The 111,539-nt window shown below is 71.1% G+C and carries 100 protein-coding genes and 12 pseudogenes (1 of these 112 running past the window's edge); 54 read left to right on the top strand and 58 right to left on the bottom strand.

Going from position 1 to position 111,539, the window contains the following annotated elements; translation table 11 throughout:
* Window positions 1-1,485, top strand: partial view of a family 43 glycosylhydrolase gene (locus ACIQHQ_RS27350; RefSeq protein ID WP_402616329.1) — the 3' portion only. It extends 834 nt beyond the left edge of the window; the window shows 1,485 of its 2,319 coding nt (coding positions 835-2,319); its start codon lies beyond the left edge, outside the window; it ends in the stop codon at window positions 1,483-1,485.
* A 138-nt stretch (window positions 1,486-1,623) separates the two neighbouring features.
* A pseudogene (locus ACIQHQ_RS27345) lies at window positions 1,624-1,824 on the top strand (IS701 family transposase); the annotation flags it as partial.
* 13 nt (window positions 1,825-1,837) lie between these two features.
* Here ACIQHQ_RS27345 and ACIQHQ_RS27340 read toward each other — a convergent pair.
* The 3 genes from ACIQHQ_RS27340 to ACIQHQ_RS27330 all read right to left on the bottom strand — a co-directional run bounded on the left by ACIQHQ_RS27340 (window position 1,838) and on the right by ACIQHQ_RS27330 (window position 3,387).
* Window positions 1,838-2,611: an ISAs1 family transposase gene (locus tag ACIQHQ_RS27340; protein ID WP_402616326.1), complete on the bottom strand. Its 774-nt coding sequence runs from the start codon at window positions 2,609-2,611 to the stop codon at window positions 1,838-1,840.
* The gene (locus ACIQHQ_RS27335; RefSeq protein ID WP_402616323.1) at window positions 2,599-2,874 is read right to left on the bottom strand and encodes a hypothetical protein; all 276 of its coding nucleotides are present in this window, start codon (window positions 2,872-2,874) and stop codon (window positions 2,599-2,601) included. Before ACIQHQ_RS27335 ends, ACIQHQ_RS27340 begins: the two co-directional genes overlap by 13 nt.
* A gap of 144 nt (window positions 2,875-3,018) precedes the next feature.
* Window positions 3,019-3,387 carry a hypothetical protein gene (locus ACIQHQ_RS27330; protein ID WP_402616785.1) on the bottom strand — a complete coding sequence of 123 codons (369 nt, stop codon included), beginning with the start codon at window positions 3,385-3,387 and terminating at the stop codon, window positions 3,019-3,021.
* A 237-nt stretch (window positions 3,388-3,624) separates the two neighbouring features.
* Between ACIQHQ_RS27330 and ACIQHQ_RS27325 the strand changes: the two genes are divergently transcribed.
* Complete coding sequence (locus ACIQHQ_RS27325; RefSeq protein ID WP_402616321.1) at window positions 3,625-5,703, top strand: SpoIIE family protein phosphatase; 2,079 nt, start codon at window positions 3,625-3,627, stop codon at window positions 5,701-5,703.
* A gap of 18 nt (window positions 5,704-5,721) precedes the next feature.
* Here the strand turns inward: ACIQHQ_RS27325 and ACIQHQ_RS27320 are convergent, their stop codons facing one another.
* A complete protein-coding gene (locus ACIQHQ_RS27320) occupies window positions 5,722-6,525 on the bottom strand; it encodes a putative protein N(5)-glutamine methyltransferase (protein WP_402616318.1) in 804 nt (267 codons plus the stop codon).
* A 233-nt stretch (window positions 6,526-6,758) separates the two neighbouring features.
* Between ACIQHQ_RS27320 and ACIQHQ_RS27315 the strand changes: the two genes are divergently transcribed.
* From ACIQHQ_RS27315 to ACIQHQ_RS27280, 8 genes are all read left to right on the top strand, one after another.
* On the top strand, window positions 6,759-7,235 hold the full coding sequence (locus tag ACIQHQ_RS27315; RefSeq protein WP_402616315.1) for a MarR family winged helix-turn-helix transcriptional regulator: 477 nt from the start codon (window positions 6,759-6,761) through the stop codon (window positions 7,233-7,235).
* Window positions 7,236-7,323: 88 nt separating this feature from the next.
* Window positions 7,324-7,929 carry a sulfite oxidase-like oxidoreductase gene (locus ACIQHQ_RS27310; RefSeq protein WP_402616312.1) on the top strand — a complete coding sequence of 202 codons (606 nt, stop codon included), beginning with the start codon at window positions 7,324-7,326 and terminating at the stop codon, window positions 7,927-7,929.
* The gene (locus ACIQHQ_RS27305; RefSeq protein WP_402616309.1) at window positions 7,922-8,677 is read left to right on the top strand and encodes a ferredoxin reductase; all 756 of its coding nucleotides are present in this window, start codon (window positions 7,922-7,924) and stop codon (window positions 8,675-8,677) included. The genes ACIQHQ_RS27310 and ACIQHQ_RS27305 overlap by 8 nt, the downstream gene beginning before the upstream one ends.
* 210 nt (window positions 8,678-8,887) lie before the next feature.
* Window positions 8,888-9,472: a hypothetical protein gene (locus ACIQHQ_RS27300; protein ID WP_402616306.1), complete on the top strand. Its 585-nt coding sequence runs from the start codon at window positions 8,888-8,890 to the stop codon at window positions 9,470-9,472.
* Window positions 9,473-9,720: 248 nt separating this feature from the next.
* Entirely contained in the window at window positions 9,721-10,689 is a 969-nt protein-coding gene (locus tag ACIQHQ_RS27295; RefSeq protein ID WP_402616304.1) for an acetylxylan esterase, read from the top strand.
* 112 nt (window positions 10,690-10,801) lie between these two features.
* Entirely contained in the window at window positions 10,802-11,968 is a 1,167-nt protein-coding gene (locus ACIQHQ_RS27290) for a serine hydrolase domain-containing protein (RefSeq protein WP_402616301.1), read from the top strand.
* Window positions 11,969-12,098: 130 nt separating this feature from the next.
* Window positions 12,099-12,908 (top strand): GntR family transcriptional regulator, encoded by an 810-nt coding sequence (locus ACIQHQ_RS27285; RefSeq protein WP_402616298.1) that lies wholly within the window; start codon window positions 12,099-12,101, stop codon window positions 12,906-12,908.
* Between the two features lie 54 nt (window positions 12,909-12,962).
* Window positions 12,963-13,784: an alpha/beta fold hydrolase gene (locus tag ACIQHQ_RS27280; RefSeq protein WP_402616295.1), complete on the top strand. Its 822-nt coding sequence runs from the start codon at window positions 12,963-12,965 to the stop codon at window positions 13,782-13,784.
* 36 nt (window positions 13,785-13,820) lie between these two features.
* Here the strand turns inward: ACIQHQ_RS27280 and ACIQHQ_RS27275 are convergent, their stop codons facing one another.
* Together ACIQHQ_RS27275 and ACIQHQ_RS27270 are read right to left on the bottom strand one after the other, a co-directional pair.
* On the bottom strand, window positions 13,821-14,552 hold the full coding sequence (locus ACIQHQ_RS27275) for a class I SAM-dependent methyltransferase (RefSeq protein WP_402616292.1): 732 nt from the start codon (window positions 14,550-14,552) through the stop codon (window positions 13,821-13,823).
* Window positions 14,553-14,556: 4 nt separating this feature from the next.
* Window positions 14,557-15,057: pseudogene (locus ACIQHQ_RS27270) on the bottom strand (PadR family transcriptional regulator); the annotation flags it as partial.
* Between the two features lie 6 nt (window positions 15,058-15,063).
* Here ACIQHQ_RS27270 and ACIQHQ_RS27265 point away from each other — a divergent pair.
* The 4 genes and pseudogenes from ACIQHQ_RS27265 to ACIQHQ_RS27250 form a co-directional block, all read left to right on the top strand.
* Entirely contained in the window at window positions 15,064-15,426 is a 363-nt protein-coding gene (locus tag ACIQHQ_RS27265) for a nuclear transport factor 2 family protein (RefSeq protein WP_402616782.1), read from the top strand.
* Between the two features lie 68 nt (window positions 15,427-15,494).
* A complete protein-coding gene (locus tag ACIQHQ_RS27260) occupies window positions 15,495-16,322 on the top strand; it encodes a class I SAM-dependent methyltransferase (protein WP_402616290.1) in 828 nt (275 codons plus the stop codon).
* Between the two features lie 262 nt (window positions 16,323-16,584).
* Window positions 16,585-17,727, top strand: a complete 1,143-nt coding sequence (gene rho / locus ACIQHQ_RS27255; RefSeq protein ID WP_402616287.1) for a transcription termination factor Rho — start codon at window positions 16,585-16,587, stop codon at window positions 17,725-17,727.
* Between the two features lie 178 nt (window positions 17,728-17,905).
* A pseudogene (locus ACIQHQ_RS27250) lies at window positions 17,906-18,766 on the top strand (D-alanyl-D-alanine carboxypeptidase family protein); the annotation flags it as partial.
* Window positions 18,767-18,825: 59 nt separating this feature from the next.
* Here the strand turns inward: ACIQHQ_RS27250 and ACIQHQ_RS27245 are convergent.
* The 15 genes and pseudogenes from ACIQHQ_RS27245 to ACIQHQ_RS27175 all read right to left on the bottom strand — a co-directional run bounded on the left by ACIQHQ_RS27245 (window position 18,826) and on the right by ACIQHQ_RS27175 (window position 35,247).
* A complete protein-coding gene (locus ACIQHQ_RS27245) occupies window positions 18,826-20,208 on the bottom strand; it encodes a glycosyltransferase 87 family protein (protein WP_402616284.1) in 1,383 nt (460 codons plus the stop codon).
* Window positions 20,205-21,599 (bottom strand): polyprenol phosphomannose-dependent alpha 1,6 mannosyltransferase MptB, encoded by a 1,395-nt coding sequence (gene mptB, locus ACIQHQ_RS27240; protein WP_402616281.1) that lies wholly within the window; start codon window positions 21,597-21,599, stop codon window positions 20,205-20,207. Before mptB ends, ACIQHQ_RS27245 begins: the two co-directional genes overlap by 4 nt.
* 361 nt (window positions 21,600-21,960) lie before the next feature.
* A complete protein-coding gene (locus ACIQHQ_RS27235; protein WP_402616278.1) occupies window positions 21,961-22,893 on the bottom strand; it encodes a glutaminase in 933 nt (310 codons plus the stop codon).
* A 34-nt stretch (window positions 22,894-22,927) separates the two neighbouring features.
* Complete coding sequence (aspA, locus tag ACIQHQ_RS27230) at window positions 22,928-24,337, bottom strand: aspartate ammonia-lyase (RefSeq protein ID WP_402616275.1); 1,410 nt, start codon at window positions 24,335-24,337, stop codon at window positions 22,928-22,930.
* A 124-nt stretch (window positions 24,338-24,461) separates the two neighbouring features.
* A complete protein-coding gene (locus ACIQHQ_RS27225; protein WP_402616272.1) occupies window positions 24,462-25,478 on the bottom strand; it encodes an asparaginase in 1,017 nt (338 codons plus the stop codon).
* Between the two features lie 32 nt (window positions 25,479-25,510).
* Window positions 25,511-26,953: an amino acid permease gene (locus tag ACIQHQ_RS27220; RefSeq protein ID WP_402616270.1), complete on the bottom strand. Its 1,443-nt coding sequence runs from the start codon at window positions 26,951-26,953 to the stop codon at window positions 25,511-25,513.
* Window positions 26,950-27,627, bottom strand: a complete 678-nt coding sequence (locus ACIQHQ_RS27215; RefSeq protein WP_402616779.1) for a FadR/GntR family transcriptional regulator — start codon at window positions 27,625-27,627, stop codon at window positions 26,950-26,952. Before ACIQHQ_RS27215 ends, ACIQHQ_RS27220 begins: the two co-directional genes overlap by 4 nt.
* Before the next feature lie 164 nt (window positions 27,628-27,791).
* On the bottom strand, window positions 27,792-28,628 hold the full coding sequence (locus tag ACIQHQ_RS27210) for an undecaprenyl-diphosphate phosphatase (protein ID WP_402616267.1): 837 nt from the start codon (window positions 28,626-28,628) through the stop codon (window positions 27,792-27,794).
* Between the two features lie 111 nt (window positions 28,629-28,739).
* Window positions 28,740-29,087: a fluoride efflux transporter FluC gene (locus tag ACIQHQ_RS27205; RefSeq protein ID WP_402616264.1), complete on the bottom strand. Its 348-nt coding sequence runs from the start codon at window positions 29,085-29,087 to the stop codon at window positions 28,740-28,742.
* Window positions 29,084-29,464, bottom strand: coding sequence for a DUF190 domain-containing protein (locus tag ACIQHQ_RS27200; protein ID WP_402616261.1), 381 nt, complete (start codon window positions 29,462-29,464; stop codon window positions 29,084-29,086). Before ACIQHQ_RS27200 ends, ACIQHQ_RS27205 begins: the two co-directional genes overlap by 4 nt.
* The gene (gene crcB / locus ACIQHQ_RS27195) at window positions 29,461-29,916 is read right to left on the bottom strand and encodes a fluoride efflux transporter CrcB (protein ID WP_402616258.1); all 456 of its coding nucleotides are present in this window, start codon (window positions 29,914-29,916) and stop codon (window positions 29,461-29,463) included. Before crcB ends, ACIQHQ_RS27200 begins: the two co-directional genes overlap by 4 nt.
* A gap of 191 nt (window positions 29,917-30,107) precedes the next feature.
* Window positions 30,108-31,065, bottom strand: a pseudogene (locus ACIQHQ_RS27190) (SMP-30/gluconolactonase/LRE family protein).
* Between the two features lie 48 nt (window positions 31,066-31,113).
* A complete protein-coding gene (locus tag ACIQHQ_RS27185) occupies window positions 31,114-31,371 on the bottom strand; it encodes an ArsR/SmtB family transcription factor (protein ID WP_402616255.1) in 258 nt (85 codons plus the stop codon).
* Between the two features lie 183 nt (window positions 31,372-31,554).
* A complete protein-coding gene (locus ACIQHQ_RS27180) occupies window positions 31,555-33,114 on the bottom strand; it encodes an arabinogalactan endo-beta-1,4-galactanase (protein ID WP_402616253.1) in 1,560 nt (519 codons plus the stop codon).
* 111 nt (window positions 33,115-33,225) lie between these two features.
* Complete coding sequence (locus ACIQHQ_RS27175; protein WP_402616251.1) at window positions 33,226-35,247, bottom strand: beta-galactosidase; 2,022 nt, start codon at window positions 35,245-35,247, stop codon at window positions 33,226-33,228.
* Window positions 35,248-35,434: 187 nt separating this feature from the next.
* On the opposite strand from ACIQHQ_RS27175, the gene ACIQHQ_RS27170 reads away from it, so the two are divergent.
* The 5 genes from ACIQHQ_RS27170 to ACIQHQ_RS27150 all read left to right on the top strand — a co-directional run bounded on the left by ACIQHQ_RS27170 (window position 35,435) and on the right by ACIQHQ_RS27150 (window position 40,124).
* The gene (locus tag ACIQHQ_RS27170; RefSeq protein WP_402616248.1) at window positions 35,435-36,754 is read left to right on the top strand and encodes an ABC transporter substrate-binding protein; all 1,320 of its coding nucleotides are present in this window, start codon (window positions 35,435-35,437) and stop codon (window positions 36,752-36,754) included.
* Window positions 36,751-37,728: a carbohydrate ABC transporter permease gene (locus ACIQHQ_RS27165; RefSeq protein ID WP_402616245.1), complete on the top strand. Its 978-nt coding sequence runs from the start codon at window positions 36,751-36,753 to the stop codon at window positions 37,726-37,728. The genes ACIQHQ_RS27170 and ACIQHQ_RS27165 overlap by 4 nt, the downstream gene beginning before the upstream one ends.
* Window positions 37,725-38,633: a carbohydrate ABC transporter permease gene (locus ACIQHQ_RS27160; RefSeq protein ID WP_402616242.1), complete on the top strand. Its 909-nt coding sequence runs from the start codon at window positions 37,725-37,727 to the stop codon at window positions 38,631-38,633. Before ACIQHQ_RS27165 ends, ACIQHQ_RS27160 begins: the two co-directional genes overlap by 4 nt.
* Window positions 38,630-39,661, top strand: coding sequence for a LacI family DNA-binding transcriptional regulator (locus tag ACIQHQ_RS27155; protein ID WP_402616239.1), 1,032 nt, complete (start codon window positions 38,630-38,632; stop codon window positions 39,659-39,661). Before ACIQHQ_RS27160 ends, ACIQHQ_RS27155 begins: the two co-directional genes overlap by 4 nt.
* Window positions 39,662-39,734: 73 nt before the next feature.
* Window positions 39,735-40,124 (top strand): MarR family winged helix-turn-helix transcriptional regulator, encoded by a 390-nt coding sequence (locus ACIQHQ_RS27150; RefSeq protein ID WP_402616236.1) that lies wholly within the window; start codon window positions 39,735-39,737, stop codon window positions 40,122-40,124.
* Window positions 40,125-40,154: 30 nt separating this feature from the next.
* On the opposite strand, the gene ACIQHQ_RS27145 is transcribed toward ACIQHQ_RS27150, so the two are convergent.
* Entirely contained in the window at window positions 40,155-40,553 is a 399-nt protein-coding gene (locus ACIQHQ_RS27145; RefSeq protein ID WP_402616234.1) for an SseB family protein, read from the bottom strand.
* A gap of 325 nt (window positions 40,554-40,878) precedes the next feature.
* On the opposite strand from ACIQHQ_RS27145, the gene ACIQHQ_RS27140 reads away from it, so the two are divergent.
* From ACIQHQ_RS27140 to ACIQHQ_RS27130, 3 genes are all read left to right on the top strand, one after another.
* The gene (locus tag ACIQHQ_RS27140; protein WP_402616776.1) at window positions 40,879-42,012 is read left to right on the top strand and encodes an MFS transporter; all 1,134 of its coding nucleotides are present in this window, start codon (window positions 40,879-40,881) and stop codon (window positions 42,010-42,012) included.
* Window positions 42,013-42,050: 38 nt separating this feature from the next.
* Window positions 42,051-43,817: a glycoside hydrolase family 35 protein gene (locus ACIQHQ_RS27135; RefSeq protein ID WP_402616232.1), complete on the top strand. Its 1,767-nt coding sequence runs from the start codon at window positions 42,051-42,053 to the stop codon at window positions 43,815-43,817.
* Window positions 43,818-44,729: 912 nt separating this feature from the next.
* On the top strand, window positions 44,730-45,797 hold the full coding sequence (locus tag ACIQHQ_RS27130) for a LacI family DNA-binding transcriptional regulator (RefSeq protein ID WP_402616229.1): 1,068 nt from the start codon (window positions 44,730-44,732) through the stop codon (window positions 45,795-45,797).
* A 10-nt stretch (window positions 45,798-45,807) separates the two neighbouring features.
* On the opposite strand, the gene ACIQHQ_RS27125 is transcribed toward ACIQHQ_RS27130, so the two are convergent.
* From ACIQHQ_RS27125 to ACIQHQ_RS27110, 4 genes are all read right to left on the bottom strand, one after another.
* Window positions 45,808-47,775 carry a heavy metal translocating P-type ATPase gene (locus tag ACIQHQ_RS27125; protein WP_402616226.1) on the bottom strand — a complete coding sequence of 656 codons (1,968 nt, stop codon included), beginning with the start codon at window positions 47,773-47,775 and terminating at the stop codon, window positions 45,808-45,810.
* A gap of 104 nt (window positions 47,776-47,879) precedes the next feature.
* Complete coding sequence (locus ACIQHQ_RS27120; RefSeq protein ID WP_402616223.1) at window positions 47,880-49,319, bottom strand: NAD-dependent succinate-semialdehyde dehydrogenase; 1,440 nt, start codon at window positions 49,317-49,319, stop codon at window positions 47,880-47,882.
* Window positions 49,316-52,183, bottom strand: a complete 2,868-nt coding sequence (locus ACIQHQ_RS27115) for an FAD-binding and (Fe-S)-binding domain-containing protein (RefSeq protein ID WP_402616221.1) — start codon at window positions 52,181-52,183, stop codon at window positions 49,316-49,318. The genes ACIQHQ_RS27120 and ACIQHQ_RS27115 overlap by 4 nt, the downstream gene beginning before the upstream one ends.
* On the bottom strand, window positions 52,180-53,448 hold the full coding sequence (locus ACIQHQ_RS27110) for an aspartate aminotransferase family protein (protein ID WP_402616218.1): 1,269 nt from the start codon (window positions 53,446-53,448) through the stop codon (window positions 52,180-52,182). The genes ACIQHQ_RS27115 and ACIQHQ_RS27110 overlap by 4 nt, the downstream gene beginning before the upstream one ends.
* Before the next feature lie 228 nt (window positions 53,449-53,676).
* On the opposite strand from ACIQHQ_RS27110, the gene ACIQHQ_RS27105 reads away from it, so the two are divergent.
* A complete protein-coding gene (locus ACIQHQ_RS27105) occupies window positions 53,677-55,287 on the top strand; it encodes a PucR family transcriptional regulator (RefSeq protein WP_402616216.1) in 1,611 nt (536 codons plus the stop codon).
* 285 nt (window positions 55,288-55,572) lie between these two features.
* Here the strand turns inward: ACIQHQ_RS27105 and paaE are convergent, their stop codons facing one another.
* Genes paaE through paaA form a run of 5 tightly spaced genes read right to left on the bottom strand, consistent with a single transcriptional unit; the run spans window position 55,573 to window position 59,311 of the window.
* Window positions 55,573-56,688, bottom strand: a complete 1,116-nt coding sequence (gene paaE, locus ACIQHQ_RS27100; RefSeq protein ID WP_402616213.1) for a 1,2-phenylacetyl-CoA epoxidase subunit PaaE — start codon at window positions 56,686-56,688, stop codon at window positions 55,573-55,575.
* Window positions 56,688-57,203 (bottom strand): 1,2-phenylacetyl-CoA epoxidase subunit PaaD, encoded by a 516-nt coding sequence (gene paaD / locus ACIQHQ_RS27095; RefSeq protein WP_402616210.1) that lies wholly within the window; start codon window positions 57,201-57,203, stop codon window positions 56,688-56,690. Before paaD ends, paaE begins: the two co-directional genes overlap by 1 nt.
* Window positions 57,197-58,024 (bottom strand): 1,2-phenylacetyl-CoA epoxidase subunit PaaC, encoded by an 828-nt coding sequence (gene paaC, locus ACIQHQ_RS27090; RefSeq protein WP_402616207.1) that lies wholly within the window; start codon window positions 58,022-58,024, stop codon window positions 57,197-57,199. The genes paaD and paaC overlap by 7 nt, the downstream gene beginning before the upstream one ends.
* A 10-nt stretch (window positions 58,025-58,034) precedes the next feature.
* Entirely contained in the window at window positions 58,035-58,328 is a 294-nt protein-coding gene (paaB, locus tag ACIQHQ_RS27085; RefSeq protein ID WP_031142175.1) for a 1,2-phenylacetyl-CoA epoxidase subunit PaaB, read from the bottom strand.
* The gene (gene paaA, locus ACIQHQ_RS27080; protein WP_402616204.1) at window positions 58,325-59,311 is read right to left on the bottom strand and encodes a 1,2-phenylacetyl-CoA epoxidase subunit PaaA; all 987 of its coding nucleotides are present in this window, start codon (window positions 59,309-59,311) and stop codon (window positions 58,325-58,327) included. The genes paaB and paaA overlap by 4 nt, the downstream gene beginning before the upstream one ends.
* Window positions 59,312-59,542: 231 nt before the next feature.
* Here paaA and ACIQHQ_RS27075 point away from each other — a divergent pair.
* Together ACIQHQ_RS27075 and paaK are read left to right on the top strand one after the other, a co-directional pair.
* A pseudogene (locus tag ACIQHQ_RS27075) lies at window positions 59,543-59,692 on the top strand (phenylacetic acid degradation protein PaaD); the annotation flags it as partial.
* Window positions 59,689-61,044: a phenylacetate--CoA ligase PaaK gene (gene paaK, locus ACIQHQ_RS27070; protein WP_402616201.1), complete on the top strand. Its 1,356-nt coding sequence runs from the start codon at window positions 59,689-59,691 to the stop codon at window positions 61,042-61,044. The pseudogene ACIQHQ_RS27075 and the gene paaK, both read left to right, overlap by 4 nt.
* A gap of 20 nt (window positions 61,045-61,064) precedes the next feature.
* Here the strand turns inward: paaK and ACIQHQ_RS27065 are convergent, their stop codons facing one another.
* The 3 genes from ACIQHQ_RS27065 to ACIQHQ_RS27055 all read right to left on the bottom strand — a co-directional run bounded on the left by ACIQHQ_RS27065 (window position 61,065) and on the right by ACIQHQ_RS27055 (window position 65,717).
* Entirely contained in the window at window positions 61,065-62,282 is a 1,218-nt protein-coding gene (locus ACIQHQ_RS27065) for a PP2C family protein-serine/threonine phosphatase (RefSeq protein ID WP_402616198.1), read from the bottom strand.
* A 100-nt stretch (window positions 62,283-62,382) separates the two neighbouring features.
* Entirely contained in the window at window positions 62,383-63,141 is a 759-nt protein-coding gene (locus ACIQHQ_RS27060) for an IclR family transcriptional regulator (RefSeq protein WP_402616195.1), read from the bottom strand.
* 140 nt (window positions 63,142-63,281) lie between these two features.
* Entirely contained in the window at window positions 63,282-65,717 is a 2,436-nt protein-coding gene (locus ACIQHQ_RS27055; RefSeq protein WP_402616192.1) for a SpoIIE family protein phosphatase, read from the bottom strand.
* 175 nt (window positions 65,718-65,892) lie between these two features.
* On the opposite strand from ACIQHQ_RS27055, the gene ACIQHQ_RS27050 reads away from it, so the two are divergent.
* The 8 genes from ACIQHQ_RS27050 (at window position 65,893) to hypE (ending at window position 75,199) form a co-directional block, all read left to right on the top strand.
* The gene (locus tag ACIQHQ_RS27050; protein WP_402616189.1) at window positions 65,893-67,134 is read left to right on the top strand and encodes a PP2C family protein-serine/threonine phosphatase; all 1,242 of its coding nucleotides are present in this window, start codon (window positions 65,893-65,895) and stop codon (window positions 67,132-67,134) included.
* Window positions 67,135-67,258: 124 nt separating this feature from the next.
* On the top strand, window positions 67,259-69,001 hold the full coding sequence (locus tag ACIQHQ_RS27045; protein WP_402616186.1) for an enoyl-CoA hydratase-related protein: 1,743 nt from the start codon (window positions 67,259-67,261) through the stop codon (window positions 68,999-69,001).
* Window positions 68,998-69,585: a hydrogenase maturation protease gene (locus ACIQHQ_RS27040; protein WP_402616183.1), complete on the top strand. Its 588-nt coding sequence runs from the start codon at window positions 68,998-69,000 to the stop codon at window positions 69,583-69,585. Before ACIQHQ_RS27045 ends, ACIQHQ_RS27040 begins: the two co-directional genes overlap by 4 nt.
* A 41-nt stretch (window positions 69,586-69,626) precedes the next feature.
* On the top strand, window positions 69,627-70,364 hold the full coding sequence (gene hypB, locus ACIQHQ_RS27035; RefSeq protein ID WP_402616180.1) for a hydrogenase nickel incorporation protein HypB: 738 nt from the start codon (window positions 69,627-69,629) through the stop codon (window positions 70,362-70,364).
* Complete coding sequence (hypF, locus tag ACIQHQ_RS27030; protein ID WP_402616178.1) at window positions 70,361-72,673, top strand: carbamoyltransferase HypF; 2,313 nt, start codon at window positions 70,361-70,363, stop codon at window positions 72,671-72,673. Before hypB ends, hypF begins: the two co-directional genes overlap by 4 nt.
* 3 nt (window positions 72,674-72,676) lie before the next feature.
* Window positions 72,677-72,997 carry a HypC/HybG/HupF family hydrogenase formation chaperone gene (locus tag ACIQHQ_RS27025; RefSeq protein WP_402616175.1) on the top strand — a complete coding sequence of 107 codons (321 nt, stop codon included), beginning with the start codon at window positions 72,677-72,679 and terminating at the stop codon, window positions 72,995-72,997.
* Complete coding sequence (gene hypD, locus ACIQHQ_RS27020; RefSeq protein ID WP_402616172.1) at window positions 72,994-74,136, top strand: hydrogenase formation protein HypD; 1,143 nt, start codon at window positions 72,994-72,996, stop codon at window positions 74,134-74,136. The genes ACIQHQ_RS27025 and hypD overlap by 4 nt, the downstream gene beginning before the upstream one ends.
* Window positions 74,129-75,199, top strand: coding sequence for a hydrogenase expression/formation protein HypE (hypE, locus tag ACIQHQ_RS27015; RefSeq protein WP_402616169.1), 1,071 nt, complete (start codon window positions 74,129-74,131; stop codon window positions 75,197-75,199). The genes hypD and hypE overlap by 8 nt, the downstream gene beginning before the upstream one ends.
* Before the next feature lie 68 nt (window positions 75,200-75,267).
* On the opposite strand, the gene hypA is transcribed toward hypE, so the two are convergent.
* From hypA to ACIQHQ_RS26975, 8 genes are all read right to left on the bottom strand, one after another.
* Window positions 75,268-75,618: a hydrogenase maturation nickel metallochaperone HypA gene (hypA, locus tag ACIQHQ_RS27010; RefSeq protein WP_402616166.1), complete on the bottom strand. Its 351-nt coding sequence runs from the start codon at window positions 75,616-75,618 to the stop codon at window positions 75,268-75,270.
* Window positions 75,619-75,625: 7 nt separating this feature from the next.
* Window positions 75,626-75,817 (bottom strand): hypothetical protein, encoded by a 192-nt coding sequence (locus tag ACIQHQ_RS27005; RefSeq protein WP_402616164.1) that lies wholly within the window; start codon window positions 75,815-75,817, stop codon window positions 75,626-75,628.
* A gap of 35 nt (window positions 75,818-75,852) precedes the next feature.
* The gene (locus ACIQHQ_RS27000) at window positions 75,853-76,059 is read right to left on the bottom strand and encodes a hypothetical protein (protein ID WP_402616161.1); all 207 of its coding nucleotides are present in this window, start codon (window positions 76,057-76,059) and stop codon (window positions 75,853-75,855) included.
* A gap of 41 nt (window positions 76,060-76,100) precedes the next feature.
* Entirely contained in the window at window positions 76,101-76,697 is a 597-nt protein-coding gene (locus ACIQHQ_RS26995; protein ID WP_402616158.1) for a DUF5947 family protein, read from the bottom strand.
* Entirely contained in the window at window positions 76,694-77,242 is a 549-nt protein-coding gene (locus ACIQHQ_RS26990; RefSeq protein WP_402616155.1) for a NifU family protein, read from the bottom strand. Before ACIQHQ_RS26990 ends, ACIQHQ_RS26995 begins: the two co-directional genes overlap by 4 nt.
* The gene (locus ACIQHQ_RS26985; RefSeq protein WP_402616153.1) at window positions 77,235-79,028 is read right to left on the bottom strand and encodes a nickel-dependent hydrogenase large subunit; all 1,794 of its coding nucleotides are present in this window, start codon (window positions 79,026-79,028) and stop codon (window positions 77,235-77,237) included. Before ACIQHQ_RS26985 ends, ACIQHQ_RS26990 begins: the two co-directional genes overlap by 8 nt.
* Before the next feature lie 64 nt (window positions 79,029-79,092).
* On the bottom strand, window positions 79,093-80,181 hold the full coding sequence (locus ACIQHQ_RS26980) for a hydrogenase expression protein HypE (protein WP_402616150.1): 1,089 nt from the start codon (window positions 80,179-80,181) through the stop codon (window positions 79,093-79,095).
* Between the two features lies 1 nt (window position 80,182).
* Entirely contained in the window at window positions 80,183-81,808 is a 1,626-nt protein-coding gene (locus tag ACIQHQ_RS26975) for a hypothetical protein (protein ID WP_402616147.1), read from the bottom strand.
* 1,041 nt (window positions 81,809-82,849) lie between these two features.
* Here ACIQHQ_RS26975 and ACIQHQ_RS26970 point away from each other — a divergent pair.
* The 6 genes from ACIQHQ_RS26970 (at window position 82,850) to ACIQHQ_RS26945 (ending at window position 86,196) form a co-directional block, all read left to right on the top strand.
* Window positions 82,850-83,419, top strand: coding sequence for a hypothetical protein (locus ACIQHQ_RS26970; protein WP_402616145.1), 570 nt, complete (start codon window positions 82,850-82,852; stop codon window positions 83,417-83,419).
* Between the two features lie 27 nt (window positions 83,420-83,446).
* Complete coding sequence (locus tag ACIQHQ_RS26965; RefSeq protein ID WP_402616142.1) at window positions 83,447-83,569, top strand: hypothetical protein; 123 nt, start codon at window positions 83,447-83,449, stop codon at window positions 83,567-83,569.
* 205 nt (window positions 83,570-83,774) lie between these two features.
* Window positions 83,775-84,290: a hypothetical protein gene (locus ACIQHQ_RS26960; RefSeq protein WP_402616139.1), complete on the top strand. Its 516-nt coding sequence runs from the start codon at window positions 83,775-83,777 to the stop codon at window positions 84,288-84,290.
* A 193-nt stretch (window positions 84,291-84,483) separates the two neighbouring features.
* Window positions 84,484-84,912 (top strand): phage holin family protein, encoded by a 429-nt coding sequence (locus ACIQHQ_RS26955; protein WP_402616773.1) that lies wholly within the window; start codon window positions 84,484-84,486, stop codon window positions 84,910-84,912.
* Window positions 84,909-85,304 carry a DUF3618 domain-containing protein gene (locus ACIQHQ_RS26950; RefSeq protein ID WP_402616137.1) on the top strand — a complete coding sequence of 132 codons (396 nt, stop codon included), beginning with the start codon at window positions 84,909-84,911 and terminating at the stop codon, window positions 85,302-85,304. Before ACIQHQ_RS26955 ends, ACIQHQ_RS26950 begins: the two co-directional genes overlap by 4 nt.
* Before the next feature lie 574 nt (window positions 85,305-85,878).
* Window positions 85,879-86,196 (top strand): hypothetical protein, encoded by a 318-nt coding sequence (locus ACIQHQ_RS26945; protein WP_402616134.1) that lies wholly within the window; start codon window positions 85,879-85,881, stop codon window positions 86,194-86,196.
* A gap of 16 nt (window positions 86,197-86,212) precedes the next feature.
* Here the strand turns inward: ACIQHQ_RS26945 and ACIQHQ_RS26940 are convergent, their stop codons facing one another.
* Window positions 86,213-86,662 carry an ATP-binding protein gene (locus ACIQHQ_RS26940; RefSeq protein WP_402616131.1) on the bottom strand — a complete coding sequence of 150 codons (450 nt, stop codon included), beginning with the start codon at window positions 86,660-86,662 and terminating at the stop codon, window positions 86,213-86,215.
* A gap of 210 nt (window positions 86,663-86,872) precedes the next feature.
* Here ACIQHQ_RS26940 and ACIQHQ_RS26935 point away from each other — a divergent pair, with 210 nt between their 5' ends.
* Window positions 86,873-87,238 carry an STAS domain-containing protein gene (locus ACIQHQ_RS26935; RefSeq protein WP_402616128.1) on the top strand — a complete coding sequence of 122 codons (366 nt, stop codon included), beginning with the start codon at window positions 86,873-86,875 and terminating at the stop codon, window positions 87,236-87,238.
* 19 nt (window positions 87,239-87,257) lie between these two features.
* Here the strand turns inward: ACIQHQ_RS26935 and ACIQHQ_RS26930 are convergent, their stop codons facing one another.
* Together ACIQHQ_RS26930 and ACIQHQ_RS26925 are read right to left on the bottom strand one after the other, a co-directional pair.
* Complete coding sequence (locus ACIQHQ_RS26930) at window positions 87,258-87,416, bottom strand: hypothetical protein (protein ID WP_402616790.1); 159 nt, start codon at window positions 87,414-87,416, stop codon at window positions 87,258-87,260.
* A 129-nt stretch (window positions 87,417-87,545) separates the two neighbouring features.
* Window positions 87,546-87,635: pseudogene (locus tag ACIQHQ_RS26925) on the bottom strand (IS5/IS1182 family transposase); the annotation flags it as partial.
* A 1,120-nt stretch (window positions 87,636-88,755) separates the two neighbouring features.
* On the opposite strand from ACIQHQ_RS26925, the gene ACIQHQ_RS26920 reads away from it, so the two are divergent.
* Entirely contained in the window at window positions 88,756-89,952 is a 1,197-nt protein-coding gene (locus tag ACIQHQ_RS26920; RefSeq protein ID WP_402616125.1) for a S8 family serine peptidase, read from the top strand.
* 222 nt (window positions 89,953-90,174) lie between these two features.
* Window positions 90,175-90,887, top strand: a pseudogene (locus ACIQHQ_RS26915) (DUF6192 family protein).
* Here the strand turns inward: ACIQHQ_RS26915 and ACIQHQ_RS26910 are convergent.
* Genes ACIQHQ_RS26910 through ACIQHQ_RS26900 form a run of 3 tightly spaced genes read right to left on the bottom strand, consistent with a single transcriptional unit; the run spans window position 90,799 to window position 93,684 of the window.
* Window positions 90,799-91,458 (bottom strand): HisA/HisF-related TIM barrel protein, encoded by a 660-nt coding sequence (locus ACIQHQ_RS26910; RefSeq protein WP_402616122.1) that lies wholly within the window; start codon window positions 91,456-91,458, stop codon window positions 90,799-90,801. The pseudogene ACIQHQ_RS26915 and the gene ACIQHQ_RS26910 sit on opposite strands and share 89 nt — an antisense overlap.
* Window positions 91,459-91,504: 46 nt before the next feature.
* Window positions 91,505-92,494, bottom strand: coding sequence for a 4-hydroxythreonine-4-phosphate dehydrogenase PdxA (gene pdxA, locus ACIQHQ_RS26905; RefSeq protein ID WP_402616119.1), 990 nt, complete (start codon window positions 92,492-92,494; stop codon window positions 91,505-91,507).
* Window positions 92,491-93,684, bottom strand: coding sequence for a four-carbon acid sugar kinase family protein (locus ACIQHQ_RS26900; RefSeq protein WP_402616116.1), 1,194 nt, complete (start codon window positions 93,682-93,684; stop codon window positions 92,491-92,493). The genes pdxA and ACIQHQ_RS26900 overlap by 4 nt, the downstream gene beginning before the upstream one ends.
* A gap of 107 nt (window positions 93,685-93,791) precedes the next feature.
* Between ACIQHQ_RS26900 and ACIQHQ_RS26895 the strand changes: the two genes are divergently transcribed.
* The 3 genes from ACIQHQ_RS26895 (at window position 93,792) to ACIQHQ_RS26885 (ending at window position 95,767) form a co-directional block, all read left to right on the top strand.
* Window positions 93,792-94,697, top strand: coding sequence for a LysR substrate-binding domain-containing protein (locus ACIQHQ_RS26895; protein ID WP_402616112.1), 906 nt, complete (start codon window positions 93,792-93,794; stop codon window positions 94,695-94,697).
* 207 nt (window positions 94,698-94,904) lie between these two features.
* On the top strand, window positions 94,905-95,420 hold the full coding sequence (locus ACIQHQ_RS26890) for a hypothetical protein (protein WP_402616109.1): 516 nt from the start codon (window positions 94,905-94,907) through the stop codon (window positions 95,418-95,420).
* Window positions 95,417-95,767: a hypothetical protein gene (locus tag ACIQHQ_RS26885; RefSeq protein WP_402616106.1), complete on the top strand. Its 351-nt coding sequence runs from the start codon at window positions 95,417-95,419 to the stop codon at window positions 95,765-95,767. The genes ACIQHQ_RS26890 and ACIQHQ_RS26885 overlap by 4 nt, the downstream gene beginning before the upstream one ends.
* A 105-nt stretch (window positions 95,768-95,872) precedes the next feature.
* Here ACIQHQ_RS26885 and ACIQHQ_RS26880 read toward each other — a convergent pair whose 3' ends face one another.
* Window positions 95,873-96,043 carry a hypothetical protein gene (locus tag ACIQHQ_RS26880; protein ID WP_402616103.1) on the bottom strand — a complete coding sequence of 57 codons (171 nt, stop codon included), beginning with the start codon at window positions 96,041-96,043 and terminating at the stop codon, window positions 95,873-95,875.
* A 192-nt stretch (window positions 96,044-96,235) separates the two neighbouring features.
* On the opposite strand from ACIQHQ_RS26880, the gene ACIQHQ_RS26875 reads away from it, so the two are divergent.
* Window positions 96,236-97,888, top strand: coding sequence for a glycoside hydrolase 43 family protein (locus ACIQHQ_RS26875; RefSeq protein ID WP_402616101.1), 1,653 nt, complete (start codon window positions 96,236-96,238; stop codon window positions 97,886-97,888).
* 84 nt (window positions 97,889-97,972) lie between these two features.
* Window positions 97,973-98,323, top strand: a pseudogene (locus ACIQHQ_RS26870) (endoglucanase); the annotation flags it as partial.
* A gap of 299 nt (window positions 98,324-98,622) precedes the next feature.
* Here the strand turns inward: ACIQHQ_RS26870 and ACIQHQ_RS26865 are convergent.
* A pseudogene (locus ACIQHQ_RS26865) lies at window positions 98,623-98,874 on the bottom strand (transposase); the annotation flags it as partial.
* An 81-nt stretch (window positions 98,875-98,955) separates the two neighbouring features.
* Window positions 98,956-99,294, bottom strand: a complete 339-nt coding sequence (locus tag ACIQHQ_RS26860) for a hypothetical protein (RefSeq protein ID WP_402616098.1) — start codon at window positions 99,292-99,294, stop codon at window positions 98,956-98,958.
* Between the two features lie 85 nt (window positions 99,295-99,379).
* On the opposite strand from ACIQHQ_RS26860, the gene ACIQHQ_RS26855 reads away from it, so the two are divergent.
* Window positions 99,380-99,985: a hypothetical protein gene (locus ACIQHQ_RS26855; protein ID WP_402616095.1), complete on the top strand. Its 606-nt coding sequence runs from the start codon at window positions 99,380-99,382 to the stop codon at window positions 99,983-99,985.
* Here the strand turns inward: ACIQHQ_RS26855 and ACIQHQ_RS26850 are convergent.
* The 4 genes and pseudogenes from ACIQHQ_RS26850 to ACIQHQ_RS26835 all read right to left on the bottom strand — a co-directional run.
* A complete protein-coding gene (locus ACIQHQ_RS26850; protein WP_402616093.1) occupies window positions 99,927-101,087 on the bottom strand; it encodes an oxygenase MpaB family protein in 1,161 nt (386 codons plus the stop codon). The genes ACIQHQ_RS26855 and ACIQHQ_RS26850 overlap by 59 nt on opposite strands.
* 85 nt (window positions 101,088-101,172) lie before the next feature.
* On the bottom strand, window positions 101,173-102,228 hold the full coding sequence (locus tag ACIQHQ_RS26845; RefSeq protein ID WP_402616090.1) for a polyprenyl synthetase family protein: 1,056 nt from the start codon (window positions 102,226-102,228) through the stop codon (window positions 101,173-101,175).
* On the bottom strand, window positions 102,218-102,496 hold the full coding sequence (locus ACIQHQ_RS26840; protein WP_362053600.1) for a polyprenyl synthetase: 279 nt from the start codon (window positions 102,494-102,496) through the stop codon (window positions 102,218-102,220). Before ACIQHQ_RS26840 ends, ACIQHQ_RS26845 begins: the two co-directional genes overlap by 11 nt.
* Before the next feature lie 229 nt (window positions 102,497-102,725).
* Window positions 102,726-102,920 (bottom strand): annotated as a pseudogene (locus ACIQHQ_RS26835) (peptidylprolyl isomerase); the annotation flags it as partial.
* A gap of 310 nt (window positions 102,921-103,230) precedes the next feature.
* Between ACIQHQ_RS26835 and ACIQHQ_RS26830 the strand changes: the two are divergent.
* Window positions 103,231-104,769: an RICIN domain-containing protein gene (locus ACIQHQ_RS26830; RefSeq protein ID WP_402616087.1), complete on the top strand. Its 1,539-nt coding sequence runs from the start codon at window positions 103,231-103,233 to the stop codon at window positions 104,767-104,769.
* Window positions 104,770-104,820: 51 nt separating this feature from the next.
* Here ACIQHQ_RS26830 and ACIQHQ_RS26825 read toward each other — a convergent pair whose 3' ends face one another.
* Both ACIQHQ_RS26825 and ACIQHQ_RS26820 read right to left on the bottom strand, forming a co-directional pair.
* Window positions 104,821-105,360 (bottom strand): hypothetical protein, encoded by a 540-nt coding sequence (locus tag ACIQHQ_RS26825; protein WP_402616085.1) that lies wholly within the window; start codon window positions 105,358-105,360, stop codon window positions 104,821-104,823.
* A gap of 43 nt (window positions 105,361-105,403) precedes the next feature.
* Window positions 105,404-106,495 (bottom strand): hypothetical protein, encoded by a 1,092-nt coding sequence (locus ACIQHQ_RS26820; RefSeq protein WP_402616082.1) that lies wholly within the window; start codon window positions 106,493-106,495, stop codon window positions 105,404-105,406.
* A gap of 404 nt (window positions 106,496-106,899) precedes the next feature.
* Between ACIQHQ_RS26820 and ACIQHQ_RS26815 the strand changes: the two genes are divergently transcribed.
* The 4 genes and pseudogenes from ACIQHQ_RS26815 to ACIQHQ_RS26800 form a co-directional block, all read left to right on the top strand.
* Complete coding sequence (locus ACIQHQ_RS26815; protein WP_389972273.1) at window positions 106,900-107,619, top strand: hypothetical protein; 720 nt, start codon at window positions 106,900-106,902, stop codon at window positions 107,617-107,619.
* A gap of 67 nt (window positions 107,620-107,686) precedes the next feature.
* A complete protein-coding gene (locus ACIQHQ_RS26810; RefSeq protein WP_402616079.1) occupies window positions 107,687-109,534 on the top strand; it encodes an FG-GAP-like repeat-containing protein in 1,848 nt (615 codons plus the stop codon).
* Window positions 109,535-109,768: 234 nt separating this feature from the next.
* Window positions 109,769-110,122 (top strand): annotated as a pseudogene (locus ACIQHQ_RS26805) (helix-turn-helix domain-containing protein); the annotation flags it as partial.
* 49 nt (window positions 110,123-110,171) lie between these two features.
* Window positions 110,172-110,571: pseudogene (locus tag ACIQHQ_RS26800) on the top strand (ATP-binding protein); the annotation flags it as partial.
* Window positions 110,572-110,648: 77 nt separating this feature from the next.
* On the opposite strand, the gene ACIQHQ_RS26795 reads toward ACIQHQ_RS26800, so the two are convergent.
* Window positions 110,649-111,176: a GNAT family N-acetyltransferase gene (locus tag ACIQHQ_RS26795; RefSeq protein WP_402616076.1), complete on the bottom strand. Its 528-nt coding sequence runs from the start codon at window positions 111,174-111,176 to the stop codon at window positions 110,649-110,651.
* Window positions 111,177-111,539: the final 363 nt, after the last annotated feature.

The raw sequence follows: 111,539 nt of genomic DNA, 5'->3' as shown, positions 1-111,539 counted from the left end.
CTGAAGGAGGGCACGGACCTCACCGCGCTCGCCCCGCAGTTCACCCTCGTCCAGGGCGCTTCCATCAGCCCGGCCTCCGGCACCCCGCGCGACTTCACCGAGCCCGTGACGTACGAGGTGACCGGCTCAGACGGAACAAAGCGCACCTGGACGGTGGAGGCGCAGGTCATGAGGAGCCCGGTCCTGCCGGGGCTCACCGCCGACCCGAACATCGTCCGCTTCGGCGACACCTACTACATCTACCCGACCACCGACGGCTTCGCGAACTGGAGCGCTACGCAGTTCAAGGCGTACTCCTCCAAGGACCTGGTCCACTGGACCGACCACGGCGTCATCCTCGACCTCGGTCCCGACGTCTCCTGGACCAACAGCCGGGCCTGGGCCCCGACGATGACCGCGAAGAACGGGAAGTACTACTTCTACTACTCCGCCGACGGGAACATCGGTGTCGCGGTCTCCGACTCGCCCACCGGACCGTTCAAGGACCCCCTGGGCAAGCCCCTGATCGCCCGCGGCGCCTACTCGGGCCAGATGATCGACCCGGCGGTCTTCACCGACGACGACGGCCAGTCCTACCTCTACTGGGGCAACGGCCGGGCGTACGTCGTCCCCCTGAACGACGACATGGTCTCCTTCGACGCCTCCGAGGTCACCGACATCACCCCCAGCGGCTACCGCGAGGGCTCCTTCGTCATCAAGCGCAAGGGCACCTACTACTTCATGTGGTCGGAGAACGACACACGTGACGAGAACTACCGGGTCGCCTACGCCACCGGCTCCTCGCCCACCGGCCCCTGGACCAAGCGCGGCGTGATCCTGGAGAAGGACCTCACCCTCGGCATCAAGGGCCCCGGCCACCACTCCGTGGTCCAGGTACCCGGCACCGACGACTGGTACATCGCCTACCACCGCTTCGCCATCCCCGGAGGAGACGGCACCCACCGCGAAATCACCATCGACAAGCTGGAGTTCGACGCCGACGGTCTGATCAGGAAGGTCCTCCCCACCCTGAGCAGCATCGACCCGGTCACCACCGGCACCGCCCTGCCAACGAACACCACCCGCTCGCTCCAGTCCGTCAACTTCCCCGGCCGCTACGCCGTCGTGCGGTCCGACAGCCTCGGCTACCTCGACCCGGTGACGTCCTCCAGCACCACGGCGGTCAAGCAGGGCGCCACCTTCACCATCGTCCCGGGCCTCGCCGACGCCAGCTGCTACTCGTTGCGTGACGCGTCCGGCCGCTACCTGCGTCACAAGGACCTCCGGGTCCGCTTCGACGCGCCGGGCGGCACGGCGCTGTTCAACAAGGACGCCACCTACTGCGCCCGCCCCGGTTCGGTCGCCGGCTCGGTCTCCCTGGAGTCGTACAACTACCCCGGCCGCTACCTCCGCCACTACAACTACGAGCTGCGCCTCGACACCTTCCAGGACAACGCCACCTTCCGCGCCGACAGTTCCTTCAAGGCGGTCAACCCCTGGGCCTGACCGCATTCCCTCACTCGCCGGTTGCCCCGCACGGCTTTACCGTGCGGGGCAACCCGTGCTTCGGCTCATGGGCTGAGCCGAACCTCAGGAGTTGTCACCAGTGGGACCGGCTGAGCTGGTGAATGGGGACGATCGAGGCGTCAGTCGGCGCTTGCCTACATGCGAGGTCTGATCACGCCGCTGCAGCGTATGAACGGATGGACGCCGGCGGAGTAGGCCGGTCATGCGGGTCCCGATCGCATTCACCGGTTGCCGAACCGGATCGAGTGGCACGCCGACGAAGTTCTGAACGACGTACGCGACTACGTCGTGGAACCAGGGTCATTGCTTGATCGAGATCTGTCTGGGTTCGTCACGTGAGTCCGAGGGCTCGTAGGCGCCGGTGGTAGTCGCGGCCGGTGTGGCGGAGGGCGGCGGCGATGTCGGTCTGGCCGCCCTGGCGGAAGACGCTGATGGCGAGGTTGCGCAGGGAGGCCATGGCGCGGGGCAGGGTGCCGGTGCGGACCTTGGAGTCGTCCTCGCGGAACGTGCGGTCCCGGACGTGGTGCAGGATGTTCTCGATACCCCAGTGGCCTCTGATCCAGGTGGCGAGCTCGGTGCAGGTGGCGCCGAAGACGGTCAGGCTGGTGATCAGGTGGACGCGCTCGATGGTCAGCTTCCCGGTGCTCAAGTCGCGTCGCCACCGTACGGCCTGGATCGCCTGGCGGGCGCCGGGGTAGTCGAGGTGGCTGAACGCGGCGACCTTGAGCCGGCGGACCTCGTCGCGGTGGTGGGCGTCGTCGCGAGTGCGGTGCCCGAGCGGGATGTCCCGCCAGGGCAGCTTCCTGACCTGGGTGTACAGGCCGGGATGGTTCTTCTTCACGACGGCCACGTAGTGCGCGCCGCGGCTGGTCAGAAAGGCCCCGTGGTCGTGCTGGGTGTGCAGGGCGTCGGTGGTCACCACCGAGTTCTGTAGGTCCAGGCTGTCCAGCAGGGGTGCGAAGGAGGGGATCTCGTTGCTTTTGGAGGCGGCCTGCCGCTGAGCCCCGCCGTGGTGGTCCATCGCCGCCAGCAGCTGGACCGCCGGGGCCGGTGCGGTTCGCGATCCGCGGACCACCTTGCCGTCGACCGCGATCACGCGTCGCACCGACCCATTCTCCGTGTCCGGCTCGACCGGGGCGGCGTTCTGGCCTGCAGATACGCGCTGATCGCCGCGTCCAGCGCGTCACCGTCCACACGCTGCAGCAGGCGGCGCACGGTTGCGGCGTGCGACACCGGTCGCACGCCGGTGAGCGGATCGGCCGCGAAGCCGAGGACGCCCAGCACATGCTGCGGGGCATCCGTGATCCGCTCGCTGATCGCGATGAGCGAGCCGGCCCCGGTCAGGACCGCCGAGACGGCTGCGCACAACAACGCGAGGGCCGGATACCGCAGTCCTCGCGCATCTCGAGGGGCTGCACGGCGTGGACGAACTCGTGCACCTGGCGGAGCTGCCCGCGGTGCACGCCGTCTACCGGCGTGCGGTCCTCCGCCTGCCGACCGAGTGGGCGGCGCTCACCTGCTCCGCAGGCGCACGTGCAGTTCCTTCTCCTGGTCGCCGGAGGCCGTGCTCAGATCGTGCACGTCGAACAGCGAGTCCAGGGTCGCGCGAAACCGTTCGATCGCCCAGTAGCCGCCGTGCAGGTCGGCCTCGACGGAGGACGACAGGTGGACCGGCCGCGCGCCCTCGTGCTCGTCGGCGACGTCGAAGGTGCCGAGCCAGACGGTCGGACGGGTCTCGTGCAGGTCCTCGGGCACGTCGTCGGCGCACCGGTCGGACTCGAAGCAGGAGCACAGCGCGTCGAACACGATCCGGGCGTCGTGCTTGCTGCACCCGCTGATCTCCACCGAGACGGAGTGCGGGTGCGGTCGCTCGTGGTTCATCGCCATCGTGATCGCTCCTCTCGCGGCCACCACATGCCGTATCCGCCCCTACCCCAGCAAAGCACCACCTTCCGGCGAGCACTACCGGCGGTGCCCTGGTTTGCGGGGCGGCCCGCGCCGGGGTGGGAGATGGTGGAAGGTGGCGGAAGGGGCCTCGGAGAAGCGGCTCCGCGCGGTAGAACATGGGGTGTCGGCACACGACGGCGTGCCGTGAGGACGGCGAAGGCGGGGCGTGGGATGAGTGCAGCCGGGTCCTCCGAGTCCGAGAGCGAACGTCCGGTAGTCGGGTCGGTGCGCCCGAGCGGCCTGCTCGACGTGCTGCGCGTGGCCTCGGTGGTCCTGGACGCCGAGGGCCGCATCGTGCTGTGGAGCCCGCAGGCCGAGGAGTTGTTCGGCTACGAGGCCCGGGAGGCGCTCGGGCAGTACGCCGCCCGCATCATGGTCCACGAGCAGCACGTCGACCTCGTGGTCAAGCTGTTCGCCGACGTCATGGGCACCGGGCAGAGCTGGGCGGGTGCCTTCCCGATCCGTCGCAAGGACGGCGGCACGCGGTTGGTGGAGTTCCGCAACATGCGGCTGCTGGACGACCAGGGCGAGGTCTACGCGCTGGGGCTGTGCGCGGACCAGACGACCGTGCACCGGCTGGAGCGGGAGGTGGCGCTGTCTACGCGGATGATCGCGCAGTCCCCGATCGGGCTGGCCGTGCTGGACACCGAGCTGCGGTACGTCTCGGTCAACAAGGCGCTGGAGGAGATCAACGGCGTGCCGGCCGAGGAGCACCTCGGCCGCACGGTCCGCGAGGTGGTGCCGCGGATGGACGTCGACGCCCTGGAGGCCGCCACACGCCGGGTGCTGGAGACGGGCACACCGGTCGTCGACCAGGCCACGATCGGCCGCACCCCGGCCGACCCGCACGAGGACCACGCCTGGTCGATCTCGCTGTACCGGCTGGAGAACGCCTTCGGGACGATTCTGGGCGTGGCCGTGTCGATCGTCGACGTCACCGAGCAGTACCGGGCGGGCATCGAGGCCGAGGCCGCGCGGCGGCGGCTGGCCCTGATCGCCGACGCCTCGGGCCGGATCGGCACCACGCTGGATCTGGACCGCACGGCCCGTGAGCTGGCCGAGGTGGCGGTGCCGGAGCTCGCGGACATCGCGGCCGTCGACCTGCTGGAAGCGGTGGTACAGGGCCGGCGCACGAGCCTCGGGCCGGCCGAGGCCGCCGTGATCCGGGCACTGGCGGTCGAGGGGTACGACTCCGCCGAGGCGCTGGAGGCGGCCGACCCTCCCGGGCAGGTCGCCCGGTACGCCTCCGACCGGCTCGTCACCCGGTGCGTGCGCACGGCCAGCCCGGTGCTGCTGCCGGAGGTCAAGGACGCGGACCTGGACCACATCGCCCGTTCCCCCGAGGCGGCCGAACTGCTGGGCCGGGCCGGGGTGCACTCCTATCTGGCGGTGCCGCTGATCGCCCGCGGCGAGGTGCTGGGCGCCCTGGACCTCAAGCGCACCCGCAATCCGCTGCCGTTCAGCGAGGACGATCTGCTGCTGGCGCGGGAGCTGGCCGCCCGGGCCGCCGTGCAGATCGACAACGCCCGCTGGTACCAGAGCGCCCGCGAGACCGCGCTCACCCTCCAGCGCAGCCTGCTGCCCAGCCATCCGCCGGTGACGGGCGGGCTGGAGGTCGCCTCCCGCTACCAGCCGGCCGGGGCGACGAGCGAGGTCGGCGGCGACTGGTTCGACGTGATCCCGCTGGACGGCGGCAAGACGGCGCTCGTCGTGGGCGATGTGATGGGCAGCGGCATCCCCGCCGCGGCGGCCATGGGGCGGTTGCGCACGGCGACCAACACCCTCGCCTCCCTCGACCTCGACCCGAACGTGCTCCTGGAGCACCTCGACAGGATCACCGCAGGCCTGGAGCAGTCCATCGCGACCTGCGTCTACGCCGTCCACGACCCGCATCTGCGGCAGTGCCGGATCGCCAACGCGGGACATCTGCCGCCGGTGCGCGTCCGGGCCGGCGGGCCGCCGGAGCTGCTCGACCTGCCGACCGGGGTGCCGCTCGGCGTGGGCGGTGTCGCCTTCTCCACGACCACCGTCGACCTCGAACCCGGCGACCGGCTGGTGTTCTACACCGACGGCCTCGTCGAGACCCGGCGCGACCCGCTCGACGAACGGCTCGACACGCTGCTGTCCCTGCTCGACGGGCCCGACCGGCCGCTGGAGGAGGTCTGCGACCTCCTCCTGCGCACGCTGCACGAGCCGGACAACTTCGACGACGTGGCCCTGCTCATCGCGCGGGCGACCGCACCCGCCTGAGCCTACGGTGGCGAGGCCCTACGGCCGGACGCCGATCACCACATGGGCGTACCACTCCCGCGACACGGCCAGCCGGGTCGTGAGGCCGTTGCGTTCGAAGGTGTCGACGGCGGCCGGGGCCTGGTGCTCGCTGGTCTCCACCAGGACGCAGCCACCGGGGGCGAGCCAGTGGGGCGCCTCGGCGGCGACCCGCCGCAGTACGTCGAGGCCGTCCGTGCCACCGTCGAGGGCGACCAGCGGCTCGTGGTCGCGGGCCTCCAGGGGCAGCAGCCCGATCTCGTCGCTGGGCACGTAGGGCACGTTGGCGGCGAGGATGCCGACGCGGCCACGCAGCGCGGCGGGCAGCGCCTCGAACAGATCACCCCGGTGGACACGACCGCCGGCGGCGGCGATGTTGCCGCGGGCGCACCGTACGGCGACCGGGTCGATGTCGGCGGCGTGCAGTTCGACGCGGCCGAGGGCGGCGGCGAGCGCCGCTCCGACGGCACCCGAGCCGCAGCACAGGTCCACGACGACGGTGGCACCGGGCGCCCGTTCCAGGGCCTGCTCGACCAGGAACTCGGTGCGCCGGCGCGGCACGAAGACGCCGGGGGCGACGGTGATGCGCAGACCCCGGAACTCGGCCCAGCCGACGACGAGTTCGAGGGGCAGGCCCGCGACACGGCGCTCGACCATGGCGACGGCCTCGGCCGGGGTGCGCGCGCTGGTGAGGATCAACTCGGCCTCGTCCTCGGCGAAGACGCACCCCGCGGCGCGCAGGGCGGCGACGACGGACTCACGGGAGGAGGGGCCGGACGGGGGAAGTGCGGACACAGACGGCATGAAGCCAAGAGCCTTTCGGGAGCCGAAGGGCGCTCCGGCAATCGCCTACGACCGGCGATCCGCGCGACATCGAGCGGAGAGCACCCGAGCTGACACAGCGGTAATGGGGCTCACCTCCTCGGCTTCCGACGACGGGGTCCTCCCCGGCCGGACGGCAACCCTACCCGACGGGCAGGCCGCCCGGTGCGGCGATCGGCCGCCCCGCGCCCGGCAGGTGGTTGGGTCATGCAACCATGGACGGAAGCCGAACAGCATCCGGTGAGGGAGGTCCCGTGCACACCGCCGACGCCGTGGAGACCATCCAGCGGGAGATGACGGCCTTCGCCCGCCGCGCCCGTGCCGCCGCGGGCCGGATGCATCCCGAGCTGTCGCTGGTCTCGTACACGCTGCTGGGGCATCTGGAGGAGAGCGGCGGGTGCCGCGCCACCGACCTGGCCGCCCACTACGCCCTGGACAAGTCCACCGTGAGCCGCCAGGTGGCCGGACTGGAGCGCGCCGGCCTCATCGAGCGCCGCCCCGACACGCAGGACCACCGCGTCCAGGTACTGCACCTGACGGACACCGGGCGGCACCTCCTGGCGCAGGTCACCGAGAGCCGCCGGGCGGCCTTCCTCGAACGCCTGGCCGACTGGTCGGCAGAGGATCTGAGCCGGTTCGCGGACTACCTCGTGCGCTACAACGCGCGGCCCGGCCCCGGTCGGCAGGACTAGGACACCCCCGCACGTACGGTTGAATACGCAAACACTGAGTACACCGGTTCGGCGGGGCACCGTCGGCCCGGCCTGGAGGCACCACCGCATGCACATCACCCGAGGCTTCACCGGGCGCCCGCGCGTCGCCGATCCCGGACTGCCGCCCGGCCAGTACGACGCCGGCGACGACTGGCCCGTCCTGTCCGCCGAGGTCACTCCGGAGCTGGCACCCGCCGACTGGAGCTTCCGCATCGACGGGCTGGTGGCCGAGCCCCGCACCTGGGACTGGGAGGAGGCGCACCGGCTGCCGCCGTCGGCGTACGAGGGCGCCATCCACTGCGTGACGAGCTGGTCGAAGTTCGGGGTGCGTTTCTCGGGCGTGTCCCTGGACGCGTTCCTGGACGTGGTCCGGCCCCAGGCATCGGCCACCCATGCCGTCGCCTACTCGCACACCGGTTACACGGCCAATCTCCCGCTCGCCGACCTGACCGGGGGGCGCGCGTGGATCGCCTGGGAGTACGGCGGAAGGCCCCTCGCCCCCGAGCACGGCGGCCCGGCACGGCTGCTGGTGCCGCACCTGTACTTCTGGAAGAGCGCCAAGTGGATCGCCGGCCTGCGGATCCTCGACCACGACGAGCCGGGCTTCTGGGAGCAGAACGGTTATCACGAACGGGGCAACCCGTGGGAGGAGCAGAGGTACTCCGGTGACTGAGACCTTCGTGCCTCCCACGCGGTTCGCCGTGCCCGGGCGCATCGAGGTGAGCGAGCAGGCCGCCTCCCGGTGGCGGACCGCCACGCTCACCGAGATCCGCCGCGAGACCCCCCGCGCCGCCACCTTCCGGCTCGCCGTGCCCGGCTGGCCGGGGCATCTGCCCGGCCAGCACCTGATGGTGCGGCTGACCGCCGAGGACGGCTACGCGGCCCAGCGCCACTACTCGATCGCGTCCGCGCCGGACGACTCGGGGCATGTCGAGCTGACCCTGGATCACATCGAGGGCGGCGAGGTCTCGGGCTGGTTCCACACCGTCGCCCGGCCCGGCGACCGGGTCGAGGTGCGGGGCCCGGTGAGCGGGTTCTTCGCCTGGCCCGGGGACCGGCCCGCCCTGCTCATCGGCGCCGGCTCCGGCGTCGTACCGCTGATGTCGATGGTCCGCCACCACCGGGGCCGGAATCTGACCGTGCCGCTGCGGCTGGTGGTGTCCGCCCGCAGCCCCGAGGAGCTCATCTACGCCGGGGAGCTCGGCGCCGAGACGACGCCCGTCTTCACCCGGAGCGCGCCGGAGGGTGCTGCGGTGGGACGTATGGCGGCCGCACATGTGGCGCCGCTCGTGACCCAGCAGCCTTCCGGTGGGTGGGAGGCCTATGTGTGCGGCTCCAACTCCTTCGCCGAGCACGCCTCCCGGCTGCTCGTGGCGGCCGGGCAGCCGGTGCACCGGATCCGGATCGAGCGTTTCGGCTGACCTCGCTGTTTCGCCGTGGTCGCGCCGGGCACCCCGCCGGGGGCGGTCCGGCACGCCGTTCCTCCCGTCCGCACTGCCCCGGAGCGATCGAGGGGCGCGGGAGGGGGTACCCCGTCGGTGTGGGCACTCGCACGCGCGCGTGACTCGGAGGAAGCGGCGGCGCACCGCAGCCGGTCCGGCCCCGGCCGTGGTGAGGGCGAGGAGGTGGGCATGCGAACCAGGGTGCGCGGCTGGCGCTGGCGGCGCAGTCCGCTGCGGCGCCGGTCGGATGTCGTCGAGGCGTGGACGCTGCTGGTGGTCGCCGTCCTCATCGTCGTGGGCGCTCCCCTGGCGGCGGTGGTGGCCGGCTCATGGGCGCACGGTGAGGCTCGGTCGGTGTCGGCGGAGCAGCGGGCCGAACGACATCGTGTCCGGGCCGAGGTGGTCGGTAGGAAGGGCGACCCGCTGCCGTCGGTGCAGGCGGGCGGGCAGCACCTATACCGGGCGACCGTGCGCTGGACGGAATCGGGCGGAGGCACGCGCACCAGCACGGTTCGGGTCCCCGCGGACACCCGGCGGGGCGAGACCGTGGATGTCTGGTTCGACCGGCAGGGGCGGAACGTGATGCCGCCGGTGGACGACACGGCCGTCTGGCAGCACACCCTCACCTTCGGTACCTGCGCCGCGGGCGGTGCGGTGCTCGTGGTGCTCCTCGGCCACTTCCTCGTCCGCCGGGTGGCGCTGCGCCGGCGCCTGGCCGAGTGGGACCGGGCATGGGCTCGCACGGAACCGCAGTGGACGCACCGCCGCGCATGACGCGGCAGCGTCCGGACGGCCGTACTCCCCCACGAACGCCAGGTGACCCGATCACCCGCGTCCGAGACGGCCTGCGGCACCCAGGCCCGTGATCACGCTCCCAGGCCCGTGACCAGGGCATCAACCGCTCCGATCGGGCAGCACTCCACAGGCGGACCCCCACAAGGCCCTGGCCGGTCCTCCGACCACCGCCGTAGTGTGATCACCCGCACCGCCCCGTAGTCGCTCCTCACCCAAGGTGGTCCCGCATGGCCCTGTTCGACCTTCCTCTCGATGAACTCCGCGCGTACCGCAGCGCGGCCACCGAGCCGGAGGACTTCGACGCGTTCTGGTCCGGGACGCTCCAGGAGGCGCGCCGGCACGACCTGGACGCCCGCTTCGAACCGGTCGACACGGGCCTGTCCACCGTGCAGGTGTTCGACGTGACGTACGCGGGCTTCGGCGGCCATCCGGTCAAGGGCTGGCTGATCCTGCCGGCCGGGGCGGACGGCCCGCTGCCGCTGGTCGTGGAGTTCGTCGGTTACGGCGGCGGGCGCGGCCTCCCGCACGAGCACCTGCTCTGGGCGTCCTCGGGCCGGGCGCACTTCGTGATGGACACCCGTGGGCAGGGCAGCGTCTGGGGCGGGGGCGGCGGCACGGCGGACCCGGTGGGCGGTGCGCCCGCGTACCCCGGTTTCATGACGCGCGGCATCGACGCCCCGGAGAACTACTACTACCGCCGCGTCTACACGGACGCGGTGCGTGCGGTGGAGGCGGCCCGCTCACACCCCCTCACCGACCCGGCGCGCACGGTGGCCGTCGGTACAAGCCAGGGCGGCGGCATCACGATCGCGGTCGGCGGCCTGGTCCCGGACCTGGCGGGCATCGCGCCGGACGTGCCGTTCCTGTGCGACTTCCCGCGCGCGACGACGATCACGGACCGGCAGCCGTACCGGGAGATCGGCCTCTACCTCAAGACGCACCGCGGCCGCTCCGAGGACGCCCTGCGCACGGTGTCGTACTTCGACGGCGTCCACTTCGCCGCCCGCGGCCGGGCCCCCGCACTCTTCTCGGCCGCGCTGGAGGACCAGACCTGCCCGCCCTCGACCGTCTTCGCGGCCTTCAACGCCTGGAGCCACGAGGACAAGACGATCGAGGTCTACGACTTCAACGACCACGAGGGCGGCGGGCCCTTCCAGGAGGCGGCCAAACTGCGCTGGATGCGCTCGTACATATGATCCGGCCGTTCCCACCCGACGGGCTTCCTCCCGGTCCGACCAGTCGGTACGTTCATCGCGCCCGGACCGCGACACTGCCGTCCGGGCGGAAGACCGTCGGTAAAGGTGGCTCATGTCCGGGAACGAGACACAGGTGCACGGTCACTGCGACCCGCCGTTCACCGCGGTACGCGGGGCGTTCGAGGAGAACTTCCGGGAGCGGGGCGAACTGGGCGCCGCGGTGGCCGTCACCGTCGGCGGCGTGACCGTGGTGGATCTGTGGGGCGGCTGGGCGGACGCGGCGCGCTCCCGGCCGTGGGAACGGGACACGCTGGTCAACGTGTGGTCCACGACCAAGGGCCCGGTGGCGCTGTGCGCGCACCTCCTCGCCGACCGGGGACTGCTGGACCTGGACGCGCCGGTGGCCGTGTACTGGCCCGAGTTCGCCGCGGCGGGCAAGGAGAAGGTTCTCGTCCGGCATCTGCTGTCCCACCGCGCCGGTCTGGCAGGCCTGCGGGAGCCGCACTCGCTGGAGCAGCTCTGCGACTGGGAGCTGACCACACAGCGGCTCGCGGCGACCGAACCGTGGTGGGAACCGGGCACCCGGTCCGGTTATCACGCGCTGACCTACGGCCATCTGGTCGGCGAGGTCGTCCGGCGGGTGTCGGGGCTGCGGCCGGGGGCTTTCCTCGCGCGGGAGGTGACGGGGCCGCTCGATGCCGACTTCCGCATCGGCCTGCCGGTGCGGGACTTCGGCCGGGCGGCCGAGCTGGTCCAGCCGGCGGTGACGGCGAGCAGCGAACAGGCAGCCGTCTTCGCCCAGTTGGCGCCCGCGGCGATCGCCGCGCTGACGAACCCGGCGGTGTCGGCCGCGGTGGCCGGCACACCCGAGTGGCGGGCCGCCGAGATCCCTGCGGCGAACGGGCACGGCACCGCGCGTGCGGTCGCGTCGCTGTACGGCGTCTTCGCGGGGCTCGGTTCCCACGGAGGGCATCGCCTGCTGTCCCGCGAGGGGGCCGAGCGGGTGCGCGAGGGGCAGGGCAGCTGCCGGGATCTGGTGCTCGGCGCCGGCTTCGAGCACAAGACGGAAGCGGGGCTCGGACTCTGGCTCAGCGGATCCGACGGCTCCTACGGACCCAACCCGCGTGCTTTCGGACACGACGGCTTCGGCGGCTCCTGCGGGCTCGCCGACCCCGAGGCGGGAGTGTCCCTCGGCTATGTGATGAACCGGATGGGCCCTCATATCGCCAACGACCCGCGGAAGACGGCCCTGGTCGACGCCCTGTACAGCGCGCTGTGAGGGCGGGCGCGGGCGGGCCGGTTTCGGCCGAACCACCCAGCCGCCCTTCCCAACTGGTTTAGACCAATGCTAGATCTGGTGGCGCACCGAGCCCGTACGGCTACCGCACGTCACCGACAGGAGGGGCGGCATGGCCCGCACCACCCCGCACGACCACCCGTCGGCCGAGGCAGAGCCCCTGTACCGGCGGATCGCGACGGACTTGCTCGGCGAACTGCGCGACGGCACCGTCCCGCCCGGTGAACGGCTGCCCGGGGAGCGACGACTGGCCGAACACTTCGGGGTCAGCCGGGAGACCGTACGGCAGGCGCTGGAGCTGCTCCGCCGCGACGGCCTCGTCGCCACCGACCGGCGCGGCAGCCACGCCACCCTGCCGGGCCTACCGGTCGAGACCCCGGCGTCGCTCACCTTCCCCGTCGGCGCCCGGGCCGCGACCCCGGGCACCGTCGCCCGGGCCACCGTCACCTGGGAAGCACCCCCGGCGGACCACGCCGAGGCCCTGGATCTGGCCCCCGGCCGCCCGACCCTGATCCACCGCTACCGGTGCGCGACCGCCGACGGACGCGGGCTGCGCACCGCGGTGACGTCGTTCTCCGCCGTGGCGCTCGCCGAGGTGGAGGAACTGTCTCGCTACCGCGACCGCGCCGACGGCTCCGCCGCCGCGCACCTGCGGCGGACCTACGACTGGATGCGCCGGGCCGGCCTGACCCTGCACCACCGCGATGCCATCACCCCCCTCGGGAGCACGCCGTCGGTGCGGGTCACCAGGCGGGTGCACGACCAGTACGACCGCCCCCTGGAGATCACCGACCTCGTGGTGGACGCCCAACAGGAGGCGCTGGTCTACGAGTTCACTCTGCCGGGCCGTGCACCGGCACCCCGGGGCGATCAGCGCCGGTCACCCGTTCGGCGGACTGCCGGCGCGGGTTCCGGGAAATGACGGAGATCATCGAGACACGGCACGGCTCCCCCACGCGACCCCGAGAGGATTCCCATGACCACGTTCACGACGTCCGACGGAACCGAGCTCTACTACAAGGACTGGGGTGAGGGGCAGCCCGTCGTGTTCAGCCACGGCTGGCCCCTCAACGCGGACACATGGGACGGGCAGGCCCGGCTGGTCGCCGAGCACGGCTTCCGGGCGATCGCCCACGACCGGCGCGGGCACGGCCGCTCGGGCCAGCCCTGGCACGGCAACCACATGGACCGCTACGCTGACGACCTGGCCGAGCTGATCGAGGCGCTGGACCTCAACGACGCGGTCCTGGTCGGCCATTCGACCGGCGGCGGGGAGGTGGCCCGCTACATCGGGCGGCACGGGACCGCACGGGTCGCGAAGGTCGTGCTGCTGGGTGCGGTGCCGCCGCTGATGCTGCGGACCGAGGCCAACCCGCAGGGCACACCGAAGGACGTCTTCGACGGGATCCGCGCCGGCGTCGCGGCCGACCGCGCGCGCTTCTACTGGGAGCTGAGCGAGAGCTTCTACGGCTTCAACCGGCCCGGCGCCACCGTGTCGGAGGGCGCACGGCGGACGTTTTGGATGTGGAGCATGCAGGCCGGACTGAAGGGAGCCTACGACTGCGTCGCACAGTTCTCCGAGACCGACTTCACCGAGGACCTGCGGCGCATCGACGTGCCGACGCTCGTCGCGCACGGGGACGACGACCAGATCGTGCCGATCGCCGCCTCGGCCCACCGGACGTCCCAGCTCGTGAAGGACGCGACGCTGAAGGTGTACCCGGGCGCCCCGCACGGCCTGGTCGGCGACTTCGAGAAGGCGTTCAACGACGATCTGCTGGACTTCCTGCGCGGCTGACGAGCACCTGTCGCGGGGGCGGCGTCGTAGCGGGGCCTACGGGGTGTCCGGCAGATGGGCCGTGACGAGCCGCACCCGCGGGCTCCCGTCCGGGCGCCGCCCGAACTCCTCCAGCGCCTGGAGCTCCACCCGGAAGCCGGCCGCGGCGAGTTCGCGCCGTACGTCCCCGAGGCGGAACGCGCGGTAGTACATGACGAACGGAGGCCGCCAGAGCGCGTTGCGCACCCGCATCACGGTGTCGAAGCCCAGCAGCGTCCAGTAGCCGAGGGAGGCCGGGCGGGGCGGGGCGACCAGCGGGAACGCGAAGCAGCCGCCCGGCCGCAGGACGGAGCGGACCTGCGTGAACAGTCCGGGCAGTTCGCGGGGCAGGAAGTGCCCGAAGGCCCCGAAGCTCACCACCAGGTCGAAGGCCGCCGCGAAGGGCAGGGCGCGCGCGTCGGCCCGGACCCAGGAGACCGGCGGACCCTGCGGCCCGATCCGCTCCCGTGCGACGTCGAGCATGCCCGCGCTGAAGTCGACGCCCGTGACCCGTTCCTCGCACAGTCGCGCGAGGACGCCGGCGCCCGCGCCGGTGCCGCAGCACAGGTCGAGCCCGGCGCCGAAGCGCCCCGTCCGCCGCAGGGCGGACCCGACGGCGTCGAGGACGGCGTCGGGAGTCCGGAACGGCGTGTGGTCGAACTTCGGCGCGAGGAGGTCGTAACCGTGCTCGACGGACGACAGCGCCTGGACGGCGAGCTCGCGCAGACGGGGTCCTTCGGGGCTGAACATCGGCTCAGCCTAGGCGAGCCCGCTGCCGCGGGGCGGTGAGGACGCGTTCGCACCAGCGGAGGTTCTCCTCCTCGAAGCCGATGCCTCGCATCAGGGTGAGGTACGGGCCGACACGGTCGGCCTCTCGCAGGTACTCCTCCTCGCCGCGGCCGGCCAGGAGGCGCTCGCGGACGCGGAGGTAGCGGGCGAGCTCGGCGCGGGCCCACGTGGCGCGCTCCTCGACCAGCGCACGCGTCGCCCCGGGGTCCGCGCCGTCCATCGCCTGGATCTTGATGCGGAGTTCGTCGCGGATGGCGGTCGGCCGCCGGGGCGGCGTGGCGGCGAAGGTGCGCAGGTCCTCGCGACCGGCCTCGGTCAGCGTGAACATGCGTTGGCCGGGCCGCCGTTCCTGGCGCACCACCCTGGCCTCGATCAGCCCGTCCTGTGCGAGGCGCTCCAGTTCCCGGTGGAGCTGCTGCGGGGTGCAGGCCCAGAAGTTGGCCAGCGACACGTCGAACACCTTGGTGCCTCGATCGACGCCGCCGAGGCGCTGCTGGCGCCGGACGTCGTCTTCACCAGCCCGGTGGTGTTCAAGCCGTACGCCGGAAAGGCGATCACGGCGGCGATCCCGCGCGCGGCGTCCGGGGTCTTCAAGAACTTCCGCTACGTGCGCGAGATCAACGACGCGAAAGGCCGCGACCACGCCCTGGTCTTCACCGCGCGGGTGGGCGACCGTGAGATCGACGGCTGCGACTTCATCCACGTCGACGACAACGGGCTCATCGACGAACTCACGGTGACGGTGCGCCCGTTGTCCGCGACCCAGGCGCTGGCGGCGGCCATGGGCGAGCAGTTCGAGCGGATCGCCGAGGCAGCGCGGACCCGCTCGCTCTGAGCGACAGGTCCTGCGACCTTTCCCACGTTCTCCCGGCGCCCGCGGCCGGTTCAGGGTTGGATGTCCCCATGACGTCCGCCGAGCACGACCGGCTGATGCGGGCCAACCAGGCGAACTGGGACGCCCGCACGCCCGTCCACCTCGCCAGCCGGTTCTACGGTCTCGACCAGGACCCCGATCCGGAGCGCTGGTTCGCCCCGTTCGAGTGGGAGGACCTCGGCGAGCTGGCCGGGCGTGATGTGCTGCATCTGCAGTGTCACCTCGGCACGGAGACGATCGCCTTCGCGCGGCGCGGCGCCCGGGCCGTCGGTCTCGACTTCTCCGAGGCATCCGTGGCGGCCGCCCAGGACATCGCGGCGAAGGCCGGCGCGGACGTGACGTACGTCCGGGCGAACGTGTACGACGCTGTCGAGGCCCTGGACGGGCGGCGGTTCGACGTCGTCTACACCGGCAAGGGCGCGCTGTGCTACCTCCCCGACCTGGACCGGTGGGCGGAGGTCATCGGCCGGCTCCTGCGCCCCGGCGGGCGGTTGTACGTCGTCGAGTTCCACCCGCTGCTCAACTCGCTCGGGCCGAAGCCCGCGCCGGACGAGGGCCCCGAGCTGCTGCTGCGCCACGACTACCTGGGCGGCGCGGGCCCGGTGCGCCGCGACGGGACCCACACCTACACGGACGGCCCGGCCGTCGAGGGCGCCACGGACAGTTACGAGTGGATGCACGGAATGGGCGAGGTCGTCAACGCGTTGACGGATGCGGGACTCGCCGTGCGGCGACTGCGGGAAGGCGACGAACTTCCCTGGCCCCGCTGGGCGCGGATGGTCCGTACGGAGTCCGGCTGGTGGCGGTTGCCCGAGCCGCGGATCCCGTTGCTGTACGGGCTGCTGGCCACCCGCTGAGGTAGCCCACCGAGGCGGACTGCCCATATCCACCGCCGTCGGTGGTACGCTCCGAGGAGCACTCGTGCACGCCCCTCCTCGTGGGCGCCGGTGCCGGTTCCTCACCTCTCTCCTTCATTTCCAGCGTCGTCGACGTGTTCCGTCGTATCCGAAGCGCTGTTTCCCGCCGCCCGGAGGCGTGCCACCGGCCCTCCCTCGCGGCCCTCTCCCCCCTTGCCTTCGCATGTCTCATGCCTGCCGTCCGTGAAAGGACACCCCCACCATGACCACCACACTCGAACAGCCGTCCGCGCGGCAGCAGTCCCCAGCCCGGACGGTGTCCGGCGTCCTCGACATCGACGCGAACGGAAGGGGACACCTGCGCCCCGAGAACTGCCTGCCCACACCCGCCGACGCCGCGGTCTCCCCCGCACTGATCCGCCGGTACGGCCTGCGCAAGGGCGACTTCGTCGAGGGCGTGCCCGGCGACCGGCGCGCCCTGACCGACGTCACACGGATCGACCACCGCACACCCGGGGACCTGCACGGCCGCCGCCACTTCCATGACCTGACGCCGCTGCACCCGCACGAACGCCTGCGGTTCGAGCACCCCGCCGCCGGACTGGCCGGACGCGTCGTCGACCTCATCGCGCCGGTCGGCAAAGGCCAGCGAGGACTTCTCGTGGCCCCGCCCAAGACCGGCAAGACCGTCCTTCTCCAGCAGATCGCGGCCGCCGTCAGCGGCAACCACCCCGAGTGCCGTCTGATGATGCTGCTGCTCGACGAGCGGCCCGAGGAAGTCACCGACATGCGGCGCTGCGTGCGGGGCGAGGTCTACGCCTCGACCTTCGACCGCAGCGCCGAACAGCACATCGCTCTCGCCGACCTGGTGATCGAGCGCGCCAAACGGCTCGTCGAGGCCGGCGAGGACGTCGTCGTCCTCCTCGACTCCCTGACCCGGCTGTGCCGGGCCCACAACAACGCGGCCGCGTCCGGCGGCCGCATCCTCACCGGGGGTGTCGACGCGTCCGCCCTGACCGGCCCCAAGCGGTTCTTCGGTGCCGCGCGGTCGGCCGAGGAGGGCGGTTCGCTCACGATCCTCGCGACCGCTCTGGTGGAGACCGGCTCCCGGGCCGACGACTTCTACTTCGAGGAACTGAAGAGCACCGGCAACATGGAACTCCGCCTGAGCCGGGACCCGGCGTCCCGACGTGTGTTCCCGGCCGTCGACATCACCCCCTCCGGCACCCGCCGGGAGGAACTCCTGCTGCGCCCAGCCGAGTTGACGGCCGTCCACGGGCTGCGGCGCGTGCTGCAGGGCCGCGACGGGCAGGGTGGCCTGGAGACCCTCCTGGAGCGCATGCGCGAGACGCCGGACAACGCGACGTTCCTGCGGCGCGTCCGGCCGACCCTGCCCTCGGCCTGACGGGACCCCCGGGGAGCCGGCGAGCAGTCGAGGACGCGTCCGTCCACGGTGCCGAGGGCGGGTCGATCCGGGCCGTGGCGCGGTCACCGAGGACGCGACGGACGGGCGGAGAGCCGGGCACGATCATCCATCCGGGTGCTGGCGCGGGGAACGCGGCCCCGTCGACACCGCGGGAAGCATGTCCGTTTTCTACGTTGATCATATGATCAACGGATTCTCTTCCCGGGTGGCCGTGTCGGCCGGTGCGCTCTGCGTGGCAGGGCTCCTGGCGCTGATGCCCACGGCGGCGGCCGATCCCGGCGGGGCCGAGCCCACTCCGCCGGGCGGGCCGAGGGCCGCGGCCCCACACCCCTCGCTGCTGTACCGAGCCGGCACCCAGGTCCGTCCGCGCGCCGGAGCGCCCCGTGTCCCGCAGCTCTCCGCCCTCTCCTGGCTGGTGGCCGACGCCCGCACCGGCGAGGTGCTGGCCGCCCACAACGCCCATCGCAAGCTGCCCCCGGCGAGCACCCTGAAAACCCTGTTCGCCCTCACCGTGCTGCCCGGGCTGCCGGCGGGCATCCGCCACACGGTCCGGGAGCGGGAGCTGCGGGGCATCGGTGCCGGCAGCAGCCTGGTCGGTGTCGCCGAGGGCCGTACGTACCGGATCGGCGACCTGTGGCGCGGTGTCTTCCTCAACTCGGGCAACGACGCCGTGCACGTCCTGGCCGAGCTCAACGGCGGCTGGCGGCTCACCGCCGAGAGGATGCAGGCCAAGGCCCTGTCCCTCGGCGCCTTCGACACCCACGTGGTCTCACCCGACGGCTACGACGCACCGGGCCAGGTGTCGTCGGCGTACGACCTGGCGGTCTTCGGCCGGGCCGGGCTGCGCAACCCCGACTTCGCCCGCTACTGCGCCACGGTCGAGGCCAGGTTCCCCGGCGGCGCCAGCTGGTCGTACCCGATCCGCAACACCAACCGGCTGCTGAGCGGCGACCGGGGCGTGAAACCGTACCGCGGGCTGATCGGCATCAAGAACGGATACACCAGCAAGGCCGGCAGCACGCTCGTGGCCGCGGCGCGGCGGGACGGGCGCACCCTGATCGTGACGGTGATGAACCCTCAGGAGGGCGGCGGCTCCACCGTGTACGAGGAGGCGCGCTCGCTGCTCGACTGGGGCTTCACGTCGTCCGGGAAGGTCCGGGCGGTGGGCTCGCTCGGCGCGCCGCCGACCCCGGCCAGGCCGGCGACGCCGCCGCCCGCCGTCGCGGCGGCCGTCCCGGAGGAACCCGATTTCGCCTGGACGGAGGCGGGGCTGATCGCGGGTGCCGCCGGCACGGGCGCGGCCGTCGTGGTACTGGTGCTGCGGCTTCCGGTCCGCAGACCCGGTCGGGACTGACCCACCGGCAGCCACAGCAGCAACCCCAGGGTGATCCAGGCGTAGGTGTTGCCGCCCAGGAACCCGTCGACACCGGACGCGTCGTCGAACCACAGCCACACGACGCTGGTGCACAGCACCGCGTACAGGACGCCCGCGACCCGGAGGCGCCCCGCGCGGACCAGCACCGCGAAGGACGGCAGCAGCCACACGAGATGGTGCACCCAGGTGATCGGGCTGACGAGACAGGCGGCGAGGCCGGTCAGGGCGAACGCAGCCGTCCAGTCCGCCACGGCGACCGCCCGGCGCGTCCGCAGCGCCCACACCCCGAGGACCAGCAGGACCGCGACCGCCCACACCGCGCGGTCCGGTTCGCCGAGCCGGGCCAGGATGCCCTGCACCGACTGGTTCGAGACGTAGCCGAGACGTCCGACGCGGTCGGTGTCCCACAGCGCCTCGGTCCAGTAGAAGCGCGAGGCCTCCGGGGCCACCCCCGCCGCCACCGCCGTCGCCGCGAGGGCGACCGCGGTGGCGACAGCGGCCCCGCGCCACTGTCGGGCCACCAGGAGCAGGCCGATGAACAGGGCGGGCGTGAGCTTGACCGCCGCCGCGAGCCCGATGCCGGCACCCGCCAGGCGTCCGCGCCCGGTGGCGAGCAGCGTCGCGTCGACGAGGACGAGGGCCAGGAGCGGAAGGTTGACCTGGCCGAAGCTGACGGTGTCGCGAAGCGGTTCGAAAAGGGCGAGCAGACAGGCGATCAGGGCCCAGCCGAACCAGCCGGGGCGCCGCCGGTCCGATCCGGCGAGCAGGCACAGGATCACGGCCAGGGCGGCCAGGTTGAGCAGCAGGGTGACGGCGATCGCGGCGTGGGGGCCGAGCAGGGCCATCGGCAGCATGGCGACCGCGGCGAACGGCGGGTAGGTGAAGCCGTACGGCGTGCCGGGCACCCGGTAGTCGTAGAGGCGGCCGCCGTGGTGGACCCAGGCGTCGATGCTGCCGTAGTAGACGCGCAGGTCGAACCAGTCGCGCAGCAGGGGCACGGTCGCGGTGAAGGCGGTCACCAGCGTGGCGAGGGCGAGCACCAGCAGCAGCCGGCCCCGGTCGGTGCGCGGCAGGGCCGGGGTCATGCCGGGCGTCCCGGCACCGGGGCGAGCTCGGCCTGGTGGGCCTGCCACAGCACGACGACCGCGAGGGCGCCGCCGGAGACGGCGAGCACGAGCTGCCCCGTGTCCGCCGGGCCTCCGCTGGGCAGGACGCACAGTGCGAGCACCCCGGTCACCGCCGCCATACGATGGCGTACGGACGTACTGGGCGTGGCGGCGGCGATGAGGAACAGGCCCCACAGCGCGTACCAGGGGCGGATCGCCGGGCCGAGCGCGGCCACCGCCGCCAGGGACAGGCCGAGCGCGTACACCGGCCGGGGGCGCAGCCGCAGCCAGGTCAGCACGATCACGACCGCGGCGGCCACGATGCCCAGCGCGTGCCAGGCGGGGACGGCCAGGGGCGCGAGATCGCTGCCCAGATGTTCCAGCAGGGCCCGGGTGGCGCGGCCGAGGAGCGTGGTCAGGGCCCAGTTCTGGGGCGAGACAGGGGTGTTGAGGGCGCCGACCCAGCCGTATCCGGTGCCGGCCGCGGCCGTCGCGGCGACGGTGGTCGCCGCTGCCGCGGCCGTGGTGGTCACGAGGGCCTTGGCCGGGCCGCGGCCCGCGCGGACCTGAAGGACGACGACGGCGGCGAGTCCGAGCACGGCGGGCGCCTTGACCAGGGCGGCGAGGGTGACGAGGACGGCTCCGAGAACCGGCCACCGGCCGAGCGCCGCCACCAGGCCGACACCGAGCAGACCCAGCATGACGGCGTCGTTGTGGGCGCCCGCGATCAGATGCAGCACAACGAGCGGGTTGAGGGCGCCGAGCCACAGCGCGGCGGACGGGTCGGCACCGTTGTGCCGCGCGAGGCGGGGCAGCGCGGCCGCCATCAAGGCCACGCCGGCGAGGGCGACGAGCCGCATGCCGAACACTCCGGCGGGCAGTTCGCCGCGGGTCGGACCCGACAGCGCCGCCGCGACGGCGAGGAACACCGGGCCGTACGGGGCGCCGGTGTGCCGCCACAGCGGGGCGACCTCGTCGGCGAGCGGACCGCCGAGGCGGGACGGCCCGTGCACGTACACGTCCATGTGCGCCTCGACCATCGCGCCCTGGGCGAGGTAGCTGTAGACGTCCCGGCTGAACAGCGGCGGGGCGAGCAGCAGCGGGGCCGCCCAGGTGGCGAGGACGAGCAGCAGGGCGCGGGGAGCGGGTGGTCCGGGACCGCGGACCACCCGGCCCAGCAGCGCCCAGGCCGCGATCAGCAGGACGACGCCGAAGTACACCCCGACCAGTCCGAGGGCGGCGTGAACGGAAGCCGGGTGGAGGAGGTCCGCCACGGGCAGGGCACCGGCCGTCTCACCGCCCAGGGCGAGGCAGGCGGTACCGGCCAGACCGAGTATCTGGCAGCGGCGGAGATCGACGGGAAAAGCCATGGCCAACACTCGGTCAGCGTGTCAACGGCGGATGGCCGGAAGGGGACGCTCCGCTCTCCGCGGGGCGGCCTGCTCGTGACCGGCCGGTGATCGCCGGCCGATGAGTTCCCGCCGCGGCGAGAGTCCCACCGGCATCAGCGCACCGATGAACGGACGGGCTCCTGATGACCGGCGACTCGGCCTACGCGAAGCTCAACGGCCTGGAGAGGCACGCCGCCGAGATGCGGGCCTGATCCCCGGCGCCCGGCTGACGGTCCTCCCGGACACACCCACATGACGCTCATGGGGCGCACGGACCCGTCGCTGCCCGCACGGGAGGAGTTCCTCGGCTGAGAGCCCCCGGGCGGGGTGGCACCGGCGGTCAGAAGACCGACAGCCCGGTCAGGGTCGTGAAGCGGTCGAGCGCCGCCACGCCCGCCACCGAGTTGCCCCGCTCGTCCAGGCCCGGGCTCCACACGCACAGGGTGCAGCGGCCCGGGACGACCGCGATGATGCCGCCTCCCACGCCGCTCTTGCCGGGCAGGCCCACGCGGTAGGCGAAGTCGCCGGCCGCGTCGTACGTGCCGCAGGTCAGCATGATCGCGTTGATCTGTTTGGCCTGGCTGCGCGAGAGCAGGCGGGTGCCGTCGGCGCGGATGCCGTGCCGGGCGAGAAAGCTCGTGGCGAGGGCGAGGTCGGCGCAGGAGGCGGCGATGGAGCACTGGCGGAAGTACTGCTCGAGGAGTGTGGGCACGGGGTTGTCGATGTTGCCGTACGACGCCATGAAGTGGCCGAGCGCGGCGTTGCGGTCGCCGTGGGCGGACTCGGAGGCGGCGACCTCCTTGTCGAAGGTCAGGTCCGGATTGCCGCTCTCGGTCCGCAGGAACGCCAGCAGTTCACCCGAGGCGTCGCCGGTCCGGGTGTGCAGCCGGTCGGTGACGACGAGGGCACCGGCGTTGATGAACGGGTTGCGCGGGATGCCGTTCTCGTACTCCAGCTGCACCAGGGAGTTGAAGGGGTTGCCGGAGGGCTCGCGGCCCACGTGCTCCCACAGGGCGTCGCCCTCACGGGCCAAGTCGAGGGCCAGGGTGAAGACCTTGGTGAGGGACTGCGCGGAGAAGGGCTGCCGCCAGTCCCCCACCCCGTACACGGTGCCGTCGAGGTCGGCGACGGCCATGCCGAAGCGCCGCGGGTCGCAGGCGGCGAGCGCCGGGATGTAGTCGGCGGGCCGGCCGCGGCCGGGGGTTCGCTCGATCTCCTCGGCGATGCGCTCCAGGACCGGCTGGAAGGTCGTCGACGAAGTCATGATCACCATTGTCCCTCCGCCGGTCCCGGTGCGCTTCGGCAGGTCAGGCCGGAGTCCGGCCGCTGCCCGCCAGGACCTCGGGTCGCAGCAGGCCGGCGAGTGTCTCGGCGGGCAGCAGGCCCTTCTCCAGGACCAGTTCGGCCACGCCCCGGCCGGTGGCCAGGGCCTCCTTGGCGATGTCGGTGGCGGCCGTGTAGCCGATGTGCGGGTTGAGGGCGGTCACCAGGCCGATGGAGTTCTCGACGCTGGTGCGCAGCGCCTCGGTGTTGGCGGTGATGCCGGACACGCAGCGCTCGGCCAGGGTCACGCACGCGTTGCGCAGGTGCGTGATGGACTCCGACAGGGAGTGCAGGATGATCGGCTCGAAGGCGTTGAGCTGGAGCTGTCCGGCCTCGGCGGCCATGGTGATGGTGACGTCGTTGCCGATCACCTCGAAGGCGACCTGGTTGACGACCTCGGGTATGACCGGGTTGACCTTGCCGGGCATGATGGACGAACCGGCCTGCACGGGCGGCAGGTTGATCTCGCCCAGGCCGGCGCGCGGGCCGGAGGACAGCAGCCGCAGGTCGTTGCAGCTCTTGGACAGCTTCACGGCGACGCGCTTGAGCACGCCCGACATCTGCACGAAGGCACCGCAGTCCTGGGTCGCCTCGACCAGGTTGGCCGCCGTGACCAGGGGCAGCCCGGTGATGGCCGCGAGGTGGCGGCGGGCGGCCTCGGCGTATCCGGCGGGGGCGTTGAGCCCGGTGCCGATCGCGGTCGCGCCCAGGTTGATCTCGTGGATCAACTGGACGGCCTCGGCAAGGCGGGACCGGTCCTCGTCCAGCATGACGGCATAGGCCGAGAACTCCTGCCCCAGCGTCATGGGCACGGCGTCCTGCAACTGGGTACGGCCCATCTTGAGCACGTCGTGGAACTCGACGGCCTTGTGCGCGAACGTGTCCTGGAGGAGGGACATCGCGTCGAGCAGCCCGCGCACCGCGAACACCGTCGCGATCTTGACGGCGGTCGGGTAGACGTCGTTGGTGGACTGGCCGAGGTTGACGTCCTCGTTCGGGTGCAGGAACCCGTACTCGCCCTTGGCGTGGCCCAGCAGTTCCAGCGCCCGGTTCGCCACGACCTCGTTGGCGTTCATGTTGGTGGAGGTGCCGGCGCCGCCTTGGACGACGTCCACGACGAACTGGTCGTGCAGCTTGCCGTCGCGGATCTCGCGGCAGGCCTCGACGATGGCGGCGGCCTTCTTCGGGTCCAGCAGGCCGAGTTCCTCGTTGGCGAGGGCGGCTGCCTCCTTGACGGCGGCGAGGGCGTCGATCAGGTGCGGGTAGGCGGAGATGGGCATGCCCGTGATGGGGAAGTTCTCCGTGGCCCGCAGGGTGTGCACACCCCAGTACGCCTCGGCGGGAACGTCACGGTCGCCGAGCAGGTCGTGCTCGGAGCGGGTGGCGGCGGTCATGGCGGTGAGGGTCCTCTTTCGGAGGTGAGTGAGGGTGGGTGTGCGCCTCTTCAGGGGCGCGGGGAACTGCGCGGTCGGCCACAGGGGACCTGCGGCCACCGGACGGGGGGAACCCGGCACATCGTCAGGCGCGGGCAGCACCGGCAAGCGGCTCCAGCGAACGAACGGGCCGCACCCGCCCGACCTCCCGGCCACCGCCCAGCAGCGGTTCGCCGCGGAACTCGGTGAGCAGCCCCGGGTCGACCCCGGCCCGCGCCAACGCGGCGGCGGCCACCGGCACCCGTGCCCGGTTCGCGCCGTCGGCGATCTTCACGGCGACGGCCCGCCCGTCGGGCAGGGCGGCGACCTGGACGCCCTCGAAGCCGTCCTTGGCGAGCAGCCCCGGCACGGCACGCATCAGCGCGGCGACGTCCCGGCCGGAGCCGGACGCCATCTCGGCGTGCTCACGCATCGCGTCGGCGACCCGGGCCTCCGGTGTGCCAGGGGCGGCGGTGACGATCCGGGCGGTGGCCCGGGCCAGGCCGTGCAGGGAGAGGGAGAACAGGGGCGCCCCGCAGCCGTCGACGGTGACCCGGGCGATGCGCTGCCCGGTGAGGTCCTCGACGATCTCGGCGATGGCCTGCTGGAGCGGGTGACCGGGGTCGAGGTAGTTCTCCAGGGGCCAGCCGTTGAGGGTGCAGGTGTAGAGCATGGCGGCGTGCTTGCCGGAGCAGTTCTGGGCGAGCCGTGAGGGCAGCCGGCCCTCGCGCACCCAGGCGTCCCGTACGACCGGGTCGAACGGCAGGTCGGGGACGTTGCGCAGGTGGTCCTCGGTGAGCCCGGCGAGTTCGAGGATGCGCCGGGTGCCGGCGAGGTGGCGTTCCTCTCCGGAGTGGCTGGCCGCCGTCAGGGACAGGAGCTCGCCGTCCAGCGGCAGCCCCGCCCGGGCCATGGCCACGGCCTGGACGGGCTTGATCGCGGAACGGGGGTAGAAGGCGGCCTCGATGTCTCCGATCTGGAGCGCGACCCCTCCGTCGGCGTCGAGGACGACAACGGAGCCGTAGTGGATGCCTTCGACGATTCCGCCGCGGATGAGGTGGGCGACGGGGGCGTGGACGGGTTCACGGACAAGGGGTGCGTCCGCGAGGGAACTGCTGAACATCACTGCCTGCTTCTCTGGGAGCGGCGCGTTCCTCACGCGTCGGCTCCGGTGGTGGACTTGCGCGCGATCCGGCCGCGGATGGCGAACCAGCCGGCGACCAGGGCCCCGACGATCAGCGGCAGGCACAGCACGGTGGTGCGTCCCGCGCCGCCGTCGGCGTACATGAGGACCAGGACGGAGGCGAGGAACGCCAGCGTCACGATCTCGGTCCAGGGGGAGCCCGGCAGCCGGTAGCCCGGGCGGGTCAGCTCGCCCCTCTGGGTCTTCTGCCAGAAGAGGAGGTGACAGATCATGATCATGCCCCAGGTGGCGAGGATGCCGATGGCGGCGAAGTTCAGCACGATCTCGAACGCCTCGGCGGGCACGACGAAGTTGAGGCCGACGCCCAGGACGCAGATGCCGCTGGTGAGCAGGATGCCGCCGTAGGGGACCTGGCTGCGGCTCATCACCGAGGTGAACCTGGGCGCGGATCCGGCCATGGCCATGGAGCGCAGGATGCGGCCGGTGGAGTACAGGCCGGAGTTGAGGGAGGACATCGCGGCGGTGAGGACGACCAGGTTCATCACGCCGCCGGCCGCCGGGACGCCGATGTTGGACAGCACCGTCACAAAGGGGCTCTCGCCGGCGGTGTACTTGTTCCAGGGCAGCAGCATCGACAGCAGCACGACCGAGCCGACGTAGAACACGGCGACGCGCCACATGATCGAGTTGATCGCCTTCGGCATGATCTTCTCGGGGTTCTCGGTCTCGCCGGCCGCGACGCCGACCAGCTCGACGGAGGCGTAGGCGAAGACGACGCCCTGGATGATCAGCAGCATGGGCAGCAGGCCGTGCGGGAAGACGCCGCCGCTGTCGCCGATCAGGGACGGGCCCGGGGTGTGGCCGTCGACGGGGTGCTGGGTGACCAGCAGGAAGATGCCGATGCACATGAAGACGACCAGTGCGCCGACCTTGACGATGGCGAACCAGAACTCCAGCTCACCGAAGATCTTCACCGAGATCAGGTTCACGGTGAGCACCACGGCCAGGGCGATCAGCGCGATGACCCACTGGGGTATGTCGGAGAACATGCCCCAGTAGTGGGTGTAGGTGGCCACCGCGGTGATGTCGGCGATGCCGGTGGTGGCCCAGTTGAGGAAGTACATCCAGCCGGCGGTGTAGGCGCCCTTCTCCCCCATGAACTCGCGGGCGTAGGAGACGAACGCGCCGGAGGAGGGCCGGTAGAGCACGAGTTCGCCGAGGGCGCGCACGACGAGGAAGGCGAAGAGGCCGCAGACCGCGTAGGCGATGAAGAGGGAGGGACCGGCTTCGGCGAGACGGCCCCCCGCGCCGAGGAAGAGGCCGGTGCCGATGGCGCCGCCGATGGCGATCATGTTGACGTGCCGGGACTTCAGGGACTTGCTGTAGCCCGCGTCTCCGGCATCGACATGGGTGGAACGTTTCTGCACATCGTCGTGCAGGGACTGCTCGCTCACGCCTCGGTTCCGCCTTCCGTGGGGGTGTCCGTGTGCGACGAACGCACGATGTCGGTGAGGGTCGTCTCGACGCGGTCGAGGTGGTGGGCCATGGCCTCCACCGCGTCGTTCTCGGAACCGTCGACCAGGGCCTCGACGATCGCCCGGTGCTCGCGGTTGGACTGCTCGCGGCGGCCGCCCAGCTCGTTGAGGAAGGCGGACTGGCGGGCCAGCGCGTCCCGGATCTCCTCGATGACCCGGCGGAAGACCGGGTTCTGGGCGGCCTCGGCGACGGCGAGGTGGAACAGCGTGTCCATGGCGACCCACGCGGTGGTGTCCGTCTCCCGCTCCATCCGGTCCAGCAGGTGGGCGAGATGGTCGAGGTTCTCCGGGGTGCGGCGCCGGGCCGCGTACCCGGCGACCGGGATCTCGACGTGACGGCGCACCTCCAGCAGGTCGCTGGCCGCGTAGTCACCGAAGGTGGGGTCCTCGACGGTGCTGGCCACCACGAAGGTGCCCTTGCCGGTCCGTGACACGGTCAGCCCCATCGTCTGCAGCGCCCGCAGTGCCTCGCGCAGCACGGGCCGGGAGACCTCGAGGATGCGGCACAGCTCCGCCTCGGAGGGAAGCTTGTCGCCGATGGCGTACTCGCCCCGTTCGATGGCGCCGCGCAGATGCGCCAGCACCGCTTCCATGGCGCTCACGCGCCGCACGGGCTGTCCGGCTGTCCGGCTGTCTGACAGGTTCACGGGAGTGATCCTGGGGGGCGGGAAAGGCCGCTGTCAAGGGGTGCGGGCGGAACGCCCCGGGGGCGGGAAGTCCGCGTCCGCACTCGGCGCCCCCTGGTCGGCACGGACGGTCAGCTGTGCAGCACACCCGCTCCCAGCAGGCCGAACAGCAGCGCTCCCACGACGATCCGGTAGATCACGAAGGCGTTGAAGGAGTGCTGGGCGACGAACTTCAGCAGCCAGGCGATGGAGGCGTAGGCCACGACGAACGACACGGTCGTGCCGACGGCGAGCGGGGCCACGCCCACCCCGGTGCCCAGGGCGTCCTTCAGCTCGTACAGACCGGCGCCGGTCAGGGCGGGGATGCCCAGGAAGAAGGAGAGCCGGGTGGCGGCGACGCGGTCCAGGTCGAGGATGAGCGCGGTGGACATGGTGGCGCCGGAGCGGGAGAAGCCGGGGAAGAGCAGGGCGAGGATCTGGGAGCTGCCGACCAGCATCGCGTCCTTGAACGAGGTGTCGTCCTCGCCGCGCTTGTGCCGTCCCACCTGGTCCGCCGCCCACATCACCCCGCTGCCGACGATCAGCGAACCGGCCACCACCCACAGCGAGGCGAGCGGCCCTTCGATGAGCGGCTTGGCCGCGAGCCCGACGGCGACGATCGGGATGGTCGCGTAGATGACCCACCAGGCGAACGTGTAGTCGTGGTGGTAGCGCTCCTCGCGGTCGCGCAGCCCCCGCCCCCACGCGGAGACGATCCGCACGATGTCCTTGAAGAAGTACACGAGCACCGCGGCGATCGCGCCGACCTGGATGACGGCCGAGAACCCGACCACGGCGTCGTCGTCGACGGGGATGCCCATCAGCCCTTCGACGATCTTCAGATGGCCGGTGGAGGAGACGGGCAGGAACTCGGTCACCCCCTCGACGGCTCCGAGGACGACGGCCTGACCGACGCTGATGACGCTCATGGGATCCAGTTCTGCTCGAGGGAGGCGGGGAGCGGAGGAGACAGTCCTACTACACGCGGGCGAGGACGGCTCTCACGTACACGCCCCACCCGCACCCCTCGCGGACCCCTCTCACATGCGCACGAGCGCCGCCCCCGCGCACGCCGCCCCGAGGCCGGCCACCACACTCGCCGCCACGTTGACGGCGGCCTGGCGGCGGGCCCCGGTCTCCGCCAGCCGCAGCGTCTCGTAGGAGAACGTCGAATAGGTCGTCAGAGCCCCGCACAGACCGGTGCCGAGCAGTAGTTGCAGGTGGGTGGCGGCTCCGGTGAGCAGGCCGAGGACCAGCGAGCCGGTGACGTTCACCGTGAAGGTGCCCCAGGGGAAGACCGAGTCGTGCCGCGCCTGGACCGCCCGGTCGGTGAGGTAGCGCAGCGGGGCGCCGACCAGTGCGCCGCCGACGACCAGCAGCCAGTTCACAACGGCTTCTCACCCTTCGTGTCCGTGGTGCCGGGCGTGTCGTCCCTGCCGGAGTACCGGATGACCTCACAGTCGTCGAGTGTCACCAGTCCCTCGGTGACCAGTTCGTCGAGCTGCGGCAGGAAGGCCCGGACGCGTGGCTCGGTGTCGACGATCACCACGGCGATCGGCAGGTCCTCGCTCAGGGACAGCAACCGCGAGGTGTGGATCAGGGAGGACCCGCCGAAGCCCTCGATGCCGCGGAAGACGCTGGCACCCGCGAGGCCCGCCGCGTGGGCCCGGTGGACGATCTCCGAGTAGAGGGGCTTGTGGTGCCATGTGTCGCTCTCGCCGATCAAGACGGTCAGGCGCAGGGCCCTGCCGGTCAGCCTCGTCATCGTTGTCTCCCTTTCAGGACGCGGCGGGTCGTTCCGGCCGCGAGCCACACCGCTGTGAGCGCCGCGAGGGGGGTCGCGACGAGGTAGGCCAGTCCGGTGCCGGCACGGCCGCCGTCGATGAGTTTCTGGATGTCGATGGCGTACGTCGAGAAGGTCGTGAAGCCGCCGAGGACGCCGGTGCCGAAGAAGGGGCGGACGAGAGGGTGGGCGGCCCGGATCTCGGTGATGACCACCATGAACACACCGATCACGGCGCAGCCGGCGACGTTGACGCAAAGGGCCCACCAGGGGAAGCCGCCCGGGGGCGTGGGCCAGAGGAGGGAGACGGCGTACCGGGCGGCCGCACCCACTCCCCCGCCGAGCGACACGACCACGACGACGGGCGCCTGGGCTCGCCAGGAAGGCTGCCGCCGGGTGGAGGCCCGCATACGGAGGCTCTCGGGGGATGTCATGGGGCTCTGTCTCCTACTCGCCGGGAGCCCGGGTCGTACGGGCGCGTGCCGTCGCAAGTAGGGACCGTTGGCGGCGTCGCTGCCGCGGTTCGGGTACGGCGGGCCCCACCGCCGCGCCGCGAGGGGTCGCGGCCGGAGTTCAGGTTAACCCCGGGCGCCCAGCGGGGTCACTCCGAGGCGGGCGGTGGAGGTCACTTCGGGGCAGGCGCTTCGCAGACCGCCACACCCCGTTCCCGGATGCCGCCCAGGATCAGGTGCCCGCCCGCTTCACAGACGCTGGTGGGCATGCGGTAGCCGGAGCGGCGGCGGGCGAGGTGGCGGACGACGCGGCCCTGGTCGTCGAAGGCCTGGAGGGCGATGGTGCCGGTGGGACGGAACGGGGCGCGCACCGCCACGCGGGCGGCGGCGGCGCGGACGCCGGGCGCGCCGCGGTGGAGCAGGTCGAGGGCCGGGACGCGGGGTCCGGCGAGCGCGACCCAGATCGGTCCGTCGGGCGCGCCGCGCCAGAGGTGGTCGGGCATGCCCGGGAGGTCCTCGGCGAACGGCTCGCTCCGCCCGGCCTCCGGTCCGGTGAGCCAGTGGCGCAGGAGCCGGCGGGCGCCGGTCTCGGCGACGACGAGGAAGGACTCGTCCGCGCCGACGGCGATGCCGCCTGCGAACCGCAGGCCGTCCAGCACCGCCTCGGGGCGTCACCGCCGGGGGCGAGCCGCAGCAGCCGGCCCGTGCCGGTGTGTTCGACGATGTCGCCGATCCACCGTTCCAGGCGGTACCGGCGGCTGGAGACGGTGACATAGACGCTGCCGTCGGAGAGGGCCACGGCGTTGCTGCGGAAGCGCAGCGGCTCCCCCGCCACCGAGTCGGCGAGGGTCCGGACCGTGCGGTCACCGGTGTCGACGCGCAGCAGGCCGCGTTCCGCGTCGCACACCAACAGGTCCCCGCCCGGCAGGAGTTCGAGGCCGAGCGGCCTGCCACCGGTTTCGGCGATCACTTCGACGCGGACCGCGGCCGGTCGGCGAGGGCGTCGAGTCGCAGGATGCGGCCGTCCGCGACGCCGGTGAGGACGCGGCCGCGCGAGTCTGCCACCACGTGCTCGGGGCCGTGGCCCACCGCGACGTAGTGGCGGGCGACGAGTGCCGTGGGACGGTCCATCGCGCGTGTGTCCTTCATGTCGGGAGGGATACCGCTGCACCGGGTCGCCTACCAGCCCTTCTCGAACATCCGGGCCACCTCGGCGATGCGCGTGTCGTCACGGTGGTAACGCACGCGGCCCGCCGACCTGCTGGTGCACAGCATGCCGGTGGCCTCCAGCAGCCGGAGATGGGTGACGGCGGCGGGGCGCGGTATCGAGAACCGCTCGGCGACGGCGTCCGCGGTGACACCGTCGGCCGCGCGACCGGGTTCCTTCAGCCAGGCCAGGATGCGGAGCCGCGTTGTGTCCGTGGGAGTCCTCAGCATGTCGTGCCCCTGCCTCGCGGCTTCGCCCTCTCATCGCGTCTTCCCACTGTCTCGCAGCCGAAGCCGTCGCGTCCGGCACTCGGCATCGTTGACCGATACCGAACTGCCTTGGCCGGCAGCGGAGTTCGGATGGGAGGCGATGACAGGGGAGGGGCCCGGAGAGCGGGCTCCTCCCCCGAGCGGTCAGCGGTGGCGGAACCAGGACATCGACGAGAGCGCCCGGTCGTCGTAGCCGAACAGCGCCTGGTTCTCCCAGGCGTTGCCGGAGGCCGCGTCGGTCGGGTCCCAGCCGTTGCCGGGCACCGCGGTCCAGGTCGCCTCCCAGTAGAAGATGCCCAGGCCACGGCCGTTCGGGACGGCCTCCACGATGCTCGCCATGTCGTTCATCCACCGGGTCTGGCCGGCCACGCTCGCCGGGTAGCCGGGGACCAGTTCGTCGCCGGTGTCGATGATGTTCTCGTGCGCGTCCTCGCTGTCGAGACGGAAGGGGTAGGCGGTCTCGGCGACGAAGACCGGCTTGCCGTAGCGGGTGGCCGCGTCGTCGAGGGTCGTCTGGAAGTCGGCCAGGGTGCCGTGCCAGTAGCCGTAGAACGACAGGCCGATGGCGTCGAACCTCACGCCGTTGGAGCGTGCGCTGTCGAACCACCAGCGGGTGCCCTCCAGGTCACCGCCCTCGGCGAGGTGCAGGGCCACGGTGGTGGCGGAGTCGACCGCCTTGACCGCGTCGTAGCCGGAGTTGAGCAGACCGGCCAGCTGCGTCCAGTGGGAGGTGGATCCCTCGTTCCAGAGCATGCCGCCGTTGATCTCGTTGCCGACCTGGACCATGTCGGCGGTGGTGCCCTGCGCCTTCAGGGCGCTCAGCACGTCGTACGTGTGGTTGTACACGTCCGTCTTCAGTTGACCGTAGGAGTGTCCGGCCCAGGCGGCGGGCTTGTCCTGGCGTCCCGGGTCGGCCCAGAAGTCCGAGTAGTGGAAGTCGACCAGCAACTTCATGCCCCGGGCCTTGACCCGCTTGGCCGTGGCCAGGACGCGGGCCTTGTTGTTGTAGCCGTCGGCCGGGTTCACCCAGACCTTGAGGCGCGCGTAGTTCATGCCGTTCGACGTGAGGACGGCGAGGGGGTCGCCGGTGGTGCCCGAGCTGTCGCGGTAGACGCCGCCCCTGGCCTCGCTCTTGGCCAGGGACGAGATGTCGGCACCCTTGATCGACGTACCGGACGTGCCGGACGCGAAGGTCAGGTCGTCGACATTGATCCAGTTGCCGGCGTTCGCGTCACTGTTGACGCTGACGGTGCACTGGTTGCCCGTCACTCGGACCGGCACCACGATCCGGATCCACCCACTGGCCGAGACCGGCAGGTCGGTGCGCTGCTCGGCGCCGCCGCAGTTCTTCAGCGCCAGGTAGGCGGACTTCTGCCCGCCGCCGGAGCGTACCCAGGCGGTGAGCTTGTAGTTCCCGTTGGTGATTCCGGACAGGTACTGGTACGTCTCCACCTTGTAGGCCGACGAGGCCCAGTGGCTGAGGCGGTAGCTGCCGCCGTGGCCGCCGGGCTCGGTGAACGAGGCGCCGGTGTCGCCGTACTCGGACCAGCCGCTCGGGGTCGCGGCGCCCGCGCCGCCGGCTTCGAAACCGCCGTTGGTCAGCGTGCTCGCGGCGTGTGCCGAGGTGGCGGGCAGGGCGGTGAGGGCGAGGCCCGCGGCGAGCGGGAGCAGCAGGGCCCGGAGGGTGCGTCTGGGATGGAACATCGTCGTCCGTCGTCCCTTCGACGTGGGGATAGGAGAGTGCCTCTCACCCGGGGGGGCAGGCGAGGCCCCTCCGCCCGCGGCTCGTGGCTCGCGCGGGCGGAGGGAGTCGGTTCAGCCGTCGAGCCGGACGACCCGGACGGCTCCGGCCGGGACCGCCAGGCGGCCGGCGGCGCGTTCACCGGTCAGCAGCTCGGTGCCGGGTGTCTCCAGGGGCACCTTGGCGTCCGAGCCGGTGTGGTTGACGGCGAACAGGTAGGCGCCCGACTCGCCGGTGCGGCGGACCACTTCGACGTCACGGGGCAGCTCGGCACGCGGACCGAGCCGCGCGTCCTCGCCCGCCCGGCCGAGCAGTGTGTCGAGGCCGTCGGCACCCAGCCGGGTGGAGACGTACCAGGCGGTGCCCTCGCCGAGGCGGTGCCGGGTCACAGCGGGCCGGCCGGCGGTGAGGCCGTCGGCGTAGGTCAGGACGGTCTCGGCGCCGCGCGGCACCACGAACTCCGTCCACACGTCGGCGGACAGCTCGGTTCCGTCGGGGCCGGTGACACGCACCCGTTCGCCGGGCAACAGCGGCGAGAACTCCTCGACGGTGAGCCCCAGGACCTCCCGAAGCGGGCCCGGGTAGGCGCCCTCGTGGACGGCGTCGTGCTCGTCGACGATGCCGGAGAAGTACGAGACGACCAGTGTGCCGCCGTTCTCGACGTACGCGGTCAGGTTGCGTCCGGCCGTCTCCGTCATCAGGTACAGGGCCGGTACGACGACCAGGGGATACATCGACAGGTCGGCTTCGGGGTGGGCGAAGTCGACGGTGAGGTGGCGGTCGTACAGGGCCTCGTAGAAGGAGTCGGCACGCTCGCGGGCGTCGTGGTCGACGCTGGGGCGCCAGTCGAGGGTCTGCGCCCACCAGGAGTGCCAGTCCCACAGCACGGCCACGTCGGCCTGCGTGCGGGTGCCGCGGATCTCGCTCAACGTCTCGACGGTGGCGCCGAGTTCGACGACCTCGCGCCACACCCGGGTGGCGGTGCCGCCGTGCGGGACCATCGCCGAGTGGAACTTCTCGGCACCGCGCCGGGACTGGCGCCACTGGAAGAACAGGGCGCCCTCGGAGCCGCGGGCCACGTGCGTGAGGGAGTTGCGGGCCATCTGGCCGGGGGCCTTCGCGGGGTTGCGGAGTTGCCAGTTGACGCCCGAGGTGGAGTGCTCCAGAAGCAGCCAGGGCGCGCCGCCCGCGACGGAACGGGTGAGGTCGGCGGCCATGGCCAGGTTGACGTGGGTGCGGCGGCCGTCGGTGATCAGGTAGTGGTCGTTGGTGACGAGGTCGACCTCGCGGCCCCAGGCCCAGTAGTCGACCGAGTCGCACTGGCTCAGCGCCGTCATGAAGTTGGTGGTGACCGGGACGTCCGGCGAGAGGCGGTGCAGGATGTCCCGCTCGCTGACGAAGTTCTCGCGCATGGTGGCGTCGGCGAACCGCTTGTAGTCCAGTGCCTGGCCCGGGTTGACGGCCGCCGGAGTGAGCCGGGGCGGGTTGATGTCCTCGAAGTCACCGTAGCGCTGGCCCCAGAATGCGGTGCCCCAGGCGTCGTTGACCGCGTCGACCGTGCCGTACGTGGTCGCGAGCCAGCGGCGGAAGTGGGCGGCACAGGAGTCGCAGTAGCAGGCCGATATGGGAACGCCGTACTCGTTGTGCACGTGCCACATCGCCAGCGCCGGGTGGTCGCCGTAACGCTCGGCGAGCTTCTGCGTGATGGAGGCCGCGGCCGCGCGGTAGTCGGCGTTGCTGTGGCAGATGGCCGCGCGGGAGCCGAACTCGTACCGCACGCCCTCGGCGGTCACGGGCAGTGCTTCGGGGTGGGCCCGGTAGAACCAGACGGGCGGCACGACGGTGGGGGTGCCGAGGTCGACGCGGATGCCGTGCTCGTGCAGCAGGTCCAGGAGCCGGTCCAGCCAGCCGAAGTCGTACCTGCCCGGTGAGGGCTCCAGCAGCGCCCAGGAGAAGATCCCGACGCTCACCAGGGTGACGCCGGCCTCCCGCATCAGCCGGACGTCCTCCTGCCAGACGCTTTCCGGCCACTGCTCGGGGTTGTAGTCCCCGCCGAAGGCGAGCCTGGTGAGGCCCCTGGGGGTGGTCTCCGGCATGGATGGTCTCCCGGTCGATCGATCAAAATGGGAACGTGCACACACGGAAGTGCGGTTGCGGGGCCCAACATAACCGCACAGCAACAACCATTGACAAGGGTCCTGGATGTTTCTCTACTGTGAACGCTCACAGAAGCATGGCAGGGTCCCCGCAGCAGGCGAGGACCCCAGGTCAGGGGAGAGATCCATGCCGTACACGAAGCGCCGCCGCCTCGTGACAACCGCCGTCGCCGTCGCGCTCGGCGCCACCAGCCTCGCCGCCTGCGGCTCCGACAACGGGGACGGCGCGACCGAGTCGGGACCGGTCTCGCTGACCTACTGGACCTGGACGCCCGGCATGGACAAGGTCGTGGACCTGTGGAACAAGGGGCCGGGCAAGAAGGACCGGATCACCGTCACGGTGAAGAAGCAGGCGTCCGGCGACACGCTCGTCACCAAGATTCTCACCGCGCACAAGGCGGGCAAGGCACCCGACCTGGTGCAGGCCGAGTACCAGGCACTGCCCACCCTGGTCAGCAACGACGCGCTCGCGGACATATCCGGGGACGTGGGTGACGCGAAGGGCAGCTTCGCAGACGGAGTCTGGCAGCAGACGACGCTGGGAACGGACGCGGTCTACGCGGTCCCGCAGGACATCGGACCGATGATGTTCTACTACCGCGCGGACCTGTTCAAGGAGTACGGCCTCAGCGTGCCGGCGACCTGGGACGAGTTCGCGCAGACGGCCCGCACGCTGAAGAAGGCGGCCCCGGACAAGGAGCTGACCACCTTCTCCGCCAACGACTCCGGTCTCTTCGCCGGTCTCGCCCAGCAGGCGGGCGCGAAGTGGTGGACGACCTCCGGCGACCAGTGGAAGGTCTCCATCAACGACGCGGCGACGCAGAAGGTCGCGAAGTTCTGGGGCGGCCTGGTGAAGGAGGGCGCCATCGACAACCAGCCGATGTACACCCCGGCCTGGAACAAGGCGCTCAACACCGGCAAGCAGATCGCCTGGGTCAGCGCCGTGTGGGCGCCGGGCACGCTCACCACCGCCGCGCCCGACACCAAGGGCAAGTGGGCCATGGCCCCGCTCCCCCAGTGGTCCGCGAGCGAGAACCGCACCGGCAGCTGGGGCGGCTCCTCCACCGGCGTCACCACCGACTCCGAGCACCGGGAGGCCGCCGCCAAGTTCGCCGCCTGGCTCAACACCGATGGCGTGGCCCTGAACGCGCTGGCCAAGGAGAGCGGCATCTACCCGGCCGCCACCAACGCCCAGACCAGCGGCGCCTTCCGCAAGCCGCCGGCCTACTTCTCGAACCAGGCCGACTTCTACACCAAGGCCGCCGGCATCGCGAAGACCACCGCGCCCTCCGCCTGGGGCCCGAACGTCAACGTCGCCTACACGGCCTTCAAGGACGCCTTCGGCGCCGCCGCGAAGAACAAGTCCGACTTCGTCACCGCTGTGAACACGATGCAGGACGAGACCGTCGCCGACATGAAGAAGCAGGGCTTCGGGGTCGCTCGGTGAAAGGCGCGGCACGCCGGCGGTCGTACGGGGTCGAGGGGGCCCCGTACGCCCACCCGTCTCCCACCACCACCCCCCGACGAGCGCGAAGCGCCCCCTATGTGTTCCTCCTCCCCGCGACGATCTTGTTCGCCCTGTTCTTCGCCCTCCCCATCGGCTACGCGCTCTGGCTCAGCTTCCGCAAGGTGAAGGTCTCCGGCCTCGGCCTCGGCTCCGGGGCCCGCAAGGAGGTCTGGGCCGGTCCGGAGAACTACACCGACGCCCTCTCCGACAGCGAACTGCTGCACGGCGCCCTGCGTGTGCTCGGCTACGGGTGCATCGTCGTGCCCGTCATGCTCGGCCTGGCCCTGCTGTTCGCGCTGATGCTCGACTCGGAGAAGGTCCGGCTCGCACCCGTCACGCGGCTCGCGATCTTCCTGCCGTACGCCATCCCCGGTGTGGTGGCGGCACTGCTGTGGGGCTTTCTCTACCTGCCGGACGTCAGCCCCTTCTACTTCGTCCTCGACAAGCTGGGGATGCCGCAGCCGGACCTGCTGGACGGCGGGCCGCTGTACCTGGCCCTGTCCAACATCGCGGTCTGGGGCGGCACCGGCTTCAACATGATCGTCATCTACACCTCGCTGCGGGCGATCCCGGCGGAGGTGTACGAGGCGGCGAAGCTGGACGGCGCCACCCCACGCCAGATCGCGCTGCGGATCAAGATCCCGATGGTGGCGCCCTCACTGGTGCTGACCTTCTTCTTCTCGATCATCGCGACGCTCCAGGTGTTCAACGAGCCGACCACCCTCAAGCCGCTCACCAACTCCGTGTCCACCACGTGGAGTCCGCTGATGAAGGTGTACCGGGACGCCTTCGGCGAAGGTGACATCCACGGAGCAGCGGCGCAGGCCGTGATCATCGCCTTCGCCACACTCCTCCTCTCCTTCGGCTTCCTGCGGGCCGCGAACCGTCGTCAGAAGCAGGAGGCCGCTCGATGAGCTCCCTCGCCGTCCCCCAGGCCGAGCCGGTGGCGGGCAGCACGCCCGGCGCCGCCCAGGACCGCCCGCCGCTGCGCCGCAGGATCGGCCTGATTCCCACGGTCACGCTGCTGCTCGGCGCGCTCTACTGTCTGCTGCCGGTCGCCTGGGTGGTCATCGCCGCCACCAAGTCCGGGCGAGAACTGTTCTCCACCTTCACGTTCCTGCCGGGCACGGGCTTCGCCGGCAACCTCCGGGACCTCAACGCCTACCGCGACGGCGTCTACTGGCAGTGGATGGGCAACTCCGCGCTCTACGCCGGTCTCGGTGCCCTGCTGTCGACGTGCGTCTCGGCGGTGAGCGGCTACGCGCTCGCGATCTACCGCTTCCGCGGCCGCGAGACGCTCTTCAACGTACTGCTCGCGGGGGTGCTGATGCCGCCGGTGATCCTCGCCGTCCCGCAGTACCTGCTGCTGGCGAAGGCCGACTTCACCGACTCGTACCTCTCCGTCCTGCTGCCGCAGATCCTCTGGCCGTACGGCGTCTACCTCGCGCGGATCTACGCCGTCGCCGCGGTGCCCTCGGACGTGGTCGAGGCGGGGCGCATGGACGGGGCGAGCGAGTGGCGGATCTTCACGCGGATCGCGCTGCCGATGATGATCCCCGGAATGGTGACGGTGTTCCTGTTCCAGTTCGTGGCGATCTGGAACAACTTCCTGCTGCCGTACATCATGCTCAGCGACGACGAGAAGTTCCCGATCACGCTCGGCCTGTTCACCTTGCTGGAGCAGGGCGCCAACACCCCGGCGCTCTACACCCTGGTGATCACGGGCGCGCTCCTCGCGGTGCTCCCGCTGGTCGCCCTCTTCCTGGTCATCCAGCGGTTCTGGAGTCTGGATCTGCTCTCGGGAGCCGTAAAGTCGTGACCATGAACGCTGGGGGAGGCAGGCGCAGGCCGCCCACGATCCATGATGTGGCGCGCGAGGCGGGAGTATCGCGCGGCACCGTCTCGCGCGTGCTCAACGGCGGCCACTACGTCAGCCCGGCCGCCCAGGAGGCGGTCAACGCGGCCATCCGCAGAACGGGTTACGTGGTCAACCGGCACGCCCGCTCCCTGATCACCGGGCGCTCCGACTCGGTCGGTTTCCTGCTCACGGAGCCGCAGGAGCGGTTCTTCGAGGACCCCAACTTCAACGTGCTGCTGCGCGGGTGCACCCAGGCGCTCGCCGCGCACGACATTCCGCTGCTGATGATGCTGGCGGGCACCGAGGACGAACGGCGGCGGATCACGCGCTACATCACCGCCGGGCATGTCGACGGGGTGCTGCTGGTCTCCAGCCACTCCGGTGATCCGGTCGCCGAGCGGTTGCGTGAGGCGGGGGTGCCGCTGGTCGCGTGCGGGAAGCCGATCGGGCTGGCGTCCAAGGTGAGTTACGTGGCCGCCGACGACCGTGACGGGGCCCGCGACATGGTGCGCCACCTTCTGTCGCTCGGACGGCACCGGGTGGGCACGGTGACCGGTCCGCTGGACACGCCCGGCGGTGTCGAGCGGCTCGCCGGCTACAAGGAGGTGCTGGCGGAGGCGGGCCTGGAGTTCGACGGGCGGCTGGTCGTCTCCGGCGACTACAGCCGGGCGAGCGGTGAGGCGGGCGCCGAGCGGCTGCTGGCGCAGGCCCCGGACATGGACGCGGTGTTCGTGGCGTCCGACCTCATGGCGCAGGGCGTGCTCGCGGCCCTGCAGCGGGCCGGGCGGCGGGTGCCGCAGGACGTGGCGGTCGGCGGCTTCGACGACTCCCCGGCCGCCGTGGCCACCAGCCCCGAGCTGACGACCATCCGGCAGCCCTGGGACCGCATCAGCGCCGAGATGGTGCGGGTGCTGCTCGCGCAGATCGGGGGCGAGGACCCGGCGGCGGTGATCCTGCCGACGGAACTGGTGACGCGGGAGTCGACGTAGAGGTCCCGAGCCCCGCCCGAGCCCCTACTGCATGCACGGTCATCGAACGCCGCACCGGTGTTACCGTTCCGGTATGGCGTCGAAAACGGCTGGTGGGCAGCTCGAGGAGCGGTGGCGGGACATCCTGTCGGCGCATGCGCGCACGATGTGCGAGATCGACCGCGCGCTGCATCCGCACGGCCTGGGCGCGTCGGACTTCGAGGTCCTGGACATGCTCGCGACCGCGGCGCCCGAGGAGGGCGAGCAGTGCCGGGTGCAGAACCTCGTGGGGCGGGTCCACCTCAGCCAGAGCGCGTTGTCGCGGCTGATCGCCCGGTTGGAGAAGGACGGGCTGGTGACGCGGTCGGTGTGCGCGGAGGACCGGCGGGGCGTGTGGGTCTCCCTGACGTCCAAGGGCCGTGCCCGGCATGCCGAGGCGCTGCCCCTGCAACGGGCGGCACTGGCCCGGACGCTGGGCGGCTGAGCCGCCCGGGCCCGGGCCGGGCCGGTCGCCTCACTGGCGTGCCAGCAGGGTGCGGACTCCCTCCGAGGTGAGTGTCAGGCGGTGCTCCGAGCTGCCGTCGATGGTGAGCGACAGGTCGTCGGCCGGCCACTGCGCGGCGAGGGCGCCGAGCGGCACCAGGCGGTAGCGGGAGACGAACGGCAGCAGCCCGGCCATCTCCATCTCGGAGGTGAACACGGGCACCACCGGTTCGCCGCCCGGCTGCTCCAGTACCGGCAGCGCCACCGCCGTGGGGTTGGCGTCGGCGTCGCCCGCGTCGTCGGGCACGGGGATGAGCACGTCGCTGTTGGCGAGCGCGTCCAGAGCCGCCGCGTCCTCGGTGTTCTCGGCGAGGACGTCCAGAGCCCGCTGGGCGGGCGTGGGCGTGGGGTCGTTTGCAGGTGTCTCCATGGCAGATTCCCTGGTAGCGGCGGTCGTGCGGCCAACCCGGGGCAAGATCCGCCCCGAGTGCGGTCCTGCTCGCGTACCCGAACGGGCACAGGGCAACCCTGGTGGAGCTCCGGGTTTCGTGAGGGCGCGGGGGAGATCTCGTCGGGGCGGGGGCGCCGGAGTCGGCAAAAGATGTTGACGCGCTCGATGTTACCGGTAACAGTTACTGGTCTGTTCCTGACGTACGCGCCCAAGCCCTCCGCCCGCCCACAGGGTGGCCCGTCCTCCGGGAGTCCGCGTGATCGAAGAGCGCGTTGCCCGTCCCTCCCCCGCACCGCTCGATCCCGTGTTCAGCAGGGCCGCCGTGGTCGCCTCCTGCGTGGGCTTCGTCCTCATGGGGGCGTTGCAGGCCCTGCACGGGCCGGCGATCCCGGCGCTGCGTGCGGAGTTCGGTCTGTCGCCCTCCGCGGCGGGGCTGGGGCTGAGCGCTCACTTCGTGGGCGGTGTGGCCGGTGTGCTGCTGTTCGACCGGCTCTACGGGCGGGTCGGCAACCGGCGGATCCTCGGCAGCTCGTATCTGCTGATGGCCGTCGGCGCGGCCGGTTTCGCACTGGCGCCCGACTGGCCCACCGCCCTGGTCGCGGCCCTGCTCGCCGGGTTGGGCTTCGGCGGTATCGACTACGGCCTCAACCAGCTGTTCGCCGTGGGCTTCGGCCACCGCTCGACCGCGATGCTGAACATCCTCCACGCGCACTTCGGCATCGGCGCCGTCCTCGGCCCCGCGGTGATCGGGGCGGTCGGCTCCGAGCACTACCCGGCCGTCTTCCTCGCGTTCGCCCTCGCCAACCTGCCGTTGCTGCTGTGCCTGCGCGGCGTTCGGAACCAGGTTCCCGAACCGGCGGAGGAACAGGCCGGCGGCGGTCCCGTCCTCGGGCGCAGTCTCGGTTCCGTGCTCGCCGTCTTCGTCGTCCTCTACGTGCTGCACGTCGGCATCGAGGCCGGTGTCGGCGGCTGGGAGCCCACGCACCTGGAGACCGTCGGCTACGGCGCGGGGGTCGCCGCCACCGCCACCTCCGTGTACTGGCTGATGATGACCGTCGGCCGCTTCCTGGTCGCCCCGCTCGCCCTGCGGTTCTCCGCCCAGGCCCTCATCACCGTCTCGTGCGCGGGCATGACGGTGTGCCTGCTGGCCGCGACCGTCCCGGCCCTCGCGCCCTACGCGTACGCCGGTGTCGGTCTGTTCATCGCGCCGATCTTCCCCACCGGGCTGCCCTGGCTGAACCGGGTCGCCCCGCAGGCACGGCGGGCCGGAGCCCTGGTCATCGCGGCCTCCATGGTCGGCGGTGTGGCCGCAGGGCCGGTGCTGGGCAAGGCCATCGAGTGGTCCGGGATCCGTGCCGTGCCGCTCCTGCTGTGCGGCCTCTCGGCGCTCTGCCTGGCCGCCACGCTCTGGCTGGTCCGCGGCACCCGCTCCCGCTGATCCCACTCCCACTCCCCCTCCAGAAGGGAAGCTCCCGCATGCCCGCCCTGACGACGACGTCCGACGGATTCCTGCTGCACGGCGAGCCGTTCAGAATTATCTCCGGCGCGCTGCACTACTTCCGCGTCCACCCCGGGCTGTGGTCCGACAGGCTGCGCAAGGCCCGGCTGATGGGTCTCAACACGGTGGAGACGTACATTCCGTGGAACCACCACCAGCCCGACCCCGAGGGCCCTCTCGTCCTGGACGGCTTCCACGACCTGCCGCGGTTCCTCCGGCTGGCCCGGGACGAGGGGCTTCGGGTGCTGCTGCGGCCCGGGCCGTTCATCTGCGCCGAGTGGGACGGCGGCGGCCTGCCCGACTGGCTGGCCTCCGACCCGGACATCCGGCTGCGCACCAGCGACCCCCGCTTCACCGGGGCCGTGGACCGCTACCTCGACCTGCTGCTGCCCGCCCTGCGACCGCACATGGCGGCGGCGGGCGGTCCCGTCATCGCCGTACAGGTGGAGAACGAGTACGGGGCCTACGGCGACGACAGCGCCTATCTGAAGCACCTGGCCGACGCCTTCCGCTCCCGCGGCGTCGAAGAACTGCTGTTCACCTGCGACCAGGCCGATCCCGCGCACCTGGCGACCGGAAGCCTGCCCGGTGTCCTGACCGCCGGCACCTTCGGCAGCCGCGTCGAGCAGTCCCTGGCACGACTGCGCGAACACCGGCCCGAAGGCCCGCTGTTCTGCGCCGAGTTCTGGATCGGCTGGTTCGACCACTGGGGCGGTCCGCACCATGTGCGGGACGCGGCCGACGCCGCCGCCGACCTGGACCGGCTGCTGTCCGCCGGGGCGTCCGTCAACCTCTACATGTTCCACGGCGGCACCAACTTCGGCTTCGCCAACGGCGCCAACCACAAACACGCCTACACGCCCACCGTCACGTCCTACGACTACGACGCCGCGCTCACCGAGTGCGGCGACCCGGGGCCGAAGTACCGCGCCTTCCGCGAGGTCATCGCCCGCCACGCCGCCGTGCCCGACGAGCCCCTCCCCGCACCGGCTCCCAAACTCCCGCCCACCTCCGTCGAGTTGGACAACAGGGCGCCTCTGCTGCCGTCGGCCGGCTCGCTCGCCGCCCCCGTGCGCGCCGATGTGCCCGCCACCATGGGCGAACTCGGGCAGCGCACCGGTTACGCGCTGTACCGCACCACCCTCCCGGCCGGCGGCGACGGCCTGCTGCACTTCGCCCGCGGAGTCGGCGACCGTGCCCAGGTCTTCGTCGACGGCGCACCCGTCGGCGTGCTGGAGAGCGAACGCCACGACGAGTTCCTGCCCGTGCGGGTCCCGCGCCCCGGTGCGACGCTGGAGGTCCTCGTCGAGAACATGGGCGGCGTCAACTACGGCCCCCGCATCGGCGCGCCCAAGGGCCTGCTCGGACCCGTCTCCCTCAACGGCACGGACCTGACCGGCTGGGACTGCCACCCGCTGCCGCTGGACGACCTGGAGACGGTGCCGTTCGCCCCGGCCTGCGAGGCACCGGTCACCGGGCCGGCCTTCCACCGCGGCACCTTCGACGTCGGCACCCCCGCCGACGGCTTCCTCTCCCTGCCCGGCTGGTCGAAGGGCCAGGCCTGGGTCAACGGCTTCCACCTGGGCCGCTACTGGAACCGCGGCCCGCAGCGCACGCTGTACGTTCCCGCGCCGGTGCTGCGCCCGGGCACCAACGACCTCGTCCTGCTGGAGTTGCACGGCACGACCACCACCCGTGCCCTGCTCATCGACGCCCCCGACCTCGGCCCGGAGAACACCTGGTGACGCGCCTCCTGCGGGCCCCCCGCCCGGTACCTCGCCGCCGACCGGCCATCTGCCCTTCACGGACGCGCCGGGCGTGCCCGACCCGATCGCGGCCACGGGTGGCCGGCTCACCCGGGGCGCCGCCGGTTCCCGGTCTCCGGCGAGTCGCCCTCCTCCCGCTGCCCGAACGGACAGTGGGGGGGAGGAGTTGCTGGAGATGAAGGCGGGCGGAGTGACCGCGGTCTCCTCCTGCGTCCTCCGGATCCACCACGAGGAGGCCGAGGGCCGGGTCTGCCTCGATGGTGCTGCTCGCGCCGGACGCCGCCCTGGCGGTGGCGGGTGCCCCGGTTCGGCAGGCGGCGGACGCGTGTTCACGCGCTGCGCGGTCGAGGCCTGTCCTCTCCCGGACACCACCGCGACCGTTACGTCCGTCAGGCCCGGCGGTCGGCTCCCGCACCGGTGACCGGCGTGCAGGGCGGGGCGAGCGTGCGGGCCGGGAAGAACGTGGGCGCCGCGGCCGCGAGTACCGGGCCGACGTACCGGAGGACCTGCTTCGGCACCCCTCGGGTGCGCTGCTGCGGCCGCGCTGGACGGGGAAGCCGGCGCGGGCTTACGTGGGAGAGACTCGGGTCGCCGACCAGTTCCACTCCGGGCGGGTCTGGGACATGGGGCTGGAGCGGCTTCCGGTCGAGGCGCTGCTCGCAAGGGACCTGCGGCTCCAGGTGCTGCCGCCGGCCCCGGACGCGGCCGTGTGCCTGTCGGGGCAATCGGTGACGCGTGGCCGGGGCCCGGGTGCTGGACGCCGAGTGGGTGGTCACGCGCCGCTGGACGGTCCGGACCGGCTGACGACCCGGCGGACACCGCCCCGCCTATGCTGTGCTCCTGCCGGACGGGTTCAGGACCGCCCGGACCGACAGCGAGGAATCACCCGTCATGACACCGAGCGCCACCGACGGCCCCGCACCCAAGGGCCGCAGCAGGCGCAGCTTCGCGGGGGCGCGGCCGGTGATGGCGGACGTGGCCCGGATGGCCGGTGTCTCCAAGCAGACCGTCTCGCGAGTGCTCAACGACCATCCGGCCGTACGCCCCGAGACGCGCCAGGCGGTCCTGGAGGCCATGCGCACGCTCGGTTACCGGCCCAGCCGCAGCGCGCGATCCCTGGCCAGCGGCAGGACCCGCATGATCGGGGTGATCTCCTTCGACGCCGCCCGGTACGGACCCGCCTCGATCCTGACCGCGATCAACACGGCGGCCCAGGAGGCCGGTTACCTCGTCAGCTCCATCGCCCTGGACACGGCCGACCACGACACCGTCGTCGAGGCCGTGAACCGGCTGTCGGCCGAGGGCGCGGACGGCGTGATCGCGATCGCGCCGCAGCTGTGGGTGGGCCGGGCGCTGGCGGAGACGACCGACCTCGGCACTCCCCTGGTGGTGCTGGAGAACGCGCTCGATTCCGGCACTGCCCTGGTCACCGGCGATTCGCGCACCGGCGCCCGCAAAGCGACCGAGCACCTCCTCGGCCTCGGGCACACCACCGTCCGGCATATCGCGGGCCCGACCGGCTGGACCTCCGCCGACCTGCGGATGGCCGCCTGGCAGGCCACGCTGCGGGCCGCCGGTGCTGCCGTACCGGCTCCCCTCGTCGGGGACTGGAGCGCCGACTCCGGTTACGACCTGGGCCGTCGGCTGGCCCGCAGCCCGGAGGTGACGGCGGTGTTCGTCTCCAACGACCAGATGGCGCTCGGTGTGCTGCACGCCCTGCACGAGTGCGGGCGGTGCGTGCCCGGGGACGTCAGCGTCGTCGGCTACGACGACATCCCGGAGGCCGCGCATTTCCTGCCGCCGCTGACCACCGTCCGCACCGACTTCGCGGAGATCGGCACCCGCTCGCTGCGCCTCCTCCTCGACCGGATCGACGGCCCCGCCGGGCCCCGCGTCGACACCCTCGTGCCCGTGGACCTGGTGGTGCGGGCCAGCAGCGGTCCCCCGCCGGTGCGCTGACGGGCGCCGGTCAGCCGTTTCCCTGGGCGGCGGCCCGCTGCCAGGCGCCCTCCCGCAGCAGCCGTAGCCCGTTCAGGCCGACCAGGACCGTGGAGCCCTCGTGGCCCGCGACGCCCAGCGGCAGCGGCAGGTCACCGGCCAGGTCCCAGACGACGAGGCCGGCGATGAACACTCCGGCGATCACCAGATTCTGCACGACCAGTGTGCGGGCCCGGCGGGACAGGGCGACGGTGGCCGGGACGGCGGCGAGTTCGTCGCGCACGATGACGGCGTCCGCGGTCTCCAGGGCCAGGTCGGAACCGGCCCGGCCCATGGCGATCCCGGTGTGCGCGGCGGCGAGGGCGGGCGCGTCGTTGACGCCGTCCCCGACGACCAGCACCTTGCGGCCCGCGCTCTCCATCTCCTGAACGGCGGCCAGCTTGTCCTGCGGCAGCAGCCCGGCCCGCACGTCGTCGATGCCGGCCTCGGAGGCGAGGTGTGCGGCGGCCCGGGGGTTGTCGCCCGTCAGGAGCACCGGGGCGGTGCCGGTGAGCCGGGCGAGGGAGGCGACCGTGGTGGCGGCGTCCGGGCGCAGCCGGTCGGCGATGCCGAGCAGCCCGGCGGGGCTGCCGTCCACGACGACCAGGACGGCGGTACGGCCGGACTCCTCCAGTTCCGCGGCCGTGCCGACGGCGTCGTCCACCAGCCGGGCCGGGGCGCCCACCGCGACCGTACGGCCACCGACGACGGCGGTGACGCCCACACCGGGTGCGGAGGTGAAGTCGTGCGCGTCGGGCAGGTCGAGGCCACGCTCGCGGGCCGCGTCGACGACCGCACGGGCCAGCGGATGTTCGCTGGGCCGCTCGGCGGCCGCCGCCAGCGTGAGCAGCTCCCCCTCGTCCAGGCCGCTGCCGGGCAGCGGCCGGACGTCGGTGACGCGGGGGCTGCCCTCGGTGAGCGTTCCGGTCTTGTCCAAGGCGACCGCGTCCACCTGGCCGAGCCGTTCCATCACCACGGCCGACTTCACGAGAACGCCGTGCCGTCCGGCGTTGGCGATGGCCGACAGCAGAGGCGGCATGGTGGCCAGAACCACCGCGCACGGAGAGGCGACGATCATGAACGTCATGGCCCGCAGCAGCGCGTCGGTGAGCTGTGCGCCGAACGCGAGCGGCACCAGGAAGACGGCCAGGGTCGCGACCACCATGCCCAGCGAGTAGCGCTGTTCGACCTTCTCGATGAACAACTGCGTGGGCGCCTTGGTCTCGGACGCCTCCTGCACCATGCGGACGATCCGGGCGATCACCGAGTCGGACGCGTCGCGCTCGACCCGGATCCGCAGCGCGCCGGTGCCGTTGAGGGTGCCCGCGAAGACCTCGTCCCCCCGCTCCTTCGCCACGGGCAGCGGCTCTCCGGTGATGGTCGCCTGATCCACCTCGCTCGCCCCGTCCAGCACCCGGCCGTCGGCGCCGACACGCTCCCCGGGACGTACGAGGACGGTGTCGCCGACCTCCAGCTCCTCGACGGGGACGGTCTGATCGCCGCCGTCGGGGCCGAGGCGGGTGGCTGTCGCGGGGGCCAGGTCGAGCAGGCCGCGGACCGAGTCGGCGGTGCGGGCCGTGGCCAGGGCCTCCAGCGCGCCGGAGGTGGCGAAGATGACGATGAGCAGGGCGCCGTCCATGACCTGCCCGATCGCGGCCGCGCCCAGGGCGGCGACGACCATCAGCAGGTCGACGTCGAGGGTGCGCTCCTTGAGCGCCTTGAGCCCTTCCCAGCCGGGCTCCCAGCCACCGGTGACGTACGACAACGCGTACAGCGGTCCCCAGGTCCAGGCCGGGGCGCCGGTCAACTGCAAGGGCAGCGCGAGCAGGAAGAAAGCGGTGGCCGCGGCGGCCCAGCGTGCCTCGGGGAGCGCGAGGACACGGGTGCGCCGCCGGGGCGCTGTCCCGGGGCGCTCGGGCTTCGCCCGTTCGGCCTGCTGCGGCGTGAGGGTGGAGGTCATCAGGGGTCCTTCTGGCGGGGGCGCGTCGGCGCCCTCCACCATACAGGAATACATGAAGACTCATTCATACCTTCATATGGACACCCCTGTCGCGCAGATCCCCGTCACCTCACGGGCACGGCCACGTACTGGTACTCCAAGAACTCGTCGATCCCCACCCGACCGCCCTCACGCCCGAGGCCGGACTGCTTGACCCCGCCGAACGGAGCCGCCGGGTTGGAGACGAGACCGGTGTTCAGGCCCACCATGCCCACCTCCAGGCCCTCGCTGACACGCAGCCCGCGGTCCAGCCCCTGGGTGAAGACGTAACCGACCAGACCCCAGGGCGTGTCGTTGGCGCGACGCAGAACCTCGTCCTCGTGGTCGAACGTGAGGATCGCCGCGACCGGGCCGAAGATCTCCGTGTCCATCAGTCGGCTGCCGGGGTCCACGTCGGCGAGCACGGTCGGCGGGTAGAAGTTGCCGGGGCCTTCGGGCCTGCGTCCCCCGACGAGCACCTGGGCGCCGCGCTCCACCGCGTCGGCGACCAGTTCCTCGACCTTGGTCCGTCCCGCCGCGTCGATCAGCGGGCCCACGTCGACACCGGCCCGCGTACCGGGACCCACCACGAGGGCCCCCATCCGCTCGGCGAGCCGCCGCCCGAACTCGGCGGCCACCGACCGGTGGACGAAGAAGCGGTTGGCGGCGGTGCAGGCCTCGCCCATGTTGCGCATCTTGGCGACCATGGCCCCCTCCACGGCCACGTCCAGGTCGGCGTCGTCGAAGACGATGAAGGGCGCGTTGCCGCCCAGCTCCATCGAGGTGCGGACGACGGTGTCGGCACACTGGGCGAGCAGCTGCCGGCCGACGGCGGTGGACCCGGTGAAGGACAGCTTGCGGATGCGGCCGCCCCGCAGCAGCGGCTCGCACACCGCGCCCGCGCGGGAGGTGGTGACGACGTTCAGCACCCCGTCGGGCAGGCCGGCCTCTTTGAGGATCCCGGCCAGCGCGAGGCCGGCCAGGGGGGTCTGCGGAGCGGGCTTGAGGATCATGGTGCAGCCCGCCGCGATCGCCGGGCCGATCTTGCGGGTGCCCATGGCCAGCGGGAAGTTCCATGGCGTGATCAGCAGGCAGGGGCCGACTGGGCGGCGGGAGAGGAGCATGCGGTTGCGGCCGTCGGGCAGCAGCCCGTGGCCCCCGTCGATCCGGACGGCCTCCTCGGAGAACCAGCGGAAGAACTCCGCGGCGTAGGCCACCTCGCCCCTGGCCTCGGCGAGCGGTTTGCCCATCTCGGACGTCATCAGGTGGGCGAGCTCGTCGGTGCGCTTCAGGATGAGCTCGTAGGCACGGCGCAGGATCTCGCTGCGTTCCCGGGGCGCGGTGCGGGCCCACCCGGGCTGGGCCCGGACGGCCGCCTCTTCGGCGAGCCTGGCGTCCTTGGGGCCGGCGTCGGCCACGCGGCAGAGGATCTCGCCGGTGGCGGGGTCGTCGACCGCCATGGTGGCACCGTCCGCGGCATCCACCCAGGTCCCGCCGATGAACAACTGAGTCAGCACTTCGGTCATGTCGTCTCTCCTGGTCGATCGGCGGCGGGGTCGAGGAGTTCGGCGAGGTGCAGGGCGCGGACGTTCTGGTCGCCGGCGAGGTGATCGATCTGGGTGGCACAGCTGAAGCCGTCGGCGATGACGGGGCGTCCGGCGAGGTGATCGATCCGGGGTTTGAGGGCGAGGTCGGCCACGGCCATGGAGGTGTCGTAGTGGTCTGCTTCGAACCCGAAGTTCCCGGCCAGCCCGCAGCAGCCGTCGGCCTCGTCGACGCTGCGCACGCCGAACCGGCGCAGCAGATCGGCGGGGCGGCGGCCCTTGAACGTGGCGTATTCGTGGCAGTGGGTCTGCAGCACGACGTTCTCCGGCAGGGACGGCGGACTCCAGTCCTGGTCGGCGAGGTCGGTGAGGGCGCCGGCGAAGGTGTGGACGCGGTCGGCGACACGCTGAGCGGCCTCGGTGCCCAGCAGTTCGGGGACGTCACGTTTCAGCGCGGCCGCACAGCTCGGTTCGGCCACGATGATCGGCCGGTCGTCACCGCCGTCGAGCGCTGCGACCGTGCGGGCCATGATTCTGCGGGCCACGGACAGCTGACCCGTGCTGACCCAGGTCAGCCCGCAGCACAATCCGTCCTGCGGCGCGCAGGAGATACCGGCGTCGGCAAGCACACGGCTGGCGGCTCCCGCGACCTCGGGACGGAAGGCGCGGGTGAAGCTGTCGACGAAGAGCACAGCCTTCGCCGACTCGTTCGTCTTCGCCGCGCGCAGGGTCCTGCGCAAAGTGCGCCGGGAGGCGAAGGCCGGGATCCTGCGCTGGGTGGTCACCCCGCCCAGGCGGGCCAGGATTCTGCCCAGCGGCCCGCGCAGCAACGCGTTGATCGGGCGGGCGGCGTATCCGGCCAGGGCCGAGGTCAGGGGCAGCCAGCCCAGCGAGTAGTGGGAACGCGGACGGATCCTGCCTTTGTAGTGCTGGTGGAGGAACTCGGCCTTGTAGGTGGCCATGTCGACACCGACCGGGCAGTCGCTGGAGCAGGCCTTGCACGACAGACACAAGTCGAGGGCGTCCTTGACCTCGGTGGAGCGCCAGCCGTCCGTCACCGTCTCGCCGCGCACCATTTCCTGGAGCATGCGGGCCCGGCCGCGGGTGGAGTCGTTCTCCTCACCCGTGGCCCGGTAACTGGGGCACATCACCCCGCCCGCGTCCGAGCGGCACCGGCCGACCCCGACACACCGGCGCACCGCACCGGCGAAACCGTCCGCGTCGTGCGGGAAGCCGAACGTCGTGTCGAGCAGGGGCAGTTCACGCAGTGCGAGATCGGCGTCCAGCGGGGCGGGGTCGATGATGACGCCGGGATTGAGCAGCCCGTCGGGGTCGAAGACGTTCTTGAACGCGGCGAACGCGGCGATCATGCGGTGGCTGTACATCACCTCCAGCAGTTCACTGCGGGCGCGTCCGTCGCCGTGCTCACCCGACAGCGTGCCGCCGTGCTCCACCACCAGCGCGGCCGCCTCGGCCAGGAAACGGCGCATCACCGCCAGGCCGGTCTCGGTGGCCATGTCGAAGTCGATGCGGACATGGACGCAGCCGGCGCCGAAGTGCCCGTACAGCACACCCGTCAGCTCGTGCGAGGCCAGCAGCTTACGGAAATCACGCAGGTAGCTGGCCAGATTCTCCGGGGCGACGGCCGCGTCCTCCCAACCCGGCCACGACTCCCCGCCGTCCACCAGCCGGGCGGCGAGCCCGGCACCGTCCTCCCGCACCCGCCACAGCGAACGCCGCTCCGCCGGGCTTGCCACCACCCGGCCGCCGGTCAGCCGCCCCTGCGCCTTGAGCGCCTCCAGGAGCTCGGCGGCGCGGGTGTTCACGGTGGCCTGGTCATCGCCCTCGAGCTCGACATACAGCCACGCCCGGCCCTCGGGCAGGCCGGTCACGGAATCGGCCCCGCGGCGGGCCCGCATCGTGGCGACGATCGCCTCGTCCATGCCCTCCACCGCGCTGGGCGCGAAGCGCAGGATCTGCGGCACGTCCTCGGCCGCCTCGACGACGTCCTCATAGCCCAGGGTCAGCAGGGTGGATGCCTGTGCGGTCGCCACCAGGCGGACCGTCGCGGCGGTGACGACCGCACAGGTGCCTTCGGTGCCCACCAGGGCACGGGCCAGATCGAAACCGTTCTCCGGCAGCAGATGCTGCAACTGGTAACCCGAGACCTGACGCGGGATACGCCCCAGCTCGGTCCGGATCAACGCCAGGTTGTCACCGACCAGGCGCTTGAGGTCGGCCTCCAACCGGGCGACGAGACCACCATCGGCCGGGTCGAGCGGATGCAGCCCGGTGTGATCGGCGACGGCCCGCACGCCGTCCGCCGTCACGATCTCCAACGCCACGACATGCCCGCCGGTGCGCCCGTCGCGCACCGAACGGTTCCCGCACGCGTCGTTGCCGATCATCCCGCCCAGCGTGCACCGGCTGTGCGAGGACGGATCCGGACCGAAATCCAGCCCGTGCAACGCCGTCGCACTGCGCAGCGCGTCCAGGACCACACCGGCCTCGACCCGGGCGGTACGCGCCTGGGCGTCGATCTCCAGGATCCGGTTCATGTACCGGGAGAAGTCCAGCACCACACCGGGGCCGACGGCGTTGCCGGCCATGCTCGTGCCGCCGCCCCGGGGCGTGACCGGCACACCCGCCTCACGGCAGGCCCGCAGCACCGCCACCACGTCCTCGGCCGACCGGGGGAAGGCCACCGCCTGCGGCGGGACACGGTAGTTGGAGGCGTCGTAGGCGTACGCGCCGGTGGCCCCCGGGCCGGTCTCCACCCGCAGACCGGGCGCCAGCTCGGCGATACGGGCCGTGAAACCCTCCAGGTCGCGGGTGGCGGTGGTCATCGCTCCGACGCTCCCGACGTACCGGCTTCGACGGCGTTCGCCCAGGCCTGGAGGCCCTCGTCCACGCCCGTCTCGTCGATCACGAGCGCCGGGATCATCCGGACGACCTGGTTCCAGGCGCCGCACAGCAGCAGGAGGAGGCCCTCGTCGATCGCGGCACGCTGGACGCGGGCGGCGGTCTCCGGGTCGGGGCTGCCGTCCTCGGCGACGAACTCGGTGGCGAGCATGAGACCGAGGCCGCGGACATCGCCGATGCCCGGGGTCCGGTCGGCCACGGCCTCCAGGCCCTGGCGGAGCCGCTTGCCCATCGCCTCGGCGTTCTCGACGAGCCTCTCGTCGCGTACGACGTCCAGGGTCGCGCAGGCGGCGGCGCAGGCCACGGCGTTGGCACCGTACGTGCCGCCCTGCGAGCCGGGCCAGGCCTTCGCCATCAGTTCCTCGGAGGCGGCGATGCCGGAGATCGGGAAGCCGCTGGCCAGGCCCTTGGCGGTGACGAGGATGTCGGGCGTGACGCCGAAGTGGTCATGGCCCCAGAAGCGGCCGGTCCGGCCGACGCCGGTCTGCACCTCGTCGAAGATCAGCAGGAAGCCGTGCCGGTCCGCCCGCTCGCGCAGACCTTCGAGGAAGGCGCGGTTCGCGGGGACGTAGCCGCCCTCGCCGAGGACCGGCTCGACGATGATCGCGGCCGTGTCGGCGGGCGACGAGATCGTCTGGAGGGTGTAGTCGAGTTCCCTCAGGGCGAAGCGGGTGGCCGTCTCCTCGTCCCAGCCGTACCGGAAGGCCGTCGGGAACGGGGTGACGACCACGCCGCTCATCAGCGGCGAGAACCCGGACCGGAAGCGGATGCCGGAGGTGGTCATGGAGGCGGCGGCGACCGTACGGCCGTGGAATCCGCCGTGACAGACCAGCACGTTGGGCCGGCCGGTGGCCTGGCGGGCCAGCCGCAGCGCCGCCTCGACGGCCTCACTTCCGGAGTTGGTGAAGAAAAGGCTGTCCAGACCGGCCGGCAGCACCTCGCCCAGCTTGTCGACGAGGCGGCGCAGCGGCTGGTGCATGACGGTCGTGTACTGGCCGTGGATCAGCGTGCCGACCTGCTCCTGCGCCGCCGCCACGACCTTGGGGTGGCAGTGCCCGGTGCTGGTGACGCCGATACCGGCGGTGAAGTCGAGGTAGCGGCGGCCGTCCTCACCGTAGAGGTGGACGCCCTCGCCCCTGGCCGCCACGACGGGCGTGGCCTGGCGAAGGTGCGGCGACAGTGCGGTCATGGTGTCTCCCGGCCGTAGGACGAGGTCTGGTTGCTTTGGCTCAGCTCCGGTACCCGAGCATCCAAGCCGCCGTGAAACACGACAACGCGTGATCTGTCCAGCCGGAACCCGTTGTTCGGACGTTGTGTCAACCGCGAAACCCCCGGACCTCGCCCGCCTCTCCGGTGGCCGGCTCTTGCGCCAGGTCAGCCCCGCTTGTCAGAGTGACCGGGCACGCAGGGAGGCACCGTGAACGAGCACCCCCCGACGGCGGGACCCGCCCCGACCCTCGCCGACGTTCTCGCCCTGCCCGTCCTGGCCGCCGGACAGCCGCAGGTCGTCACGGGGGTGGCCCAGCTGGACCGGCCGGTGCGCTGGGTGCACATCACCGAGCTGACGGACCCGGCCTCCTTCCTCAAGGGCGGCGAGCTGGTGCTGACCACGGGCATGCCCCTGCCCGACGACGCCGCGGGGGTCCGCCGGTATGTGGACGAACTCACCGAGGTGGGGGCGGCCGCCCTGGTCATCGAGCTCGTACGGCGCTACCACCGGCCGCCCGACACCCTCGTGCAGGCCTGCCGGGCGCGGGGTTTTCCCCTGGTCACGCTCGCCCGGGACGTCAACTTCCTGGAGGTCACCCAGGTCGTGCACGCGCTCATCCTCGGCAGCCAGGCCGACGCGATGCGGCGGACCCAGCGGATCCACGAGGCGTTCACGGCCCTCACCCTGCGCGGGGCGGTGGCGGAGGACGTGGTGCGCGCGGCGGCGGAGATGAGCGGCCGGACGGTCGTGCTGGAGAACCTGGTGCACCAGGCGCTGATCTGCGAGCCCTCCGGGAGCACGGTGGAGGAGGCGCTCGGGGACTGGGAGCGGCGCTCCCGGGCGACGGAGTCCGGCGGCCACACGCGGGTGGGCGGCCCGGAGGGCTGGCTCACGGCACCCGTCGCCTACCAGGACGAACGGTGGGGCCGCCTGGCCATGCTGCCCGCGGACGGGCAGGCCTTCGGGCCCGAGCACGTCACCGTCCTGGAGCGGACGGCGATGGCCCTGACCGTGGCCCGGCTCATCCACACCACGCCCTGGGAGCACACCGCCCACCGCAACGCCCTGCGGGAGCTGGCGGAGCAGCGCCACCACTCCCCCGAGGACATCCGCGCCCGCTGCGCCGCGCTGGGCCTGCCCACCGAGGCCGGTGTCTTCCTGGCGGTCCTCGTGGACCTGGGCCCCGCCGGAGAAGGCGCCGACCCGGAGACCCGGCTGCACCGGGAGCTGAGGTCGGCCGGAGTCCCGGCCCTGGCGGGAGAGCTCTCCCCCGGCCGCCTCGGCGTGCTGCTGGCCCTGCGCCCCGCACAGCCCTGGCGGCCCGTGGCCGAACGACTGAGCCGTACCGCGCTGACGCTGACCCCGCGGGCGATCGTCGGCGTCGGCTCACAAGTGGCGGATCTCGCCGACACCGCCCGCTCGTTCCGGGAGGCGGCGCGCGTCATAGAGGCCACTCCCCCCGGCCAGCCGCTCCCCCCGGACCGTTCCTTCCACGAGCTGCCGGACATCGACCTGCGCCGGCTGCTGTACGCGCTGCGCGAGGACACCCGGATCCAGGACTACACCGAACGCCGGCTGGGCCGGCTCATCGACCACGACACCCGGCACGGCACCGACCTGCTGACGACCCTGGGCCACTACCTGGACGCCGCGGGCAACAAGACCACGGCGGCCCGTCGCGGCGGCCTGTCCAGGGAGACCATGTACCAGCGCCTGCGCACCATCGAACGCGTCCTCGACACCGACCTCGAATCCGGCGACCGCCGCACCGAACTGCACGTCGCCCTCACGGCGTTGCGGGTCCTGCGCACCGGCTGAGGGGAGACGGACGGCCCTCGCCCTGACGCCGGCCGTCGTCACCTTCGCCGCCGGTCCGTACCGCGGCTGCCGACCGGCTCGGGAGCGCTCGGCTCCTCGGTCTGTCTGGTGCATCCGGCGCTGCCGGCGGTGGCCGACGGCATCGTAGGGACGCCGGCGCGATGACGACGTCGTGCTCGACGTGGGCTTCGTCGCGCTCCTGTTGCCCCGGTGCGCCCTGACCTGCCGCCGGGTGCGGGCGCCGGACCGGGCCTGGGGCCGCAGGCCGGCGCACCGCCCGGGCGATCAGGTGTCGAAGTCCACCGTGAGCGTCTCGGACACGGGGAACGACTGGCAGGTGAGGACGTAGCCCGCGTCGACCTCGGAGGGTTCGAGGGCGAAGTTGCGGCGCATGTCGGCCTTGCCGTCGGTGACCAGGGCGCGGCAGGTGCCGCAGACCCCGCCCTTGCAGGCGAACGGCAGATCGGGGCGGGTCTGCTGGGCACCTTCCAGGAGGGTCCGCTCGCGGGGCAGGGCGGAGGTGGTGGAGCGTCCGTCGAGGGTGACGGTGACCTGGCTGACCGGGCCGGTGGGGCCGGTCTCGGCGTGGTGGACCTCGCGGACGGGCTCGTCGTCGGCGTAGAACAGCTCCTGGTGGACCCGGTCGGCGGGCACGCCGAGGCCGGTCAGGACCTGCTGGGCGGCGCGGACCATGCCGTGCGGGCCGCACAGCCACCAGTGGTCGGCGGACTCCACGTCGACGAGTGCGTCGACCAGGGCGGAGAGCCGGTCGGCGTCGAGGCGGCCGGAGAGCACCTCGGCCTCGCGGGGCTCACGGGAGAGGACGTGGGCGAGCTGGAACCGCGTCGGGTAGAGGTCCTTCAGGTCGGCGAGCTCGTCGGCGAACATCACCGTGCCGGTGCGGCGGTTGCCGTAGAGGAGGGTGACGCGCGAGCGGGGGTCGGCGGCCAGGACGGACTCGGCGATGGAGACCATGGGCGTGATGCCGGAGCCGGCGGCGATGAGGACGTGCTGGCCGTGGGTGGTGAGGTCGGGGGTGAAGGCTCCGGTGGGTGCCATCACCTCGACGGTGTCGCCGGGGCGTACGTCGTGCACCAGCCAGGAGGAGAACAGGCCGCCCGGCACCACCCGCACGCCGATGCGCGGTGCCGTGCCGGCGGGCGCGCAGATCGAGTAGGACCGGCGTTCGTCCCGGCCGTCGATGTCGCGCCGCAGGGTGAGCGACTGGCCGGGCGCGAAGGTGAACTCCTCGGCCAGTTCGGCCGGGATGTCGAAGCTGACGGCTGCGGCGTCCTCGCACAGGGACTGCACGGCGGCGACCCGCAGGGGGTGGAAGACCGGGCGCCGGCGGGCACGCGGACGTGCCGCCGGGGCGGGGGCCGGCTCCATCAGGTCCTCCATCAGATCTCCTTGACGTACTCGAACGGCTCGCGGCAGGCGAGGCAGCGCCACAGGGCCTTGCAGGACGTGGCGCCGAAACGGGAGGTCTCCTCCGTGTCGGGGTGACCGCACCGGGGGCAGGGCACCGAGCGGCGGGGCGGCGACAGCACGAGGGGGACGGGTCCTGCGGCGGGTGAGGGCGCCGCCCCGGGCGGGGCGATGCCGTGCTCGGCGAGCTTGCGGCGGCCGGCCGGTGTGATCCAGTCGCTGCTCCAGGGCGGGTCGAGGACGGTGCGGATCTCCACGCGGGCGTAGCCGGCGTCCCGCAGCCGGGCGGCCACGCCCGCGCGCATCTCGGCCATCGCCGGGCAGCCCGAGTAGGTCGGGGTCAGGCTCGCGACGACGGTGCCGTCCGGGGCGATGGTCACCTCGCGCAGCACTCCGAGGTCGGCCAGGGTCAGCATGGGAAGTTCGGGGTCGGGCACCTGCTCGGCGAGGTGCCGGGCCCTTCGGGCGTCCAGGAGCGCCGTCACCATGTCGCCTCCGGGTGGGCGCGGGCCACACTCTGCAACTCGGCCAGCAGCGGGGTGAGATGTTCGGTGTGCTCCCCGGTGCGGCCCGCGCCGGGCAGCGGCCGGTAGACGGGCATGGGCAGCCCGGCCGCCTCGGTGACCTGGCGCAGCACCGCGACGACCTCGTCCCGGACGTCGTACGCCGTGAACAGTTCGCCGAGGTAGGGCGCCACCTGTTCCTGCGCCTTGCGCATCCGGCGGTGCGACTCCTCGGTGCCGTCGCCGAGGCGCACGGCCCATTCGGCCGCGTACTGGCGGTGGTAGGCCAGTTCCTTCACGCCCTTGGCTGCGATCGCCGCCAGCACCGGGTCACGGTGGGCGGTGAGCCGCTCGAAGTGGGCGAGGCGCCAGGTGGAGAGCACCAGCAGCCGCACGATCGAGAACGCGAAGTCGCCGCCCGGGAGTTCGGCCAGGCGTACGTTGCGGAAGTCGCCGGGGTCGCGGAAGTAGGCGTAGGCGTCCTCGCCGCGGCCGGTGCCGTCGGCCTGGCCCGCGCGGGAGTAGAGCAGGCGGGCCTGGCCGAGCAGGTCGAGACCGATGTTGGCCAGCGCCACCTCCTCCTCCAGCTCGGGGGCGCGGGTGGTCCACTCGGCGAGCCGCTGGGCCGAGATCAGGGCGTCGTCGGCCAGGCTGACGCAGAGGTCGGCCAGTTCACCGGTGTCCACGTCGTCGGGCACGGCGGTGTCGACGCCGTGCAGGGGGTCCTCGAAGCCGGTGCCGTAGGCCCAGCGGGTGTCGTCCTCGTGTCCCTCGGCGAGGGTCAGGTAGACGTGGTCGTCGCTCATGCCCTCTCCTTCAGATGTGCGGGACGTCGTCGGGGATGTCGTAGAACGTCGGGTGCCGGTAGACCTTGTCGGCGCTGGGCTCGAAGAAGGGGTCCTTCTCGTCGCGGGTGGAGGCGGCGATGTGCTCCGAACGCACGACCCAGATCGAGACGCCCTCGTTGCGGCGGGTGTAGAGGTCGCGGGCGTGGGTCAGTGCCATGCGGTCGTCGGCGGCGTGCAGTGAGCCCACGTGGACGTGGTTCAGCCCGCGCTTGCCGCGTACGAACACCTCGTACAGCGGCCAGTCCTGCTTGTCGGCGGTCATGCCACCGCTCCCTTCCGCTCACGGGCGGCCTGTTTGGCGGCGTGGGCGGTGGCCGCCTCGCGCACCCAGGCGCCCTCCTCGTGGGCCGTGCGGCGCCGTTGCATCCGCTGGTCGTTGCAGGGGCCGTCGCCCTTGATGACCCGCATCAGCTCGTCCCAGTCGGGCGTGCCGAAGTCGTGGTGGCCCCGCTCCTCGTTCCAGCGCAGCTCCGGGTCCGGGAGCGTCACGCCGAGCTTCTCGGCCTGCGGGACGGTCATGTCGACGAACCGCTGGCGCAGTTCGTCGTTGCTGTGCCGCTTGATCTTCCAGGCCATGGACTGCGCGGAGTTGGGCGAGGCGTCGTCGGGCGGGCCGAACATCATCAGCGACGGCCACCACCAGCGGTCGACCGCGTCCTGCACCATCTCGCGCTGCGCCGCGGTGCCGCGCATCATCGTCATCAGCAGCTCGTAGCCCTGCCGCTGGTGGAACGATTCCTCCTTGCAGATCCGCACCATGGCGCGCGCGTACGGTCCGTACGAGGAGCGGCACAGCGGCACCTGGTTGCAGATCGCGGCGCCGTCCACGAACCAGCCGATCACCCCGACGTCCGCGAAGCTCAGCGTCGGGTAGTTGAAGATCGAAGAGTACTTCTGGCGGCCTTCGATCAGCCGTCCGGTCAGATCCGCGCGGTCGGCGCCCAGCGTCTCCGCCGCCGAGTACAGGTACAGCCCGTGCCCGGCCTCGTCCTGGACCTTGGCGAACAGAATGGCCTTGCGGCGCAGCGACGGGGCGCGGGTGATCCACTCGCCTTCCGGCTGCATGCCGATGATCTCCGAGTGCGCGTGCTGCGCGATCTGCCGGATCAGTGTCTTGCGGTAGCCCTCCGGCATCCAGTCGCGCGGCTCGATCCGCTGGTCCCGCGCGATCGTCGCGTCGAAGTGCTGCTGGAGAACCGGCTCGGCGCCGTCCGTCCCCGCGGGGCTGGAGCGTGTCGTATCCATCCGTCCCACTTCCCAACCGACCATTCGTTCGGTCTATGGTAGGTCAAGCCGGCCCGCCTTGGTAAGACCCCTCGGGCAAGTCCCGGACCCTTGACACGCACCGAGCGGGCTGGATTACATGGCGACGCCGAAGCTGACCGAATATTCGGTCGGGTCATGAGGTGGTGCGAGCGGTGATCCATACTCCGGACGCGGCGCAGCCCGCCGAGGCGATGTTCGCGTTCGAGGAGCGACGAGCTCGTGGCACGGGCCGAGGAGCGCACCCGGTAGGGGCGCGGCGGCCTGTACGACGTGCGTGTCCGGCGCGGCGACGAGGCGATCGCGCAGTTCCGGGGCCGCAGCCGCACCATCATCAGCCCGAGGCCGGAGGAGTCCGGATGACCAGCGAGACGACGGCCTCCCGGGCCGCGGAGGCAAGGGGGCGCCGGCGCGGCGAGCCCCTCCCTCACGACCTGCTCGACGACGGTGAGCGCCTGACACGCGAGCAGCTGCTGGAGCTCCAGCTCGACCGCCTGCGGCGCAGCCTGTGGCACGCCTACGAGAACGTGGAGGCGTACCGGGAGAAGTTCGACGCGGCTGGGGTCACCCCCGACGACTGCCGTTCACTGGAGGACCTGTCCCGCTTCCCCTTCACCACGAAGGCGGACCTGCGGGCCACCTACCCGTTCGGCATGTTCGCCGTCCCCATGGACCGGGTGCGGCGCGTGCACGCCTCCAGCGGCACCACCGGCCGCCCCACGGTGGTGGGCTACACGGAGAACGACCTGTCGATGTGGGCGGACCTCGTCGCCCGCTCGATCCGCGCCGCCGGCGGTCGCCCGGGCCACAAGGTGCACATCTCCTACGGGTACGGGCTGTTCACCGGCGGCCTCGGCGCACATTACGGCGCGGAGCGCGCCGGCTGTCTGGTGATCCCCGCCTCCGGGGGCATGACCGCCCGCCAGGTGCAGATCATCCAGGACTTCCGACCCGAGATCATCATGGTCACCCCGTCCTACATGCTCACCCTGCTCGACGAGTTCGAGAGGCAGGGCCTCGACCCGTGCGACAGCGGTCTGCGGGTGGGCATCTTCGGTGCCGAGCCGTGGACGGAGGAGATGCGCCGCGAGATCGAGGAGCGGACGGGCATCCACGCCGTCGACATATACGGCCTCTCCGAGGTGATCGGTCCGGGTGTCGCCCAGGAGTGCGTGGAGACCAAGGACGGCCTGCATGTGTGGGAGGACCACTTCTACCCCGAGGTCGTCGACCCGGTCACGGGTGAGGTGCTGCCCGAGGGCGAGGAGGGCGAGCTGGTCCTCACCTCCCTGACCAAGGAAGCGCTCCCGGTCGTCCGCTACCGCACCCGCGATCTGACCCGGCTGCTGCCCGGCACGGCCCGGCCCGCGTTCCGCCGCATCCAGAAGATCACCGGCCGCTGCGACGACATGATCATCCTGCGCGGGGTGAACGTCTTCCCCAGCCAGATCGAGGAGATCGTGCTGCGCACGCCCGGCGTCGCCCCGCACTTCCAGATCCGGCTGACCCGGCGTGGCCGCCTGGACCACATGACCGTGCGCGTCGAGACCCGCCCCGGCACCGGCCCCGAGCAGCGCGAGGCCGCGGCCGGGACGATCGCGAAGGCGGTCAAGGACGGCATCGGCATCACCGCCGACGTGACGATCGTCGAACCGGAGACCCTGGAGCGCTCCCTCGGCAAACTCCGTCGGGTCAAGGATCTGCGCGAGGCCTGACCCGTCGGCCGCCGCGGCCCTCATGAGCAGCACCTCGCCTCGCGCACCGGGCCGGGGGCGCTCGCCCGGGGGGCCTCTGCTTCCGCGGGGCGCACGGCCGGCTTGCGGATGAGGAGCAGGGCCGCGTCGTCGTGCAGCCGGCCGCCCACATGGGCCAGCAGTTCGTCGTGGAGCGCGCCGACCGTGTGGGCCGGCTCGTGCGAGACGTGACGCCTGAGGCCTTCGGCCAGGGGATAGAAGGCGCGTCCGCTGTCGCGGGCCTCGGTTACCCCGTCCGTGTAGAGCAGCAGTTGGTCGCCGTCGCCGAAGGGAAGCGTCTGGAGTCCCGGGGTGTGACCGGTGAGGGCGCGCAGCCCGAGGGGCGGGGCCGGGTGTGCGGGCTCCACCGTGGTGATGCTCCCCGAGGCGCGCACCAGCAGCGGGGGCGCGTGCCCGCAGTTCACCACCTCCAGATGCCCCGCCCGTGGGTATCCGGCGACCACGGCGGTGACGAAGTCGTCGTTCCCGAGGTTGCGCGCGAGGCTCCGCTCGATCCGGTCGACCACGGCCAGCAGATCGGCCTCGTCGTGGGCGGCCTCGCGGAAGACGCCGAGCACCAGCGCCGCGGTCCCGACGGCGGGCAGCCCCTTGCCGCGCACGTCGCCGACGATCAGCCGCACGCCGTGCGGGGTGGGTATCAGCGCGTACAGGTCCCCGCCGATACGGGCCTCGGCCGCGGCGGCGCTGTAGCGGACGGCCGCCTGGAAGGGCCCGACCGTCGACGGCACGGGCTTGAGCAGCGCGTGCTGGGCGGTCTCCGCGACCGAGCGGACGGCGGCGAGCACCCGCTCCCGGCGCCCGCGCAGGGCGCCGGCAAGGACGCTCGCGAGGGTGACGGCGACCAGGGCCGACAGGACGGCGGTCAGTTCCCGGCCCGGCGCCCCGTGCCGGATGCCGAGCGTCATGCCGAGCGCCACGGCGAGGGAGCCGACGCACAGGACGCCGCGCGGCCCGCTGGTCGTGGCCGACAGGGCGGGCCCGGCCGCCAGTAGGGGGAGCCAGATCATCCCGGCTCCGCCTGCGAGGTCGACGGACACGACGAGGGCGACGACCAGGACGACGAGGACGGGCAGGACGGGTGTACCGGCGGCCAGCTGTGCGACGGCGCGTCTGCGGGCCGAAGCCCCGGCACCGGCCACCCGGTTGCCGGACGGTCGTACCGGACGGTCGTCGACGCCATGGTTGCGGGCTTGGCTCATGTCTGTGTCCGCAGTCCTCACCTGTGCGCGGGGCACGTCCCGAGATGTCTGTTTCCTCCAGAGAACGGGGTGAGACCGGCCACCGGCAAGGAGCATATTTTCAGATGGTGAGCGAGAGGCTCCGCGTCACCCGGCTCGCGGTCGGGAGCAGCCGTTCCCGGATCTCCGGCAGCCGGGAGAGCCGGTTCGACGGCAGCGACACACCGAGGGAGCCGAGCGTGTCCCCGCTGTAGACCGGGACGGCGACGCAGACCGTGCCGAGGGCGTACTCCTCCAGGTCCGTGACGGCCGGGGCCAGGGGCGGGGTCTCCAGCCGCCTGAGCAGCTCGGGGCGGCTGGTGATGGTCCGGGGGGTGAGATCGGCGAGGTGGTGGCGGGAGAGGTAGTCCTGGCGGGCCTCCTCGTCCAGTTCCCGCAGGACGGACTTGCCCAGTGCGGTGGCGTGCCCCGCGTCCTCGAACCCCACCCAGAGATCGACACGGGGGGTGCCCGGCCCGTCGACGATCTCGGCGACCCGGATCTCGCCGTCCTCGTAGAAGGTGAGGTAGGCGGCGCTCGCGAGCTCGTCCCGCAGTGCGGCGAGAGTGGGCCGGACACGGCTGAGCAGTGCCTGTGCGCGGCCCGTGGAGCGCAGGGTCTGGAGTTTGTCGCCGAGGACGAAGCCGCCGTCGTCCAGCTTCCGCACGTACCCGTCGTGGGCCAGGGTCCGCAGCAGGTGGTAGGCGGTGGCCAGGGGCAGGCCCGTCTCACGCGCCAGCTGCTTGGCCGGCGCGCCGTTCTCGTGCGCACTCACCGCCTCCAGCAGCCGCATGGCCCGCTGGACGGAGTTGATGAGCGTAGGGCCGTCTCGCGCACCCATGGGACCAGCGTGCGCCCGAGGCCCGGACCGGGCAAGGCGGCCCCGGTGGTGACGTCTGCCCTTTTGCCGTGTCGTGGGAGACATCCCGGGAGATGACCCGCCGGACTTCGTCTTCGGCCTCGGCTCGGCCTGCGGCGTGCTCAGTCCGCCGGCAGGGTCTGTTCGGCCCAGATCGTCTTGCCGTGGTACGTGTGGCGGGTCCCCCACTTCTGGCACAGCTGTGCGACCAGCAGCAGGCCGCGCCCGCCCTCGTCGTAGACGCGGGCCCGGCGCAGGTGCGGGGCGGTACTGCTGGCGTCGGAAACCTCGCAGATGAGATTGCGGTCGCGGATCAGGCGCAGTTGGATCGGCGGTTCTCCGTACCGGATGGCGTTGGTGATCAACTCGCTCACGACCAGCTCGGTGACGAACGTCGCCTCCTCCAGGCCCCACTCCGTCAGCTGCCGGCTCGCCCTGCTCCTGATCTCGGCCACCGCGGACGGCTGCGGCGGCACGTCCCAGGCGGCCACGTGGGCCGAATCCAGAGCGCGCGTGCGCGCGATGAGCAGCGCCACGTCGTCGCCGGGCCGGTCCGGGAGAACGTCCTCCACGACGGCGTCGCAGATGCTCTCCAGGTCGGGCCCCGAGCGGCCCAGCGCACGCATCAGCAGATTCATGGCTTCGTCGACGTCGCGGTCCCTGGACCCGGTGAGGCCGTCCGTGTGGAGCACGAGCAAGCTGGCCTCGGGCAGCTCCACCTCGGCCGCCTCGAAGGGCAGGCCGCCCAGCCCCAGCGGGGGCCCCGCGGGCAGGTCGAGGACGCGGGCCTCGCCACCGGGACTGAGCAGTACCGGTTCGGGATGGCCGGCACGGGCCAGGGTGCAGCGCCGGGTCACCGGGTCGTACACGGCGTACAGGCAGGTGGCACCGATGTCGGCGGCGCCGGAGGCGTCGTCGTTCTCGGCCGACAGCCGGTTGACCAGGTCGTCGAGGTGGGTCAGCAGCTCGTCGGGCCCCAAGTCGACGTCGGCCAGGGTGCGCACGGCGGTGCGGAGCCGCCCCATGGCGGCGGAAGCCTGGATGCCGTGGCCCACGACGTCGCCCACGACCAGGGCCACCCGGGCGCCGGAGAGCGGGATGACGTCGAACCAGTCGCCGCCCACACCCACCCGCGCGTCGGCCGGCAGATAGCGTGAGGCGACCTCGACGGCGGTCTGCCGGGGCATCCGCCGTGGCAGCAGGCTGCTCTGCAGGGTCAGCGAGGTGTCGCGCTCCCGGGTGTAGCGGCGGGCGTTGTCGATGCTCAGGGCCGCCCGGGCGGTGATCTCGGCAGCCAGCAGCAGATCGTCCTGCTCGAAGGGATCGGGGCGCCGGTGCCGGGAGAAGGTGGCGACGCCGAGGGTGACTCCGCGGGCGCGCATCGGGATCGCGAGGACCGAGTGGAAACCGAAGCGCCGCATGCGTTCCGCCCGGTCCGGTGCCTGGGCCGCCCACCGGTCGATCACGGTCGGCGTCACCTGCTGGATCAGCGGCTGTCCGGAGGCCAGGCATTCGGCGGCGGGCGAAGTGGACGGGTAGGTGGCGACGGCACCGAGCGGGACCACCGCCTCGGGGCACCCCGGCAGCACCGACTGGTTGGCCACGCGGCGCAGCTCGACGGGACCCGGCAGCGTGGTCGCGCGCGGTTCCCGGCCGTCCTGGATGTCGGGGAGGAGGTCCACGGTGACGAAGTCCGCCAACTGCCCGACGGCCACATCGGCCATCTCCCGGGCGGTGCGGTCCAGATCGAGGGTGGTGCCGATGCGCACGCCGGCCTCGGCGACGAGAGCGAGCCGCTGCCGGGCCCGGCGCTGCTCGGTCATGTCGTGCGCGGACAGCAGGACCCCGCGCACGGTCCCCCGGGGGTCGCGCACGGGAGCCAGGGACACCGACCAGAGGGTCTCGTGGTGATCGCCGACCAGGTGCAGCGCGGCCTGCAGGAACTGCTGCTCCCCGGTGACGACGGCTCTGCGCATCAGGTCCTCGGTGCGTTCGCCCTCCGGGTGGGGCACGATCTCCGACACTCTGAGCCCGCGCATCGCCGCCTCGGGGAGCCCCATCACGCGTTCCATGTCCGCATTGGCCTTGAGCAGCCGCAACCCGGTGTCGTAGAGCGCCATGGTGCACGGCGACTGGCTCAGCGACCAGCTGATCAGAAGGTCCTCGTCGGGTCGCGGCCGGTCGCGGGAGACCGGCGAGAGAAGCAGCCATTCGTGGGCCTCGCCGTTGCCGCTCGGGTCCCGGGCACGACGGTGGGCCAGCAGGGTCACGGGGAGGACGCGCCCGTCCCGGTGCCGCAGGGCCACCGTGCCGCTCCACCGCCGTACCCCGGCGAGGGAGCGCAGTGCCTCCTCCGGGGCTGCGCCCGCGAGCAGTGCGGCCGCCGGTCTGCCCACGACCGAGGAGGCCGGGTAACCCACCAGGCGTTGTGCGCCTTCGCTCCACCCGATCACCACGCCATCGGCGTCCACGACCGCTCGGGCCGTGGCCGCCTCGTCGAAGGGCGGCACCGGCCGCAGTGCCGCCCCTTCGCCTCCGGTGGTCTCCGGTGAGGTCATAGCGCTCATCCGCCTCCGGCAGCGACCTGCTCGAAACCCTCTGATGGCAGTCTAATCGGTGAAATTGCAATAGATTTGCGCGGTAAGCGTGGCAGACGGGACGGGCCCGAGGGCCGGGCGGCTTGTAGATTGGCTCTACAGGACCGTCGCGCTCACGGACGGAGACGAGCGCGTCATGACAGTGGACATCAGCTTCACCGCCTTTCTCGACGCTACGCCGAGTCCCCATCTGGTGCTGGACGCGGACCTGGTGATCCGTTATGTCAACGCGGCATACCTGCAGGTCACCGGGCGAGCCGAGGCGGACCTGATCGGAAGCTACCTCTTCGACGCGCTGCCGGGGAATCCCGGTGCCCCCGACGGCGGCGCAGAACGCGACCTCAAGGAGTCACTGCACCGGGTCCTGGACACCGGGCAACCGGACACTCTGGTGCTGCAGCGGTACGACCTTCCCGCGAGCGACCGGCCGGACGGATTCGAGGAGCGCTGGTGGTCCGACGTCCACACCCCGATTTCGGGGCCGGACGGCAGGACGAAGTGGATCGTGCAGCGCTCCGAGGACGTCACCGCCTTCGTGCACTCGGGCCCGGCGCGACGGCTCACCGAGGAACTCACCGAGCAGGGGAAGGGCCTGGCGGCCGAACTCTACGTCCGGGCCCGCCAACTGCACCGGCTGAACCAGGAGTTGCGCAACGCCCATGCGCGTGAACGCCAGATCGGTGTCACCCTGCAGGAGGCCATGCTGCAGGCCCCGGACCTGAGCCGGCACAGCGGCGCCATGGCCGTCCGGTACCTGCCCGCCACCAGATCTCTCCATGTGTGCGGCGACTGGTACGACATCGTGGATCTGCCGCCCGATCGCTACGCCGTGGCGGTAGGAGATGTCGTGGGGCACGGTCTGCCCGCTGCGGCTGTCATGGGCATGCTCCGCAGTGCCCTGAGCGCCGCCATCCGAGCCGTGCCCAGCCCGGCCCAGGCGCTCGAAGTGCTCGGCTTGTACGCCCGCTCCGTGGACGGCGCGACCGCCGCGACCGCCGTCAAGCTGCTCGTCGACACCCGCAGCAGGCTGATCATCTACAGCAGCGCCGGGCACCCGCCCCCCGTCCTGCTCCACCACGACGGCACCTGCGAGCTGCTGGACCAGGCCACCGATCCCCCGCTCGGTGCCCGCCCGCACCACGTCCCCCGCCCCCAGGCCGGCCTCTCCTACACCCCGGGCGACACCCTCGTGCTGTACACGGACGGACTCATCGAGCGCCGCGAGGAGGACATCGACGTCGGCCTGACCCGCCTGACCTCGGTACTCTCCCAGCACACGACGCTCGCTCCGGAGCGATTGGCCGACACGCTGCTGACCCGGCTCGGTGTCACCGGCGGCGCCCCCGACGACATCGCCCTCGTCGTCATCCGCCTGTGAGCGCCGGAGCAGGGCTGCCCCGAGATGCCCCTGGGGCCGGAGAGTAGGCCGGAAGCGGACGAGGGCGACGAAACGCCGCGGGGGTCCTTCTCGGCCCTCCCCATACCGGCGAACATGCCATGTCATGGACATCTTGCTTGTCGTCAGCGCGTTCAACAGCCTGTCCCAGCGTGTGTACGCCGAGCTGTCGGACGAAGGGCACCGGGTGGACGTCGTGCTCGCCTCGCACGGGCCCGACGCCGTCCGGGACGCCGTACGCGAGATGGGCCCGGAGCTGATCGTCGCCCCGATGCTGAAGTCGGCCCTGCCCGAGGACGTGTGGCGGGAGCACACCTGCCTGATCGTCCACCCTGGTCCACCCGGCGACCGAGGCCCGTCGTCGCTGGACTGGGCGATCGCCGAGGAGGCCGGCGAGTGGGGCGTGACGGTGCTGCAGGCCGAGGCGGCCATGGACGCGGGGGACGTCTGGGCGGACGGCTCCTTCCCCGTGCCGCCGGTGGGCAAGAGCGACGTGTACCGCAACGAGTTGTCGGACGCCGCCACGGCCGCCGTGCTGCTGGCCGTGCGCCGCTACGCCGACGGGTCGTACAAACCGCGCCCGCAGAACGAGCCCGGCGTCCACGTGATGTGGCGGGACTTCTTCCGCCAGGAGCAGCGGCGCATCGACTGGGACGACGACACGGCGACGGTGCTGCGCAAACTCCGCGGGGCCGACTCGCAGCCGGGCGTCCGGGACGAGATCTGCGGCCGGGAGGTGTTCCTGCACGGCGGGCACCCCGAGGACCGGCTGCGCGGGGACCCCGGGGAACTGCTCGCGACCCGGGCCGGCGCCCTCTGCCGGGCCACCCGGGACGGCGCGGTGTGGATCCCGGAGCTGCGCCCCCGCAAGAGCTCCGGTGACCCGGCACCGTTCCGCCGGCCGGCCGCCTCGGTGCTCGCCGGCTTCCCCGCCCCACCCGGCAGCGGCCCGGGCATGCCGGGTTCCCACGACCGCCCGTACTGGCTGCCCGAGATCGCCGCACCACTCGAACTGCCCCCCGGCCGCACCACCTGGACCGACATCCGCTACCGGCAGCGCGGCCGGATCGGCTTCCTGTCCTTCTCGTTCCCGGGTGGGGCGATGAGCACCACCCACTGCCGCAGGCTGCTCGCCGCCTGGCGCTACGCGCTCACCCGCCCCACCTCGGTGCTGGTGCTCGGCGGCGCCCGCGACTTCTTCTCCAACGGCATCCACCTCAACGTCATCGAGGCGTCGAGTGACCCGGCGGGCGAGTCCTGGTCCAACCTCAACGCCATGAACGACCTGGTCGAGGCGGTGCTGCGCACCACCGACCGGCTGGTGGTGGCGGCGCTGGGCGGCAACGCGGCGGCCGGCGGCGTCATGCTCGCCCTGGCCGCCGACGAGGTCTGGTGCCGCACGGGCAGCGTCCTCAACCCGCATTACCGGAACATGGGTCTGCACGGGTCGGAGTACTGGACGTACTCGCTGCCCCGCCGGGTGGGCGCCGAGACAGCCGAGCGGCTGACGACCGAGGCGCGCCCGGTGAGCGCCGCGACCGCCGAGCGGATCGGACTGGTCGACCGCCTGGTGCCGGTCACGGCCCAGGACTTCGCCCCCGAGGTCGAGCGCCTGGCCGCCGACCTGGCCGCCGACCCGGACCTCCCGCGCCGGATCACCGCCAAGGCCACGGCGCGGCACGCGGACGAACTCCACCGGCCGCTCGCCGAGTACCGGCGAACCGAACTCGCCCATATGCGCGCCGTCTTCTTCGACCCCGAGGCGCCGTACCACGCGCTGCGGTCCGCGTTCGTCCGCAAGCTCCCGAACGGCTCCGCCAGGCCGCTGGCCGCCGGGGACGCGCGATGAGCACGCGGCTGCTCGTGGCGGGCGTCGGCAACATCTTCCTCGCCGACGACGCCTTCGGCCCCGAGGTGATCCGCGCCCTGGAACGGCGCCCGCTGCCGCCCGGGGTACGGGTGCGGGACTTCGGCATCCGCGGCATGGACCTGGCATACGCGCTGCTCGACGGCTACGACACGGCCGTCCTGGTCGACGCCGCCGTACGGGGACACGAGCCGGGCACGCTGTCGCTGATCGAGCCGGACCCGCCCGACGGCTCCACGGCGGGCGCACCGCCCGAGACGCACGGCATGGACCCGGCCAGGGTGCTCGCCCTGGCCGCCCACCTGGGCGACGAGCCCCTGCCTCGCGTCCTGGTCCTGGCCTGCGAACCCGAGCTGCGGGCACCGGCCGACGAGGACATCGCCCCGGGCATGAGCGCGACGGTGGTTGAGGCGGTCGGCCGGGCCGTCGCGGCCCTGCACACCATGGTGCCGGTGCTGCTCGCCGACCCGGCCGCCACGCCCCCGTTGAGCCGCCCGGACGAATCCGCCGCGCTGTCGTCGGCCGGGCTGCCCGGCACGGGAAGCAAAGGCGCGGAGGATCGGTAGCGGAACGAGATGTCCCTACCGACCCGCGAGGAGCGGCGCCCATGTGCGATTCCGTGGACGAGGTCACTCAGGCCGTCCTGGCGAAGAACGACGCTCTGGCCGCGGATCTGCGCGAGGAGTTGACCCGCCGCGCTGCGAGCGTGGTCAACCTGCTGTCCAGCCCGGGCAGCGGCAAGACGGAACTGCTGGGAAGGGTGCTGGCCAGGGCGGTGGAGCGGAGCCTTCCGGTGGCCGCGCTCACCGCCGACCTGGCGACCGAGAACGACGCCGACCGGCTGGCCCGTTCGGGAGCGCCGGTGAAACAGCTGCTGACGGACGGGTTGTGCCATCTGGAGGCGCGGCAGTTGCGCGGCCATGTGGAGAGCTGGCTGCCCGAGGGCACCTCGGTGCTGTTCGTGGAGAACGTCGGCAATCTCGTCTGCCCCGCCTCCTACGACCTCGGCGAGAGCCTGCGGATCGTGCTCATGGCGGTGACGGAGGGCGAGGACAAACCGCTGAAGTACCCCACGGCGTTCGGGTCCGCCCATCTGGTGGTCCTGACCAAGACCGATCTGGCCGGGCCGGCCGGGTTCGACGAGGCGGCCTTCATGGCGAACGTCCAGCGGGTCAACCCCGGGGTGGAGGTCGTGCGGTCCTGCGCCCGCACCGGCGCCGGCGTCGACATGCTGCTGGAACGCGTGCTCGCCGTCCGAGACGGGGCGCCTGTGCACCGGCCACCCCTGGCGCCCCGCCCGCACACCCACACGCACGAGGGCGCCGAAGCCGGCCTTGTCCCGTGACAGCGCCCGCCACCCGGGCGGTGCGCCGCCGCGTCACCGTGCGCGGCACCGTGCAGGGCGTGGGGTTCCGCCCCTTCGTGCACCGTCTGGCCACCGATCTCGCGCTCGCGGGCTTCGTGAGCAACACGGCGAGCGGCGTCCTCATCGAGGTGGAGGGCCCGCCGGACGGTGTCGCCGCCTTCTGCGACCGGCTGGCCAGGGAACACCCGCCACTGGCCGCCGTCACCGGTGTCGGGGTCGAGGACCTGCCCGTCACCGGGGCCGAGGGCTCTTTCGGCATCCGCTCCACCGACCGCTCCCCCGGCAGCACCCTGCTCCCGCCCGACACGGCGACCTGCGCGGAGTGCCTGCGGGAACTGGGTGATCCGGCCGACCGCCGGCACCGGCACCCGTTCGTCACCTGCACCCACTGCGGGCCCCGCTTCACCATCGCCACGGGCATGCCGTACGACCGTGCCGTCACGACCATGTCCGGCTTCCCGATGTGCGGCGAGTGCGCCCGGGAGTACGGCGATCTGCTCGACCGGCGCTTCCACGCCCAGCCCGTGGCCTGCCCCGGTTGCGGCCCGCGGCTGCGCCTGGTGCCGGCGTCCGGGAGCGGGGTACGCCCCGCCCGGGACGCCGAGGCCCTGGCATCGGCACGGGCGCTGCTGGCCGCCGGGCGGATCGTGGCCGTCAAGGGCCTCGGCGGCTATCACCTGGCCTGCGACGCCGGCCAGGCACAGTCCGTGGACACACTGCGGGCCCGCAAGGCGCGCGGCGGCAAGCCGTTCGCGGTGATGTGCGCGGACCTCGACGAAGTACGCCGGATCGCCGAGCTCTCCGCGTCCGAACTGGCTGCCCTCACCAGTCCCCGGCGCCCCATCGTCCTGCTGCGCCGGCGCTCGCAGGCCGACGGTCCGGCACCCGGTGTCTGCCCCGGCAGTCCGCACCTCGGGGTGATGCTGCCCTACACGCCGGTGCACACTCTGCTGTTCGGCCTGCCCGGGGATCCGTCCGGCCCGCGCGCGCTGGTCATGACGAGCGGCAACCGCTCCGGAGAGCCGATCGTCACGGACGACGACGAGGCGCTGACCCGGCTCGCCGGGCTGGCCGACGCCTGGCTCGCCCACGACCGGCCCATCGCCTCGCCGTGTGACGACTCCCTGCTGCGGGTACGGCCCGACGGCACCGAGCAGGTGCTGCGCCGGTCCCGAGGATATGTGCCCCGGCCGCTGCGGCTGCCGGTCCCGGTGCGGCCGGCGCTCGCCGTGGGCGGTGATCTGAAGAACGCCCTGTGCCTCGGCGAGGGCGACCACGCCTGGTTCGGACCGCACATCGGCGACATGGGCGATCTGGCCACCCTGGAGGCTGCCCGCCGGGCGGAGGCGCACCTGCGCGGCCTGACCGGCGTGCACCCGGAGCTGGTGGCCGCCGACCGGCATCCGGGCTACCACTCGACCCGGTGGGCCGCCCGACGGGCCGGGCACGCCCCCGTGCTGGTCCAGCACCACCACGCGCACATCGCCTCCGCCATGGCCGAACACGGCCTCGACGGCACCACCCCGGTGATCGGCGTCGCCTTCGACGGCACGGGTTACGGCGACGACGGCACCGTCTGGGGCGGCGAGATCCTGCTCGCCGGCTACACCGGCTTCCGGCGCTACGCCCGCCTCTGCCCCGCCCCGCTGCCGGGCGGTGACGCGGGCGTGGCCAACCCGTGCCGTCTGGCTCTGGCCCGGCTGTGGGCGGCGGGGCTGCCGTGGGAGGCGGACCTGCCGTGTGTGACAGCCTGCGCGCCCGGCGAACGGGCTGTGCTCGAACGGCAGTTGTCGGGTGGCCTGGCCTGTGTGCCGACCTCCAGCATGGGCCGGCTCTTCGACGCCGTGTCGTCGCTCGTCGGCGTGTGCCATCGCGCGGGGTACGAGGCGCAGGCCGCGCTGGAGCTGGAGGCCGCGGCCACTTCGGCGTGGGGGGCCGACACGTCGGCGTACACCTTCGCCGACGGGCTCGACCCGGCACCCGTGCTCAGCGCGCTGGTCACCGACCTGCGGCGCGGCACCCCGGCCGCCGTGCTCGCGGCCCGGTTCCACCGGGCCGTGGCGCGGGCGGTGGCGGGGATCTGCCGACGGGCGCGTCAGGACACCGGCCTGGCCACCGTCGCTCTCAGCGGCGGGGTGTTCGCCAACGCGCTGCTGGAGGAGGAGTGTGCGCGGCTGCTGGCCGACGACGGCTTCGCGGTGCTCCGCCACGGCGAAGTCCCCCCGAACGACGGCGGGCTGGCCCTCGGCCAGCTGGTGGTCGCGGCGCACCTACGACAGGAGGAGTGACCCATGTGTTTGGCAGTGCCCGGCAAGGTCGTGGCCATCGACGACAGTTCCGACCCGCTCACCGGGCTGATCGACTTCGGCGGCGTACAGAAACAGGCGTGCCTGGAGTACGTGTCCGATGTGCGGGTGGGCGAGTACGTCATCGTGCACGTCGGATTCGCACTCCAGCGCCTGGACGAGGAGTCGGCTCTGGCCTCCCTGAAGCTGTTCGAGGAACTGGGGCTGCTGGAGGAGGAGTTCGGGGACGCCTGGGAGCAGGCGGCCCAGGAGGCGGGCGGTGCCGCGACGGCGGAGCCCCGGAACAGCGGAAGTGAGACCCGGTGAAGTACATCGACGAGTTCAACGACCCCGAACTGGCGCGGCGCCTGCTGGACGAGATCCGCGCCACCGCCACCCGGCCGTGGGCCCTGATGGAGGTGTGCGGGGGGCAGACCCACTCGATCATCCGGCATGGCATCGACCAACTGCTGCCGGAGCAGGTCGAGTTGATCCATGGGCCCGGCTGTCCCGTCTGTGTCACCCCGCTGGAGGTCATCGACAGGGCGCTGGAGATCGCCTCGCGGCCCGGGGTGATCTTCTGCTCCTTCGGCGACATGCTCCGGGTGCCGGGCACCGACCGCGACCTGTTCCGCGTCAAGGGCGAAGGCGGTGACGTGCGGGTGGTGTACTCGCCGCTCGACGCCCTGGAGCTGGCCCGCCGCAACCCGGACCGGGAGGTGGTGTTCTTCGCGATCGGCTTCGAGACCACCGCTCCGGCCAACGCGATGGCCGTGCACCAGGCGCGCCGGCTGGGCCTGAGCAACTTCAGCCTGCTGGTGTCGCACGTGCGGGTGCCCCCGGCCGTCGAGGCGATCATGACGGCACCCGAGTGCCGGGTGCAGGGCTTCCTCGCCGCCGGGCACGTGTGCAGCGTGATGGGAATGGCCGAGTACCCGGAGCTGGCCGAGCGGTTCCGGGTGCCGATGGTGGTGACCGGCTTCGAGCCGCTGGACATCCTGGAGGGCATCCGCCGGGCGGTGCGCCAGCTGGAGCGCGGGGAGCACCGGGTGGAGAACGCCTACCCGCGTGCCGTGCGCGAAGAGGGCAACCCGGCCGCCGTGCGGATGATCGAGGAGGTGTTCGAGGTCACCGACCGGTCCTGGCGCGGCATCGGGCCGATCCCGGCGAGCGGCTGGCGCCTGACGGACGCCTTCCGGGCGTACGACGCGGAGCACCGCTTCGACGTCGGCGGGATCCGTACCGAGGAGCCCGCCGAGTGCCGTGCCGGCGAGGTGCTCCAGGGCCTGATCAAGCCGACCGAGTGCGGCGCGTTCGGCACCACCTGCACGCCGCGTACCCCGCTCGGCGCCACCATGGTCTCCAGCGAGGGCGCCTGCGCGGCCTATTACCTGTACCGGAGGATGAACGCCCCGGCACCGCAGGCCGGCGGGGCCGCGCGGCAGGAGGTGGCTCCCGTTGCCTGAACAACTCACCGATGTGGTCGACCCGGCCGACTGGACCTGCCCCGCTCCGCTGCGCGACCAGGGAGTCGTGGTCATGGGGCACGGCGGAGGGGGTGCGCTGTCGGCGGAGCTGATGGAGCAGATCTTCACCCCTGCCTACGGCAACGCCACGCTGTCCGGGCTCGCCGACTCCGCCGTCCTGGAACTGGGCGGCGCGCGGCTGGCCTTCTCCACCGACTCCTATGTGGTCCGGCCGCTGTTCTTCCCCGGCGGCAGCCTCGGCGATCTCTCGGTCAACGGCACGGTGAACGACCTCGCGATGAGCGGTGCCGTGCCGGCGTATCTCTCCGCCGCCTTCGTGCTGGAGGAGGGCGTGGAGCTGACGGTCGTCGAGCGGATCGCGCGCTCCATGGGGGCGGCGGCCGAGGCGGCCGGGGTCACCATCGTGACGGGTGACACCAAGGTGGTGGAGTCCGGGCACGGCGACGGGGTGTACGTCAGCACCGCCGGGGTGGGTCTCGTGCCCGGCGGCGTGGACATCCGGCCTCAGCGTGCCCGCCCCGGTGACGTGGTCATCGTCAGCGGCCCGATCGGGCTGCACGGCGTGGCGATCATGAGCGTCCGGGAGGGGCTGGAGTTCGGGGTGGAGATCGCCAGCGACACCGCGCCCCTGGCGGATCTGGTGGCGGCGATGCTGGCCGTCACCACGGACATCCATGTGCTGCGCGACCCCACCAGGGGCGGCCTGGGCGCGTCCCTCAACGAGATCGCCCGTGCCTCGGGGACCGGTGTCCGGCTTCAGGAGCGGGCCATTCCGGTGCCGGACGCGGTGGCGAACGCCTGCGGGTTCCTCGGGCTCGATCCACTCTACGTCGCCAACGAGGGGCGGCTGGTCGCGTTCGTGCCCCCGGCGGAGGCGGAGGCGGTGCTGGCGGCGATGCGGGCCCATCCCCGGGGTGCCGGGGCCACGGTGATCGGCGAGTGTGTCGCCGAGCACCCCGGGATGGTGGTGGTCGCCACCGGCCTCGGCGGGACGCGGGTGGTGGACCTGCCGCTCGGGGAGCAGTTGCCACGCATCTGCTGACCGGAGAACGACAGGCGGGCAGGGGCCCCCGCCGACGCACCGGCGGGGGCCCCTGCCCGCCTGTTCCTCTATGCCGTCAGCGGCTCGATCCCCGCGATCTCCAGTTCCCGGCCGCTGCGCAGATCGCTGGAGGGCCGGTCACAGCGCGGGCACCAGAAGAACGGGGGCATGCCCACCGCGAACTCCTCGGCACAGGGGTCGCACCAGGCCTGCGCGGGGATCTGCTCCACGACGAGGTGTGCCCCCGCGAGGGCGGTGCCGTCGCGGGCCACCTCGAAGGCGAAGCCGAGGGCGTCCGGCACGACGCCCGCCAGCTCGCCGACCCGGACGGTCACCTTCGAGACGGCGTCCGTCCCGTCCGCCCGGGCCAGCTCGTCGGCCCGCTCGATGATCGCGGCCGCGATCGACAGTTCGTGCACGGCCGGCTCACGGGTAGCGGTGGCCGGCGCGGAAACCGCCGGCCATCCGCCAGATCCGCACCTCGCGCCTCAGGCTGGGCCACTCCCAGCACAGCAGGGCCAGGGCCGCGCCGCCCACCAGGACGGCCTCGGCCTTCAGCACCCGCTGTCCGCTCATTCCGCCCCGCCTGCGCGCGACCGGTCTGCGTACTCGTCTCATGTGCGGTGACTCCCTGCTCGTTCTCATCACGGTGCTCATCCGGGCGAGATGTTCGGCATGGTCTCGGCGAGGGCGTCATGCCGCTTCCAGTGGATCCCCGTGGAACGGCGCGCGTCGGCGGTGCCGTCCTCGTGGTGTCCCTTCTGCCGCTCGCGCGGTCCCTGGTTGCCCTGGTGCATGCCGGCGACGTGCCGGGGCGTGTCGGGCTTCGCCTGGGGCCGGCCCACTCTGATGCTGCCCATGGGTGCTCTCCTTCCTCGCCTCCGGCCTGCGGAGTGCGTGGTCATGACCGCTCGGTGAGGTTTTCGAAGAACTGCTCGAGAGCCGGCCAGATCCGGCCGCCGCCGGACAGGCCGCGCCACTCCCGGCGTACGACGGCGACCATCCGGTAGCAGTCGTCGATCGGCACGATCCAGTGATGGTCCAGGCCATGGACGGTGTTCACCAGCAGAGCCTCCACCTCGGGTTCCACGGTCGCGAGCTGCACAACCGTGCCGGACAGCTCCCGCCACGCGGCCGCGTCCACCTCCCACCGCATGGCCCCCGCCGGGCTCGGTCCCTCGGCGGTGACCGAGCCGTCCGCCCGGGGCACGAAGAAGACCAGGCCGACCGGTACGCCCAGCACGGCCGTGTCGACGTGGGGCAGCCGGACCCGTCGCCGGGGCACGAGCCGGTACCGGCCGTCTCCCGCCGCCGCGTCGGCGAACAGCACGGAGCAGGGACCGCAGACGCAGCGCACCTCCTCCTGCCCGGTGTCGTACAGGTGGGCGTGCTCCTCGGCGACCGGCGCGGCGCACAGGTCGCACACCTCCGTCCGGGCCGTCGCGGTGCGGTCGGCCGAGGAGCGGATGAGGCGGGCCAGTGCCCCGTCGGTGGTCACGGTGCGCCCCGGTGCGTCAACGTGGTCAGCGGGACGAACGCGGGGGCCGTCTCGGTCACGGGCTCCACCGCCGTCAGCTCGGGCGCCACGGCGAACACCGCCGCGCGGACCGCGTCGGTGACCTCGGAGCCACCCCCGCCGCAGCCGGACCCGCATCCGCCGCCCGCCGTCAGACGCACTCGGGCGACCTGCCCCTCCACTCCGGCCCACTCCACGTCGCCGCCGCGCTCCTGCACGGCGGGCCGCAGGCGTTCGACCGCGCGGGCCGCCCGGCGTTCGGCGGGCTCGGGGTGGATGTCGTGGAGCACCATGAGGTGCGCCAGCAGTTCGTCCTCGGCGAGGCGCTCGGCCAGTTGCTCGCCCGCGTGGTCCAGGACACGGGCCAGCGCCTCGCCGTAGACCTCGGTCAGCAGTGCCACCGCCTCGGTCGCCGAGCGTGTCGTGGGGCCGGGCGCGGACTCGATGCCCTCCAGCAGCTCGTCCAGCCGGCCGAGCCGGGCCTCGACGTCCGGGTCCGCCAGCCGTGCGGTGGCGGCCTCAGCCATGGTTCGCCCCGTACGTCGGCGAGTGCAGGGTGGTCAGCGTCTTGCCCTTGCCGACGTACATGTGCACACCGCACGGCAGACAGGGGTCGAAGCTGCGGACGGTGCGCATGATGTCGACGCCCTTGAAGTCGTCCGGCCCGTTCTCCTCGAAGATGGGCTGGCCCTGGACGGCGTCCTCGTACGGCCCGGGGGTGCCGTACATGTCGCGGGGGCTGGCGTTCCACGGGGTGGGCGGGTACGGGTGGTAGTTGGCGATCTTCTTGTCCTTGATCACCAGGTGGTGGGAGAGAACGCCCCGCACCGCCTCGTGGAAGCCGCAGCCGATCGCCTCGTCGGGTACCTCGTAGTTCTCGAACACCTTGGTCTCGCCCGCGCGGACCATGCCCATGGCCTCTTCGAGGAACTGCAGGGCCATGGCGGCCGCGTAGGCGATGAAGTACGGCCGGGCGCGGTCGCGTTCGATGGTGTTGCTCCACTGCGGGATGCGCCACTCCAGGGTGGTCTCCGGCAGGGACTCGCCCTTGGGCAGGGAGATGCGCACGCTGTGGCCGGTGGACTTGACGTACGGGGTGTCGACCAGGCCGCTCAGCGCGGTCGACCACAGGCGGGCGAGGGGGCCGCCGCCGGTGTCGAGGGCGAGGTGGTCTCCGGTGCGCTGGTCGAACCAGCGGGGGCTCATCACCCAGCTGTACTTGTCGTCGAAGTCGCGCTTCTGCGGTACCGGGACGGTGGTCTGGTTCCACGGGTGGCGCATGTCGACGGGGTTGCCGAGCGGGTCGTGGGTGACGAAGGGGTCCTCGTTGACCCAGTCCTCGTAGTACGAGCTGCCGAGCATGATGCGCAGGCCGAGGTTGATGTCGACGAGGTTGTTGGTGACCAGTTCGCCGTCGACGATGATGCCCGGGGTGACGTACATGGCCTTGCCCCAGGTGTTCATCGACTCGTAGCGGTAGTCGACGACCTTGGGGTCCTGGAAGGCGCCCCAGCAGCCCAGCAGGACGCGGCGGCGGCCGACCTCCTCGTAGCCGGGCAGCGCCTCGTAGAAGAAGTCGAAGACGTCGTCGTTCATGGCGACGGCCTTCTTCACGAAGTCGATGACCCGCATGAGGCGGCTGAGGTAGTCGGTGAAGACGGTCGGCTGCGGCATCGTCCCGACGCCGCCCGGGTACAGCGTGGAGGGGTGGACGTGCCGCCCCTCCATGAGGCAGAACATCTCGCGGGTGACCCGGCTGACCTTCAGGGCCTCCTTGTAGACCTCGCCCTCGAAGGGGTTGAAGGCCTTCATGATGTCGGCGATCGTGCGGTAGCCGTGGATCTCGCCGCGGGGCGCCTGGGTGCGTTCGGCGCGGGCCAAGACACCGGGGTTGGTGGCCTTGACCATCGCCTCGCAGAAGTCCACGAAGACCAGGTTGTCCTGGAAGATCGTGTGGTCGAACATGTACTCGGCGGCTTCGCCGAGGTTGACGATGTGCTCGGCCAGCGGGGGCGGCTTGACGCCGTAGGCCATCTGCTGGGCGTAGTCGGAGCAGGTGGTGTGGTTGTCGCCGCAGATGCCGCAGATCCGGGACGTGATGAAGCCCGCGTCGCGCGGGTCCTTGCCCTTCATGAACACCGAGTAGCCGCGGAACAGCGACGAGGTGCTGTGGCATTCGACGACTTCCCGGTTGGCGAAGTCGATCTTCGTGTAGATGCCCAGGTTTCCGATGATCCGCGTGATCGGGTCCCAGGACATGTCCACGAGCTGTGGCGGCTTGCGGTCCGTGGGCCGGGCCTCGGTGGTGGTCATCTGCGGTACTGCCCCTCGCTGTCGGTGGTGTGCGGGATGTCGGACTTCGTCCGGTGACGCTTCATCAGGGGCGCCAGCGCGGGTCGTAACCGCTCGTCAGCTTGCGCTTGTTGTGGCGCCACCTGGGCTCGTGGTTGACCAGCTCGTTGGTCACGCCGCGCAGCCGGCGGATGACGGCCCCGTACGGCTTGACGACGAGGGACGACAGGGTGCTGCCCGGGGGCTCGTCCATGAAGGGCATGAACGCGTCGGGGAAGCCGGGCATCGTGCAGCCGATGCAGATGCCGCCGACGTTGGGGCAGCCGCCGAGGCCGCCCATCCAGCCGCGCTTGGGCACGTTGCAGTTCACGACCGGGCCCCAGCAGCCCGTCTTCACGAGGCACTTGGGTGAGTTGTAGTCCGTGGCGAAGTTGGCCTGCTCGTAGTACGAGCCGCGGTCGCAGCCCTCGTGGACCGTCTTGCCGAACAGCCACTGCGGGCGCAGCATGTGGTCCAGCGGCGGCGGGGGCGCGGAGCCGGCCGCGTGGTAGAGGACCCAGATGAGGGTCTCCATGAAGTTCTCGGGCTGGATCGGGCAGCCGGGCACGTTGACGATGGGCAGGCCGGCCTGGGAGACGTAGTCCCAGCCCAGGTAGTCGGCGAGGCCCATGCAGCCCGTCGGGTTGCCGGACATGGCGTGGATGCCGCCGAAGGTGGCGCAGGTGCCGGCGGCGACCACCGCCCAGGCCTTGGGGGCCAGTTGGTCGATCCACCAGTTGAGGGTCTGCGGCTCGCCGGTCTCCGGGTCGTTGCCGAAGGACGTCCAGTAGCCGTCGCCCTCGATGATGTTCTGGTTGGGGATCGAGCCCTCGATGACGAGGATGAACGGGCCCAGTTCGCCGCGTACGGCCGCCCGGTAGGGCGCCAGGAAGTCCTCGCCGCCCAGGCTGGGCGAGAGCACCTTGTTGACCAGGTTCACCTTGGGCAGGCCCGGGATGAGCCCGAGCACCAGGTCCTCGATGGAGGGCTGGTCGGCCGCGGTGAGCGAGACGGTGTCGCCGTCGCAGCTCATGCCCTCGGAGATCCAGAGGATGTGGATCTCGTCTATGCCCTTGCGGTCCTCGGACCGTTCGGGTTCCTTGCTGACTTCGGTGGTGCTGCTGTGTGTGGTCATGTCACTCGGCCTCCGCTGCGGGGGTCTCGGAGTCGGTCGTGTGCCGCGCCGGAGCTGCGGCGGGAGCCGGTTCCGACGGCTCGTCCGGGGATCCGGCGGGCTCGAGGGGTTCGAGCTCGTCGGGCCGGAAGTAGTGGAAGCGGCCGTACCAGTTGTTCAGTTCGGCGGCCGGGTCGTCGTCGAGGGTGACGGCGAGGTGCACGCTGCCGTCCACGTCGTGGAAGACGGCGGCGACCTCGGCGGTCCGCCCGTCCAGGAACATGTCCTGGGCGTCGGCGCCGCGTCCCCGGGGGCGGAGCCGCACGCGGCTGCCGCCGGCCAGGGGGACACCGTCGACGAGCACGGTGTCGCTGGTCGGCGAGAGACCGTCGTCGGCGCCCTCCTGCCACCAGGCGGGACGGTCGGCGGGCCCCTCGGGGGCGACCGGTGCCGGGGAGGTTACGGCGTCCTGCGGCCGGCCGGCAGGGGTCGTGACGGTGGCCCGGGCCGGGGAGGTCACGGCGCCCTGGGGCCGGTCGGCGGGGGTCGTGGGGGCGGCCGGTGTCAGGGAGCGGACCGCGCCGTGCAGCCGCTCGAACACCTCCTGCGGCATGGTGTCGACCCGGTCGAGGATCGCCGCCGCCCGTGGGTCGGTGGCCCGCGCCTCGCGCTTCTCCTCGTCGGTCAGCAGCATCGTGCGCAGGGTGAGGATCTCGTCGATCTCCGCCGCGTCGTGCAGGTCGCCCGGGCTCTCGGGGGCGACCTGGGGGTGGTTGGGCAGGATGATCGGCGCGGACAGCACGACACGGCCGGCGTCCCGGGCCTCACCGCCGAGGACGGGGAAGGTGAACTCGTTGCGGCACGCGCGCGCGAGCGCTTGCAGGTCCGTCGGCGGATCGATCAGCGAGACGAACTCCACTGCCTCGCCCCCGATGAGGGTGTGGGTGGCGATGAGGGCCCGGCGCAGCGCCTCGTCCCGCGCGGTGCCCGGTGGCGGGGCGGGCGCGGTGTTCGTGGTCAGTACGCGGATCCGGCAGAGGCCGTCGGAGAGCCGCTCGGCGGTGACGGTGGTCTCGGCCCGGATCTCCTCGCGGCTGCGCACCACCCGCCCGGCGCCTTCGGCCAGCGGCTCGATGTCCTGTCCTGCCACGGCGCCCACCGCGACGGTGTGTCCGTCTCGGAGGAGTTCGTCGAGCGGGACCTCGACCTCGCACTCGCGCGGCAGGGCCTCGTCGAAGGTCAGGTGCACCGTGCCGTCGCCGGTGCGCAGCGACTCGACGGGGCGGCCGGCTTCCTCCACCTGCTTGCGCTGCATCTGGAGGTAGCGCACCCGCACGCGTACGCGGGCACGGTCCGGCCGGCGGACCCGCAGCAGGCACTCGGTCCGCTGGTACCAGGAGTCGGCGGAGCCGGAGACACCGGGGGTGACGGGGCCGTCCGCCTCCACCCAGTCACGGGGGAACAGCACGCCGAACTGCCAGCGGACGCGGTTCTTGGCGGAGGAGCGGCGGTAGGGGTAGAGGAGGTAACCCTCGTAGAGGACGGCGTCGGCGACGGCGCCGAGCTGCTCGAAGGCGCCCGGGGCCAGGTCGGCGCCGCCCTGTGCGGCAGCGCTCTTCCTGCGGTCCTCGGCCAGTGCCTCCGCCATCGTGCCTCCTCGTCCCTGGGTGCACGCGCATCCCTTCCACCACAGTCACACCGCTCATCCACGGTCGCCTCCTCCGGCGCAGCGGGACTGGGCCGTTCGGGGTGGTCGAGCCGCCGTCAGGGGGCACGGGACGAGGAGCACGGCGACGGGCACGTCGGCGCCGAGGCGCGACGGGCCCGTATCGGTGTGGAGGAATCAGCGCTGCCCGTGGACGAGCCTGCGTGCCGGCAGCGGGACGACGACCGCGGTGGCGACCACGTGGGACACAGTCAGGAGCCGGGTTCTGCGCCAAGCAGCTTCTGGTAGCCGATGTCGGCGGCGAGGCCGACGAAGACGGGGAAGTGTTCGGCTGGTAGTCCACCACAGCCACTGCTCTCGGCAGTGATCCGCGGGACGGTCTCCTCAGTCCACACGGATTCCGGCAACCGCATCATCGAAAAGGATCGGTTCCTGGTGTGGATCAAGTAGGGGCCCGCTACCGGTGTGCACGGCTCGAACGGGGGGTTGCGGTGGGGATCACGGCACGTCACCGGGGGTGGGGCTCCGCGGCGGCCACAGCCGGGGATCAGGGCGCGCTCACCGGTGTTGCGCGTCGGCGGGGCTGCCGCGCCCGTGCCGCCGTCAGTTCGGCGGCGACGACCACAGGGGGGCCTCGGCGGTGGAGAGGTCGGGGCGTGCGTGGTGCCGGCGTGCGGGGTGTGCCACCGGCCGGAGGCGTCGCGGGCGACGTCGACGCCGACTTCCACCACCAGCTCCGGTTCCACCAGCGTGACGTGCAGCGTCTTGCTGACCCACCCCGGGGAGAACGACCAGCCTGTCCACGGATGACTGTGCCGGCCTGGCCCGAAGCGTCACGCACCGTCGCAGATCTGAGGCGTCGCTCCCAGCCAAGAGGCGTGCCGGATCGCGAGACAGCTTCTGTCCCGTTGTCACCCATCTGGCCTGCCGTGATGGCGAAGCAAACGCAGTCCGGCGAGGGTGGGGTGGGCTTCGCCGTTCACGTCGGCCAGCCCTTTCGACCGATCCTTAAGGAGTTCGGCCATGTCTGAACGCAACACTGCCATTCGCAGCCTTCATGATCTTGGTTTGGCTGCTTGGTTCGGAGGCTCGCTGATGGGGGCGGTCGGCCTCAACGGGGCGGCCCAGGGTGAAGGTGGCACGGAGACGAGCCGTGACCGGATCTCTTCGTCGGGCTGGGCGAAGTGGGCGCCGGTCAACGCCGCCGCGATCGGAGCGCACCTGTTCGGTGGTGGCGGGCTGCTCGCCGTGAACGCGCACCGTGTTGCTGCACAGCAGGGCGTGGGCGCCTCTACCGCGGCCAAGACCGTCATCACCGCTGCGGCTCTGGCCGCCACGGCCTACGCCCGCGTCCTGGGCAAGAAGGTCGAGCTGGCCTCCTCCACCGACCCCGCTGACGCCGAGAAGGCGCAGAAGCACCCGATCGATCTCGACAAGGCGCGGCGACAATTGGCGACTGCGCAGTGGGCGGTACCGGCCCTGACCGGATGCCTGGTCGTGCTCAACGCTCTGCACGGCGAACAGCAGCGCCCGACCGAGCAGATTCCCGGCATGTGGGAGCGGGCGCGCTCCGCCACCCACCTGATGTCGTAGAGCCGTGCAGGGGGCAGGAGTTTTGCCATGGAGCCTGGCAGGTCCCGTCCCATGGAAGCGGAGTGCAGTGTGGCGTCGGCCGGGCAGCGGCTGGCTGACACGGTCTCCTCGGCCGCCCTCTCCTCGACGAGCCGGTCCTTCACCACCTGATCTCTCGTCCGGCAGCGCGCGCCGGGCGAGGGTTGTTGGACGGCTTCTCCTTCGGCGGTCTAGTGGACAGCCAGCAGGCTCACAAGAGCAGGCGCAACGGCGCGGCGTTCCTCTTATAACAGCCCGGGCATCGCGGCCTTCAGCGCATCCATGACGGAATCAGCGCAGACGACTCGGCGCCGCCGTCGCCAGCTACGCCCTCGACGTGCACTACGAGGAAACGAGCCTGTACTGGGACCTGCACAGCCGCCAGGAGGTACGCGAGATCTTCGGGCCCTGGTTCAGCTACGCAGCCCTGCACGCTGAACTTGTCGACGGCATCGAAACCGGACAGCGAGCAGCTGTTCAATGGCGGTTCTCCGGCGAGATCCGCGCCGCGCTGCCCGGCGTGTGGCCCGCCCAAGCCATCGGCCGCCAGTTCTCCGACGCCACCGGCAACGTCCTCGGCCTGGTCGACGACGCGGGCAAGCGCACCCACACCTACGCCAACGCCAACGGCCCCACCGGCCTGCCCCGCGGCACCACCACCGAGACCATCCCCCACGGGCCCGTCACCGAGCCGCCTCGTCATGTCGTCCCGCTCGTCGGCGGGCGCTGTTCCGTTCTCCAGCTCGCTGCCTGCTGCCGAGCCCTGATCCATTCCTGCTCTCTACCTCGCCTGAGGACCTGGCGGTTACCGGCGAACCGGACGCGGCGGCGAAAGATCCCGCATGTCGGGTGAACGTACCAAGTCGCCGTGCGGGCAACCGTCCGCCCACTGCCCGATCCCTCTCGCTCGAACCCGGGCGCAATCGGTGCCCTGATCTGGACTGCTCGGGGTACTCGCATGCACATCATGCCCACAGGCCGCATGACGGCCCGTCGGCACAGACCACAAGGACAGAAGAGGACGGGAGGTGATCGCCGTGTCGACCATGCAGCCACCCCCTGTCGGCCCCGACCACAGAGGTACTCACACCAGCGACGAGCCGGTGAGCGAACTGGTGCAGCGGGCGTCGCAGCAGCTGACGGAGCTGGTGCGCGGCGAGCTGCGCCTGGCGCAGGCGGAGATGAAGGAGAAGGCTAAGCACTACGGCAAAGGCGGCGGACTGTTCGGCGGCGCCGGGATAGTCGGCTTCCTGATGTTGCAGGCGCTGGTCGCCACCGCGATCGCCGTGCTGGCCGTGCCGCTGCCGGTGTGGGCCGCCGCCCTGATCGTCACCGCTGTCCTGGGTGCGATCGCAGTGGTCATGGCCCTGAGTGGCAAGAAGCAAGTAAAGCAAGGCGCACCGCCCACACCCGAGCAGACGATCGACAGTGTGAAGGCCGACGTGGCCGAGATCAAGGAGAGTGCACACCGATGACCCAGCCGCCCCATGACGAGCAGACCGCTTCGAGCCCTGAGCAGCTGCGCGAGCAGGTAGAGGGGACCCGTCAGGCGCTCGGGCAGACGGTCGAGGCACTCGCGGCCAAGGCCGACGTCAAGGCCGAGGAGCTGAAGGCCAAGGCCGCCGAAACTGCGTCTCGGGTGCAGGACAAGCTTCCCGACCCGGTGAAGGACAAAGCCGCTCAAGCCGCCGAGCAGGCCCGGGCCAAGGCCGCGCAGGCTGCTCACCTGCTCCAGGAAAGGGCACCCGAACCAGTGCGGCGCAAGGCAGCCCAGGGAGCTCAGATGGCACGAGACAACCGCACCCTGCTGCTCGCGGCCGCAGGCACCGGTGTCGTGCTGTGGCTGCTGTGTCGGCGCAAGGGGTGATGAAAGCCCCGACGATCGCCTACAGCCGGTCGGCCTCGCTCTCGCGCCGTCAGCGGCACGCTCGCCTGAAACCTGTTCAACATTGACGTACCAGGCCCCTGCGGCCTGGTACGTGGACGTGCACGATCGAGAACAGGCAGCGCCGAAGCGGGAGTTTGAGCGATACGCCAGGCGCTCACCGCGCCGGCCATGCGTTGCAAGCGGCACTCCGAGGATGCCACCGCGTTGCAGGAGTAGATGCCAGAGGCTACGGCGTGGGTGAAATGTCAGCGTTCGATATTGTCCGACCGTGCTGAGGTTGCCGTGTGCCGGGGACGAACCCGCCGTCAGGCACCCATATTCCAATGCCGCTTGGGGGGTGATCCGTGCGGTGGCGTCGTTGACGAGCTTGATGCAGCGGCTTGCCTCGGTGGCGACCGCACCAGCTTCAACCGCACCGCCGGTCACTGACCGGGCCGAAGGAATTACAGTCCGTAGAAATCCCCGCTGTTCCGAACACGGCCAGACAACTCGGTGGCATGATTGTGCTTCTCGCGGGCAGGCGACGGGCGTGTCGTGCTCCCCGGCTGAACTTATGTCCCGGGTGAGCTCTTGCCTGGTCCAGGCCGGCTTTCAGGTGCTGGAAGACGCAGACAGCGGGATTCCGGGACTGCGGGTGACCGAGGCGTCCACAGGCGCTCTGGTCAGCTGGACGGCCTCGGACGGGTTCACCGCGCTCGCCCGCGACCAGGCAGGCCGTGCCCCAAGCAACGACAGCCTGAGAGTGATCGTGCAGGCCGCAGTGGCAGGGCTGCTCGTCCCGCTCGGCCACACCGTGACCGAAACGCCTGATGGCGGTGGCCTTCTGATGCTCGCCGAAACCGTCTTCCCCCGGGGCGACAAGGGCAGCTAGGCATCGGCCCGCCCGACTATTGGGGGCGGCGTCCGGTGATGTCCCCGCCGGGGTCGTCGGGCAGGGCGATGCGGGCGGTGATGCGTTTGCCGACCGGCTCCCGCTGGACCTCGAAGCCCTGCGCGACGGCCATGACGATCTCCAGTCCGTGTTGCCCGACTCTGCCCGCATCGGCGGCCCGGGCCACCGGCAGGACGGGATCGCTGTCCCACACGACCACTTCCACCAGGTCACCGATGACGCGCAGCTCCATCAGCACCGGCCCGGGAGCGTACTTGCGCGCGTTGGTGACCAGCTCGCTGACCACCAGCTGCGTCAGTTCCATCGCACGTGCGGACACCGGCAGACCGTGCTCAGCCTGGACGCGGGTGAGGAAGCCGACCGCCCGGTGACGTGCCTCGGCGATGCAGGATCCGTCACCGTCCAGGGCGACGGTGTCCTGTATCGAAGGGGCGCCAGGCAGCACGCTGTCTTCACCCTCGGGGACTGATTCCGCCGGATCCACCCTTGCTTCCCCCGTTCATCCGCCCGCGCATACCCCGGAATCTGCCTCACAAGCCGTGAGCTCAGTTACACAGAGGGCCGAACGGGTGTTCACCGTACTATCGGGGGCAGGCTGCCGACGCACATCGTGTCGGGGCCACAGTCCCCATCAGCGAGCGCAGCCGAGGAAACGGTGACAGACACCCACACGACAGGCCGGCCCGAACCCTTGTCGATCGACCACACCGCCGACGGCGGCGTCCGGGTACTCACCCTGCGCGGTGAGATCGACCACGCTGTCAGGAACAAGCTCACCCAGGCCCTGCTGTCTTGTGACGGAGCGGCGCCGCCGAAGACCGTGATGGACCTCAGCGGCGTGACCTTCATGGACTCCAGCGGCATCAACGTGCTCATCGCCGCCCACCAGAGCATGAGCGACGCTCAGGGGTGGCTGCGTATCGCCGGCCCCCAGGAATCGGTGCTGCGGACCCTGCAGCTCGTCGGGCTGGACCAGGTCATCGGTTGCCATCCCACCGTCGAGCAGGCCCTGACCGCCTGACCTGCCCGGCCACAGCGCTCTACCAGGCTTCCGCGCCCGGAGCATCCCGCCGGCGTGAGCGCCTCTGCACGGCCGCGTCCAGCTCCTGCCCCACCGATTCCGGCAACGGCTGCCCCAGCGCCCAGCCGATCACCATCACAGCCACGGTGTGCAGCTTGATGTTGGTGTGCTGGGACACCCTCACGCAGCACCTCGAACCCGGCAGCCGGCACAAGCCGGTGGATCGCGGTCGCCTCCACCACAGGTGCCTGGTCGGTGCGGAACCGAGGCCCGCGGTTCTCAGAGGTCGTTTTCTCCCAGTGTCGCATCCAGGAATCTGTTGTTTGATCTGTGGTGTCGGGTCGCGCCAGGAGATGGTGTTCTCGCCGCTGAGGCGGCGAGCCATGAGGTCGGTCATCATCGCCCCAGACGGTGAGACACTCGTACAACTCGGCCCGGAAGCGTGACGCTTCCGCGAACGCTTCTCCTGGAACAGCTTCAGGCAGCAGACTCACCCTCACGGCCTTCGTTCTGATTGGTGCACCTTGGTCGGAGCACATGATCAGGCGAAGGCCGCCTCGGCGTCCGGAGAATTACCAGGTGAGCGACCCAGTTCGAGATGCCGTTCGGAGCGCCGGGAGCTACAGATCAAGCTGAGGAGCCATGCGAGTTCTCACGGGGACTGGCGCTGCGAGCGCCGCGACGCGCGGAGAGTGACACCAAGGACTCCCGCCCGCACCACCGACCCCGGCGGGGACATCACCGGACGCCGCCCTCAGACCGCCCTCAGTAGGACACAACGCTCCCCGGTGGCCCCGCGCGTCCCGTTGCCGGAGCAACTCCCGGAGCAGGCGAACCCGTACACCACTTCCCAGGACGCGACCGGAGGCGCCAGCGGTGCTCTTGCAGGACCGCGAAGAGGACAAAGCGGGATTGTCGCTGGAGTGGGCGAGCGAAGAGACCGGGCAGCGATGGCGTGCGGGTCTGCCTGACCGGGCCCCGGCGAATGTCGCACAGTGGCCGGTCGCCCCGTGACGTCGCAGAAGATGCGTCCGGTACCGCGTTCGCCGTGCCACGCGTAACAGGGCCAACTCAATTCTTGGATACCCCGATTCAGATGTTGCGGCGCACAACAAATGAATCCTGGTTCATCGCCGACCTTTCTGCGAGGGTTTCGAATCGGCCTGGTTATTGGGCCGCTTACGGGGTCTGCACCAATCTCCGGCCCGGCCGAGCCGCCGGTCCGCAATCGCTTGCTGTGAAACCGGCGCCGTTTACCCAGATTCCGTGCGACCACGTCGGCCTCCGGCGCATGGGCACACATTCTCAACACGATGCCCGCATGAGCGTCAGGCGTGTGATGCAAGAGCGCCCGGAGAGGGTGGCTGATTCGTGCGCTGCCGACCTGCCGATACGGCATTGATTCGCTTCAAGTCCTTGATCTGAGCACATCAATGAGTCAGGTTCGTGGCGGACCCGATGCACGTTCGGTCCGAACCCTCACACCCCCCACACCACCTGACGAGGAGAACCCTCACATGGCATCTCGCGCATTCACACACAGAATGCAGCTCCTCACCGCCACAGCTGTCGTCGCGACCCTGACGGCCATTGGTCCGGCCTACGCGCACATAGCGCCCGAACCCACGGCAGAGGGCACTGTGTACGGCCTCGGTGCGAAGGGAGCCGTACCCGGCAGCTTCATCGTCACGCTGGACAAGAAGGCGAACAACTCCGAGCTGGCCAAGGAGTACGGCGGCAAGCTCCAGCGCACGTACACGACCGCCATCAACGGCTTCTCCGCCAGCGGCCTCTCGTCATCCGAGGCCAAGCGCCTCGCCGCTGACTCGGCGGTCGCCAAAGTCGTACAGGTCAAGAAGTTCAGCATCAACGCCACTCAGGACAACCCGCCCTCCTGGGGCCTCGACCGCATGGACCAGGCGGACACGGCCGGCGACAGCAAGTACACCTACCCCGACAGTGCGGGCGAGGGCGTAACCGCGTACGTCATCGACACCGGTGTGAGGATCTCGCACAAGGACTTCGCGGGACGGGCCACTTCGGGCTTCGACGCCGTAGACAACGACAACGACGCCAGTGACGGCAACGGCCACGGCACCCACGTCGCCGGCACGATCGCCGGCACAGCCCACGGTGTCGCCAAGAAGGCGAAGATCGTCGCTGTCCGGGTGCTCGACGACAACGGGTCGGGAACGACCGAGCAGGTCATCGCAGGCATCGACTGGGTCGCCAAGAATCATCAGGGCCCGTCCGTCGCGAACATGAGCCTGGGCGGTGGAGCCGACCCGGCCATCGACGAAGCCGTGAAGAAGGCCATCGCCGCCGGTGTCACCTTCGGCGTCGCCGCCGGCAACGACTCCTCGGACGCCGGGCAGGGTTCCCCGGCCCGTGTCGCGGAAGCCATCACCGTCGCCTCCTCGACCAAGGACGACAAGCAGTCCGACTTCTCCAACTTCGGTGCAGTAGTGGACATCTACGCCCCCGGCTCGGACGTCACCTCCGCGTGGAACGACAGCGATGATGGCACCAAGACCATCTCGGGCACGTCCATGGCCACACCGCACGTCGTAGGTGCCGCAGCCGCCTACCTGGCGGGCCACAAGGATGCCACGCCGGACCAGGTAGCCAAGGCCCTAACCGGCGGCGCCACACTCGACAAGATCTCCAACCCCTCACAGGGCACCACGAACAAGCTGCTCAAGATCGTCGAGTAGCCACCTGCGACCGGCGCCCGCCGCGCTGCCCTCACCAGGGTGCGGCGGGCGCCGTACGCTGCCAGGACCGGAGCCCACCGCAGGTCGCCGACACCCTGCACCGCCAGAATCAGCGGCGCCTCTCGCGGGGGTGCACCGCACTTCCCCCCGGGGGCATCCATATGGGCACTTCGCTGCGAGCTCTGCCAGTTGGCTTTGTCGAGCAGTTCGGTGGGCGGGTCCATGCCGAACGGCACGGACGAGCTGTTCACCGTGACGGAGTCGTTGCAGATGTTCCGCGGACGACATCGGTGTCGAGCGGCGGACGGTAGAGGACTGGAGTTACACCGCGAACCGGTGGCCGAAGGAGCGCCGCGAGGGGGGGTGTCGTTCACGGTCCACCGCATCCTGGCCTCGGTGGTCGACGAGGTCGAGCGGTGGGCGGCGATGGAAGACGCGCCGTTCAACCCGCGCACCGGCGCCCGGCAGTGGACGCCGGACGGCGCGAAGCGGGTCGTCGGCCAGCGTGTTGATCGCCCGGTGACGGTGGATGAGAAGGTCCAGGCTCTCGCCGATCTGACCCGTGATGACGAGGTCGCTGCGCAGGTTGCCACCGATCTACTGAAGCGGCCGACAGTGACCGAACACGTCACCCCAGCCGACGGGTGCGGGTTGTCACCGAGTTGACCAGGGACGACACGGTCGCGAAGGAGGTCACGACCAGCCTGTTGCGCCGTCCGGCGGTCGCCCGGACGGCGATGCGCGACGACACCACCCGGATGCTCTGGTGGCGGCTTGGAAAGGAACGAGCCCTTGGGGTACTTGCTCGGGTTTGTGAGGATATAGGTTCCCGGGGGGCAGCTCTCGTTACAGACCAACGACGGGGGCCAGTTGGGATCGCAGAGTGCCGGCGTGGGGCTGCAGGGAGCCGTCGAAGGCGGCGGAGCCGATGGTGAAGGCGTCGGCTCCGGCTGAGACGAGCGCCTGTATCTGGTCGGTGTTGGTGATCGAGCCGGCGACGACCAGACGGCCGGTGGTGGCGGCGCGGGCGGCACGGACCAGGTCGAGGGGGTCGGCATCGGTGGCGCGGTACGCGAGGAGGTCGACGCCGGCGCACCCCGCGGCCTCCGCTCGCCGGCAGTCGTCGGCGATGCGGTCCGGGTCGCCGGCGAGGCGGGTGGGGTGTCCCAGGGGTTCTCCGGCGAAGGGCAGATAACCGATGGACGTGCCGTGCAGGACGTGGAGGGTCTCCTCGATCCAGGTGCCGCCCATCAGCCAGTCGACGCCGAGTCCGACGGCCGTCCGCACCGAGGCAAGAGCCTGGTTCCGGTGGGTGCTGACGACTTCGAGGTAGGTGGTGGCGCCCATGTCCTTGAGGCGGGTGTGGAGCTTGGCGAGGGTGTCGGGGTCCACACCGATGTCCTTGAATCCGATGTGGGTGATGCCGAGGTCCGCGATGGTGTCGACGACCTCGAGGCAGTCGGTGACGGTGCGGTCGTCGCGGGTGAGCATGAAGATGAAGTCCATGGTGTCCTTCGGTTCTCTAGTGCCGGGGCTGACGGGGGTCGGTGGGTCAGGGGTGGTCCGGTGCCCCGGAGGACAGGCGGTCGGCGTGGGCCAGGGCGGCGAGCAGGCTGGTGTGGTCGGCCGTGCCGAGGCCGGCGATGTCGAAGGCGGTGCCGTGGTCGACGCTGGTGCGGACGAAGGGCAGGCCGATGGTGATGTTGACACCGTGCTCGATCCCGAGGTACTTGACGGGGATGAGGCCCTGGTCGTGGTACTGGGCGACCACGGCGTCGAAGGCTCCGGCGCGGGCGCGCATGAAGACGGTGTCGGCGGGCCAGGGTCCACTCGCCTCGATGCCTTCGCTCTGCGCGGCTTCGATGGCGGGGGCGATGATGTCCAGGTCCTCGCGGCCGAACAGGCCGTTCTCCCCCGCGTGGGGGTTGAGGCCGGCGACGGCGATACGGGGCGCGGACAGGCCGCTGCGCTGAAGTGTGCGGTGGGTGAGGCGGATGATGTCGAGCACGCGGGCTGTGGTGATCGTGTCGATCGCGGTGCGCAGCGACTGGTGCACGGTGACCAGGACGATCCGCAGTTCGTCGGTGGCCATCATCATCGCGTAGTCCGTGGTGCCGGACAGGTCGGCGAGGATCTCGGTGTGCCCGGGGTAGGGGACGCCGGACAGGCGCAGTGCTTCCTTGTTGATCGGCGCGGTCACCAGAGCCCGTATCTCGTGGGCCATCGCGAGCTGGATACCGCGGCGGACGTACTGGAAGGACGCCGCTCCGGCGCGGGCGTCGAGGGTGCCCCAGGGCAGGTCGGCCGGAAGGCCGTTCTCGGCGAGGACGTCCACCGTGCCAGGTGCGAACTCCGCCTGGTCGACCGATGAGATGGGGCGGAGGGCGAGGTGCGTGTCGGCGATCTTGCTGGCGCTGTCGAGGACGTCGATGTCGCCGATGACGATGACGGGCACCGTGCGCCGGGAGTCGGCGCACGCCTTGAGGATGATCTCGGGGCCGATTCCGCAGGGGTCGCCCATGGTGATGGCGATCGGGATCATACGTGCTCTCCTTGGTCGGGGTGATGTCGGATGAGGTGGCACAGACGCAGGAGCATGGCGTCGTCGCCGAAACCGCCTGCCTTGACCACCATGGGAAGGGGAAGTCGTCCGATCAGGGATCCGCGGACGACGCCAGGTTCGGGTTCGTCGAGCAGGTCGATGCCGGTGGCGCCGAGGGGCTGGAGCACGGTGGTGGCCGTTTCTCCCCCGGTGATGACGAGTGCGTCGACCGTGCGGTCTGCGGTCAGCGTCCGGACGACTGCTGCCTGAGAGCGGGCGAGTGCCTGGGCGGTCTGTGGCGTGTGGCGTTCATCGGGTGTCTGCAGGGTGAGGATGGGGGCCGTCAGGCCGCGCAATGTCTTCACGGCCGGGGCCGGATCGACGCCGACGGTGACACCCTGGACGTCTCCCCTGGTGTGGAGCTGGGCCAACTGCCGCCGAGTCGCCGGGTTGGTGCTGCCGACCACGATCAGTGGACGTCGGGCCGGTGCGGGCGATGAGGCAGCGCTGCCCGTGGCGCGAGCGCACCTTCGGGCCAGGGCGGCCGCCAGACCTGGGGAACCGACCCACAGCACCTCGTCCAGCCGGGGCACCGCTGCCACCAGACGGTCGAGGTCGCCGTCCTCTGCGGCGGAGCAGACGATCAGATCGCCGTTTCCGATCAGTTCGGGCAGCTCGGCTGCCCGGTCCGGCCGCCCGAGAACGGCCTGCGGGAACAGCGTGGCGAGGTCCGAGCACCGCACGGGGTGTACCGGGTCGCGGGCATAGTCGCTCTCGTGGACCGGTACGCCCCGTACGTACTGGACGCCCTCCACCGTCACCCTGCCCTCCGCGGGGAAGGCCGGAGCCATGACGACGGCCCGCCGTCGCGATCCCGCCCATGCGGCCCGGACCTCTGCCGCGACATGACCGCGCAGGGTGGAATCCACCGTTTTGAAGAGCAACTCGGAGCCGGCGAACAGGCGGGCCGCCCGCCAGGTAGACGAAGCGGCGGCCTCCTCGTCCAGCATCCGGCTCCCGAGGTCGACCGCGGTCACACCCACAGGGTGCCGCGACAGGCTCGCTGGGGTGGTAAGCAGTATCCGGGCGTCGTGACCAGCCTGGCGGAACGGCGCGGCACCGTCCCCTGCGCTGGTGAGGTCATCCGCCAGGATGGCGATGCTCTGCCGCACGTCGTCGCGGAATGTCATGCCCCACCTCTCCGTCAGGCGTTCTCTGTGACCAGATCAATAATTGTGCAGATGTAAGAGCAGGACAAACGATTCATTCTCACAAGTCCTGTGAGTAGAATTCACGCATGCGATGGTCGGCCCTTCCTCCCATGAACACGCTGCTGCCCTTCGAAGCGACCGTCCGGCACGCGAGCATGACCGCGGCGGCGCGGGAACTGCATGTCACGCACGGCGCGGTGAGCCGACAGATCCAGAACCTGGAACGGTCCCTTGGAATATCGCTGTTCGAGCGACAGGCACGCGCACTGCGCCCGACCCCGCAGGCTCGCCAGCTGGCGGCCATCGTCCGGGACGCGCTCGATCAGATCGATGCGGCAGCCCGGCAGGTCGCACACCGCACACCCGCAGGACCGCTCACCCTGTCCTGCGAGCCCACACTCCTGATGCGATGGCTCATTCCCCGACTCCCCGATCTGGCCGCGGACGTGCCGGACGTCGCCGTCCACCTGAGCGCAGCCGGCGGCCCTGTCTTCTTCGAGCGGGACAACATCGACCTCGCGATCCGCCGAGACGACTTCCCGTTCCCCGAAGAGGCGACGAGCCGGAACCGCTTGTTCGCAGAGCGGATCGGCCCCGTCTGCCGACCCGATCTCGCGACCCACCTGACCGGCGACGCCGGCGTATCGCAGGTAGCCCTTCTGCACACCGCCTCACGACCGCAGGCGTGGGACGACTGGCGGCGTATCACCGGCATGAAGGCAGAGCCCGTCTCCGAGCAGACCCTGGAGCACTTCTACCTGACCCTCCAGGCGGCCGCGGCCGGCGTCGGGGTGGCGATCGCCCCGTATGCCGTCGTCCGCGACGACCTGGAGCGTGGGCAACTGGTCGCACCCTTCGGTTTCGTCCCCGACGGCACCAGCTACCACCTCCTCAGCCGTCCATCACCCGAGCAGGACGGACGCGTCCGTCGGCTGACGGCATGGCTGCAGGCCAGCACGAGTCAGCTCGAAAACGATTCCGAACCAGTGTGACCGCTGGGCTTACGGACCTTCGTTGCTTGGCGTCCCGTCCGGCTACGCAGTGAAAAAGCGGATTCACTGCGGCGGTACCCCTACCGTGATCATGGCAACCGGCGACGGCCGATTCCGGCCGGAGAGTACGCGGCAGGTCAGGCAAGCATCAAGCCCGCCAACATCCTTCTCCTGGACGGCCGCTGGGTCCTCGGTGACTGGGGCATAGTGCGCCGCCCCCTTGGGCAGACCACCAACCCCAAGCGCACTGGCACCGCGATCGGGACCGTCGAGTTCGGCGCCCCCGAGCTGTCTGTTGCCCCGCACAACGCCACGCCCGCCAGCGACATCTACAGCCTGGGCAAGGTCATCGGCTGGCCGCTCGCCGGTCTCCCGCCGGAGGCGAACGTGCCGCTGCTGCCATCCGGGCCCTGGCGGGGCGTCGTCCGGCGGTGCACCTACCGCGATCCGCGCCAGCGCCCGCAGACGATCGCCGACTTCCTCGACGTGGCCGAACAGGAGACCGCACCGCAGATCGACCTTCCCATCGCACGGGCCCAACAGCTCTTGGCGGCCGCCCAGGAAGAAGACACCGATGCCGCCCGCCGGCTGTTGGCCCTGGCCGCCGACCACGGCGACGACTCCGAGCTCTACCTCGACGTCCTGCCCACCTGGATATGGAGACGACCGCGCCGCTCTTGCTGGACCACCCCGAGCAGACCCGCACCCTGGTGCAGGCGATGACCGGGCACGTCCAGGGCGACGGAATCGGCCGGCCGCACTGGAACGAGTCCAAGCGGGCCATCGCCTGGCTACGCGGCGTCGCCCGACATGCCGCCGGGGAAGAGCAGTGGGACCTCCTTGAGGAGGCCGCCCGCGGCATGTGCGCCTGGGACGAGGCGTCCAACGAGTTCGACCAGCAGATCGCGACCCGTGACTGGCTGCGCCGCCTACACGGCCAAGCAGCCCGGATCGTCGCCGGTGTACTGCGAGATCACCCCGGCAGCGCCCGTTTCTACTACGAACTCGCGGGCGAGCGAGCCGTGGACATGGCTATCCGCAGCGCCGTCAACCAGGCGACCGGCCACTGACCCCCGGCGAGGTCGGATCGCACCGGGGCGAACACATCGGCGGGGCGGGCCCGGCTTCTGACTCTCCCACTCATGGGGCGCGCTGCGTGCCCCGGTGGGCGGCAGTCAGACGGCCCGGTTGACGGGCGCGGCCTCCAGGCGGTCCAGACGTTCGTAGAGAGCCCGCTGGTGTGTGTAGTAGTCCCCGGCGGGGCCGCGTGAACCGCCGACCAGGTGGACGAGGACGAGGACGTCCGGTGCGCCGACGAACCGATCCACGGCCCGGGCGGCCGTCACCGCCCTCCGGGGTGCCGAGGTCGTGCGCGGCGAAACATTTCGATGTTCGTACCGAATATTGCGAGGGCCCTTGACGCCGCTGGCCGGCCTCCTATCATCCAGGGTGCTCGATGAGCCGATCGGTGTCCTGTATATCGAACAGACTGCTTCATCACATCCCGGACAGTGGCACCCCAGCCCGAGGAGACAGACATGTCATGCCCTCGTCATCCCGTGAGTCGCCGACACGCACTGACCGCCGCCACCGGCCTGGTCACCGGAGCTCTGCTCCCGCTGGCCGCAACCCCCCGGGCCTCCGCTGCTGCCCCGGCAGCCCCCCAGGCCCTCGACGCGACGGCCGCCGCCTCCTACACCAACCCCGTGATCTGGCAGGACTTCGCGGACCTCGACGTCATCCGCGTCGGCGACACGTTCTACGCCTCCGCCTCGACCATGCACTACTCGCCGGGCGCACCCGTGCTGCGGTCGTACGACCTCGTCAACTGGGAGATCGCGGGACACTCGGTGCCCGTCCTGGACTTCGGAGCCAAGTACGACCTGAACGGCGCGCGCGGCTACGTCCGCGGCATCTGGGCGTCGACGCTCGCCTACCGTCCGAGCAACCGCACCTTCTACTGGCTCGGCCAGATCGACTTCGCCCGCACGTACGTCTACACGGCCACCGCCGCCGAAGGCCCGTGGAGCCGGCTCACGACCATCGGCACGCCCTACTACGACGCCGGACTGCTCGTCGACAGCGACGACACCCTGTACGTGGCCTACGGCAACACCACCATCCACGTGGCCCAGCTCTCCCCCGACGGCCGCAGCCAGGTCAGGTCGCAGCAGGTGTTCTCGACGCCGTCGAGCATCGGCACGCTCGAGGGTGCCCGCTTCTACAAGATCAACGGGCAGTACTACATCTTCCTCACCCGCCCCGCCAACGGTCAGTACATCCTCAAATCGTCGAGCGGCCCCTTCGGTCCGTACACGTTGCGGCAGGTCCTGCTCGACCTGCGCGGACCGATCCCCGGCGGTGGTGTGCCGCACCAGGGCGGGCTGGTGCGGACGCAGAGCGGCGCCTGGTACTACCTGGCCTTCGTCGACGCCTACCCCGGCGGCCGGATGCCCGCCCTGGCACCGGTCACCTGGACGCCCGACGGCTGGCCCGTCGTCCAGCTGGTCAACGGCGCCTGGGGCACGTCGTACCCGAGTCCGGCCGTGCCCGCCCCACCCCGTCAGGTCGCTCCCATGACCGGCGTCGACACCTTCGACCGCACCGCGCTCGATCCGAGGTGGGAGTGGAACCACAACCCGGACAACACCAAGTGGTCGGCCGGCAACGGCCTGACGCTGCGGACCGCCACCGTCACCCGCGACCTCTACGGCGCCCGCAACACCCTCACGCACCGCATCCAGGGCCCGACGTCCACCGCCACGGTCCAGCTCGACCACTCCGGCATGCGGGACGGCGACCGGGCCGGACTCGCGCTGCTGCGCGACTCCTCCGCGTGGATCGGGCTGAAACGTGACGGCGGCACGACGCGCTTGGTGATGGTGGACGGGCTGACCATGGACGGCAACTGGAACACCACGGGCACCGGCAGCGAACGCGCGAGCACGCCCTTGCCCGGCGGTAACCGGATCTGGCTCCGCGCCACCGCGGACATCCGCCCCGGCTCGGCCCGCCCCGGCACCTTCTCCTACAGCACCGACGGCGCGACCTTCACCCGCCTCGGCCCGGCCTTCTCCATGGGCAACGACTGGCGCTTCTTCATGGGCTACCGATTCGCCCTCTTCAACCACGCCACCCAGGCGCTCGGCGGCGCGGTCCGCGTCACGCGGTTCGACCTGTCCACGCCCTGAGCAACGCGTGGAGCGCACCACCGCTCTTCGCCCCCCACCAGAATCGAGGTTCCGACTTGCGCGTGGACTTCGCACACTCCTCGCCTGGCCGCGGCCGTCTCCGCCGTGCCGCTGGCCCTCGCCGCCGCGCCCTCCGCGCACGCGGCCGACCCCACCACCCTGACCAACGGGTTCTACGTGGACTTCGACTCCAGCGCGAAGAGGTGGGTGGCAGCCAACCCCGGTGACAGCCGCGCCTCCATAGCCAACACCCCGACGACCCGCTGATTCGGCTCCTGGAGCGGCACCATCGGCACCGCCACGGGGGCCTACGCGGGCGCGGCGGACCGCGTCGACAAACTGCCGCTCCTGGTCGCCTACAACATCTACCACCGCGACTACCGCGGCGGGCACTCCGCGGGCGGGGCCGCCTCACCGTCCGCCTACGCCGAGTGGGCGTTCCTCCGGGATCACCGGCACCGACGCCCGCTGGTACGACTACGCCACCGCCGGCGTCGCCGGCGAGCCCACCGAGGAGGGCCCGCTCGGTGCCTCCGTCCAGCTACAGGACTTCACCCGTGTCGCCCGAGCGAACTGGTCGCCGCCGCCCCCGAGGTCGGCCGCCTGTACCTGCTGCCCGGCACCGCATCAGGCCCCACCGGATCCGGCTCCACCATACTCACCGCCCAGACGCTCTGCGTGAGCGTCCCCTACGGCACCCTGACCGACCAGGGATGAGAGCAGCACTCCAGTGAGCCAGGCCTGCCAAAGCCCGTGTCATCCACGACCAAAACGTCGTCCCGGTCGCCGAGGTTGTCGACCACGTACTGTCGCACGTCGTCGAGCACCCCATCCGCGCCCCGCTCGGTCCGGTTCAGCATCCGGTGGATACGATCCGGACCTTCGTGGCCGGCCTCCTCCGCCAGCGTCCAACCGTTCTTTCGTCGCAGCGGAGCGATCAGGCCCCGCATATGAGCCAGTGCGGATTCCCGGGGCTCCGACCTGCTGCGTGCGCACCCTCCGGGTCGCCATTTCGTTCGTACTGGCGAGCAGGTCCATGCCTCGGGTGAATAACGTCTCGGGGCTCGTCATGAGGGCAGGACGGTGATGGTGGGTGGCGGATCGGTGAAGGTCGGGCTTGTCTGTCGTGAGCCGGTAGTGAGATACGCGCTGATGCGTTGCCCCGCGGCGTACTCTTCGCGAGGGTTGGCAGGGCGGGGCCAGTTCAACGCCGCATACAGCAGCCCTCGGTGGATGTCGAAGCAGGACTCGATCAGGGTGCCGTATGTGCGGGCCGCCGCCAGCATGCGTGTGTAGTACGTCACCCAGGCCACCCCAAGCCCGACGACCGGTGCCCACCACGCCCAGACCACGAACACCGTGAAGGCGACCGCGCACAACCAGCTCTGCACTGACAGGTGAGCCAACCCGCGACACTGAGCGCCGGCTCCGGTTCAGCGCTGTATGGACACCCTCAAACGCCCCTCAGGCGAACGGCGTCAGGCCCGACGTATGCTCCTGCTCGCCCTCGTCCGCCAATACGAGGTAACGCGGCACATCGATCACCTCGAAGAGGCCGCCTCCGCGGTAGCACGCTCGATTCGGCAGCCAATCCGTGTGACCACTGCATTGATCAGAGACCTGAAGGACCATGCGGCACTGCTGAACGTGCTACGTCAGCTGACCCAGCAGCCGCAGTCGCTGGACCGGCTGATCGCGATCATCAACCAGTGTGTCCAAGATGTTCCTCCGCAGAGTCGCCTGGCATTACTCGCGCCGCTTGCCGAGGCACACTTCGACAGGTTCCAGCACTGGGGCAACCGTACCGACCTGGACCGTGCCATCGAACTGCACGAGGAGTTGACCCAGGCGCCGGACGTGGACCCGCAAGAGCGCCTGCTCCGGGTGAACCAACGATTTGCCTCCGTACCGCCAGGCCAAGCGCGCTCAGCACGGCGGGCAGATCGACGCAACGGTGAATCCCCGTGCCTGATGATGACAGTCGGGCGTCCCCACTCGGTCGCGGTCGTCGTGACCGTGGCGTTTTGGCTGGGCTGTGTCAGGTGGTGCTGGGTGCGGGTGGTGTCCAGCGCTGGGTGCGGGGCACGGTGCCGGTGACGCCGTAGTCGTTCTTCAGTTGTTCGGGGATGGCGTAGTGCATGACGCGTCCGCGGGTGAGGGAGGAAAGTTCGAGGATGGTGGTGAGGTGGCCGAGGCGGTCCAGTGCCCAGGCGCCGAGCGGTGAGCGGTCCTCGATGGTCTCGAGGATGCCGAGCAGGTGGGGGACTGCTTTGACGACGGTGTCCCAGGGAGTGCGGGGGACTTGTAGCCAGTCGGCGCAGGTGTCGCCGATCAGGTGGCGGATCAGCGCGGAGACGATCGGGTCGAAGAACGTGCCGGGAACGACTTCCTCGTACAGGTCGATCAGCTGCCGGGTCAGATGCGCGCCCTCCGCGGACGGCCCCATGTGCCGGATCATGTACAGGTCGAGAAACTCGCGGGCTTCCTCAAGGGTTTTGGGGACGGCGTCCTGGTCGACGCCCAGCATCGCTCCGACGACTCGCCAGGCGTAGAAGTAGGCCTCGGCGCCCTCAGTGGACATGTGGATGCCGAGGCGGTGCAGGGAGTCCAGGACGAGCAGGGAGAAGAACATCTGCCCGCCGATCATGTCCTCCTGGCAGATCGGCACGCCCTGTGCGGTGGTGTCCCAGCGACTTTCGCGCTTGAGGTGGTGGCGGATGGAGGCGTGCAGGAGACGGACCTTCTGGGCGGCCGGGATGAAGCGGCTGCCGGCCTCGAACGCGCCGGGCTGCATGAGGTAGACGGTGAACTGGCCGGTCTCCGCCATCCGCTTGGAGGGGTACTTCAGTCCGTGGGTGGCCGACAACAGCTTCGCCACGTGCGGGACGACGTAGCAGGCCGGCATGGACGCGAACGACAGCGCGGTGGAGATGTGCACGTTGTTGTCGATGAAGAACAGGCGGGCTTTCTCCATCTCGGCCCAGTCCACCCAGGCCGGCGGGGCGCTGGTAGCCCGGAGGTATTCCCGGGCCACGTCGGGCAGCCCGTCGGGCAGGGGAGCACCGGCGGTGGACACGTACCGCATGAGGGTGTTGAACGTGCCGACCTCGCCGCGTTCGAACAGGGTGGCGACGGTGGCGTCGGCGAGTTCGTCACCAGCCTGGCGCAAGGCGTCCATCGACGCCTCGGTGTAGGTCATCACAGGGCTCCTTGGCCGTGCGGGGCGAGCGGGTGCCATCGTGGGCCTGAGGCGTCGCAGTGCGGCCTGCCGTTGTGCGAGGGCGTCAGTGGTGGCGTATCGCCGCCGACTGAGCCAGGGCGGTCAGGGCTTCGGTGGCATGACCGGGAACGTCCAGGTCGTGCAGACAGCGTGTGGCCTCCTCGACCCGCGCGGTGATCATTTCTTCGATACGGTCAGGAGCCTTCAGCCGCAGCATCAGCGCACGCACGGCCTCCAGACCGTCTCCGTCCATGTCGCGTCGGCCCAGCACGGCACGCAACTGCTCCCGCTCCTCGCCACCGGCGATACGCCAGGTCTCCGCCAGCAAGGCGGTGGGCCGGTGGCCGCGCACATCGTCGAGGTTGGCCTTGCCGGTGCGTTCCGGATCCCCGAACAGACCCAGCAGATCGTCCCTGAGCTGAAACGCCTCGCCCAGCGGCAACCCGTACGCGGAATACCCCTCCCGCAGCCGCTCACCGGCGCCGGCCAGAGCGCCGCCGATGAGCAGAGGCTGCTCGACGGTGTACTTGGCGGTCTTGTACCGGATCACCTTCAGCGACGCGGAGGTGTCCGGGGCGGCACCAGTGTGCAGGATCTCCAAGCACTCACCGGCGATCAGCTCGCGAGCCAGCGCCGCCCACAGCGGGCGGGCCCTGCTCAGGTAGGCGGCCGGCAGACCGCTGGAGACAAACAACTGACCGGCCAGCGACATCAGCAGATCCCCCACCAGCTTCGCCAGCGAGCGGGCCGCGTTCACCGCCCGCGGGCGGCGCCGCAACGCGATCCGCAGGGCGACATGCGCGGTGGGGCGGCCGTGGCGCAGCGCACTGTCGTCGATGAGGTCGTCGTGCACCATCGCGGCGGCATGCACCAGCTCCATGGAAGCCGCCGCCCGCACCAGCACGTCACTGTCCGGCTGCCCGGCCGCACGCCAGCCCCAGTAGCAAAACGACGCTCGCAGCCGCTTGCCTTCCGCTACCGCCTGCTCCAGCTGCCGGGCGACGGGGTCCAGAGCCGGATCGACCGCCGCGAACTGGTCGGCCTCCCGTGCGACGAAGTCGCACAGCACCTCATCGACGCGCGCTTTGAACGCAAGCGGCTCCCAGCGCTCAGACACCATCGCCGGCCTGCCGGGCCACAGCATGCCGGGCCAGCACCTCCAAATGGGCCGGTGGCGCGGCTGCGTACTGGTCGAGCACCAGGCGACCGCGCGCGATCAGGTCCTGCTCAGCCTCAGCCGCCAGCTCCGCCGTGTCCGAGCGACGCAACAGCCCCCGCACCGTGCCGAGCGCCGAACCCAAGGTGCTCACCGCCAGATCGGCCAGCCCCGCCACCAGCAGCACCACTTGCTGTTCCGGACTTCCAGGGCGTTCCGCTCCCCGTGTCATGCCTACCCCCACCCACGGAAGAATGTGAAGGCGCCGGTTGCGCGCCGCGTCTTCCATCGTCGTGTCACACCAGGTGGAGAGGGGGGGAGAACTCACCAACGAGCGATCACACCGTATGGATGTACGGCCAGCGCATCCCCACCCGCCGTCCTCCACCGGACAACGGATGCGTCCGGGCCGCCGGAGTCAGCAAGCTCATGGCCTGCAGCCCCACCGCCGTCACGGCTGACTACCTCCGCCAGCCCGACCCCGTCCCGCTGCCCGGGCACATCACGGATGCAGTCTTGGGGTTGGGAGGCGAGCTGGTGGAACTGATGACCACGGTGTCGATTGGCACGTCCTGCATGCCCTGCCTGATTGTCGTGTGGCCTTTCACGATGATGTCGACCACGTCCATGCCTTGGACGACCTTCCCGAAGACGGTGTATCCGGCGTCGCGGCCGGGACCACGACCAGGCTCACCGCCTTCGCCGCCGCATACCGCGACGCAAAGCGAAGGTAGAGCCGGGCTTCGTCAACGCCGCGCCTGTCGTTCCCTCGTGAGGGTGGCTGGCCTTTCGGCCGTGTGTCGGCGAGTGGTTCGCCTTGTGCAGGAGACGCCGCAAAGCCCCAGGTGGGCAAACGCTCCGTTTCCAGACGGAGGTGTGATCCGGCCTCCGGCTTTTCGTTCCCGTTTGTCCGCTCCCGGCGTCACCATCAGGGTCGGCGGTCGGGTGAACGGTGAAGGGATACAGATGAGCACTGGTAGCACGGGAGCTGCAGCGGGCGAGGAGTTCACTGCCCTGATCAGCACGGTCGCGGGAACGGGTACCGCGGGGGCGCCCAAAGGGGACAAGGAGCTGGCCGTTTCGGCTCTGTTGAGCGGTCCGTACGGGATGACGGTGGACCGCGACGGGACCCTCTACGTCGCCGAATATAGCGGTCACCGGATCAGGAAGGTCACGACTGACGGGAAGATCAGCACGGTCGCGGGGACGGGGAGCGCAGGGCGCGGGGCAGAGGGTGTGTCCGCCGTCTCAGCCCCGCTGAGCTACCCGCGCGGGATTGCCGTGGACAGCGCGGGCGATCTCTACATCGCCGATTCCGGCAACCACCGGATCCGGAAGATCACCATGGCCGATGGGAAGATCCATACGTTGGCCGGCACCGGCACCGCGACCTACGGCGGTGAGGGCGTCTCCGCCATCACCGCCCATCTGAACACGCCGTTCGGTGTGGCGGTGGATGGCGCGGGCGACGTCTACATCGCCGACTACGGCAACCACCGGATCCGGAAGATCACGGCTGCTGATGGGAAGATCAGGACGGTCGCCGGGACGGGCGCCCCGGCCTTGGCCCCTGACGGTACCGTCGCCACCTCCGCCCAGCTGAAGAACCCCACCGCCGTGGCGGTGGACAGTGCAGGCGACCTCTACATCGCCGACTGCGGCAACCAGCGGGTCCGGAAGGTCACGAAGGCCGACGGGAAGATCAACACGGTCGCCGGCACAGGTGCCGCGACCTTCGGCGGTGACGGCGTCCAGGCCGTCTTGGCACCGTTGTTCTCGCCCATGGCAGTGGTGGTGGACAGCACTGACACTCTCTACATCGCCGACACCAACAACCACCGGGTTCGGAAGGTCGCGGCCGATGGAAAGATCAGCACTCTCGCCGGCACGGGCGCCGCGACCTTCGACGGTGACGGCGAGTCGGCCGCTTCGGCCAAGCTGAGCTCCCCGCACGGGCTCGCTGTGGACTGCGTCGACACCCTCTACATCGCTGACTACACCAACAACCGGGTCCGAAAGGTCACGTCGGCGAAGCTGGCCGGGCTGCCCGATTCGGGCACGGTGGTCTCCTGGGCCAGCGTCCGCAGCAGGCTGCGGATGTCGGTCGTGCGTGAGTCCACCCAGGACGGGGCCGAGGTCCACCAGATCCTCACCGCCCCGAGGGATCACCAGCGGTGGCGGCTCATCGCGGCGGGCCAGGACGACGGCGAGGTCCTGTACCGGATCGAGAACGTGCGCAGCGGCAAGGTCCTGGAGATTGTGGGAGCGCAGGAGATCAAGGGGGCGGTGGTGGCGCAGCGCGCCTATGAGGGCGCTGACGCGCACCACCAGCACTGGCGGCTGATCCCGGTGGGCGCGGTGACCGGCACTCCGCGGGTGTACGAGATCGCGAACCGCAACAGTGGCCTGCTCCTGGGAGTCGACACCCACGCCCGTACGGTGATCAAGCAGTACGAGGCGGCTGGTGCTCCCCAGGACCGTCAGTGGCAGCTGCTCCCGGTATGACGCACAAGGAGGCAGGGGCGGTCATGCCCCTGCCTCCTTGTGGCTTGAGCGCTACTGGGAGCCGGACGGTTCCTCGGTGGTCGCCTCGGTCGTCTGCTTCTGCGGAGGCTCGGCGGCCGCCTGGGGCGCCTTAGGGGGCTCTGCGGTCTTGGGTGGCTCCGGAGCCTTGGGGGCCTTGGCGTAAGCCTCCTTGTCCGGCTTGTCCTGGAGGTCCTCGTTCTTTTGCAGGCCACCTTCCCTCTTCACCGTCTCACTCGCCTTTGACATGCCGGCGGACGCTGTGCCGGAGACCGAGTCGGCGTGGGCGTGCTGGGACTGCGTACGGGCCGAGTCCCGGGTGGTCTGGATGAAGGAGCCGAGGATGCCCATGATGACCCGCGCTTCGGGTGACTGCTCCTTTACGACTTTCGCCCGGGAGGATGCCCCGTGGATCGAATGGACGAACAGGCTCGTGTTCTTGTCGTCGTATGTGTCCTCCTGGGCGTCCTCGAAGTCGACGTCCGCACCCGGCTGCGACTCGGCTGCGCCGGCCTTCACCGAGAAAAGCCCCGCGCTGTTCTGCGCGAAACCGAAAATATTGTCGAACACCATGGTCATCACCCCTGGTCGTCGTCGTGGCGGTGCTGCCGGCCGGTCAAGGTCCCTTGTACAGGGCTCGTGGGCTGAAGGTCAGGGGCTCGGCCTCGAACATCGTGTGGTGGACATCCAGGGCGGAGACGACCTCCATCCGCCCCTTTATGCGGTATCCGCCGCCGGCCAGGTCGATGTCGGCGATGTCGCGGGCGACTACCTGGGCGAGGCCGGGGAAGGCCCCGGACTGCGGGGGAGACAGGACCGGAACCGGCACGGCGTATCTCACCGCGAGGAACCCGGCGAAGGTCACCGGGATCTCGTACTCGTAATGCCTGTGGGCACGCCGCTGCGTAGCGATGGTCTCCACACGGGAGTCCTTCGGGACCTTGCCGGAGATCTGGGATTTCGAGGTCCAGCTCGTTGTCAGGGAGCCCCCGACGGTCGCTGCGAGGCCCAGCGCCAGCTGCGCGTTGAGCGAAGCGCTGCCGGTGGCGCTGCCCTGGGTGGTGAACGCCACCGAATTCGTCATGGAGTTGGACGCGGAGTTGCCCGTCGAGTTCGTTGTGGCTGTTTCGTTGGCGTTGGCGTTGTCTACCCCGACGCTGTCCTTGCTGTTCTTGTTGGTCACCGTGTTGGCGTTCTTGTTCGCCATGTCATTCCGCAGCTGCGTCCCGAACTGGGCTTGGAGGTCCATCTTGAGCTGGTTCTGCAGCTGCAGCTGCAGCTGTGCGCCGATGCTGCCGCCGAAGGTGAGCTTGGCGTCCCCGTGAAGCGACCACGTCACCCCGTTCGACACGGTGAATTCGACCGAGTCGGTGAAGGTCATCTCGTGCGTGTCGCTGCGGTTGACGTAGGCGCGTGAGGAGAACGTGTCCGGCGGAGGCGGAGTGACGTCGCCTCGCTCCTCGATCAGCGGTTCCCCGAGATTCATGTAGGCGAGCCAGCCCAGATCGAACGCGGAGCCGGCGAAAGTGCCGGAGCTCGACTTGTTGATGGAGATGCCGACGGGCTTGTGCTGCACGCCGTTATTGTCGGTGTAGACGAGGTTGGGGTGGTTCAGTAGGGACGGCAGGTCGATGCTGAGTTCCCGCAGGTTCTTCTTCGTCAGCGGATGGCGCTTGAACCGTTCCAGATTGTACGCAGTGGAAGGCATTCCCCGTCCTCGGCTGATTCTCTCCGAAACGCGCTCGATGGAACCGAACAGGCATCTGCGCGCTTTCCGAAATTCGAAGCTATCAGCGGCCTAATTATCTGGGAAGAAGCCTTGGCGTATCACGCTCAATCGAGTGAAAGGAATGCACCGACCATTCCCAAGTCGCCGAGAAACACGGTAAGTTGAAGCGCTGCCAGCCGCTCGATCAGCGGCTTCGAAAGGTCTTGCACACGATTGTTGCAGACGTGATTTATGTGGCGGTAGGGGGTGTTTGATTCGGCCGTCCATAAAGGCCAGGTTATTTCGATCCAGAGCGGTTAAAACCGTGGCTGATGCCGCGCGGCAAAGCGCTGCACTGTGGCTGGCTTATGGTTCTCCACTTCAAGAACAGGTGAGGTCCCGCGATGTACACCCAAGAACGCACGACGATGTCGAACCTCGTGGTCGGCGGCCCGGTGGCGGTGAACAGCTACGACAACGCGATCGTGGCCGCGCTCGTCGAGAACCGGCCGGTCATGCTCGTCCACGCCTTCAACGGCGGCTTCCTGCGGCCCGCCGACCTGAAGGACAGCGTCCACGACAAGGGAGTCAAGCTGTCCACCGCGCTCGACTCGGCCACCAAGGAAGCGCAGGGCCACCTCTGGTACATCACCCCGGCCGGCTTCTTCGGACAGCGACCGCTGTACTTCATCGAGAGCGCCGCGGGCCAGGTGACACCCAAGCCCACCGGCGCCGGCCAGGCCGATGCCGGGCGCGGCGACGACGGCGCGCCCAAGCCGCAGCGCCGGCGCATCACCGTCCACCAGAAAGCCCCCGAGGCAACGGCCGACACCGTCCAGGTGGGCCTGCCCGACAAGGTCGGTGATCTGTGGCGCGGGAAGAACGGCGCGCCCGAGGACACCCAGCTCTGGGTCGTCACGCTGACGCCGTGGGGCGGGATCACCTTCGTGCCGATCACCCACCCCGACGCCATCCTCGGCTTCAAGGACCACGCGGTGGCAGCCGACAGCGAGGTGCGCGTGACCTACAACTGGGGCGGGGACTTCACCGGGACGGTCATCAACACCTTCTACCCGCGGTTGCCCAACGAGTGGAACGTCCCCTACCACCACGTCTTCACATGAGCCGCGGCCACCGCCCCACCACACCTGTCCCGAGCCCACGTCCCTACCGCCTGGAAGAGGCACCACGATGCCCGTGCCCACCCAAGAACTGAAACTTCAGATCGTCAACGCAGCCACGGGGAAGATCCTCGGCGCCAGGTCCACGCCGGGAACGGACGGGGCACTGGTCGTACGCGACTTCCCTGACGGTGGCCCCAACCCGGAGCCGTGGCAGCTCACCCCCGTACAGCCCACGCAAGGCGGGCCGGCACAAGACGAGCAGGCCTATGTGATCCGCAACGCGGTCAGCGGCAAGGTCCTCGACAACCCAGCCACCGCGGACCGCGGTGTCCGCCAGTGGGACGCCACCGCAGGCAAGAAGGACCAGCACTGGCACGTCGTCCCCGTCGACGGCGAAGCCGGCCTCTACTTCATCGAGGGCGCCACCGACGGCGCTGTCCTCGACCTCGCCGACCCCACAGCGGACGACACCCGGGTCGTCCTGCGCGCGCACGACGACAGCGCGGAAAGCCAGCACTGGCGCTTCGTGACGGCCACCCCCGAGCGCACCAGCGACCCCGTCCTGCACTGGGCACCAGTGAGCCACTGGAACAGCCGCCAGTCCTGGCGACTGGCACGCTCGGCCGCGCTGCGGCCGGCCCCCGACGCTACACCCTCCTTCAGCGACATGCTCCTGGTCCTCAAGCGGTTCGGAAGCGACCAGGACGCCGGCGCATGGCAGAGCGCCGGAGCCAGTTGTTCCACTGGCGGCCAAGCGGGCCGGGGGGCCGGGCTCGGTGACCGGTTCCTCGCCGACACCACCGGAGCAGGGCAAGCGGACGTCGTCGGGCTCAAACCTGCGAAGGGAGCTGTGACGGCCGCCGGCGAAGGCGACGGCACCTTCAAGGACGACGAGCGCGTCCTGCATCCACCCGTACCCTCCCCGAGCCCCAAAGACCTGTGGACCCTCGCGGACACGACGGGTGACGGCAGGCCCGACGTCGTCGTCCTCGCCGCCGACGGTGTCCGCGTGTTCCTGCAGGACGAGAACAAGAAATTCGCGCCCGTGAGCGGCGAGCCGGTCATCAAGGCGTTCGGCCACGGGCAGCCGGCCGGCGGGTGGGTTGCCGACAGGCATCCCCGCTTCGTCACCGACACCAGCGGTGACGGCCGCACGGACATCGTGGGCTTCCACGACGACGGCGTCTGGATCTCACTCCAGGACGAGGAAGGAAACTTCGCACCCCTCGCCGCGGAACCGGCTCTCCGGGCATTCGGCCACGACGAGAAGGCGGGCGGGTGGGTCGCCGACAGGCATCCCCGCTTCGTCACCGACACCACCGGTGACGGCCGCGCCGACATCGTGGGCTTCCACGACGACGGCGTCTGGATCTCACTCCAGGACGAGGAAGGAAACTTCGCCGACCCCCTGTGGATCCTCGACGACTTCGGGGTCGACCAGGGGTGGAGCTCGGTCGAGGAGCACCCCCGGTCGCTGGTCCGGACCGCCGACGGCGGAGCTGTGGACATCATCGGGTTCGGCCCGCAGGGCGTCGTCGTCGCACGCGGTCGCGGCGACGGCACGTTCGAGCCCTCCCAGCTCGTCCTGAACGACTTCGGGCTCGCCCAGGGGTGGACGAGCAAGAAGCACCTCCGATTCCTCGCCGACGTCACCGGCGACGGCAACCCGGACATCGTCGGCTTCGGCGACGAAGGGGTCTGGGTGTCGCACAACCGCGGCGACGGCCGGTTCGAGCAGGCGCAGCTGGTCTGCCGCGGCTTCGGCCACAACGACCACGCAGGCGCCTGGCGGGTCGGCCACCACCCCCGCTTCGTCGCCGACATCACCGGTGACGGACGCGTCGACATCGTCGGCTTCGGCGGGCCGGGCGTGTACGTGGCCCGCAACCTCTTCCGCCGCTTCAGAACCCGATAATCCTCCAAGGCCCTCCACCGCTGCAGCACGACGACCGGCGAGGGCGGCTACCAGGCCGTCCCGCGCGACACCCATGACCGCGCACGCAACACCACCGTCGCACCCGGCCGGCGCTGAACCAGCCTGTCGGTGCTGGGCGCGCCGCCCTGCGGCTCGCAGGCGTGATCACCGCCCGCCATCGCAAGGGGGAAAGCGTCTCTGACAGAGCTCGATACGCCCTCTACGCTGCCGCGCATGGCACGCACATGGACAAGACTCCACGAACACCTCGGATGCCCGCCCGGCCCCCTCACCTTCGACATGGTCCACCAGGCCGCAGCGGACAACCTGGAGGAGTCCGACGACCTGGACTGGAAGGAGATGCTTCCCCAGCCGCCCCGGGACGGCCGGTGGAACGAGTTCGCCAAGGACGTCGCCGCCATGGCCAACACCCGAGGCGGGCTGATCATTTTGGGCGTCCAGGACAAGACGACCGCCCTGACGGGCATCGATCCCGAGCAGGTCAACCGACAGCAGTACGCCCAGTGGATCCGCAACCACGTCCAGCCCTACCTGCCGGACCTGGACATATGCGAGTTGAGCGACGGGACGAGGACCGTCCTGGTCGTCGATGTGCCGGCCAGCGAGATGGCACCGCACCGAAGCCGCGATGCACGGCTTCCGCGTCCGCTACGTGCTGGCCACCAAGTTCGTCAACGAGCTGGTCGAAGCCGCCGACGACAAGCAGCTGTCCAAGACGATCGCCCGCTACGACCGTGTCGATCTTTTGTGCATTGACCGAACTCGGTTACATGGAGCTTGACCGCAGGGGCGCTGAGCTGCTGTTTCAGGTTCTGACCGAGCGCGAGAAGAAGAACAGCGTCGCGATCGCTTCGAACGAGAGTTTCAGCGGGTGGACGAAGACGTTCACCGACCCGCGGCTCTGCGCGGCGATCGTCGACCGCCTGACCTTCATAGGTGCCATCGCCCAGACCGGCACCGAGTCCTACCGTCTCGCCCACACCAAGGCCCAAGCCGAACAAACCGAGGCCAGCTGAGGGCTCCCCGGGCGACCGCCCTGGTCGAGGCACTCACACGCCCCGCTCTCGGCAGTCGCCCGACTCAACCCCTCCAATCAGGACAGCGCAGGCTCCTCGTCAGTGGCCAGCCGGGCGTGACGCTCGACGTCATAACGCGTGCCGTCGTACTCCAGTTTCTGGCGTTCGATTCCTTCCACCGCAAAACCCGCAGCAAGGGCCACCCGGCAAGAGGCCGGGTTGTTGACACGATGTCCCAACTCCAACCGGAAGAGACCTGCGTCGTCGAAGGCCCAACGAGCCAGAGTCCGGCAAGCCTTTGATGCGACGCCCTGCCCCCGTGCTCTCTGCGTCGTCCAGTACGACACCCAGCCCGTCGCATGGCGCCGATTCACCGCACTCACCGCGACATTACCCAACACGGTGTCCTCGCCGTCGACCACTGCGAACGCGAAGGCGACGCCCCTGGCCCACTGATCAGATTGAACCGCCAGCCATCGATCAGCAGAATCCAGCGACGTGATCGGCTCGCTGACCTGCCACGACATCGCGGGGTCCGTGAATGCGGTCAACACCGACTGCGCATCGTCAGCTGACCAACGACGCAACCACAACTTCGAAGACACTGCTAAACGATCACGCACTCCGGAAGTCTCTCGCAGCTGCAGCCCTGCGGCAGCACGCTTACCAAGATCCGACAGCGTCAGGCCCTGAACGGGTGCAACACGGGAACGTCGCCCTGACGGGAAGTTCCGGTTCTCATCGTGACCAGGCGGGCAGCCCCGCAGCACGCGAGTGACATCAAAAGTCACTGACATTGATCATGATGCTCACCGCAAAACGACTCCCGAAGTCACCTCGAAACGACTCCCTGGGTAACCGACACAGCCAGCCATCGGAGTTGGACCGCTGGTGCCGGGCGATGAGGAGCCGGAGGCTATGCGCGGTGCCCGGTGGCGAAGCGGACGAAGCCGGCGATGCGCGGGCTG

The sequence above is a fragment of the Streptomyces sp. NPDC092370 genome, from assembly GCF_044755265.1.
Taxonomy (GTDB): Bacteria; Actinomycetota; Actinomycetes; order Streptomycetales; family Streptomycetaceae; genus Streptomyces.
The sequence above is the reverse complement of the archived record's forward strand: the minus strand, read 5'-3'. Positions and strand labels throughout refer to the sequence as shown.

Excerpts from the sequence above, each read along its gene's own strand:
- ACIQHQ_RS27210 (WP_402616267.1), bottom strand. The coding sequence starts at position 28,628 with ATGAGCGTCATCAGCGTCGGTCAGGCCGTCGTCCTCGGAGCCGTCGAG.
- ACIQHQ_RS27225 (WP_402616272.1), bottom strand. The coding sequence starts at position 25,478 with ATGTTCAGCAGTTCCCTCGCGGACGCACCCCTTGTCCGTGAACCCGTC.
- ACIQHQ_RS27135 (WP_402616232.1), top strand. The coding sequence starts at position 42,051 with ATGCCCGCCCTGACGACGACGTCCGACGGATTCCTGCTGCACGGCGAG.
- ACIQHQ_RS27325 (WP_402616321.1), top strand. The coding sequence starts at position 3,625 with ATGAGTGCAGCCGGGTCCTCCGAGTCCGAGAGCGAACGTCCGGTAGTC.
- ACIQHQ_RS27050 (WP_402616189.1), top strand. The coding sequence starts at position 65,893 with ATGACAGTGGACATCAGCTTCACCGCCTTTCTCGACGCTACGCCGAGT.
- ACIQHQ_RS26955 (WP_402616773.1), top strand. The coding sequence starts at position 84,484 with ATGCAGCCACCCCCTGTCGGCCCCGACCACAGAGGTACTCACACCAGC.
- ACIQHQ_RS26910 (WP_402616122.1), bottom strand. The coding sequence starts at position 91,458 with ATGGACTTCATCTTCATGCTCACCCGCGACGACCGCACCGTCACCGAC.
- ACIQHQ_RS27330 (WP_402616785.1), bottom strand. The coding sequence starts at position 3,387 with ATGAACCACGAGCGACCGCACCCGCACTCCGTCTCGGTGGAGATCAGC.
- rho (WP_402616287.1), top strand. The coding sequence starts at position 16,585 with ATGACCACCACACTCGAACAGCCGTCCGCGCGGCAGCAGTCCCCAGCC.
- ACIQHQ_RS26980 (WP_402616150.1), bottom strand. The coding sequence starts at position 80,181 with ATGACCACACACAGCAGCACCACCGAAGTCAGCAAGGAACCCGAACGG.
- ACIQHQ_RS26895 (WP_402616112.1), top strand. The coding sequence starts at position 93,792 with ATGCGATGGTCGGCCCTTCCTCCCATGAACACGCTGCTGCCCTTCGAA.
- ACIQHQ_RS26945 (WP_402616134.1), top strand. The coding sequence starts at position 85,879 with ATGTCCCGGGTGAGCTCTTGCCTGGTCCAGGCCGGCTTTCAGGTGCTG.
- ACIQHQ_RS27145 (WP_402616234.1), bottom strand. The coding sequence starts at position 40,553 with ATGGAGACACCTGCAAACGACCCCACGCCCACGCCCGCCCAGCGGGCT.
- aspA (WP_402616275.1), bottom strand. The coding sequence starts at position 24,337 with ATGACCGCCGCCACCCGCTCCGAGCACGACCTGCTCGGCGACCGTGAC.
- ACIQHQ_RS27060 (WP_402616195.1), bottom strand. The coding sequence starts at position 63,141 with ATGGGTGCGCGAGACGGCCCTACGCTCATCAACTCCGTCCAGCGGGCC.
- ACIQHQ_RS26855 (WP_402616095.1), top strand. The coding sequence starts at position 99,380 with ATGCTCCTGCTCGCCCTCGTCCGCCAATACGAGGTAACGCGGCACATC.
- ACIQHQ_RS27200 (WP_402616261.1), bottom strand. The coding sequence starts at position 29,464 with ATGACGAGGCTGACCGGCAGGGCCCTGCGCCTGACCGTCTTGATCGGC.
- ACIQHQ_RS27275 (WP_402616292.1), bottom strand. The coding sequence starts at position 14,552 with ATGTTCAGCCCCGAAGGACCCCGTCTGCGCGAGCTCGCCGTCCAGGCG.
- paaD (WP_402616210.1), bottom strand. The coding sequence starts at position 57,203 with ATGGTGACGGCGCTCCTGGACGCCCGAAGGGCCCGGCACCTCGCCGAG.
- ACIQHQ_RS26920 (WP_402616125.1), top strand. The coding sequence starts at position 88,756 with ATGGCATCTCGCGCATTCACACACAGAATGCAGCTCCTCACCGCCACA.
- paaA (WP_402616204.1), bottom strand. The coding sequence starts at position 59,311 with ATGGATACGACACGCTCCAGCCCCGCGGGGACGGACGGCGCCGAGCCG.
- ACIQHQ_RS27245 (WP_402616284.1), bottom strand. The coding sequence starts at position 20,208 with ATGACCCCGGCCCTGCCGCGCACCGACCGGGGCCGGCTGCTGCTGGTG.
- ACIQHQ_RS27130 (WP_402616229.1), top strand. The coding sequence starts at position 44,730 with ATGACACCGAGCGCCACCGACGGCCCCGCACCCAAGGGCCGCAGCAGG.
- ACIQHQ_RS27235 (WP_402616278.1), bottom strand. The coding sequence starts at position 22,893 with ATGGTGATCATGACTTCGTCGACGACCTTCCAGCCGGTCCTGGAGCGC.
- ACIQHQ_RS26990 (WP_402616155.1), bottom strand. The coding sequence starts at position 77,242 with ATGGCTGAGGCCGCCACCGCACGGCTGGCGGACCCGGACGTCGAGGCC.
- mptB (WP_402616281.1), bottom strand. The coding sequence starts at position 21,599 with ATGGCTTTTCCCGTCGATCTCCGCCGCTGCCAGATACTCGGTCTGGCC.
- ACIQHQ_RS27260 (WP_402616290.1), top strand. The coding sequence starts at position 15,495 with ATGACGTCCGCCGAGCACGACCGGCTGATGCGGGCCAACCAGGCGAAC.
- ACIQHQ_RS26985 (WP_402616153.1), bottom strand. The coding sequence starts at position 79,028 with ATGACCACCACCGAGGCCCGGCCCACGGACCGCAAGCCGCCACAGCTC.
- ACIQHQ_RS27280 (WP_402616295.1), top strand. The coding sequence starts at position 12,963 with ATGACCACGTTCACGACGTCCGACGGAACCGAGCTCTACTACAAGGAC.
- ACIQHQ_RS27115 (WP_402616221.1), bottom strand. The coding sequence starts at position 52,183 with ATGACCACCGCCACCCGCGACCTGGAGGGTTTCACGGCCCGTATCGCC.
- ACIQHQ_RS27000 (WP_402616161.1), bottom strand. The coding sequence starts at position 76,059 with ATGGGCAGCATCAGAGTGGGCCGGCCCCAGGCGAAGCCCGACACGCCC.
- ACIQHQ_RS27110 (WP_402616218.1), bottom strand. The coding sequence starts at position 53,448 with ATGACCGCACTGTCGCCGCACCTTCGCCAGGCCACGCCCGTCGTGGCG.
- ACIQHQ_RS26850 (WP_402616093.1), bottom strand. The coding sequence starts at position 101,087 with ATGACCTACACCGAGGCGTCGATGGACGCCTTGCGCCAGGCTGGTGAC.
- ACIQHQ_RS27055 (WP_402616192.1), bottom strand. The coding sequence starts at position 65,717 with ATGACCTCACCGGAGACCACCGGAGGCGAAGGGGCGGCACTGCGGCCG.
- ACIQHQ_RS26815 (WP_389972273.1), top strand. The coding sequence starts at position 106,900 with ATGTACACCCAAGAACGCACGACGATGTCGAACCTCGTGGTCGGCGGC.
- ACIQHQ_RS26830 (WP_402616087.1), top strand. The coding sequence starts at position 103,231 with ATGAGCACTGGTAGCACGGGAGCTGCAGCGGGCGAGGAGTTCACTGCC.
- ACIQHQ_RS26975 (WP_402616147.1), bottom strand. The coding sequence starts at position 81,808 with ATGGCGGAGGCACTGGCCGAGGACCGCAGGAAGAGCGCTGCCGCACAG.
- ACIQHQ_RS26840 (WP_362053600.1), bottom strand. The coding sequence starts at position 102,496 with ATGACACGGGGAGCGGAACGCCCTGGAAGTCCGGAACAGCAAGTGGTG.
- ACIQHQ_RS27065 (WP_402616198.1), bottom strand. The coding sequence starts at position 62,282 with ATGAGCCAAGCCCGCAACCATGGCGTCGACGACCGTCCGGTACGACCG.
- paaC (WP_402616207.1), bottom strand. The coding sequence starts at position 58,024 with ATGAGCGACGACCACGTCTACCTGACCCTCGCCGAGGGACACGAGGAC.
- ACIQHQ_RS26965 (WP_402616142.1), top strand. The coding sequence starts at position 83,447 with ATGGAGCCTGGCAGGTCCCGTCCCATGGAAGCGGAGTGCAGTGTGGCG.
- ACIQHQ_RS27025 (WP_402616175.1), top strand. The coding sequence starts at position 72,677 with ATGTGTTTGGCAGTGCCCGGCAAGGTCGTGGCCATCGACGACAGTTCC.
- hypB (WP_402616180.1), top strand. The coding sequence starts at position 69,627 with ATGTGCGATTCCGTGGACGAGGTCACTCAGGCCGTCCTGGCGAAGAAC.
- ACIQHQ_RS27290 (WP_402616301.1), top strand. The coding sequence starts at position 10,802 with ATGTCCGGGAACGAGACACAGGTGCACGGTCACTGCGACCCGCCGTTC.
- paaK (WP_402616201.1), top strand. The coding sequence starts at position 59,689 with ATGACCAGCGAGACGACGGCCTCCCGGGCCGCGGAGGCAAGGGGGCGC.
- ACIQHQ_RS27160 (WP_402616242.1), top strand. The coding sequence starts at position 37,725 with ATGAGCTCCCTCGCCGTCCCCCAGGCCGAGCCGGTGGCGGGCAGCACG.
- ACIQHQ_RS27295 (WP_402616304.1), top strand. The coding sequence starts at position 9,721 with ATGGCCCTGTTCGACCTTCCTCTCGATGAACTCCGCGCGTACCGCAGC.
- ACIQHQ_RS27300 (WP_402616306.1), top strand. The coding sequence starts at position 8,888 with ATGCGAACCAGGGTGCGCGGCTGGCGCTGGCGGCGCAGTCCGCTGCGG.
- ACIQHQ_RS26950 (WP_402616137.1), top strand. The coding sequence starts at position 84,909 with ATGACCCAGCCGCCCCATGACGAGCAGACCGCTTCGAGCCCTGAGCAG.
- paaE (WP_402616213.1), bottom strand. The coding sequence starts at position 56,688 with ATGGAGGACCTGATGGAGCCGGCCCCCGCCCCGGCGGCACGTCCGCGT.
- crcB (WP_402616258.1), bottom strand. The coding sequence starts at position 29,916 with ATGACATCCCCCGAGAGCCTCCGTATGCGGGCCTCCACCCGGCGGCAG.
- ACIQHQ_RS27175 (WP_402616251.1), bottom strand. The coding sequence starts at position 35,247 with ATGCCGGAGACCACCCCCAGGGGCCTCACCAGGCTCGCCTTCGGCGGG.
- ACIQHQ_RS27045 (WP_402616186.1), top strand. The coding sequence starts at position 67,259 with ATGGACATCTTGCTTGTCGTCAGCGCGTTCAACAGCCTGTCCCAGCGT.
- ACIQHQ_RS27150 (WP_402616236.1), top strand. The coding sequence starts at position 39,735 with ATGGCGTCGAAAACGGCTGGTGGGCAGCTCGAGGAGCGGTGGCGGGAC.
- ACIQHQ_RS26825 (WP_402616085.1), bottom strand. The coding sequence starts at position 105,360 with ATGGTGTTCGACAATATTTTCGGTTTCGCGCAGAACAGCGCGGGGCTT.
- ACIQHQ_RS27005 (WP_402616164.1), bottom strand. The coding sequence starts at position 75,817 with ATGAGACGAGTACGCAGACCGGTCGCGCGCAGGCGGGGCGGAATGAGC.
- ACIQHQ_RS27170 (WP_402616248.1), top strand. The coding sequence starts at position 35,435 with ATGCCGTACACGAAGCGCCGCCGCCTCGTGACAACCGCCGTCGCCGTC.
- paaB (WP_031142175.1), bottom strand. The coding sequence starts at position 58,328 with ATGACCGCCGACAAGCAGGACTGGCCGCTGTACGAGGTGTTCGTACGC.
- ACIQHQ_RS26845 (WP_402616090.1), bottom strand. The coding sequence starts at position 102,228 with ATGGTGTCTGAGCGCTGGGAGCCGCTTGCGTTCAAAGCGCGCGTCGAT.
- pdxA (WP_402616119.1), bottom strand. The coding sequence starts at position 92,494 with ATGATCCCGATCGCCATCACCATGGGCGACCCCTGCGGAATCGGCCCC.
- ACIQHQ_RS27285 (WP_402616298.1), top strand. The coding sequence starts at position 12,099 with ATGGCCCGCACCACCCCGCACGACCACCCGTCGGCCGAGGCAGAGCCC.
- ACIQHQ_RS26810 (WP_402616079.1), top strand. The coding sequence starts at position 107,687 with ATGCCCGTGCCCACCCAAGAACTGAAACTTCAGATCGTCAACGCAGCC.
- ACIQHQ_RS27315 (WP_402616315.1), top strand. The coding sequence starts at position 6,759 with ATGGACGGAAGCCGAACAGCATCCGGTGAGGGAGGTCCCGTGCACACC.
- ACIQHQ_RS27320 (WP_402616318.1), bottom strand. The coding sequence starts at position 6,525 with ATGCCGTCTGTGTCCGCACTTCCCCCGTCCGGCCCCTCCTCCCGTGAG.
- ACIQHQ_RS27125 (WP_402616226.1), bottom strand. The coding sequence starts at position 47,775 with ATGACCTCCACCCTCACGCCGCAGCAGGCCGAACGGGCGAAGCCCGAG.
- ACIQHQ_RS27180 (WP_402616253.1), bottom strand. The coding sequence starts at position 33,114 with ATGTTCCATCCCAGACGCACCCTCCGGGCCCTGCTGCTCCCGCTCGCC.
- ACIQHQ_RS26900 (WP_402616116.1), bottom strand. The coding sequence starts at position 93,684 with ATGACATTCCGCGACGACGTGCGGCAGAGCATCGCCATCCTGGCGGAT.
- ACIQHQ_RS26875 (WP_402616101.1), top strand. The coding sequence starts at position 96,236 with ATGTCATGCCCTCGTCATCCCGTGAGTCGCCGACACGCACTGACCGCC.
- ACIQHQ_RS26970 (WP_402616145.1), top strand. The coding sequence starts at position 82,850 with ATGTCTGAACGCAACACTGCCATTCGCAGCCTTCATGATCTTGGTTTG.
- ACIQHQ_RS27310 (WP_402616312.1), top strand. The coding sequence starts at position 7,324 with ATGCACATCACCCGAGGCTTCACCGGGCGCCCGCGCGTCGCCGATCCC.
- ACIQHQ_RS27120 (WP_402616223.1), bottom strand. The coding sequence starts at position 49,319 with ATGACCGAAGTGCTGACTCAGTTGTTCATCGGCGGGACCTGGGTGGAT.
- ACIQHQ_RS26820 (WP_402616082.1), bottom strand. The coding sequence starts at position 106,495 with ATGCCTTCCACTGCGTACAATCTGGAACGGTTCAAGCGCCATCCGCTG.
- ACIQHQ_RS27040 (WP_402616183.1), top strand. The coding sequence starts at position 68,998 with ATGAGCACGCGGCTGCTCGTGGCGGGCGTCGGCAACATCTTCCTCGCC.
- ACIQHQ_RS26885 (WP_402616106.1), top strand. The coding sequence starts at position 95,417 with ATGACCGGGCACGTCCAGGGCGACGGAATCGGCCGGCCGCACTGGAAC.
- ACIQHQ_RS27215 (WP_402616779.1), bottom strand. The coding sequence starts at position 27,627 with ATGGAAGCGGTGCTGGCGCATCTGCGCGGCGCCATCGAACGGGGCGAG.
- ACIQHQ_RS27185 (WP_402616255.1), bottom strand. The coding sequence starts at position 31,371 with ATGCTGAGGACTCCCACGGACACAACGCGGCTCCGCATCCTGGCCTGG.